Raw genomic sequence first — 113,621 nt, 5'->3', positions numbered from 1 at the left:
GCTCGCCGTCGGGCTGATGGGCGCCGGGCAGGTGGTGGCCGAAGCCTTCGTACGTCAGCCGCCCCACGGAGTCGTATTCTTCGTGGCGGGCCTCGCGGATCAGGTAGGTGCCGGTGGCGGCGGTTGCTTGGGTGGTCATCTTGGTCCTTTCGACGACGGCGGTCCGCACGACGGCGGTCACCGCACCTCCGCTGGGACGCGGCTGGGCAGTGGTTCCAGGCCGAGGTGGGATTTGAGGGTGGTGCCGGCGTATTCGGTGCGGGCGAGGCCGCGTTCCTGGAGGATCGGAATGACACTCTTTGCGAAGTGTTCAAGGTCCTGGGGGAGGAGGGAAAACATCAGGTTGAAGCCGTCGGCAGCTCCCGCGGCATGCCATCTTTCCAAGGACTCCGCAACGTGCTCCGGAGTGCCGATGAAGTCGTTGTTCCGTTTATCGCCGGTGAGGATCGAGTAGAGGTCCTTGAGGGTCACCTCGTCCTCGCGGCCCCGGATTTGTTCGCCGGCAGAACGGAAATCCGAGCGGGGGTTGGTGATGCGGGGGATACCGGCCTGGGCCACCGTGGCATCCGCGCCCAGACGGGTGAAGTCGACCGTGCCTTCCTGGACGGGGGCCGCGAAATACTCCTGCAGGAAGTCCAGCACCTGCTGGTCGGTGATCAGGCCGTCCAGTTCGCGGATGCGCTCCAGGGCTTCCTCTTGGCTGTCCGCGACCACGGGGGAGATGGCCTGGTAGACATACAGTTCGTCCGGGTTCCGGCCGAATGCCGCTGCCTGTGCCCTGACGGAGTCGCGGTATCGACGGGCCTGCGGGATGTCCGGGTGGCTGGCAAAGAGGGCGTTGGCAAACCGGGCGCCGAGCTGCTGGCCCGGACCTGATGTGCCGGCCTGCGCCAGGAGTGGCGAGTGCTGCGGTGAAGGAGCAATGTTCAGCGGTCCGGCGACTTGGAAGAATTCGCCGTCATGGTTGAGCCGGTTAAGCTTGCGGCGGTCGAAGAACGTCCCCTGTGCCTTGTCATAGACGAACGCGGTCTGGTCCCAGGAGTTCCAGAGCCCCTGGGTCACTGTGACGAATTCCTCGGCCCGCCGGTATCGCAGGCTATGGTCGAGGTGCTCCTGCGCGCCGAAGTTTCCCGCGGTGCTGTTGGTCAGGTCGCGGGTGGTGACGATGTTCCAGCCAACCCGCCCGCCGCTGATATGGTCTGCGGTGAGGGCAGCCCTCGCAAAGTTGTAGGGCTGGTCATAGGACGTTGAGGACGTCGCGATCAGGCCGATCCTGTCCGTCACCGCTCCCAGGGCCGTGACCAGTCCGATGGGGTCGAAACGGTTGAGGATGCCCGGATTGCTGGTTTCGTCAATGGCCAGGGAATCGCCCAGGAAGATGGCATCGAACCTGGCATCCTCGGCTGTCCTGGCCAGTTTCACCTGGTGGGCGAAATCGATGCTGGCTTGCGGGAACGCCGAATCGTGGCGCCATGACGCCAAGTGGATGCCCGTCCCTACAAGGTAGGCGAAGAAATGGATCTGCCGGCGTTCGCGTGCCAGGTGCTGGTTCATTGGTGTTCCCGGGTGGTGTGGAATGGCCGGGGGCAGCCGGCTGTGTGGCGCAGCGGACCGCCCCCAGGCAACTACTTGGTCTTCTTGATGGCTGCTTCTTCGGCGGTCAGGACTTCCTGCAGCTTGGCAGCGCTCCAATCCGCCTTGAATTTCAGGTTGCCGTCGTTGAGCTTGGTCACCGAGGCCTCGACTTCAGGTGTGTGGTAAGCATCCACGATCTTCTTCCACGTGGGGTCGTCCTTGCGGTCAGCCTTCACCACGAAGCCGTTGATGTACGGAGCCAGGGACTCCGAGTCCAGATCCTCCTTGAAGATGATCTTGTCGTCGCCCAGGCCGCCCTTCTGGGCCTGCGTGTTATTGACGACGGCGGCTTCCGTGGTGCCCTTGAGGGCGTTGACGGTCTGGTTGCTGTCCACGGGGACAACCTTGATCTTGCTGGAGGTGATTTCCGCCGGGGTGGAGAGCGAGTTGCCACCATCCTTGAGTTGCAGCAGACCGGCGGTCTGCAGGTTCAGCAGCGCACGGGCCTGGTTGGTGGGGTTGTTCGGGATGGCAACCTCTGCGTCGGCCGGAAGCTCGCTGACGGACTTGTACTTCTCCGAGTAAAGCGCCAGCGGGTAGACAGCAGTAGCGCCAACAGGAACCAACGAGCCGTTGCTGTTCACGTTGAACTGGGACAAGTACTTGAGGTGCTGGAACAGGTTGATATCCACCTGGCCCTGCTGCGTGGCCGTGTTGATCTGCGCACCATCGGTGAAGTTCTTGACCTCCAAGTCGACGCCCTTGTCCTTGAGCTTCTTCTTCAGGATGGTCCAGTGCTCCTCCGCACCGTCGTCCACGCCGATGACCACCTTGGTGTTCCCGGCGTTGGAAGCCCCTCCGGCAGCACCCCCGCATGCGGACAACGACAAGGCGGCGACGAGGCCGACGGCGGCGACTAACAGGCGGTTCTTCATGATGCTTCTCCGTACAAAGGTGTTGATGCGAATGACAGGTACGGGGTATCCCCCACGCCTCACGCTAGGGAAGTTCCGCGGTGGGGGACGAACGCGTTCGCAACAGTGCGAAACCCGCCGTCAAGGAAAGAAACCGCAGGTCACAGGGGGTCACGGGGTTCGATCCGGGAGTGGAGTCGCTGTTGGAATGGGCCTTCCGCAAAGCATCAACACCACCCGAAGGAGGCTCCGGTGAGCGCCATCGTCTCCCTGCGCGGAGTCAGTAAGCAGTTCCCGGTTCCCGGGCGCCGAAAGTCCGCAGCCGGCACTCAGCCGGTACGCGCGGTCGACTCCGTCACCCTGGACATCGAAAAGGGCACCGTTGTTGGCATCGTCGGTTACTCCGGTGCCGGCAAGTCCACGCTGGTCCGGCTGCTCAACGGCCTGGAACGTCCCACCGAGGGACAAGTGATCGTCAAAGGCCAGGACATCTCCTCCTTGCCGGAGAGCCAGCTGCGGAGGGTCCGGTCCGGGATCGGCATGATCTTCCAGCAGTTCAACCTGCTCAAGTCCCGCACCGTGTTCGGGAACGTTGCTTATCCGTTGAAGGTCGCCGGGTGGCCCAAAGAGAAGATCCGGCCGCGCGTGGAGGAACTACTCGAATTCGTGGGCATCGCCGACAAGGCAGGCACCTATCCGCGGCGCCTTTCAGGCGGGCAGCAGCAACGGGTGGGTATCGCCCGCGCGTTGGCCAACGCGCCGGACATCCTTTTGGCGGACGAAGCCACGAGCGCCCTGGATCCTGAAACCACGCGCGACGTCCTGCGCCTGCTGCGCCGCATCAACAAGGAACTCGGCACCACCGTGGTGGTCATCACCCACGAAATGAACGTGGTCCGCGAGATCTGCGACACCGTGGTGATGATGGAATCCGGGCGAGTTGTGGAGTCCGGGCCCACCTACTCCGTGTTCGCAGACCCCCAGAGCCCCTCCACCCAGCGCTTTGTGTCCACCGCGGTCCACGGCACTCCCGAGCCGGATACCGTCAGCCGGCTCTCCGCGGCGCACCCGGGGTTGTTGGTGTCCGTGGGGATCTCCGAAGCCGCGCCCACTCCCTTGGTCGCTGCCACTTTTGAGCGCCACGGCGTCGGCTCCAGCGTGGTCTTCGGTGGCGTCACCGAAATCCAGAACCGCATTCTGGGCACGCTCACCTATGAACTCACAGGGAGCGACGCTGCGATTGACGCGGCGCTCGCCGAACTGGGTGACGTCACCGCCGTCGAACGTCAACTGGCTGCCGTGGAGCAACAGGCCGTGCCCGCCGAAACTGCCGTACCGAACCTGGCCACTGTTGGAGAGAAAGCATGACCACCGACTGGACCACCCTCCTGCCCGTCCTGGGCGAATCCTTCCAGCAGACCATCTACATGGTGGTCATCACCGTGCTGCTCAGCGGGCTGGCCGGGCTCGCTCTCGGGGTTACCCTTTACGCCACGCGGCCCGGGAACCTGTTTGCCAACAAGGCCGTGTTTTCCGTGCTCAATTTCCTGGTGAACATCATCAGGCCCATTCCGTTCATCATCTTCATCACGGCGATTGCGCCTTTGACGCTGATCATCATGGGCACAACCATCGGCACCACTGCGGCGATCCTGCCCATGGCGCTGATGGCCGGCGTCGTGATCGGGCGGGTGGTAGAGCAGAACCTGGTGGCGTCCGACCCGGGCGTGGTGGAAGCTGCCCGGGCCATGGGCGACAGCCGCCTGCACATCCTGTGGGCCGTGGTGATTCCCGAGTCCCTGGCCCCGCTCATCCTAGGCTATACGTTCATGATCATCGCGATCGTGGACATGTCCGCGATGGCCGGGTACATCGGCGGCGGCGGGCTGGGCAACTTCGCCATCATGTACGGCTACCAGCAGTTCAACTGGGAAGTCACGCTGGTCACGGTGCTCATCATCATCGTCATGGTTCAGGCCGCGCAGTTGCTGGGCAACTTCCTGGCCCAGCGAATCCTTCGCCGCTAAGTTTCTTTGGAGATTTTGTAATGCCTATCGAATTCCTCGGCATGGGTGCCGGCAACGACTCCACGGAGACCTCGCCGGCCACCACGCCCTTCTTCGACCCTTCCTATGCTGTGAAGATTGCGCGGATCCACGAGGACAACAACTGGGACCATGTGCTGTTTGCCTACAACTCGGCAACCCAGGACCCAGCCGTCCACGCCACGTGGGTTGCGGCCAACACCGAACGGATTCAGCTGCGGTTGGCACACCGGCCCAACGTTTCGCATCCCACCTTCGCGGCCCGGTCCTTCCTGACCCTCGACCACATTGCGCAGGGGCGGCTGACCGTGCACTTCATCACGGGCGGAAGCCAGGCGGACCAGGCACGGGAAGGTGATTTCCTGGCGAAGGATGCCCGCTATGGCCGGACGCAGGAGTACCTGCAGATTGTCCGACGGGCCTGGTCGGGCGATACCTTCAGCTGGGACGGACCGCATTACCGGTTCGAAGGGTTTGCCTCCGGGCTGGGCCCATTTGCCGGGAAGCGTCCTGGTATTTCCTTTGGCGGGTCATCCGAGGCCGCGTGGTCGGTGGGCGCCGCGGAGGCCGACATCTATGCCCTGTTCGGAGAACCGTTGGCAGATGCGGCCTCGCAGCAGCAGCAGATCCTTGCGCGGGCCGCAGCTTTGGGCCGTACGTCGCCGCTTCGGTGGCAAATAGCGTTCCGGCCCATCGTTGCCGCGACGGATGAGTTGGCGTGGGAGAAGGCGCGGTCCATCCTGGGCACCTTCCAGGCCCGGCGCTCCGCGGGCGAGGTCATTGATCCGGTGCGTCACTACGCAGCCAAGCCCGAAGCCGCCGGAACCCAGCGGCTTCTTGCCGCTGCCGAACGCGGGGACCTTCACGACCGCGCTTTGTGGACGGCCCTCGCCAAAGCGGCTGGTGGCGGAGGAGGAAGCGCGACGGCGTTGGTCGGCAGCTACAACACCGTCACCCAGGCGATCCTCGACTACCACGACCTCGGCTTTGAGATCTTCGGCCTGCGTGGCTACGACTTTGTCCCGGACGCCATCGAGTTCGGCCGGCACGTGATCCCGCAGCTGAAGCAGGAGGTGGCGCACAGGGAGCGCGGTTTTACTCCCGACGCCCTCCGCGCCGCGCAGGCCGCCGCCCGCACCCGCCTGGCCCCCGCCCCCGCCGGTTCCTCTCTCACCTAATGACGGTTTTTGCCGGTTCCTCTCTCACCTAATGACGGTTTTTGCCGGTTCCTCTCTCACCTATCTACCGTTCCTATCGGTTCCTTCGACAGGAGGCGAACCTCCAAGCCGTCATGTCCAGCTCCCGCCAATGCTTCACTAAGAGAGGATGCGGCGGGAGGGGTGGTTTTGTGAGAGAGGATGCGGTCGGGAGTCACAGCAGGTCAACGTAAGTAACCCTGATTCACGCCCCTTAACCGGGTGACCCATGATGTCCGGCCGCCCACCACCTGAGCCTAGAGTCACCAGCATGGGTACAAACGCCAAACGGTCCGCACTGTGGCTTTGCCTGGGCGCCGGATTCATCACACTGTTGGATCAATCGGTGTTTGTCCTCGCAGTCCCGGCCATGTCCAGCTCACTCAATGCCGATTCGGGATCGGTCCAATGGATCCTCGCCGCCTACTCGCTGGCCTTCGGAGTGGCGTTGGTCCCGGCGGGCAGGCTCGGGGATATCGTCGGCCGCCGCACCCTCTTCATTGCCGGAATTTCCGTGTTCGGAGCATCGAGCCTGCTCGGCGGGCTTGCCACGGAACCATCCTGGGTCATCGTGGCCCGGCTGCTCCAAGGACTGGGAGCCGGAACGCTGAACCCCCAGGTCCTCGGGTTGCTGCAGGACGTGTACTCCGGGCACGAGCGCGCCAAGGCGCTCGGTGCCTATGCTGCCGCAGGTGGTTCGGCGGCGGTTTGCGGCCCGCTCATCGGCGGACTGGTTCTTTCGCTGGGGGATCCGTCCATCGCGTGGCGCATCCTGTTCCTGGCCAACGTCCCGCTGGTCCTGGTCCTGGTGCCGCTTGCCTTCGCGCTGCTGCCGCGCCCCACAGCCCGCCAGGAACCCGGGAAAACGTCCGTAGACATCCTCGGCGCACTGCTCCTGGGCAGTGTGGTGGTGGCGTCCCTCATCCCTACGATCTATGGAGCAGGAATAGTGGCGGTGACTTCGCTGGCCGTCGGCGCAGCCGCCCTCCTGGCGTTCGCGGGTTGGGAGGTGCTCTACCACCGCCGCGGCAAAACACCCTTGCTCAGCTCCGCCCTTGCTACGTCCAAAGGATACGCACTCGGAACCGTGGTTGCCCTATGCCAGTTCGGCGTCGGCGCGGGCATGGCGGCCGTGACCTCCTTCTATTTCCTTTCCGGCACGGGAATGGCACCCCTCGCGGCGGCAGCGATTCTCGCCCCGCAGGCTGCCGGCATGCTCCTGGCATCCACCTTCAGCTGGCGGTACCTTGCCCGCTACAAACGAGCCGGGATCGTCGTCGCCCTTCTTGCGAGCCTGGCCACCCTGGCAGCCAAGGACCTGTTCGTCCAACACTTCGACGCCGCCACCGCGGCACTGGCGGTCGCCGCCGTCGGGCTCCTCCAAGGGATTGCGACAGGTCTGGTGGTGGCTCCCAACCAGACGCTGACTCTGGGTCACGCGCCCGCCGGAGCTGCCGGCGTGGCCGCCGGTTTCTACCAGCTCAGCCAGCGTTTTGCTGCCGCGCTCTGTTCAGCTGCGGCTGCAGGCATGTTCCTTCAGGCCCACGGAGCCGTCACCGGCCAAGCAGCCAAGGAAGCCTTCCATCAAGGCATTGTCCTGTGCTGCATCCTGTTGGGCGCCGCGGTGGTGGCCGGCGGACTCGACTGGCTCCGCGAGGCGCGCAGCCCCGGCAACGCAAGTGCCGCCGTCGTGGTTTCCATAACGGAAGTCACGACGGCGGCACTGGCACCTTCTGCGGTGGAACCGGTGGCAGAGGGCCCGACGGCGGGAGGAACCCGCCGCTCGGACGTCACCGAACCCGCGGACGCCTAGGCAGATTCAGCCGGAGGCGCGGTGGGTCCGGTGGTGGGGACGCCTGCGTCGCGGAGGGCCGGGAAGCCGCCGTCGACATGCACGGCGTTGCCGTAGCCCAGCGCCTTGAGCTTCTCCGCGACAGGCCGGGATCCGTTCACGGAACCGCAGAAGACCACGATCTTCTGATCGGTGCCGGTGACCTGTGCAAGGCGGTGCGGCGAGTGCGGCGCGAAGTCCTCTTCCACATGCTCGCGGTTTACTACGACGGCGCCGGGGACTGCGCCTGTGCTGGCGCGGCCGCCTTCGCTGCGGACGTCGATCAACAGGACGCCGTCCTCGATCAGCGCAGCGGCTTCCTCTGCGGTGATGAGCTGGGCGTCTTCCTGGGTTTCCGTGCTTTGTACAGTCATGGTGCTCCTTGTTTGGTGATGGACAGGTTCAGAGGCCCCAGGCCTCGGCGAGCAGCTGGTAGGAGTTCTCGCGGTCGGCAGGGTCGTGGGCAATGGTGGTGATGAGCAGTTCCTGGGCCCCGGTGGCGCGCTGGAGGGTGCGTAATCCGTCGCTGACCTGGTGCGGGTCGCCCACGAACCGGGTGTCCAGGCGGTCCTTGACCAAGTCGGCTGCTTCCGGGTCCAGTGCGAAGTCAGCGGCGTCCTCCGGTGCGGGGTAGGGGATGGCGCCCTGTCCGCTGCGGATGCCGTGGACCCATTGGGCATACCCGCGGCCAATGCGGCGGGCACTGTATTCGTCGGGCGCAACCAGGACATCGGCGGAGACAATCACGTGCGGTTCCTGCAGCGATTCCGAGGGTTTGAAGTGGGCGCGGTACTCGGCGATGGAGTCCAGCACCGTCGCGGGAGCCACGTGGTAGTTGGCACCGAACGGCAGGCCCAACTTCCCTGCGAGCCTCGCGCTGGGACCTGCCGTGGAGCCGTGGACCCAAAACTGCGGGGACTGGCCCAGGGCAGGGGTGGCGGTGACTTCCTCGCCGTGCCTGGTCCGATAGTCGCCCGTGAAGAAGCCGATGATGTCCTGGACGTCGTTCTCGAAATTGTCCGTGTCTCCGGGAAACCGGCCCAGGAGTTCACTTTGCAGCCGGAACTTCCGGGGAAGGACGGCGCCAAAGATCGGGCGGGGAGCGGGGACCACCAGCCCCTCCACGACGCGTTCCTCCGGCTCCTGGTCTACAGAAGGTGAGGGTTGGCCCGGGGCCGGTTCGCCCGGGGATTTGGGCGGCCCGGAACGGCCAAAGCCAAGATCCAGGCGGTCAGGGAACACCGCTGCCAGGGTGCCGATGCTCTCCGCGATCTGCAGTGGCCGGTAGTTGCCCAGGAGCGTGGCTGCCGTGCCAACCCGGATGGTCTTCGTTGCCGACGCCACGAGTCCTGCCAGCACATGCGGCGCCGATCCTGCCACACCGTCGTTGAGGTGGTGTTCGGCCAGCCAGTACCGCGAGTAGCCCGCTGCCTCGGAGGCGACAGCCAAGGCGAGAGTGCTGCGCAGCGCATCGCCGGAGCTCTGGTTGGCGGAGACCGGGCTGAGGTCGAGGACTGACAAGGGGATCACGGGAGGCTTCGGCATGCCATGACACTACGGAGCGGCACAGCGGGGCCAAAGCCGGCTTGTCACCCGGCTCAACTGGACTCAACGCGGCTCAACGCGGCGCAACGGATCGTCACACGGCCGCGGCGTTCCCTTATGCGCGTCTAGGCCTGGCCGGGCAGGCCTCCGCTCATGGGCGGGATGTATCCGGGGCGGCCCTTTTCTTCTTCTTCGGTTCTTTCAGCCGCGCTGTGGGAGTCACTGGCTGCGGTTTCGTCCGAGTCGCCCTCCACATCCACCAGCCCGTTGGTCTGGTCGAACGGGTGGGTGACCGGATCCAGGGTGTCCTCGCTGGCGGCTCCTCCGCCCCCGGTCCCGCTGCCTCCGGTCGGGCCGGTCGCGGAAGCCGCCGCTCCCGCCATTCCACCTGCCGCCGTACCCGCAACGGTGCCGTCGGCGTCCGTGATGCGTGCCGCCGTCGTGCCGTCCGCCGGGGTGGCTGTGCCGTGCTTTTCCACGTATTCCTTAAACTTCTTCAAGTCCGACTCCGCCTGCCTTTCAACTACATGCAGCTTGTCGCCTAGGAATTCCAGGACCCCATGGGGTTCATATTCCAGGGTCAGGTGCAGGGATGTCTGTCCGGGGCCGGCTTCCTTGAAGTCCACCCAGCCGGCGTTCTTGGCGCCTTCCACGGCAGCCCATGCCACGGCCCGGTCCAGATCCTGCTGCACGATTTTGGCTTCCCAGCGGCGGTGGACGCCGGCGATTTCCGCCACCCACTCGAGGCGGTCGCTGCCGAGCCGCGTGACGCGTTCCACGCCGCCCATGAACTGTGGGAAGTCCTCGAACTGCGTCCAGTGCCTATAGGCCGTGCTCACCGGAACGTTGACCAGGATTGTCTTGTTTACCTTGGTGGTCACCATGTCCTCCTCTGACTCGCTACGGAATTGTCAGCATACTTACAGTATCGATCTTTCCGTGGCGGAGCCAGAGGTCCGGGACCAGGAACGCATCAACAACGACGGCGACACCCGCCCAGGGCGCTTAAGGACACCCGCCCAGGCGCCCCCGGGTACGTTCAGGCGGAGGTGCCCACGCGCCGGGAAACCACCCGGCCGTCCTGGATCACGTGCTCCAAGTGCTCCTGGATATCGGCCAGGACCGCAATGTCGGCCACGGGATCAGCATCGAGCACCAGCATGTCGGCCGCTGCCCCAGGTGCCACCACGCCAAGTTCACCTTCGCGCTCCAACAGTTGGGCCGCCGTCGTGGTGGCCGAGCGGATGGCGTCGATCGCGGGCTGGACCTTGCCCAGCAGTCGGAACTGCTCGTTCTGGTGGCGGTGCATTCCCCCCAACAGGTCGGAGCCGAAGGCCATCTTTACTCCGGCCTCGTGCGCACGGCCGATGGCCTCCAGACCGCTGTTGAGCACGGAGTCCACCTTGCCCCACATCTCCTCGGTGAGCCCGAATTCCTTGCCCTCCTCCTTCAGGGCCCAGTAGGTGACCAGGGTGGGAACCAGGAACGCGTCCTTTTCCAGGAAGAGCCGCAGGCTTTCGTCGTCCAGCAGGTTGCCGTGTTCGATTGACCGGACACCGGCTTCCAGGGCGCGGTTGATCGCGCGGGCTGTATAGGCATGGGCGGCGACATACCGGTTGGCGGCGGCAGCTTCTTCCACAGCCGCGCGCATTTCTTCCATGGAGTACTGGGTGGAGTCGATGCGGTCCGTGGGGGAGGAGACTCCGCCGGACGCCATGATCTTGATGTGGTGTGCGCCTTTGCGCAGTTCATCGCGGGCCGCGGCGCGTACGGAGTCCACTCCATCGGCTACCCGGCCAATCCCGCAGCATCCGCGACCGTTGGGGTCGTGGTCTTCACCGGGCAGGCGCATGTCGCCGTGGCCGCCGGTCTGGCTGAGGGCATGGCCGCAGAAATGGAGTTTCGGTCCAACCAGGAGGCCTTCCTGCTGTGCCTGCGCCAGGCCGAAATCGGCGCCCGACAGGTCCCTGACTGTGGTGAATCCGCGCCCAAGCATGTCGCCCATGATGCGTGCCGTTTGCGCGTAGACGTAGGAGGCCGGCGTCCAGGTCAGGGACCGGAAGTCGGCGCTGGAGGCCACCACGTGCACGTGTGCGTCGATCAGGCCGGGAATGACGAACTTCCCGGTCCCGTCGATCACCTCGGCTGCTTGCGGTGCGGTGGCCCCTGGAGCGACTGTGGTGATCTTTCCGTCAATGCTGACGACGTCGGCGGTGGACCAGGTGCCTTCCTCGACGTCCAGGATGCTGGCGTTCCGGATGACCAGGGCTGTGTTCTTGTCTGGGGTGCTCATTGCTGGGTGTCTTTCGGTGGGGTTCAGGCGTTTGGCGGGACGTCGGTCAGGTGTGCGGCGAAGGCGTCCAGGAGCTCTGGCCGGTTTGCCTCAACAACCCCGACGGCGGTCTCCACGCTTTGCGGGGTGTAGTGGCCCTCGGCGTCCAGCATGGCCAGGACGCCGGCTACTTCTCCGGAGCTGGTCAGGACGGGGACATTGATCACTCCGCCACAGCCAAGCTGCTGGATGAGCGCGGAGTCGGAGAAGACGTCGCTCAGTGCTGCCAGGTCCGGGGCAAGGAAGGGCTCTTTGCCTTCGATGACAGTGCCGAGCCAGCCGGGAGAGATCTCCACGGTCTTTTCGGCGCCGACGGGGTATTCGGCCGGGTGGCTGGTGAAGAGCCGCCGGAGGCCTGACCGTTCGGGGATCCATTGCAGGGCGGTGAAGAGGATGACTCCCGGGTCCTGGCGCATCGCGTCGAAGGTTTTCTGGAAGACCCTGTCCGTCTCCGTATATACAGTGCTCATTTTTGTCCTGTTCCTGCGTGTCCGACGGGTGCGCGGTCGTGTTCGGCGCGGGCGTTGATGTCTTCCAGGGATTTGCCTGCCGTGGAGGCACCGAAGATCACCACGCCCAGCACGCCGATGGTCAGGACCACCGTGGTCATGGTGAATACGCCGCCGAAGCCCAGGGCGGCCGAGAAGATGCCGATGATGGAAGGAGCCAGGATGCTGCCCACCCGGCCTACGGCGCTGGCAAGTCCCACGCCCGTGGCCCGCATCCAGGTGGGGAAGAGTTCCGGAGTGTAGGCGTAAACGCCGGCGTACGTCCCGTTGAGGAAGAAGGACAGCGTGGCAGCCGCGAGGAGGATCATGCCGGAGTCGTTGGACTGGCTGAGCCAGAAGGCGCTGACTGCGGAACCGGCAAGGTAGAGGGCGATCGTGTTCTTGCGGTCAATCCTGTCGCAGAGCCAGGCCGCGGAGAAGTAGCCAGGGATCTGGGCGAGGTAAATGATGATCGAGTATTCGAAGCTCTTGGTCACAGTGATGCCCCGGCCAACCAGCAAGGTGGGAATCCAGGAGAAAAAGCCGTAGTAGGAGAAGGTAATCACGAACCAGATCAGCCAGATGACTGCGGTCCTCCGTCGCATCGCCCTGGACCACATGAATTTCAGGGCGTTCCAGATGCTGATCTTTTGTTCGTGCTTGACGATCTCATCTTCTGCCGGTGGCAGGGGAGGAAGTGCCTTGCCTGTGGCTTTGGCGACACTCTTTTCGAAGCGCTCTACAACCTGCGTGGCTTCCTCGACCCGTCCCCGGCTCATGAGGTAGCGCGGCGATTCGGGAAGGCTGCGGCGCCACCAGAGCAGGAGCAGGATGGGGATGGCGGTGATGACCTGTGCCCAGCGCCAGCCGTCATCGCCCAGCGGTACCACGAACCGGCCGATGAGCGCTGCTCCCACGAAGCCGAAGGAAAAGAAGCCGGCCAGGGTGCCGATGAACCAGCCCCGACGCTTGGGCGGGATGAACTCGGACAGGAACGGGGCAATGATGACGCTTTCCGCTCCGGCTCCCAGTCCTGCAAAGATCCGTGCAATCAGGAAAATTTCGAACGTAGGAGCCATGGCTGCCACTACGGACATCACGCAGTAGAAGGCAAGTGCCCAAAGCATCACTTTCTTGCGGCCGAATCGGTCGCCCATCCATCCGGCGAGGATGGCGCCGAAGAAGAATCCCAGGGGTGCCGCTGAGCCCACCAAGCCGAGGCTGGCGTTGCTCAGGCCCCATAGTTCCTGGATCCGGGGAAGCAGGAAGGCGACTACTGCGCCGTCCATGCCGTCAAAGGAGTAGCCGAGGCCTCCGATGAGGAGAAGCTTGTAGTGTGGTCGACTGAGGGCCAGGCGATCCAAGCGTGCTGTGAGAGACATGGTGGTGGTTCCTGCCAGTGGGCCAAGTTGTACATTTTGAGGAATATGCACAGATCTGTGCAGATGTGATGTATCGAAGTTACGGTGAAAGTGTGAGGCAGGTCAATAGGTGGAAGAAGATTTCGACGCGTCGACATTGACCGAATGGCTGGACAGTCGAGTCCAGGGGCGCAAGTTGGCAGCACGCCAGCTCCAGGTAGTGGGCATCCTGCGCTCGCAGCCGCGCCTGGCCTCCTATGGCTCCGTCAGTGACATTGCGGCGGCGGCGGCTTCCAACGCCTCCACAGTCACCAGAACCGCGCAAACACTGGGCTTCAAGGGGTGGGCGGACTTCCAGTTTGAACTCCGGTCCAGGTTCCTGGCATCACTGAGTGCCGTGGAGGTGGCAGCCGAGCACAACGGCCACATCAGCAGTCCCGCCCAGGCGGCGGTGTCCACGGACCGTGCCAACCTTGCCCACTTTGAGCGGACCCTCAATGCCGACACCGTGCATGAGATCGCCAAGGCGATCGCGGCTGCGCGGCAGACATTCATTGTGGCCGCGGGCAGTTACGCCATTCCGGGCAAGGCTCTGGAACACAACGCCATCATTGCCGGCTATAACGTCCGGCTGCTCGATGCCGATGTGGCAGCGTTGACCAATGCCATTGCTCGCCTTGGTGCGGAAGACCTGGTGATAGCGATCAGTTTGTGGCGCGTTTATGACAGCACCATGCGCGCGGTGGACATTGCCCACGGCATTGGTGCGCCGGTGGTGTCCATAACGGACAGTGCGGGATCGCCTGTGGCGGTCAATGCACAGCACCGGATAGTGGTGCCCACCGAAGGCGCCGGCTTCTTTCCGTCCCTGACAGGTGCCGTCGCTGCGGTCCAGGCGATCGCCGTCGAACTTGCCTCCCTGGATCGCGAGCGCTCAAACCTTAACATCGCGGCCTCGGAGCGCACCTGGGACCAAATGCGCATCATGCACCCCCGCTCCAGCAGCTAGGTCCAGGTGTCGGAAGGCGCCCCGCTCGCCGTCGAAAGGTCTTGACGCTCTGGCAGGCCGGGAGTATCGTACAACCAAATGGTTGTAGATCAGCTCAGTAAAGACGCCGAATTGGACCGCTTGTTCCAGGCGTTGGCCGATGCCACCAGGAGGGACATCGTGGCGCGGGTGACGGCCGGGGAGTACTCGGTGTCCGGCTTGGCTGCCCTCTACGCCATGAGTTTCGCGGCCGTACAGAAACATGTTGCGGTCCTGGAACGTGCCTCCCTGGTGACCAAGGAGAAGCGTGGGAGGGAGCAGATCGTGCGGGGAAACCATGATGGACTGCAAAAAGCCCGGCATCTGTTGGATCAATTCGAAATGATCTGGCGGCAACGCGCCGACCGGATCGCGGACCTGCTCGCTGAAGATGATGAAAGGGATCTGCCATGACTGTAGTCAGTGTGGACAAGGATGTTGAGGCCCTGAGCCTCACTGTTGTCGCCGAGTTTGATGCCGACGTCAAGCGCGTCTGGAGAATCTGGGAGGACCCGCGGCAGCTCGAACGCTGGTGGGGGCCGCCTACCCTGGCCGGCCACCTTCGAAGCCCACGATTTCACGCCCGGTGGCAAGGCTGCCTACTACATGACCGGCCCGGACGGCACCAAAGCCCGCGGCTGGTGGAAGTTCACGGAAGTCAACGCCCCGGACCACCTGGAGTTCGACGACGGCTTCGCCGATGAAAACGGCGACCCCGCCGACGAGTACGGCGTCACGCACGCCACCGTTCGCCTGGAGCCAGTGGGCGACCGCACCAGAATGACCATCGTCTCCAGCTTCGAATCCGCGGAGCAGCTTCAGCAGATGGTGGAGATGGGCATGGAGGAAGGCCTCCAGGAGGCCATTGGCCAGATCGACCAGCTCTTGGCGGAACCGGCCAACGCCTAGCGGCGCATGTTCCGGCTTTAGGTGCCGGGCACCCAGGAATCAGCCGACGACGGCGGGACGTCCCGCCGTCGTCGGCGTATGGTTTAAGTCCCGGCCGCCTTTTGAAACGGACGTAAGCCATGGCGCGACTGATCATCATGGGGCCGCCAGGCTCCGGCAAAGGAACCCAGGCTGAGTTCCTGGCGCGGCATTTCGCGGTCCCGGCGATCGCCACGGGTGACCTTTTCCGGGCCCACGTGAGGGACGGAACCGCTTTGGGAACCGAGGCCGGCAGGTACATGGACCGCGGCGAGTTCGTCCCGGACCACGTCACCACCGCCATGCTGCGCGAACGCTTGGAAGCCGACGACGCCGGAGCGGGCTTCCTGTTGGATGGCTACCCGCGTACCGTCGCCCAGATCCAGGCCCTGGATGACGTCCTGGGTTCACGGAACCAGGCAGTGGAGGTGGTCCTGGCGCTTGCGGTGTCCGACGACGAACTGTTGGAACGCATGCTGCAGCGGGCCCGTGAGCAGGGGCGCAGTGACGACACCGCACCTGTCATCCAGCGCCGCCTCGAGTTGTACCGGGAGCAGACACAGCCGGTGATTGCGGCCTACACGCAGCGCGGGATTCTCCTGCGGATCGATGGTTCGGGCGATAAGGATGCCATTACTGCTACTGCGATCGCGGTCGTGGAGGAGGCCCTGGGCCGGCTGGCCCGCGGTGGCTGACATGCTGCGGCCCCAACGATCCATTGCCCGCCGCAGCCTCCACGCCGACAATAGGTTGTGAGGGGCAGTAGAAGGAACAGGGCCATGAACACTCCTGAGTCCCGCCGGCTTCGGGACCTTGTCTACCAAACGCTGGCCGCGGAAGGGAGGGCTCCATCAGTCCGTGAGCTGGCCCGCCAGACGGGCCGCCCGGTGGATGAAGTTCAGCGCGACCTGCACTTTTTGGCAGACCAGCACGCACTGGTCCTTACTCACGATGGCGACGCTGTGCGCATGGCACATCCGTTCTCGGCCGCGCCCATGGCCTTCGTGGTGACGCCGCAGGACGGCCGGGATGACCGGCGGTGGTGGGGCGGCTGCGCGTGGGATTCCTTTGGCATCAGTGCTGCCCTGCACTTGGACGTCCGGGTGGATACCGGTTGTCCCGAATGCGGGGCCCACGTGAGCTTCGACTGCGGGCCGGCCTCACCGCCGCCTTCCGGGCTGGCAGTCAGGTTCCAGCGGCCCGCAAGGGAGTGGTGGGACGACGTTGTGAAAACCTGCACCAACATCCGGATGTTCTGCGACCCAGGGCACGCAGAACAGTGGACGGAGGAGAACGCGCCGGGTTCGGGCTACATCACGGCCGCATCCACGGTCTGGGAGCTGGCTGCACCCTGGTATGGAGATCGACTGGCGCCGGACTTCCAGCCCCATTCCCGGGAGTACAACCAGCAACTCCTGGAAGAGTGCGGCCTGACCGGGGATTTCTGGCGATTGCCCTGATCCCTACAAAGCGGACGCCGCAGGCAGCTCCTGGCTTAAAGCATGTAGATATGCAGCGAATCCCTGGGGTGCCCGTGCATGCGTGCGTCCCGAGGTGATGATCCGCAGGGTGTCAGTGGCCCTGACCCGGTGGCCTTCCCTTCGGAGCAGCTCCGCCAGGACCCGGTCCTCGTGGGCGCGAAGACGGGGGAATCCTCCCACCGCCAGGTACGAGGACGCCCTGACGCCAAAGTTGGCTCCGTGAATGTGGGGATGGTCCTCGTGGAACGGGTGAAGTTCCAGCCAACGGTGCAGGAGGGCGGGTTCCACATCCTGCGCGTTTGGTTCCACGGAGCCCAGAATGGCATCCACCCCGGAATCTGCCATCCTGACGTGCCCCACCAGCCAGTCTTCCGGGACGATCGAGTCCGCATCGGTGTTGGCCAGCCACACGGCAGCCCTTTCATGCCGCAGCGTTTCCAAAGCGGCCCCTATGCCTGCCGCGCGGCTTTCCCCGGTGCTGCGGACATCGACGGCAACCATCCCAAGCCGTGGGTCTGCCGCGGCGAATGCGGCTGCTATGGCCGCCGAGCCGTCAGTGCAACTGTCCAGGACGACGGTGATGGAGACGGTAACGTCCGGGCAGTGGTGAGGCAGCGCATCTGCTGCCCGTTGCAGGGCGGTGAGTGCCGGACCGAGGTGTTGTTCCTCGTTGTGTGCCGGCAGCACCACGGCCGCATGCTCGATCGCACGCCCGGTCATGCCGGACCGCCGGGGGCCGTGAACACTTCCAGGATGAAGTCCTTCTCGCGATAGGTGCCATGTACTGGCCAACCAAGGTGGCCGCGCGCCATGGTGTGGACCGCTTCCCCGTCCAACTGCCATCCGACAATAGGGTGCCGCCAATGGCAAAGCAGCAAGGTGCCGCCCGGATCAAGGGATTCGCTGATCCTGTGGAACAGCCTGCCCAGTTCATCGGGTGCCAGATAATAGCCGACCTCGGATACCACCACAAGGTCGAATGCTCCTTCCGGCCACTCTGCGGGGACGGTCATCTGCCTGGCTTCGGCTCCGTCCACAGCAGCAAGCCGATTCCTTGCCCGGGTTGCGGCGGTGCTGCTCGCATCCACGGCAGTCAGTTCCCGGCAGCGGCCGGTGAGTTCGACGCTGAGCGTCCCAATGGAGCAGCCGACCTCGAGCCCGCGCACGTACTCCTCACGGGGAAGCGCGGCGAGCGTCAGGGTGCGTTTGCGCCGCTCGTACCAGGAAGTGGTGTAGTTCCATGGATCGTCCGCCCGGGCATGGACTTCGTCGAAAATCGGCTCGGCGTCTGCTGCGGCATTGGTACCGGTCACCGGCGGGTGCCAGGCGAAGGTCTCCCACGGCCGGGAAAAGTGTTCCAGGAAGGTTGCGGACAGCAAGGTCCCGTCACCGGGTTCGGGTGACAGGGGGTGTGTTTGTGACACGTGGGCGCGCATGGCCTTGGCCTTGGCGGCTTGTTCGTCTTCCATCAAGGGAACGCGCACCCAGGAGCACCAGGTACTGTCTTCCGGCGGTGCCCACAACCAGTACCAGATGGGGTATTCGAGCAGCCCGTGCCCTCCCGCAGCGGCAACCTGTGCGGCTATGGATCCGAGCGCGTCATGGTCCGTGTGCCCGTCGGAACGGTACGGCGCCACGATCACCACATTCCCTGCAGGGGCTCCGGATTCGGTGATGGTCTCCTGCAAAGCCTTGGCGATCCGTTCACCGGACGCAGCCAGCCGCCCGTCGGGCAGTTCAAGGAACCGCCACGCCGCGCCGGGTGCCAACCCGGACACAGCCGTGTCGAACTCACTGAGCCGGACAGCGGCAAGCCGTTCCGGCGTCGTGGTTCTTGAATCAGGGTGCGATGCTTCGCCGGCCGTGCACAGCAGGAAGTGGACGGTCGCCCCGGCTGACTGGACCTTGGCCACCAAGCCGCCGGCGCCCAGCGATTCGTCGTCGGGGTGCGCGGCCAGCACCACGAACGTCATCGAGGCTAGTTCGTTGGCGTCGAGAGGCAGTTCGGGAAGGGACCGCACGCCGGAGGCAGCCCACGCCGACTCCGGCGTGCCGGTGTCCGTGTGCGAAAACGTCACCTCTCCCTGTCCCCTTTGAACGTCAAGGCGCCCAGCTGGGAGTCGGCGCGCATGGCATGGTGCTGGCGGATGTACAGGGACAGGTCCGCCATGCGCTTGCCGTAGGTATCGTTGAACGCCAGCGGGCCCGGGCCGAGGTTTTGGGTCACCACGGTTTGGATGCGCTCCACGGCGGCCGCCACAGTTCCGCGGACGCGCAGGGCTTCGCTCCAATGGCTGGAACCTGCCGGCTCGTCGGAATCCCAGGCGTCGATCCGCTCGGCGGCGCGGGCGAGGGTGGAGGCCACGGCGCCGCCACATCTACCGCCGCCACGGATGCCAGGACTTCCCACAGTTGGGCAGTGTTGCCTTGCCCCGGGTGGGGTGCCGTGGATCCAACGTCCCCGGCGATGGCCAGCAAAGCCGGGACGTCGCCTACCGCATCCTGCACTCTCTGCAGCAGGGGATGGCTGCCACTCATGGATGTGGGCCCACAACGCTCCGCACCCTCGCGAAAGTTCCCACTTGTCGTTCTGTGAAGCCGGCTCTTCACAACCTTTGTCAAGCGTGTCACATCTTCTTGTCACCACGTATGACAAGTTTTCTAGGCTTGGGGGTGTCCACCTTCCCGAGCCAAGGAAACTCCATGCCGCAACCATCCAAGACCGACGCCCACAGCCCGCCCCGCACCGAAAAAACCAAGAGACCCAGCTTCCTGGGCAACCTCGGTGCCGACCTTCCGGCCTCTTTGGTCGTCTTCCTCGTGGCCCTGCCCCTCTCCCTCGGCATCGCCGCAGCATCGGGTGCCCCCGTCATGGCCGGGCTCATTGCCGCCGCCGTGGGCGGGATCGTTGCCGGAGCTCTGGGCGGTTCCGCACTCCAGGTAAGCGGCCCCGCCGCCGGACTGACCGTCGTCGTCGCCGGTTTGGTAGCCGAGTTCGGCTGGCAGGTCACATGCGCCATCACGGCGGCGGCCGGCGTCGTACAAGTGCTCCTTGGCCTGGGCCGCGCGGGGCGGGCCGCCCTCGCAGTGTCGCCCGTAGTGGTCAAGGCCATGCTTGCCGGGATCGGCATCACCATCATCCTGCAGCAGCTCCACGTACTGCTGGGCGGGCAGGCGGCAGGTTCCGCCGTCGAGAACCTGACCGCGCTGCCGGCGGCCATCACCAACGTAGAGCTGCACTCCGCGCTGTTGGGCCTGGCCGTGGTCGCCATTCTGCTGGGTTGGAAATACCTGCCGGCCGCTGTCCGGAAAATTCCCGGCCCGCTGGCCGCCGTGGTTGCCGTAACCGCTCTGGCCGTCGCGGTGGCACCCGGAGTGGAACGCATCAGCTTCACCGGGTCGATCTTCGACGCTGTTGCCCTGCCCAGCCTGCCGGAGGGCAACTGGCGTGCCGCCGCCATGGCCGTCATCACCGTGGCCTTGATCGCGAGCATCGAATCGCTGCTCTCCGCCGTCGCCGTGGACAAGATGCACGGCGGCTCCAGGACCAACCTCAACCGTGAACTTGTGGGGCAAGGCTCCGCCAACATGGTCTCCGGCATGATCGGCGGCCTGCCTGTGACCGGCGTGATTGTCCGCAGCGCCACCAACGTCGAAGCCGGGGCCAAAAGCCGCACCTCCGCCATCCTGCACGGCGTATGGGTGCTGGTCTTCTCCGCCCTGTTTGCCGGCCTGATCCAGCTGATTCCTATGTCCGTGCTCGCAGGCCTGCTGCTGGTGATCGGCGCCAAGCTCATCAAGGTTGCCGACATCAAGACAAGCCTCCGTACCGGCGACCTCCTGGTCTACGCCGTCACGCTGCTGTGCGTCGTGTTCCTCAACCTGCTCGAAGGCGTCATCATCGGGCTGGCGCTCGCGGCCCTGTGCGTGCTGTGGCGTGTCCTCCGCGCCCGCATCAACGCGCACGCCCCGGTGGGTGACGGGCAGCCGTGGCGCGTGACCATCGAGGGTTCCTGCAGCTTCTTCGCCCTCCCGCGCCTGAACCGGGTGCTCCATACAGTTCCCGAAGGCAGCGACGCCGTGGTGGAACTCAACGCGGACTACCTGGACCACGCCTTCCGCGAAGCGCTGGTCGCGTGGCAAACGCAGCACCACAACACCGGTGGCACGGCCACCATCGAGGAACACGGAACCACGGTCTTCCGCGACGCCGCAGACAACACACCGCAACGGCAGGACCCGCGGGAATTCCCGCTGCCGCCGAGGACGTCCTGGCAGCCTGCGGAGCCAGCCGGCCAGGCAGAGGACGACGACGGCGGGCAGCCACCGCTGCGGTCAATCCTCCTGGGCATCGACAAATACCATCGGCGCCACGCAGACAAGGTCCGGCCCCTGGTCCAGGACCTCACGGACGGACAGAACCCGGACACACTGTTCGTGGCCTGCGTCGATTCGCGGGTGAACCCGAACCTCATCACCAGCAGCGGCCCCGGAGACCTGCTGACCCTGCGCAACATCGGCAACGTGGTCTGCAGCGATGACCATGATGCGTCCATCGACTCCGCCCTGACGTTTGCGGTGAAGGCGTTGTCCGTGGAGTCCATCGTGGTCTGCGGGCACTCCAACTGCGGAGCGATGAAGGCCGTGATGGCCGATGCCGAAGGCGCAGCACCAGCGTTGGGATCCGGGTTTGATGCCTGGCTGGACCATGCCCGGCCGAGCTACCGGTCCCTGGTGGAAGGCCATCCGGTAGCGCAGGCCGCTGCTGCCGAGGGATACAGCAGGCTGGACCAGTTGAGCATGGTCAATGTCGCCGTGCAGCTGCAGAAGCTGGCCGAACACCCCGTTACCGGGCCGGCACTTTCTTCCGGGCGCGTGCAGGCGACGGGTTTGTTCTACGACATCTGCACCGCGCGGGTGGTCCTGGTGACACCTGAGGGGATCGAACAGCTGGATCCGAGCATGGCTGTCCGATAGCCCGGACCGCCACCACCCACTTTGAGGGCGTGCCGCCACCACCCACTTTCACCACAGGAGCGCCCCGACACGCCGGCCCACACGGCGTGCCGGGGCTCTCGTCCATTCAAAGTGGGTGGTGGCGGCACACCTGTTTGGGCCTCCCGGCTTTGGGGAATACTGGAAAGAGACCCACGATTCCCCAAATCCCGGGAAAGGCGGTGCGGACCGTGGTCAATGAGGGCAATGCCAGACGTCGGTTGGAACGGGCTGCGGAGCTCAGGGCCGGCCGCACTGCGGGTGGCCAGGATGCGCGCGAGCGAGCCGAACTCGATGCCGATGACGCCCTGCGTGAGAAGCGCCGGAAGGTCAATGAAGCCGCCCGCGCCGACTACCTCGTGCGCGAAGCCATGTCCCAGGGAAAATTCGACAATCTCAAGTACGCGGGCAAGCCCATCCCCGGCCTCGGCAAGGGCTACGATCCCGACTGGTGGGTCAAGGGCCTCATCCAGCGCGAACAGATCAGCGGCCTCGGACCACCCGCCATCCTTCTTCGCACTGAGGATGCAGAGCTGGACGCCAAGCTCGATACATTCCTCATGGAGACACAGGTCAGGGAAACCGTGGAGGATTTCAACAAGCGCGTGATCGAGGCCCGACGCCAGCTGCAGGGTGGTCCTCCGGTCATCACCAAGCTGCGTGACGTGGACCAAGAGGTTGCCCGGTGGAAGGAACGCCGGGCTGCAGCGGCCCCAACGGAACCGGAACCCGGACCGCCGTCGAAACGCACGTGGTGGCACCGCCTCTGGAACGGCCCGGACCCAACTAAGTAGCAGCTGATGCCGTTTTGAGCGTCCAAAACGGCATCAGCTGCGACCCAGTTGGGTTTGAGCCGGGCTATTGCTTGATGAGCGAGGCGAGGTGTTCCTGCTGCTGGCGGACGTGGCCGTTGGACACCAGGCCGAACTGGTAGGCGGACTCGGCGTGCTGGGTCAGGTCCACACCCGTTACCTCGTGCTCGTGGGCCACGCGGAAGCCGATGGTCTTGTGGATGGCCCGGCCAATCACCAGGGTGCCCAGGCCGGAGACCAGCATCGTGACCAGGACTGCGACGGTTTGGGCAATGAGCTGCTGCGGGCCGCCGCCGTAGAGGAGGCCACCGCCGACGCCGTCCACGGGCAAGGCGATGAAGCCCAGGGACATGGTGCCGATCACGCCGGCACCGAAGTGCACGCCCACTACGTCCAGGGAGTCGTCGAAGCCGAACTTGTACTTGAGGTCAACGAAGACCGCACACGCGGCACCAGCGACGAGGCCCAGGCCGACGGCGGCGAGCGGGCTGATGTTGGCGCACGACGGCGTGATGGCCACCAGGCCGGCGACGACACCGGATGCCGCACCCAGCGAGGTGGGGTGGCCGTGGCGGATCTTCTCTGTGACCAGCCAGCTGAGCATGGCAGCAGCGGGAGTCACCAAGGTGTTGATCCAGATGAGGCCGGCCTGCTCGGCAGTGGTTGCCGCGCCGCCGTTGAACCCGAACCAGCCGAACCACAGGATGGCGGCACCGATCATGATGAACGGAACGTTGTGCGGGCGGTGGTTGGGATCCTTGGCGAAGCCGTGACGCTTTCCCACGATCAGTGCGAGGACGAAAGCTGCGGTTCCCGAGCTGACCTCCACCACAGCACCGCCGGCGAAGTCGATCACCTGCCCGAAGATGTTGGTCAGGGCGCCGCCCGCGCTCATCAGGCCGCCGCCCCAGATCATGTAGGCAAGGGGGCAGTACACCACGGTCACCCAGATGGGCACGAAGACCGCCCAGGCTCCGAACTTGGCGCGGTCGGCGATGGCGCCGCTGATGAGTGCAACCGTGATGATCGCGAAGGTCGCGGCGAAGCCCACCTTGATCAGGTCCGCCGATCCCATGAGGTCTTGCAGGCCGAAGTGGGCGAAAGGGTTGCCGAACAGGCCCAGGAAGCCGTCACCGGTGGTCATGGAGTAGCCCCACAGGACCCACACGACGCCGACGATCCCCGCGGAGATGAAGCTCATCATGATCATGTTCAGGGCTGCCTTGGCGCGGGTCATGCCGCCATAGAACAGGCCGAGGCCCGGAGTCATGAATAGCACCATCGCCGATGACAACATCAGCCAGACGTGTTGCGCAGAGATCTCCATCTGCGTTCCCTTCTGAAAACCTGTCCGAAACGGGCCGTGGTAGTCCGGCCCTCACTAACCCCCGATCAATAGTCGGTGAGCTATGTTTCAGACTCAGAAGAGCCAAGTTGCGGAGAAGTTACAGAAATCGCGCTGACGTGAAGATCACGTGACTGTGATGTTTCGGGGATGTTACCGGCGCTTCTCCCGCGGTCCTGCGGGATAGCCTCCGCGCCGGGCAGCAATGATGATCGCCAGGGCTACCGCGGTGGGCAAGGCTGCCGCCAGCGGCACCAGTTGGGCACCGGCCGTGGTGAGGGCCAGGGCGCCATATCCAGCGCCAACCGCGATGCCCAGCTGGATGGTCACCACGGTGAGTCCGTTGGCGGCGTCCTTGTGCTCGCCCCCTGCCTGGAGGATCGCGGCCTGGTTGTAGATACCGATCGCCCCGAAGGCGATGCCCCACACTGTCATCAGCGCGAAAGCGCCCACCCAGGTGCCGCCCAGCAGCGGCAGGAGGGCGAAAGCGAGCAGGAGGAGCCCGACGGCGGCAATCACCGAAAGCCTCGGCCGGGAGTCTGCCGTCAGACCGGCGATCCAGATGCCCACGAGGCTGGCCACACCAACCACCGAGAGGGACAAACCTGTTGCCGCTTCGGGCAGGCCGGACGCCAGGAGGAACGGCGCAATGTAGGTAAACAGTGTGAAGTGCGCCAGCAACAGCAGCGGCCAGGCAGTGGCCACGGCGATGACGCCCGGTAGCTTGAGTGCCGCCCGCAGTGAGGATGCTTTGCTGCTGGTGCCATCGGTGGCCGGAGGCAGCAGCCAGAAAGCCAGCAGGGCAAGGAGTGCGCTGACGCCGGCAAGGATCACAAAGGAAGCCCGCCAGGTCATGAAGGTGCCCATGAGCGTGCCGATCGGCGCCCCGACTGCCAAGGCAATGCTGTTGCCGCTGAAAACCACGGCCATGGACTTGCCCACCGAATGGGCTGGAACGATGCGCGCTACATAGGGTGCCATGCTGGACCACAGCATGCCGTGGGCAATGCCGCCCAGGAGCCGGGCTGCCACGGCAATTTCAAGGGTGGGGCTCAGTGCCAGCAGCACGTTGCTGAGGGCGAAGCTGAGCACGGTGGCCACGAGCAGGGTCTTGCGTGGGAACCGGCCCGCCAGGAAGCGCGAGAGCGGCAAGGCCGTGAAGACGATGACGGCTGCGTAGGCTGCGGTCAGCGAACCCACCGCCGACTCCTGCACACCAAGGTCGCGGCTGATCTGGGGGAGCAGGCCTGAGGGGAGGAGCTCCGTGGTCACAGCGGTGAACCCCGCGGCAGCCAGGACCAGGAGGCCCGGCCACGGGATCTTGGCGGGGTGGCGGGTTGCGCCGGAGTGCTGGGTCACGGAAGTTTCGACCACGGCAGGGTCCTGCTTCAAAAGAGCTCCTTTGGGGGTTTTGCCACACTGGGACGTTAGCGTGAACAATTCCTACGCTACGCAATAAGTCCCCTGTGGTGGGAGTGTCTGTCAGACACCCCCACCCCAGGCAACAAACATGGACACGTTGCGCTTCCTCACGCACACTGGCCCTGTGAAACCCTTCCTGTTGCTGGCCACCCGCGCCGAGGACGCCGCAGCCGATGACGAATACCAGGCCTACTTGCGCTATTGCGGGCTGCGACCGGAGGAGCTGGTGCGGGTAAGGCTGGAAGCAGGCCCCATGCCGGCAATCACCTTGGACGACTACTCAGGGGTGATCGTGGGTGGAAGTCCCTTCACCTCAAGCGATCCCATGGAAGAGAAGAGCCAGGCGCAGCGCCGCGTGGAAGCTGAGCTGTCAGTGCTCCTGGACAGGATTGTCGAAGAGGACTTCCCGTTCCTTGGCGCCTGCTACGGCGTGGGAACACTGGGTGTGCACCAGGGCGCCGTGATCGACCGCAGGTTCGGCGAACCCGTGGGCCCAACGGAAATCAGGCTGACACCCGACGGCGAACAGGACCCGCTGCTGAAAGGGCTGCCCTCCGCGTTCGAGGCTTTCGTGGGTCACAAGGAAGCATGCAGCAAGCTGCCCGGCCACGCCGTACTGCTGGCCAGCTCGGCAGCCTGCCCGGTGCACATGTTCAGGATCAAGAACAACCTCTACGCCACGCAGTTCCATCCGGAGCTGGACGTGGACGGCCTGGTCACCCGGATCGGCATCTACAAGGACGCCGGCTACTTCCCGCCGCACGCGGCAGACGAACTGATCGGGACGGCCCGCCGGTCTTCGGTGACGGAGCCCATGCGGGTGCTCAGGAACTTCGCGCAAAGGTATGCGCGCCGGTAGCGGACCGCCCAGCGCAAGCCGTAGTCACAGGGCGCTCCCGGTCTGTGCGCTCTCCACGATGTTCTCCGTCGCGGCCCAGGAGGCCAGGAGTTTCAAGGCGTCCTCGGTGGGGCTGCCGGGAACTGCGGGGTAGACCGTCAGGGCGTAGCCGGGATCTTCTTCCAGGTCCAGCACCTGGTAGTTGAGCTCCAGCAGCCCCACCACCGGGTGCCTGAAAGTCTTGGCCCCCGTGTAGTGCCGCCGGACATTGTGGGCAGCCCAGCGGATGCGGAACTCCTCACTGCGCATGGACAGTTCACCCACCAGCCCGGCAATCCCCTTGTCGTGTGGGGCACGGCCGGCGTCCCGCCGAAGAATGGCGACGTTGCTGCTGGCCGCCCGTTCCCAATCCGTATAGAAGTCGTGGGACCGCGGATCCAGGAAGATGAACCGGGAATGGTTGGCCGGCCGCGCCGTGGTGCCCCGGTACATGTCGGAGTACAGGGCATATCCCAGCGTGTTTGCCGCCACGATGTCCATCCGGTTGTTGCCGATGAATGCCGGTGCGCCCGTGATGGCGTCGAGCAGGTGCTGCAGTACGGGACGGGCGGTCGCAGCCGATCCGGTGGCCCGCTTGCGTCCGGATTTGTTTGCCGCCCGGGCGAGGTCGTACAGGTGGTCGTGCTCGGCCCGGTCAAGGTTAAGGGCACCGGCAATCGCGTCCAGGACAGAGTCCGAGACGCCGTTCAGATTCCCGCGTTCCAACCGGGTGTAGTAGTCCACGCTCACCCCGGCCAGGCGTGCCACTTCCTCGCGGCGCAGCCCGGTGACGCGGCGGCGGCCCCCATAGGTGTCAAGGCCCGCCTGTTCGGGGGTGATGCGTCCCCGGCGTGATGAGAGGAACTCCCGTACCTCGGTTCTGTTATCCATACCAGTACCGTACGTGGGAACAGGGCCACGGTGAGAGGGTCTGTCAGGACCACCGTTGCATCGTCACGATGGGGGCAGAAGCGATCCGCTACGTTGACGTACGACGGCGGCAGTCGCCGTCGTACGTCATGTCACCAAGGCGGGGCTACCGGAAAGTGAGCCGCTGCGACCCGGACGGGGACGGTGCCGGAGCCGGGGCGGGCGGGGCCGGCGGGGGAGTGAAGGCGCCGCTGGGGTAGAGGGCCGTGGCCTCCATCATGAAGTTGGCCCACTGGGGGCCGGCGATCATGTAGCCATCCAACGACTTATAGAACTTGCCGTTGATGGTCACGTTCTGCCCGGCCCGCTGCTGGCCCGCGGTAGTGTCCCCGAAGAACGACGCCGTAGCCAATGTGGTGGTGTACCCGGCAATCCAGGTTGCACCGTTGTTGTTGGACGTGCCTGTCTTGGCCGCCACCGGCACCCGGCTCTGCACTTTGGGCTCTATGTACACGCCGGAACCCACCTTGAGGACGTCCTGCAGGACAGCGTTGACTCCACGGGCTACCTCGGGCTTGACCGCGGCCCGGCACTCGGGAGTCTGGGCATCGTACTTCCGGCCCTGGGAATCGCTGATGTCCGTGATCGCGATCGGTTTGCAGTAGGTGCCGTCATTGGCGAACGTGGCGTAAGCGCTCGCCAGCACAACGGGGGCGACGCCGATGGAACCCAGGAGGTTGCCGATCTGGTGCATGTTCACGGGCGCGTTATCCAGTCCGCTGTGCAGGCCCACGGCATCCACCATTTTCTGGATGCCGCAGAAGTCCAATTGGGCCGCCGTGGCGAACGTGGCGGTGTTGATCGAGTTATAGAGCCCGTAGTTGATGGGCATCGGCCGGTAGTAACCCTCGTCGTTGTTCTGGAGGTCATCGTCCGCGCCCAGGTTCTGGGCTTTTTGGGCGGAGCTGTATCCGCCAAGGACCTTCCCGCAGCTTGAACGCCACGCGAAGCCCACCGGATAGACCCTCCGTGAGGCGTCAACCACAGCCGTGGGGGATTTGCCCTGGTTAAGCCACTCGGCAAAGATGAACGGTTTCATGGTGGACCCGGGCTGGAAGCCACCGGCCCCATTCAGGTCGTAGCCGTTCTCATCCTTCGCGTCCACGTTGAAATTGAGCTGCGTATCGAATTTTCCAGGGGTCGGGACGAACACCGTATTCTGGGCCATGGCCAGGATCTTGCCGGTGCCGGGCTGGACCGTGGTCAGGGCGGCACCCCATTTGTCCGGATTCTCACCCGCCGATGCGTCCACCTGCGCCTGCGCCACGGCTTGCAGACGGCTGTCCAGGGTGGTGGTGATGGTGAGGCCACCCCGGTACAGGAGGCGCTCGCGGTCGTTGAGGGTGGCTCCGTAGGCCTCATTGTTAAGGATCAGGTGGGAAACGTAATCGCAGAAGTACGTGGCGATCGCGGCCCCGGCACAGCCCTGCATGGAGGGAGTGATCTTCAGCTCAACGGGCGAGGCCACGGCCGCGTCGTGGTCCACCTGCGTGATGTAGCCCTGCTCCAGCATCCTGTCCAGCACCAGGTTGCGGCGGTTGAACGCAGCGTTGGGGTCGGCGGTGGGGTCGTAGATGCTGGGACCGTTCACCAGGCCCGCCAGCAACGCCGCCTGCGGCAGGGACAGGTCCCTGGCCGTGGTGCTGAAGAAGTAGCGGGAGGCCGCTTCAATGCCGTAGGCATTGCGGTTGAAGAACACAATGTTCAGGTAGCCCTCAAGGATCTGGTCCTTGGTAAAGCGCTTCTCCAGTTCCAGGGCCAGTTTGATTTCGCGGAGTTTGTCGCCCATGGTCTTCTGGCCGCTGAGGACCACCTCCTCGGGCTTGCCCTCGGACAGCCGGGACTCATTGAGGACGTTGGTGACGTATTGCTGCGTCAGCGTCGACGCGCCTTGACGGGTTCCCTTGGTCAGGTTGGACGTCAGGGCGCGCATGATGCCTTGGGCATCCACGCCTGGGTGGTCACGGAAACGGCTGTCTTCGATGGCCACGATGGCCTGCCGGATAAAGGGCGACATCTGGTCCAACGGAACCTTCACCCGGTTTTCGGCGTAGAACGTGGCAATGTGCGCTCCGTCGGCGCTGACCACCGTGCTGCTGAGGGAAGGGGAGTCCACATTCAGCTGGCTTGGCAGGCTCTGGTAAAAACCGACCGAGCCCTTCACTGTGGTGTTGGTGAAGGCGATCACAGGTGCCAGGAACCCGCAGATCAACACACCGCACAGTGTGCTCACCACGAAGAACCCGAAGATCCTCAGCAGGACCTTGCCCAAACCCAACCGTGGACCACTGCTCCGCGCCATTTTTCGTGCCATTCATTCGGGGATGCCGGCTGAAAAGTAGCTACAGAATACGTCCGCGGTGACCCTTGATCCATGGGTTGGGTGGCCGAAAAAGGTACCAAATCGGACTCAATCCAGCGGCAGCGTGACCCTCACGGTCGTTCCCTGCCCGGGCTCCGATTCAATCTCAACTGTCCCGCCGGCGTCGTGTACTGCGATGGACATCAGCAGCAGCCCGAAGCCGTGCCGGCGGCCACTGGGAGCGGCGTGGATCTCGAATCCGTTGCCGTCATCGCTGATGGTCAATTGGATGCCGTGGTAGACGGCGTTCAACCGGACCGTGAGCTGACTGGCTTCGGCGTAGTTCAGGGTGTTGCTGAAGGTCTCCTGCGCCACGTGGTACAGCAGGCCCGCAGACTTGGAGGGTATCTCGATGCCGTGATGCGGCGTGTGCCATTGGACGGTCACGCCGGACCGGCGAAGCGGCGCCGAAAGCCTGTCGATGCATCCGGCCACCCCCAAAGCATAAAAATCCACAGGGAGTTGGTCCTGGATGATGCCCTTGACGGCGATCACCTCGGTTGCTGCTGGTGCCTGATCCATTTCTGATCCCCACATCGTTGTGCTTGCTGGATATTCGACGCCGCAACCCCTGTGTATTGGTGCTTCGCCTGGTTCCAGCGTGGCCCCGCAAAATCAAGGATCCTGTTCGTTTGCATCAATTTCGGCTCAAGTTTGGGGGCATGCAGACAGGGCCCGACGGCGGCAGGTGGGGACCGCCGTCGGGCCCTGTCAGCGTAGGGTCAAGCCGGTTGCGGCAGCCGTGCAAGCAGCAGGCGGCAGGCGCTGGGAATGGGCTGGATGATGTCGACGGCGGTCGCCTCGGCCAGTCGTCGGGCGGTGGCGCTGAGCGGTCCACCGGCGATGATGACAGCCTGGGCACCGTCCGTTCCGGTGGCTGCCCGGACGGCGTCGGCCAACTCAAGGAATTGGCGTTCAGGATCCGCTGCCAGGTCCAGGGGCCCGGACCGGGTGAGCCGGACTCCGGTGAATTGGTCCAAGAACCCGTGGGCGGCCACCAGTCCGGCGAGGGCGTCCACCAGGAGCGGGGTGCTGGTGGCCATGGCGAACCTCCTGGGGCTGCCGTCCGAAGCGTAGGCCGCGGCGTAGATGGACCCCTGGCCGATGCCCACCACCGGAATGTCCAGCTCGTCGGCCAACTGCCTGCGCCCGGGATCACCAATCGCGGCCACCATCACGCCCGCAACCGTGCCGCCGTCGGGACCTGCAAGGAAGCGGTGAACCGCCTCCCTGACGTGTACCGCCGACGTTGCCAGGGCGTCCGGATCGATGATCATCGGTGGTCCGGCAGGTGCCGTGATGCCCACAACCTGGAGTCCGGCAGGATCCAGGGAGTCCTTGGCGAGTTCCATCATCATGGCGGTGGTGTTGTGGTTGGTGTTGGGGTTGACCAGCAGGATCGTGCGGGCGTTAGTGGCCATGGATCGCAGCCTCCTGGTCGTCTCCGGCCTCCCCGTCTTCCTCCAGCGGCTTGCCGAACGTTTCCGGCGGGAACTGGACTGCGATGGCGAGAATGCAGAACAGCACGGCCAGGGTGGTGAACATGCCCGGCAGCCCGGCGGCGTCGAACACCGCGCCGGAGATCAACGGGAAGAGTCCGCCGGAGAGCGAACCCGCAGCCAGGATGATGGACGTTCCAAAGCCACGTGTCCTTGTGGGGTAGAGCTCCGGCGCGAACAGCCAGATGGTGGTGTTCAGGATGATGACGGAGAAGTTGAACAGGACGCCGAAGATCACGATGAAGACGATGTCGTTGGCGAGGAAGGCCATGGACAGTCCGGACAGGCAGCCCAGGACTGCTGCTGCGGTCAGGACCTTCTTGCGGGGCAAACGGCTGGCGAGGTACGCCGCCGTAGCTGCACCCAGCAGGGAACCCGATTGCATGATGAGGGTGAACCACAGGCTGGTATTCACCGCGTAGCCGCGCGAGACCAGAATGGTGGGCATCAGGGTCAGCATGGAAATCTGGGCGGCGTAGGACATGCAGACCGCAATGCACAGCAGGACCGTCCGCTTGAGGAGTTTGCCGCGGAGGGCATCCTTCCAGTGGCCCGTGGATTGTGCCGGGCCCTGGTCCGGAACGGCCGTGATGTAGGTTTCCGGATCGGTGACCGGTCCTGACAACTTGTTGCGCGCCAGGCGGGTGATCACCAGGTTGGCCTGGTCGATCTTGCCCTGCGAAGCCAGGAAGCGCGGAGTTTCCGGCACGAACCGCCGGAAGAACATCACCAGGATGGCGGGGATGAACAGCAGGCCAAAAACCCAGCGCCATTTGTCCGGGCCGTCAAAGAGTGTGAAAACCAGGATGCCGAAGGCGGGGGCCAGCATGTTGCCGAGTCCCGCCGCAGTGACGTTGATGAGGCCGACGGCCGTGCCGCGGTGTTTGGCTGCGAAGAATTCGGCCATCATGATCACGGCTACGGCGATTTCGCCGCCCAGGCCGAAGCCCACAATGAATCGTCCGGCCGCCAGGATGGGGTAGTTCGGGGCCACTGCACAGAGCAGGGAACCACCGGCGAAGATGATGAGGTTGATGACCAGCATGTGGCGTCGGCCGTATTTGTCAACGATCAGGCCTGTAGCAAGTCGGCCGAGCGCTGTTGCCGTGAACGTCATGGTGTTGAGCAGGCCGATTTCGGTGCCGCCCAGTCCCCAGGCTTCACGCAGGACCGGGCCGGTGATGCCGACGGCGTTTTGTTCGAGGGCGTCGAAGAAGACACCCAACAGGATCATGAAGACGATCTGGCGGTGTGCGCCGGTCACTCCGATCCGTTGGTATGCGCCTTCGATTTGTTGGGCCAGGGATCCGGTCCGCGTCGTTGCGGCCTCCCGGGCAAGATCTTTATCCACAGTGCGCTCCTATCCGAGCTCTGAAGGTTCATTCATTGCCACCTGAATGGTTTCCGTTCTGTGGAAAGACGATTCCACAGGAAGGAATGTGACCAAGATTACACTTTGGAATACCAGATGGCCATAGATTGGTCATCTGACGGTTTGTGACCCTGCTTTGGGATACCAGTAACGCGGGAAAGGGCGGTGGCCCGGGCCGCTACCGTCGGCCGCCCGGGCCGCTACCGTCGGCCGCCCGGGCCCTGCGCCTGGGTGTACTCCCCGGCCGTGACGGTTCCCACCTGGTCTGCGCCGTCGATTGATCCCGTGGTGATCCCGGCCGCGGCATCGGCGCTGCCGCCCGTATAGACGGTGTACGTCCCGCCTTCGGTGATTGCGGCGGATGAGAAGACCAGCGAGGCGCTGGACTTGGTCGTGACGAACGTAGCCGCCACGGCGCCGGAAGCGTCAACGATGTGAATCGGTGTGCCTGCCGCAACCGCCGAGTTGAATGACACTTGGACCCCTGACTGCGTAGAGGAGGTGCCCGGCGTGACCACCATTCCGGCGCTGCCGGCTGCTGCAACGGTTCCGCCCGTGACAGCCAGTTCACCGTTCACATCCAGGGCACCGTTCCCGTTACTGGTAGGCCCGTTCACCACCACGGTGCCGCCGGAGATAGTGGCGCTTCCGTTGGAGTCCAGCCCATCACCCCCGGCGTTGATGGTCAGGGTTCCACCGGACACATCCACGCTGTAGTCACCGGCCGCCAGTTCACCGCCACCCATGCCCCCACCCGGACCGCCCATGCCGGTATCACCGGAAGTGGAGGACGACCCGCCCGAGGCGTTCACGCCGTCGTCGTTGGACGTTACGGTGACATCACCGCCGGAAACCGAGATGTGCTGCGCCTCCAACCCCTCCTCGGACTGTGCCACTGTGATGTTTCCGCCCGAGACGGACAGCGTGTTGTAAGCCTTCACGCCGTCGTCGCCGGCGTTGACCGTGAGGGTGCCTCCGGTGACCAGGAGCCAGCCGCGGCCTTCGTCCGCGTCGTTGTCCGCCTTCACACCGTCACCGCCCGCTGCCACCTGGTAGGCGCCGTCCAGGAGCACGGTGTAGTCCTTGCCGCGGATTCCATCGTCCTCGGCTTCCACCGTGACGCTGCCGGACGCCAGCACCAGACCGTCCTTGGAAACGATGCCATCGTTGAACCTGCCGTTGACCGCCAGGCTTCCGGGTCCGGCAATCGTCAGGTCGGCCATCGAATACAGGGCTGCGTTGGGCGCGTCCTCGCCTTGATCCGCGTAGGTGGTTGCGTCGGTGAGGCTGTTGGTGCTGCCCTCTTCCAGGTAGATGATGGCCTCGTCGGCGCTTTGGACAACCACAGGAGAACCGGTTGAGTTATCCAACTCCACGCCGTCCAGAATGATCCGCACTGTGTCCGACTCTCCGGCGGCAACAACAAGCCGGCCGTCACCCAGCGACCCCGTCAACCGGTACGTTCCGGCGGCGGTGATGGTCACCGTGCTGCCGTCCAGCGTGACACCCGCAGAGGACGACGACGTGACCTGGCTGCCGCCGTCGGACAGGCTGATTGCCACTTCGGACGCGCTGTCCCATGTGAGGTCGTCACTGTCGTAGTGGGTGTCTTCTTCGATGGTCGCTGCGGTGACCACCTGCTGCGTGGAGGAGACGGATGCGGACCCGGTGGAGGTGACGGATGCGGACCCGGTGGGCGAGGCCGAGCATCCTGCGAGGGAGAGGGCCAAGGCAGCAGCGGCCAGTGAAAGGGAGGTGCGGTAAGACGGCATGGTGTTTAGTTCCTTCGGTGTGGGGGTTAGCAGGCAGGGCGCAGGGGCATCCGGCGCCGCAGGGTTTGGTTCCATCGGTTGGCGGGAAGTCCGGGGTGGAGGGCGGCCATGCCCGTGGCGAACTTGGAGATACGGCAGGGACGGACACCGTTGGCCCAGAGATGCCTGTCCAGCGGTCCGGGCGCGGAACCGGACTTGGTTTCCAGCACGACCGCTTCATCCAGCAGCCAGGGCCGGCCGCCGGGACGTTGCCAGGTGACATCGGTGTCGATGGTCGCCCGGCTGCCTGACCGGGGAAGGTACAGCGTGGTGCGGTTGTAGCGGGTGGACAGTACGGGTTCCAGTGGACCGTATTCTGCGTCGCCGATCGCTGCCGCGAGGGTCTCGTTGACGTAGGCGAGTCCTTCGTCGGTCAGCCTGTCGCGGTCGCCCGGCTCGTAGGGAATGCGTTCCTTGACGGTGGCTTCCCGTGCCCCCTCGGTCTTGACTTCAAGGAAGCTCACATTGCTGTCCACGTAGGTGCGGGTCCGGATTTTGAACCGCCTGCGCCTGCCATGGGCTGCCAGCATGTAGCTGTCCAGTGCGGGGGTGTCGAAGTAGACGGAGTCGTAGTCGAACATCCGTATCCCGTCCATATCCAGCACCCGCGCTTCTGCGTGGAAAGTGCCCAGGAGCCGCCGAGCCGTGGCAGAGGGCACCAGGTACTTGCGGTCAACGCGTGTCAGCAGCGCGGCTTCTTGGGTGAGCTCGTCAAGCCCGACGGCGGGCAGTTGGTCAAGGTTCGGAATGATCGGGTCCTGCCCGGGGCGGCTCATGCGGCACCAGCAGTGGTGGTGGAGGAGTGCCGGGCACCGGGCAGTTCCTGAGGTGCCGGGGCGAGCGCGCCGGCCGGTTGGTCGAAACCGAGGGCTGTCCGGGGGAGCTCCGGAATCCTGCGCACTGCGTACCGGACATCCACGATCGTTTTGTCGTTGACGAGGTCAAGTTCCTGAACGGTTGCTGCATGGACGGTTCCGTTGAGGACTTCTTCAAGGCGGACGGTGAGTTCCTGTTCGTCGCTGATGGCCCGGTCCAGGACTACGGTCTGGTGGCGGTAGGCGGGAAGGACCTTGGGGTTGTCTCCCACGAACATCACCAGCAGTACCAGGGCCATGAGCGACAACGTCAGCCACAGGGGTTCCACGCCGATGCCGGCGATCAGGCCCAGGGCCAGGGCGGAGAAGTAGTACGCCACCTCGTGCTGGGCCAGTTCCGTGGACCGGAGGCGAATGATCGACAAGACCCCGAACAGCCCCAGGCCGAGTCCCAGACCGGCAGCGGATCCGGACAGTGCGGTGGCAACTGCGAGGACTCCTGCGTTCATGCCGAGGTAGGACACCACCAGGTCGCGGCGGCGGTGCCTGCGGAGGTAAAGGGCGAGGGTCAGGACGGTGATGGCGGCGAGGTCGGCTGCAATAAGAATGATGGTGTTCATCGGAATCTCCGGAATCTGTTGGTCGGCTGGTTTCCACGATTCCCGGCCCGGCTGTGCTGAAACTGTGCCGGGGCCAAGGCTGGGATATGACTTTCGACGGCGGCCGGTTCAGTAACGTCCTTTGCGGCGGCCTCCGCCGCGCGGGACCTGCCCGCAAAAAGGAACCGCTGCTGGACGGCGTAGCTCACGCCGAGGAGGGCCAACTCGGTGACGAGCTTGGCCGGCAGGTCCGGAACGGCCAAGGAGGTCAGGGACCACATGCTGGCGTAATTGGCAGACAGAAGGACCAGCACCAGCGCCACGTAGCCGCTGGCAGCCGAGCGAAGTGACTTTTCGCCATGCCCGAACACCAGGTTCCGGTTCACCATGAAATTCACGGCCGCGCTGATGGCTCTGGCACCAACCACCGCCAGCAGCAGGGAATCCGTGAGCGACGTCAGCACCAGGAACGCCACGGTGTCCACCAGGAACGCTGAGAGCGATGATCCCAGGAACTTCAGCAAGGGCGCGTAGATCCTGATCGAGTCGGCCACGGGCCGGAAATGTGATCCCGAGTTGTGGTCCAGGTACACGGTTGCGATCTCTACAGTGTCTATGCCGTAACCCGCACGTTTGGCTTCGAGCAGCAGGTTGAGCTCGTACTCGTAGCGTTGGCCGGGGACGGTCAGCAGCCACGGAATCATGTCCGCGCGGTAGCCACGAAGGCCGGTCTGCGTGTCCGGGAGTCCCTGTCCCGTTGCGAGCCTGAACAGCCAACGCGTCACAGTGTTGCCGAACCTGCTCCTCGCGGGGACAGCACCCGTGAACGTCCGGCAACCCAGGACCATGGACGCGGCGACTCCGCGGAGCCGGCTTCCAACGGCAAGGATGTCGGCAACGGCGTGCTGGCCGTCGCTGTCGGCGCACACCACGTCATGGCCGGGGAACCGCTCAAGGATGAAGGAAAGTCCGCTCTTGAGGGCGTGGCCCTTTCCACTGTTCACGGCGTAACTGAGCACATGGCACCCGAGCCGGGTGACGCCGTCGAACACGTCCTGGAAGGCGGGGCCGGAACCGTCGTCGACCACAACGATGGTGATCCACGGATCGGCGTCCCGGAGGTTGCTGACAAGGGAAATGAGCTCTTGGTCCGGCTCGTATGCCGGTATCAGGATGATCATGGCTACTGGGCGATGTAGAGGATGTCCGAAGTACCGCGCTCCTTGTTCCCGCCGAGCGGGTTGTTCACCAGTGATCCGTTGAAGTACATGGTGGACGAGCCGCCGCCGTCGATGTTGTACGCGGTGGTAGCGCCGAGGCCTTGCATGATTTCCGCCAGCTCCGTCATGGTGACGCCTGCGGAGTAGCCGGGGCTCCGGCCATCCACCACCACGAACACCAAGTGGTTTTGGTCGATCACCCCGACTGCCGTGCGCGGCTGCTCACCCTGGATGGAGTGGTTGCCGAAGTTCGTGTCCACTTCCACGTCTTCGATGCCCGAGGCGATCCAACCGTCCTCCAGCAGGGACGGTCCGAAGGAGAGCGTGTTCCAGACTCCGTCGGCGATGAGTTGGTCGGCCGTCGTGGTGGTCTCGTCATAGACCTTGACCGTGCCGTCTTTGTAGAAGGCGATGCCCTGGCGCGCGCCCTCATCGCGGTACACCACTCCATTGCGGATCACGATGCCCGTGTCCCGGAAGCCGTAGTAGTCGCCGTTGATCGCGAAGATCGCGTTGTGGTCTTCGGCAATCGCGGACGTTGTCTCCGTGATGTTCTCGCCGTAAGTGTCTTCGGCAAAGGCGGATTTCAGCGTGGTGGCGTCACTGAGGACGACGTCGGCGACGTAGTAGGTGACGGTGCTGTCACCGCTGCCTGTGGTCACCGTGGAAATGGTGACGCCGGTGTCGCCCTGGGTGTAGCTGGTGTCCGTGACGGTGGCGCTCGCCGAAGTGTCCGCCGTCGTGGTGGTTCCGGCCTGGTTTGCCTCATATTCAGTGACATTGGTGATCTGGGCATGCGGGATGACGAAGCGGTCCAAAGCCCATGCTGCGGCACCTCCCGCAGAGAGGCTGACCGCCAGGACGGCGGAAACGACGGCGCGCCGGGTCCGGCTGCCCTTACGGTGGTCTGTTGTTGGGGGAGTCATGCCTCATTTGTACGGAGGCAGGCTACGCCGGAGGTTTGCTGGACTTATGCGTGGGCTGTGAAGGTTTATGGGCGCAAGCGTTCGGCTTCCCGGGCCGCTTGCTCCAAGCGGTAGCGGTGGGCAGCCAACTCCTCGGAGTTCCGTACGGGGATGTTGGGATCGTTGGGCCGCTGCCCCGCTTGGCCGTCGATGAGCTCCCGGATGATGTCCGCGTGGCCTGCGTGCCGGGCTGTTTCGACGCACATATGCACCAGGATTTGGTGCAGGGTCACGTGCTTCTTCTCCTCGGACCACCACGGCACCACACCGGGTGCGTCCAGCGGGAGTGCCTCGATGGTTTCGTCGCTGTGCTTCGCGGAGAAGTGATGCAGTTCCATAATTTCTTCGCGGCTCTCGGTGGCCGGAACCCACATGTCCGCATCCGGCTCCGCTGTAAGTTCATACCAGGGCAAAGCGCGATCGCTCGGCCGCCCGAAGGTCTCCCCGAAATACCCCAGCTCCACGCTGGCAACGTGTTTCACCAGCCCCAGCAGGTTGGTTCCCGTGGGCGTCATGGGCCGGCGGGCATCGTATTCGCTGAGGCCCTCTACTTTGCCGAGCAGGTCCGCCCGGCGGGTCCGGAGATAGGTGAGCAACGTCGCTTTGGCATCCATGGGAGCACTCTACCGATCCCCGCCTCCCAACTGGGTCGCATTTGTGCGCGTTATGAACGCTCAAAACGCGCACAAATGCTACGCAGTTGGGGCACGACGGCGGTGCTACCGCGGGCTTTTGTCGATGACGCAGAAGCGGTTGCCGTCCGGGTCTTCCAGAACCACGAAGTCCGGTTTTTCCGGGTACAGGTCCCAATCCACATGCGCTGCGCCGAGGCCGATGAGCCGCTCGATCTCGGCAGCCTGGTTGTCCGCGTAGAGGTCCAGGTGGATCCGGGGGTGTTCCTGGACCGGGGTTTCGCTGAACGACAAAGCGAGCTGGGCCCCCGGACCGGAGGCCGGAACAAGAATCACCCACGTGTCATCACCGGGTTCACGGGGCACATAGCCCAAGGCGGACTGCCAGAATTCCGTAGCGCGAGCGAGGTCGTTCACGCCCAGGACAATGCTGCCGATGCTCAACATGTGCCCAGCGTAGTCCCTTGTTGCGGCAGCGGACCGGGTGCAACAGTGGACCATGGCCACCGAAGATGACGTTAGAAGGATCTGTCTGGGCCTGCCCGGCGTGACCGAACGCCTGAGCTGGGAGCAACCGGCCTGGTTCGCCAAGACCCTCATGGCCCGGATGTGGGAGGACGGGGTTGTCACGGTCAAGACCGATGAACGCGAGGCGCTCGCGGGTACTGAACCGGGCACGTACTTCTGGACCCCGCACCACGATCGCTCCCCGAACCTGGTCCTCATCCGCCTGGACAGGATCGAAGTGGGAGAACTCGACGAACTGCTCCAGGAGTCGTACCGGATCGCCGGCGCTCTCAAGTAGGCGTACGGCCCGCGTACCCCACCCAACTAAGTAGCAGCAGAGCGCGTTTTGAGCCCTCAAAACGCGCACAAATGCGACCCAGTTGGGTGCTCGGGCTAGACTCGGCCGCATGGGGGACAACGACACACTTGGGGAACACAACACACCGCAGCCTGCACGGAAACTGACCGCCGTCGTCGTGCCTTTATTGGGGCTGGTCGCTGTGCTGGTGGGGGTGGTGGTGGCGTGGACCAGCCTGAACGCGGAGGTGGGGTGGTTCGCCTACGCGCCCCTCAGCAATGAGGTGTTCGTGGGGAATAACGGGTCATTCCTGAGCAAGGACACACAACTGGGCGTGGCCATATCAGTCGTTGGCCTGATCGTCCTCGCGTTCTGGGCCGGGCTCGCCGTGGGCCGTCGCCGGTAACCGCCTCCGCCAAACCGCCGACTTCGCCGGAAAACGACGAAATCGCCGGAACGTTCCCTGCGAAAGGGCAGCGTTCCGGCGATCTCGAGCGAAAATCAGGTCAGTTTCACCTGGCGGTTCATGTCCTTGTACAGCAGGTACCGGAACTCGCCCGGCCCACCGGCGTAGCAAGCCTGCGGGCAGAACGCGCGCAGCCACATGAAGTCACCGGCCTCCACTTCCACCCAGTCGTTGTTGAGCAAGTACATGGCCTTGCCCTCAAGGACGTACAGGCCGTGCTCCATGACGTGGGTTTCCGGGAACGGAATCACGCCGCCGGGCTGGAACGTGACAATGTTGACCTGCATGTCGTGCGCGAGGTCGCTGGAATCCGTGAAGCGCGTGGTCTTCCAGACGTCGTTGGTGTCCGGCATGGACGTGGGCTCAATGTCCTTCTCGTTGGTCACGAAGGACTTCGCTTCGTAGCCCTCGAGCCGCTCGTAGGCCTTGCGGATCCAGTGGTAGGAGACGATGTCGTTGGAGACGTTCTCCACGCCCCACTCCGCACCGGCGGCGAGGTACGCGTAGCCGCCCTCTTCGAGGTGGTGCAGTTCGCCGTCGAGGGTCAGGTTGAGCTGGCCCTTTGTCACGAAGACAACGCCTTCAACACCCGGCTCGAACTCCGCTTTTGGAGCACCGCCGCCCGGAGCGATCTCCACGATCAGCTGCGAGAACGTGGTGGCGAAGCCGGAGATGGGACGCGCGATGATCCAGGAGCGCGTGTTGGTGAAGCCCGGCAGGTTGCTGGTCACGATGTCCGTGAGGACGCCCTTGGGGATCACGGTGTAGGCCTCGGTGACGATGGCCCGCTCGGTGGTCAGGTGGGTCTGCGGCGGCAAGCCACCGGTCGGGTAGTAATAGTTGCCCATCAGGGTGCTCCTTATCAGTGCGAAGTTGGTTGTGCGAGCCGCGGGTGCGCCAGTGCGGTCAGCTGTGAAAGTTCGACGCCGGCAAGCGCCTTGACCTCGTCGGTCCCCACTGCGCCGCACTGGACGCCGCGCAGGACGAATCCGGCCAAGGCGCGTGCGGTGGCGGGTTCGTCCATGACGCCGCCTTCGGTCCGTTCGACATAGTTGCGCAGGCGCAGCGCCGCGGCCGGGAGGCCTTCGCGGTAGAAAGCGTACGACGCCGAGAAACGGCTGGGGAGCTGGGCGGCGTGGAGATCCCAGCCCTGGTAGTAGCCGTTTTCCAGGGAGCGGCGGACCAAACGGCCGTGCAGCTTCCAGGCGTCTTCCACGGCGTCACCGACGGGGATGATGTTGGTGGAACCGTCGGAGAGGCGGATGCCCGTGCCGGCAACGGCGAGCTGCATGACTTCCTTGGCGAAGTCGGCCACCGGGTGTTCCATGGACTGGTATTCCGCGGAGATGCCGAGGGAGGCGCTGTAGTCGTAGGTACCGTAGTGCAGTGCGCTGATCCGGCCGGGCACCACGTGCGGGAGCTGTGCCACGGGAGAGGTTCCGTCCGCACCGAGGATGAGCTGCGGGGTTTCCACCTGCACCTCGAAGCGGAGCCGGCCGGCCGGGAGTCCGAGGACTTCCTCAAGGCGGGACACTGCGTAATCCATGGCCTGGACCTGGGCCACCGTGGTGACCTTGGGCAGGGTAAGGATCAGTCCGGCGGGAAGCTCCCCGGCCTCAGCCAGTGTGGACACGAACAGGTCCAGGGTCTTCAGGCCACGGGCCCGGGTGGGGGCCTCGAAGCACTTGAATCGGATGCCGATGAAGGGCGGAGCCGTTCCGGCCGCAACTGCAGCGGCAACGGCCTTGGCGGCAGCAACGACGTCGGCATCTTCTGCCTCGTCGCCCCGGTCGCCGTAACCGTCCTCGAAGTCCAAACGCAGGTCCTCGATGGGCTCGGAAGCGAGCTTGGCAGCAACCCGGGCCGCGACAGCGGCTGCGAGGTCGGGCTCCTGGCCCAGCAGCTGTCCCAGCTTTTCCAGGCCACCGTGTGCCTCCGCCGTCGCGAGTGCCTGGGCGCCCCAGTCAGCCACGAAGGTGGGCGTGAAGCGGTCGGCCGGGACGTAGACGGTGTGGATTGGCTGGCGGGAACCGTCGTCGCCGGGGTAGTTACGGTCGAGCAACTGGTCCGTGGCGGCGAGCTGTGTCTCGATGTGGGCCAGATCGGAAGGGGAGAAGGAACTCATCTCAGCCCACCAGCTCATACGCGGGCGTGGTGAGGAAGTCCGTGTACTCGTCGGAGAGGCAGATGTCCTCGATCAGCTTGGAAGCCGGCTCGTAGTACTTGGTGAAGTTCTCGTCGCCGAATTCGATGCGCAGGCGCTCGGTCTCTTCGCCGAGGATCCGGGTCACGAGTTCGCGCGTCACGGTGTTGCCCGTGTCCGCGAGGATGGACTTGTTGCGGAGCTGCTGCCACACCTGCGAGCGGGAGATTTCCGCCGTCGCCGCGTCCTCCATGAGGTTGTGGATGGCCACGGCGCCGCTGCCTGAGATCCAGACGCCGGTGTAGGCGACGGCGACGTAGAGGTTCAGGCGAAGCCCGGCTTCGGTGACGGTACCGCCGGCGGAGGCGACGTCGATCAGCTGCTCGGCGGTGACGTTCACCTCGGGACGCTGCTTGTCGATCTGGTTCGGGCGGTCGCCGAGCACGGAGTCGAACACTTCGCGACAGGTGGAAACCAGGTCCGGGTGGGCAACCCAGGAGCCGTCGAAGCCGTCGTTTGCTTCGCGGGTCTTGTCGGCGCGGACCTTGTCGAAAGCTGCGGCGGTGACGTCCGGCTGTTTGCGGTTGGGGATGACGGCGGCCATGCCACCCATGGCGAAGGCGCCACGCTTGTGGCAGGTCTTGACCAGGAGCTCGGTGTAGGCCCGCATGAAGGGTGCCGTCATGGCCACGGTGGCGCGGTCCGGGAGGACGAACTCCTCGCCTGCATCACGGAAGTACTTGATGATGCTGAACAGGTAGTCCCAGCGGCCGGCGTTGAGGCCGGAGGCGTGGTCGCGGAGTTCGTAGAGGATCTCGTCCATCTCGAAAGCGGCTGGGATGGTCTCGATGAGGACCGTGGCGCGGATGCTGCCCTGCGGGATGCCGAGGTAGTCCTGGGCGAACACGAAGACGTCGTTCCAGAGGCGTGCTTCAAGGTGGCTTTCCATCTTGGGCAGGTAGTAGTACGGACCGTGGCCGTTGAGCAGGAGCTGCTTGGCGATGTGGAAGAAGTGCAGGCCGAAGTCCACCAGGCCGCCGACCGTGGGTTCGCCGTCGATCAAGAGGTGGCTCTCCTCCATGTGCCAGCCACGCGGGCGGGCCACAACAACGGCCAGGGGAGCATCCGTGCGGAGGCGGTATTCCTTGCCCTCGGGGGAGGTGTAGCTCAGGGTGCCTTGGGCTGCGTCGCGGAGGTTGAGGATCGCGTCGATGACGTTGGGCCACGTGGGGGTGGAGGCGTCTTCAAGGTCGGCGAGCCAGACCTTGGCGCCGGAGTTCAGTGCGTTGATGGCCATCTTGGCCGGAGTGGCCGGACCGGTCATTTCCACGCGGCGGTCCTGCAAAGCTGCCGGTGCCTCGGCAACCTTCCAGTCGCCGTCGCGGATTTCCTGGGTTTCCGGGAGGAAATCCAGGCGGCTTGTGTCGGCAACCTCCTGGCGCTTGACCTTGCGCGCCTGGAGGAGATCGTTGCGGGTTCCGGCGAAGCGCTTGTGCAGTTCCTCGATAAAGGCCAGGGCTTTGGGGGTGAGGATTTCCTCGGCGCGTTCGATCGGCCGGGGATCGGTGACTGTAATAGCCATGGGAGCGGATTCCTTTGTCTATAGTGCGCTGGTGCTAGCGGGCTGCGTTTGCGTGGGCGGCTGCAGCGACGGCGGCAGCTACCTCGGCGGCAACATGGGGATCGAAGACGCTGGGGATAATGTAGCTCGCGTTGAGCTCATCGTCAGCCACGCGGTTGGCGATTGCTTCAGCGGCAGCTACCAGCATGTTCGGAGTAATGTCCGATGCTCCGGCGTCCAGCAGGCCCCGGAAGAAGCCCGGGAAGGCCAGCACGTTGTTGATCTGGTTCGGGAAGTCGCTGCGTCCCGTTGCCACCACGGCTGCGTGCTTGGACGCGATGGTCGGGTCGATTTCCGGCGTTGGGTTGGCCATGGCGAACACAATGGCGTTCTCGGCCATGGAGGCAACCTGCTCTTCGCCGATCACGTGCGGCGCGCTGACGCCGATGAACACGTCCGCGCCCTTGAGGGCATCGTGGAGGCTGCCGGAGAAGCCTTCTTCGTTGGTGTTCGCGGCAATCCAGGTGCGGTGTTCGTCGTCGTACTTCTCGCCCGAGTGGATGGCGCCCGAGCGGCCGGCGGCGACGATGTGCTGCGCGCCCTGGGCCTTGAGGAGCTGGATGATGGCGGAACCGGCAGCGCCGACGCCCGAAACCACGATCTTGACTTCGGACAGCTTCTTGTCCACCACGCGCAGTGCGTTGACCAGGGCTGCCAGGGTAACGATCGCGGTGCCGTGCTGGTCGTCGTGGAAGACCGGAATATCGAGTTCTTCGCGGAGGCGGTTCTCGATCTCGAAGCAGCGCGGTGCGGCGATGTCCTCGAGGTTGATACCGCCGTACACGGGGGCCATGGCCTTGGCGATCTTGATGATCTCCTCGGTGTCCTGGGTGTCCAGGCAGACCGGCCAGGCATCCACGTTGGCGAACTGCTTGAACAGCGCGGCCTTGCCCTCCATGACCGGAAGCGCTGCGGCGGGGCCGATGTTCCCCAGGCCCAGGACGGCGGAACCGTCGGTGAGGACGGCGATCGTGTTGCGCTTGACCGTCAGGTTGCGGGCAGCGGCGGGGTCTTCTGCGATGGCCAGGCAGACGCGTGCGACGCCGGGAGTGTAGGCGCGCGAAAGATCGTCGCGGTTGCGCAGGGCTACTTTGGGGACGACCTCAAGCTTGCCACCGAGGTGCATCAGGAAGGTGCGGTCGGAGACGTGCTGGACCGTCACGCCGTCGAGGGCGTTCAGGGCGTCCTTGACGCGGCCGGCATGGGCGTCGTCGGTGGTGTTGCAGGTGACGTCCACGACGATGGTCTCGTGGTGGGATTCCGTGACGTCCAGGGCGGTGATTGCGGCACCCGCCGCGCCAACGGCAGCTGCCAGTTCGCTGGTGGCAGTGAAGCTCGACGGCGCGGAGACGCGCAGGGTGATCGAGTTACCGGGGCTCGGATTCGCCATTGAAATTCCTCCTGTTAGGCCCGTTCCCGGGCCGCCGTTACAACCGAATGTTTTCGTATTATGGATATTATTATCTACAAAGTGGAAACACAACCCCTCGGCCGGTCATGTTCGGTGTCGTCGCGGGCAGGCCGTGCGTGCTGTATCTTGGGTGTTCTAAGCAATTCTTTTCACGATGCGGATAAGAGTTGTCGGAATCTGAGTCATTGGAGACAAGGACATGGCTGAAAAAGCCTCCGGAGGCGTGCAGTCCGTTGAGCGCGTCTTTGAGCTGTTGGAACTGATCACGGAAGCAGGCGGAGACGTCACGCTGAGTGAACTGTCATCCTCTACGGATCTGCCCCTGCCCACCATCCACCGTCTGCTGCGGACCCTCGTGGCGCTCGGCTACATCCGCCAGTTGCCCAACCGCCGCTACGCCTTGGGCCCCCGGCTCATCCGGCTCGGGGAAGGCGCCAGCAAGCAACTTGGTGCCGTGGCGCGCCCGCAGCTGAAGACCCTCGTGGAACGGCTCGGCGAAACGTCCAACATGGCCGTGCTCGACTCCGACATGGTCATCTACGTGGCCCAGGTCCCGTCCATGCACTCCATGCGCATGTTCACGGAGGTGGGCCGCCGCGCCCACACGCACGACACCGGCGTAGGAAAGGCCATCCTGGCCCAGCTCGACGACGAGCAGGTCCGCGGCATCGTGGCCCGTACCGGCATGCCCACCCCCACGGCCAAGAGCATCGGCGACATCGACTCCCTGCTCGCTGACCTCAAGGTGATCCGGGAACGCGGCTACTCCATCGACGAAGAAGAGCAGGAGCTTGGCGTCCGCTGCTTTGCCATGGCCGTGCCCAACGCCCCTACACCCACGGCAATCTCGGTCTCCGGGCCGATCACCCGTGTGGACAGCAGCTTCGGAGACCGGGCCGTACCCCTCCTCCGCGAAGCGGCCCAGGCGATCTCCGCCGAGCTCAACCAGAACTGATCCCCGCCCTCCACCGCCAGCCCCGCCGAGATGGCACTTAATGACAGTGTTTACCGCAAACATTGTCATTAAGTGCCAACTCGACGGGGCTTTTTGGCGCATGGTGAGCTTTCCCTTAAGCCGGCGAAAGACGGCAGTGCCCCCAAGGAAACACTGCCGTCTTTCTTGGTCGCCGTGAGTCAGTGCTCGGACGCCGAGGTGCTCTTGAGCGGGACCTCGTTACCGTCGGCGTCGATCAACTTGCCGTTCTCAAAGCGGTCACCGTGCTCCAGGCACTTGATGTCCTCGGACGTGACCACACGCTCCGTGCCGGCGACGAACACCGACTGGTTGTCCGAATTCCCGGCCTTGAAGTGGTTGAAGATGATGTTCAGGATGATCGCCATGACCGCCGCCGAGCTGATGCCCGAGTGGAAGATCGTGGAGAACCAGGAGGGGAACTGGTCGTAGAACTTGGGTGCAGCGATCGGGATCATGCCGAAGCCGATCGAGGCAGCCACGATGATCAGGTTCATGTTGTTCTTGTATTCGACCTTGGCGAGGGTGCGGATACCGCTGGCGGCAACTGTGCCGAAAAGTACGACGCCGGCACCACCCAGGACGGGCGTCGGAACCGCTGCGACCACGCGGCCGAGGATCGGCAGGAGGCCCAGGACCACCAGGATCACGCCACCGGCGCTGACGACGAAGCGGCTCTTGATGCCGGTGATGGCCACGAGTCCAACGTTCTGCGCAAAAGCGCTCTGCGTGAAGGAGTTGAACAGCGGGGAGATGGCGCTGGAAAGCATGTCTGCGCGGAGGCCGTCACCGATGCGGCGGGAGTCCACCTTGGTGTCCACGATCTCGCCCACAGCGATGATGTCCGCGGAGGTTTCTGTCAGTGTCACCAGGATGACGATCAGCATGGAGATGATGGCGGCGATTTCAAACGTCGGTGCACCGAAAGCGAACGGGGTGGGGAAGGCAACGATGTCGCCCTGGCCAACTTTGGAGAAGTCCGTCATGCCCGCGACGAAAGCGATGATGGTACCGATCACCATGGCCAGCAGGATTGAGAGGCGGGAGATGGCTGCGTTGCCCACCTTGCTCAGGAGCAGCACGACACCCATGGTTGCGGCTGCGAGTCCGATGTTGGCCATGCTGCCGTAGTTCTCAGCCTTGGCGTTGCCACCCATGGCCCAGTTGGCGGCCACGGGCATCAGCGTCAGGCCAATGGTGGTGATGACAGTGCCCGTCACCACCGGCGGGAAGAATTTGATGATCTTGGAGAACAGGGGAGTGATGGCCAGGCCGATCAGCGAGGCCACGATCACTGAGCCGAACACCGCCTGGATTCCGCCTCCGCCCTGCACGATCGCCACCATGGTGGACACGCCGGCGAAGGACACGCCCTGGACCAGGGGAAGCTGCGAACCGAAGAACCGGATGCCCACGGTCTGCAGGATGGTGGCGAGGCCGCCGACGAAAAGGCAAGCGGCGATCAGGAGCCCGATGTCCTGAGACGACATGCCCGCGGCTGCGCCGATGATCAGGGGCGGAGCGATGATGCCGCCGTACATGGTGAGAACGTGCTGGAAGCCGTAGGCGAACGTGCTTCCGATCGAGAGCCGTTGGTCCTCGGGACGCTGTGGTTTCTGCACGCCCTGATTGGCGGGGCGGGACTTCTTCTTGGTGTTCATGGCAGACTTTCTGGGTTCATGGCAGACGTCTTCGTCTGGCTAACTGTGTCTGGCTAACAAAAGTGTGTAGTTTTTGGGGTCGGGTTTGTGTGCAGGTCCCGCTGTTGCGGGGCGGCCCTGGGGTGTCCTTGGGCGGAACCTGCACACAAACCCGGTGGCTTGGCGCGCGGCTTTAGTAGCGCGGCTTAAGCCCGGTGGTGCTTAGCAGAAGCCGGCGATGCCCATCCAGGCAAGCGGCGCGGCCGTGGTGTTGTCGCGCTGGACGGTTGCTTCAATGAGGCCGTACGGGCGGTCGGCGGCGTAGAAGACCTCGTTGGGGTTGTCCAGGCCGAACGGGCCAAGATCAACCAGGAAGTGGTGCTTGTTGGGCATGGAGAACTTGATCTCGGCGACTTCGCTGTGTGCCTCAAGGACCTTCTTGCCCATGTCGAAGAGGGTCTGCTGCAGTGCGTGCGAGTAGTTCTCCGTGAAGCCCTCGAGGAGGAGGGCCTTGATGTCCTCGTAGCTCTTGTTGAAGTCCGTGGCTGCTGCGTCCAGGTTGGTGTTGTAGCGCCAGCGGGCGGAGACATCCGTAGCCAGGATGCGGTCCGTGGTTTCCGGCAGGGTGGTGTACTTGTCGCGCGGGTAGCCGACGAAGCCGGACTGCGTGGTCTTCAGGACGGTCAGGTCCTTGAGGCCGGAGACGATGTGGGTGGTTGCGCCATCGCGGACGACGACGGCGGTACGCACCTCTTGTCCGTTGCGGACGAAGCTGTGGTCGTGTCCCTGGCCGTGTGCCTGGATGCGCTCCCAGGCGTAGGACTCAGCTTCCCAGCGGCCACCGGTAACCCAGGAGAACTCCCCGGTGAAGTGGTCCGCGAGGCGCAGCAGGAAGGCCTCAGGCGAGCCGACGCCTTCACGGGCGAACGCGTAGACGGTGTTCTTCTGGGTGTCGGTGGCTACCACGTGGCCGTTGTCGCCCTGGAGGTGGGCTGCCTCGAAATCGCCCCGGAGCTGCGAGGTGACGTTCAGGTCTTCGATCTGGTGGCGGTCGGTATCCCGGGTGACCTTGACGACGCGGACTTCTGCTTTGCCGTACTGGTTTTCGCCGAGGACGATGTTGTTGCTCATGGTCATATCCCAACTTCTGTGAGGTGGAACCTACGTTCCATCAATGAAATTAAGCGAGTGTTTCCACTGCGTTTCCGGTGGAGCCGACCCCAACAAAAAAGAGCCGGCATCCATGGATGCCAGCTCATTACGACCCTGCCTGCTGCTCTCAGGTTACGTGACCTACGCCACGAACTCATTCGAGAGTAGCTTACGAATTCGGCATGTGTATACGGGTTCGGGGTGATCGTTATGAACTATCCGAATGTGACCGGGGCAACTCAGTCACCCTCGAAGGGGGTCTTGACGCCCGCTTTCCCATTCTCCTAGACTTTCCACATATCAATAAAAAGTTTCCGAATTGCGGAACTCTTGGTTTGGCAAGCGAGCGCATGAAAGAGGAGGAACAGATGGACTCGAAGGATACGAACAACGTCGTGGAATTCCCGGCACCGGGTCAGGAGCTGTACCTGCCCTTTGGTGCGACAGATCCCGACTTTTACATTCCGGCCGACTGCGACCGCAAGGCCACCGGGTTCTCCCGCTGGCTGCGCGCACTCCCTGTCTTCGGCCGGCAGCGCCCCTGACCTGCAACAGGGGCGCGGACTCTGCGCAACAGAGCCAACGAGGCGGGCGGCACCTGGGGAGGTGCCGCCCGCTTCTCCCGTGCCCGGCGCTCGAAGTCGCCGGAAGGCTGCCAAGACGCCCTAACCTTCCGCGCGAAATGGGCATCTTCCAGCGTTTTCGCGCGAGTGCAGGGCGGCGAGCAGGCCGGATTTGCGTCGCGTCACATTCGCGCGGGGTGTGGCGCGGATCACGTAAGCTGGGCAAACGGCCACCCTATGGGTCTTGAAGGTCGTCGTGGCCCCCTTGTTTGGGTCGCACTTGCTGGCTCGATGGCATGCGGACAAATGTCCGTACGCGTCGCACTGCAGCAGGTCGAGCAATGGCTGGTGCTCGTCATCGAGCTGTGCCGGGACACTGATGCCCGGCTGATAATCCCTGCCTGGCAGGTGACAGAAAGAGCCGGAGCTGGGGGTCTGGCGCCGCAGCAGCATCATTCAGGCTGCTTCCCCAAAGGAATACAAAGTCATGAAACGCACCTTCGTCACGCTGGGGGCGGTGATCGTTGTGGCCCTTTCGGGTTGCACGGATCCCGGTACGCCGCCGCCTACAGAGAGCCCGAGTGCAACGTCGACGGCGGAACCGACGTCGACCCCCACGGATTCGACGGGATCTCCAACCGGCACACCCGAACCGACAGCTACGTCGACCGCCAGCCCCAGTCCGACGGCCAGCGAGGAGCCGACGCCGACAGCGTCACCAACCACGACGCCGACGCCGACAGCGTCACCAACCACGACGCCGACGCCGACAGCGTCACCAACCACGACGCCGACACCAACGCCCACCACGCCTCCGGGCCCGGGTAGCCTCGCCAACCTGGCCCGGATTCCGTGGGACGGCGGACCCGCCTATTGGGCCAAGTTTCCCGGCGCGGCGCAGCTCAATGATCCGAATCTGTTCCCCGTTGCCGTGTTCTTCGGTAAGCCCGGACACGCTGCAGCGTTGAAGGACATTGGCGTCAACGTGTTCCAGGATGCCGAACATGACGGATCGCCGATATCAACCATCACCAGCACGGGCATGCTTGTCATGGCCGGGCAGGAATGGACGCGGGCGGAGGTAGGAAACGACCCCAACGTGGTCGGCTGGACCACGTACGACGAGTGCGACATGGGACTCGGTTGCGGCGGTGCCAATACCGAAGAGAACCTGGCACGCATGCAGGCTCTGGTGGACAGGATCCGGAGCTACAATGACGGACGGTTCACGTTCGCGAATTACTCAAAAGGCATTCTTGGTACGTGGTGGGCCTCCGGGACCATGGACGACTTCCTGGCCGTTGTGGACGCCGCGAGCGTTGACAACTACGCCTACACATCCCCGCCTGTTGGTGACGCCATCAGGCAGTCGCCGCATTGGCCGGCAGGCGCCAATCCAATGACGGCTGCAGCATATGGCTGGCAGATCGACCGCGCCCGGTCCTACCAGGCAACGCCAGGGATCCACCCCAACTGGATCTTCGTTGAGTCCGCCAGGCCTTATCTGTCGGAGTCCAACGCCAGGACCATCACTCCCGAGCAGATGGAAGGCGCCATGTGGTCCGGTATCATTCACGAGGCACGGGGAATTTCCATTTTTCAACACAACAACGATCCCCAATTCGGGAATTACAGCCTGGTTGACATCCCTGCTGACCGGAAGGCCAGCATCAAGGCCGCACTGGCCAAAATCCAATCGCTGGCTCCGGTGTTGAACACGCAGAGTTATGCCTGGAATGCCGGCGCCACGGGTACCGACACCATGTTGAAGGCCAAGGATGGCAGCGCCTACCTGTTTGCCGGCATCGGCCTCAATGGCAACACCGGTTCCAAGACGTTTACCCTCCCCGCTGGAATTACGGGAACCCAGGCGGAGGTGGTGGGAGAGAACCGCACCATCCCCATCCAAAACGGCAAGTTCACGGACTCTTTCGCAAACGAGTACACGCACCACATCTACAAGGTCACGATCTAGCAGAGCCGCGTCGACGCTGGAGATTGACGCGACAGTGCAAGCAGCGAGACCGCCGGAAGCATGCGAAATCGCCGGAACGTTCCCCACGAAAGGGACGCGTTCCGGCGATTTCGTGCGTGCCGGACCCTACCCCGCCACGAGCTTCCGTGCCGCCGCAGAGTGCTCGGCGATCAACTGAGCCACGTCCAGATCAGGAATCGCCCCGTCCACAACACGCCACGAACCGCCAACCATCACGCGGTCTGCCCGGTCTGCGCCGCACAGCAACAAGGCCGCTACGGGGTCGTGGCTGCCCGAGAACCGCAACTCATTCGGCTTAAACAGTGCCAGGTCGGCCTGCAAGCCCGGAGCCAACTGCCCAATGTCGGAACGCCCAAGAACCGCAGCGGACCCACGTGTTGCCCAGCCCAGTGCGCGGGATACGGGAACCGAAGCGCCGTAACGCAGCCGCTGTAGGTACAGGGCCTGGCGTGCTTCGAGGATCATGTTGGACGCATCGTTGGACGCGGAGCCATCAACGCCGAGGCCCACAGGAACGCCGGCATCCTCAAGTTCCAGCACGCGTGCGGTACCGGAGGCCAACCGCATGTTCGATGTCGGGCAATGCGCGACGGCGGTGCGCGCGGCTCCCAGCCTGGCGATCTCCTCGTCGTTGAAGTGGATACCGTGTCCCAACCAGGTCCGGGATCCGAGCCAGCCAACGGATTCCAGGTAGTCCACGGTCCGGAGGCCGAACATGGAGCGGCAGAAGTCTTCCTCGTCGATGGTTTCGGCAAGGTGCGTATGCAGGCGGACGTCGTATCGCTCGGCCATGACCGCGGATTCGGCCATGATTTCCTTGGTCACCGAGAAGGGCGAACAAGGTGCCAGTGCGATCTGCACAACAGCCCCGGGACCTGTCTCGTGATGCTGGCGAATCAGCCGTTCGCTGTCCGCAAGGATCGCCTCGGGTGACTGGACCGTGGTCCGGGGCGGCAGCCCGCCGTCGTCCTCTCCGAGTGTCATGGAGCCGCGCGTCAGGGTGGCCCGCATCCCCATGGACCGGACGGCGGCGACTTCAATGTCGATGGCGTCTTCCATGCCGTCCGGAAACAGATAGTGGTGGTCGGCGGCCGTAGTGCACCCGGACAAAAGCAGCTCGGCCAAGGCAACCTGCACGGCGAGTTCCAGGCTTCGTGGGGTAAGCCGCGCCCACACCGGATAGAGGTTCTGCAGCCAGGGGAAGAGGGGTACGTTGGCCACCGGCCCCCAGGCGCGGGTTAGTGTTTGGTAGAAGTGGTGGTGCGTGTTGATGAGACCGGGAAGCACCACGTGGGAGGATGCGTCGAACTCGGCGCATGGCATGGAAGGTTGTCCGCCGGAAGGCACGAGTTCAACGATCGTGCCGTCGTCGGAAATTACCAGTCCGTTGCCGGCGTCGAGTTCGTTTGCGGTGAAGATACCCAGGGGGTTTTTGATCCAAAGCATGGAGGGCTCCTTGTCTGGTCGGCATGTATGCGTTCCAGCTCAGTTCGGCCCTGTCTGCTGATCCAGGAACCGGCTGCCCAGAGAGGCGCCGGTCCAGAAAAGCGTAGAAGGCCCGACGGCGGCAGTCAACGCCCGCAGTAAGGGTCGCCGGTCACATTGGCGCACCAAGCGGCGGCAAGGCACGCTTGGTTTGTAATTTCGCATGACGAAATTAAGTTTTCAAAAAACTATGGCGCGGCTCACAAACGTGGTGCTACGCTCTTACTGCCAAAGGCGGGCACCCGGACCTCGGGAAGCTATCTACCAGGCGCAACTTAACCTTCATCGCACATGCTGAAGCCTGGTAACCAAGCAACTGGAGCTCCTCTTTGCGGCGCCCCCCAACAGGTCACCCGGCTTCCAAGCACTAAAGGAAGTCGCAACATGAGTACAACCGTCACGGCCGAGCAATTCCTGGCCACCTCCATTGAGCTGGCAACGGCCAATGTCCTCAACAGCGGAGGGCCGTTCGGCGCCGTCGTTGTTACCGCGGACGGACAAGCCTTCCAAGGCGTCAACCGCGTTACCGCCTCGAACGATCCCACCGCCCACGCAGAAGTCACGGCCATCCGCAACGCCTGCCGCGAACTGGGAACCTTCGATTTGAGCGGTGCCACCCTCTACACCAGTTGCGAACCATGCCCCATGTGCCTGGCGTCCGCACTCTGGGCCCGCATCGACCGCGTGTTCTTCGCCGCGGACCGCCACGACGCCGCCTCGGTGGGCTTCGACGATGCTGTCTTCTACGAGTACTTCGAGAACGACAACCGGGACGACCTGATGCCGGTAGCCAAGCTGGAACTGGGCGACCCCCAGGCCCCGCCGGTCATCCAGCCGTTCACCACGTGGAACACGCTTGATTCCAGGATTGATTACTAGGGCCCGGTGGCTGACATGGAAATCCTGGATACCGCAGAAATGCAAAAAGCAGCTGAGAAGCAGGCTGCGCTCTTCCCCAACGGAGGCGCAGAGCCCACAGCTGCAAACGTGAAACGCGCTGCAGGAGCGGCCGGCAACGGCAAGAAGCCTCCGAGCTTCCTGGACAAGTTCTTCCAGATCACCCAGCGCGGCTCCACCTTGGCCCGCGAATTCCGCGGCGGCCTGGTGACGTTCTTCACCATGGCGTACATCGTCATCCTCAACCCGCTCATCCTCGGAGGCTTCTCGGCCGACAACGCCCCCACGGACGTTGCCGGCGGATGGCTCTCCGCAGCACAGGTTGGTGCCGTCACCGGCCTGACCGCTGGCGTCATGACCATCGTCTTCGGTTTGGTCGCCAACCTTCCCTTCGGACTCGCGGCGGGCCTGGGCATCAATTCCTTCCTGGCAGTCGCCGTGATCCAGGAAGTCACCTGGCCTGAGGCCATGGGCCTGGTGGTCATTAACGGCATCCTGATCGTCATCTTCGGCGCCACGGGTGCCCGGACCGCGATCTTCAAGGCGGTACCCAAGGAACTCAAGGCTGCCATTACCGTTGGCATCGGCCTGTTCATCGCTTTCATTGGCTTCGTCGACTCCGGATTCGTCCGCCCCACCACGGGTGGTCCTCCGGTCCAGCTCGGCAATGGTGGATCCATCACCTCCATCCCCACCCTCGTTTTCATTGTCGGATTGCTGGTCATGGGTATCCTCGTGGCACGCAGGATCCAGGGCGGCCTGCTCATCGGCATCGTCGCTACGACCGTCCTCGCCGCTGTTGCCGAGGCCGTGTTCCGGATCGGTCCCGGCTCGGCAGACAACCCCGGTGGCTGGCACCTCAACACCCCGGTGCTTTCCGGCCAGCTGGTTTCCGTCCCGGACCTGAGCCTGGTGGGCCAGTTCGATCTCTTCGGTTCGTTCGCCAGGATCGGCGGGCTCGCTGCCACCATGCTGGTCTTTACCCTGGTGTTCACCAACTTCTTCGACGCCATGGGCACCATGACCGGCCTGGCCAAGAGTGCAGGCGTGGCCCACAAGGACGGTACGTTCCCCAAGCTCAAGTCGGCTTTCATTGTTGAAGGCATGGGCGCAGTGGTGGGTGGCGCAACCTCGGGTTCGTCCAACACTGTTTATATCGACTCGGCCGCAGGCATCGGCGAAGGCGCCCGCACCGGCCTGGCCTCCGTGGTCACCGGTGCCCTGTTCCTCGGATCGATGTTCTTCACCCCGCTGACCTCCGTGGTCCCGCTCGAGGTCGCAGCTGCGGCTTTGGTCGTGGTCGGCGCGATGATGATGGCCCAGATCCGCGAGATCAAGTTCACCAAGTTCGCGATCGCCCTCCCGGCCTTCCTGACCATCGTGACCATGCCGCTGACGTACTCCATCGCCAACGGGATCGGCGTCGGGTTCATCTCCTTCGCCGTGGTCAACGCGGCGTCTGGCGAGGCCAAAAAGGTCCACCCGCTCATGTGGGCGGTCACGGCGGGGTTCATCATCTACTTCGCCCGCGGTCCGATCAACGCCCTGATGGGTATCTAGCCGGAACCCCGCAACCCGGGCCGGCGGGTTCTCCGGCACTCCGATCGGCGGTCCTGACGGAACCCCACCGCACGAATAGGCGTCCGCCGTCGTGGTCCCCTGACAGAGGGGACGACGGCGGGCGGCGGCGGGGAGCCCAAAGGTTCCGCTTGGAGCGGACGCTCCAGGGAGCAGGGCAGGGAGATGAAGCCCTGCCCTGCTCCTCATAAACCCTCGAACTTACGCAGCGCGCACTACCCCTCAACAGCTTCACGGAATGAGAATATGAGGCAAGACAGCGCGCTGCACCGGCCGGGCCCCCGGCCGGGACACCTGGAAAAAGGACGTGTTGCCATGCTGGATCTGTTGCCTTCGCTGGGGAGCTGGCGGCCTGCGGTCTCAGGCCAACGATGCGCTGTGGCCACGATTGTGGGGACCGGCGGTTCGGTGCCGCGGCCCACAGGGACCTCCATGATGGTCTCCGAAACCGGCGAAATCCTGGGCAGCCTTTCAGGCGGCTGCGTGGAAGGCGCCGTGGTTGAAGCGGCCCTGGAAGCAATGCGCGACGGCGGCCCCCGCCTTGAGTCGTTCGGCTTCAGTGCCGAGGACGCTTTCGCGGCCGGGCTCATATGTGGCGGGGAACTCGAAGTGCACATCCAGCCGCTCGGCGGGCCGGCTGAACTTGGGCTCCTGGCCAGCCAGCCGGAGGGCGCCACTGCCTTGGCACTGATCCGACGGCTGGACGCGGGAGGAGGTGCCGTCGTCGTCCATGATCCTGTGCGGTTCCGTGCCATGGAGTCGCAGGAACTGGCCGAGCTGGTGGGGGACCACCCCGCGACGCTCTTCGCGGCAGCTGCCCAAGTGGAGCCCCTGCTGCAGGGTGGCCGCACGGGACTGGTGAGGCTCGCGCCGCCGGAAGGTTGCATCGATGGTTGGGTCACCTTGGACCGGTGGGAAAATCCTCGTGAGGAACCTGAACCGCAGCCCATCACCCTGTTCGTCGAGAGCCGTTTGCCGGCCGCGCGCATGCTCATTTTCGGTGCCAATGATTTTGGTGCCGCGCTGCTCCCTGCCGGGCAGCTCCTGGGCTACGATGTCACGCTCTGCGACGCCAGGCCCGCCTTTGCCCAACAAGGGCGCTTTGCCGGGGCGGACCAAGTGGTCACGCAATGGCCTCACGAGTACCTGGAAGCCGAAGCCGCCGCAGGACGGATCGACGCCCGCACCGTGGTGTGCGTACTGACCCACGACCCTAAGTTCGATATTCCGCTCCTGGAAACGGCTCTCCGGCTCAAACTGGCGTACGTCGGTGCCATGGGCTCGCGCCGAAGCCATCGCCAACGGATCACGGCTCTGCTGGATACGGGCATGCCGGTGGGGATGCTGGAGCAACTGCACTCGCCGATCGGCCTTGATCTGGGAGCGGTGACCCCTGCGGAAGTTGCGGTATCCATCACGGCGGAGATCGTGGCAGGCCGGGGCACCCGGACCGCAGGCAGTACAGGATTTCCTTCACTCAAAGACACGTCCGGGCCGATCCACGCATCGCCCGCAGAAGCTGTGCCGGCCGGTCCGGCACCCCATTCCCTCCAGGAGGACCCATGGACATGAACACCATCGAGGCGGTGGTTCCTACCACCGACCCGTCGCAATGGCGCGAAGGGGATGCGTGGCTGGCGGGTGGGACCGTCCTGTTCTCCTACGGCAGCACCGTGCTGAAGCGCCTTCTTGACCTGGGCGCCGCGGGGTGGCCTGCCATCACGGCCTCCGACCGCGGGATCGACCTCGCCGCCACCTGCACTGTGGCGGAGCTCTACGACCTCCCCGATTCTGCAGAAGCGGCGCACCGGGAATGGCCTGCCCTGGCGTTGGTCCGTCCCAGTTGCGATTCCTTTGTGGCGTCATTCAAGATCTGGAACATGTCCACCGTGGGTGGCAACATCTGCACGTCGTTGCCGGCAGGACCCATGATCTCGCTGTGCGCGGGGTTGGACGGAGTTGCCACGATCCTCAGTCCGGATGGCAGCAGCCGCGAGGTGCCGGTGGCCGACTTTGTCACCGGCGACATGGACAACGTGCTCTCACCCGGCGAACTGCTGCGGAGCATCCACCTTCCCGCCGAAGCCCTTTCTGCCCGCGTGGCCTTCCGCCGCTTGTCCTTGAGCAACCTCGGCCGCTCCGGTGTGCTGCTGATTGGCAGGCTGGACCCCGTCTTCGGCCTGGTCATCACGGTGACCGCCTCCACCAAGCGACCGGTTCAACTCAGGTTCGCCGCCGATCAGGTTCCTGACGCCGCCGGGCTGGCTGCCGCCGTCGACGATTCCATTCCCTGGACGCTCTACCACGATGACATCCACGGACTTCCGGCGTGGCGCCGGGACATGACCCTCCGGCTCGCGGAGGAAATCCGGGCAGAGCTGCTGGATGAGGGGATGCGGGTCTCTGGTGATTTCTGGCCGCCGCACGACACCTCGCCCCAGCCGTCCACGCAACCCTCCAGCACCCCCGGCGACCCCCAGAAGGAGGCCACCCATGGCAATTGAGATCAACGGTGCTGCTTCGCAGGCCGCACCCCGTCCCGGCCAGTGCCTTCGCACTTTCCTGCGGGAACAGGGCAACTTCGGCGTCAAGAAGGGCTGCGACGGCGGCGACTGCGGAGCCTGCACCGTCCACGTCGACGGCACGCCGGTCCACAGCTGCATCTATCCGGCGGTCCGTGCCGAGGGCAAAGCAGTCACCACCATCGAAGGCCTCGCCACTGCCGAGGGCCTCCACCCTGTGCAGGAACAGTTCCTCGAAGCCCAGGGCTTCCAATGCGGCTTCTGCACCGCCGGCATGATGATGACCGCGGCCACGTTCGACGACGAACAACGCGCCAACCTGCCGCGGAACCTCAAAGGCAACCTGTGCCGCTGCACCGGCTACCGGTCCATTGCGGACGCGGTCTGCGGGGACTCCGGCCACGCGCACGCGCACGGGCACGACGCCGGGGCGGGCGTTTCCGGAACGCCCGACGCCGGAGCGGGCGTTTCCGGGGCGGGCGTTTCCGGAACGCACGACGCCGGGGCGGGCGTTTCCGTGGCGCACGACGCCGGAGCGGGCGTTTCCGGGGCGCAGGCACCGGCCGCCGTTGAGGCCAAGAGCGGCCAGCTCGGTGACAACGTCCCCGCACCCGCCGGCCAGGCTGTGGTCACGGGCACCGCCCGGTACACCCTGGACGTCCCGGCCGAACAGCTTCCCGGTTTGCTGCACCTGAAGCTCCTCCGTTCCCCGCACGCCCACGCGCGGATCGTGTCCATCGACAAGGCAGCAGCGCTGGCAGTTCCGGGTGTGGTGGCGGTGTTCACCCATGAGGACGCCCCGCAGCAGCTCTTCTCCACGGCCCAGCACGAGCAGTACACCGACGATCCCGATGACACCAGGGTGCTGGACAACGTGGTGAGGTTCATCGGGCAGCGGGTTGCCGCCGTCGTGGCCGAATCCGTTGGCGCAGCGGAGGCCGGCGCGCGGGCCTTGGAGGTGGAGTATGAGCTCCTGGAAGCTGTCTTCACTCCGCAGGACGCCATCCTTCCCGCCGCCCCGGCCATTCATGGCGAAAAGGACGCCGTCTCCACCCGGATTGCGCGGCCCATGGACAATGTGGTGGCCGAAGTGCACGCGGAACTGGGTAGTGTTGCCGACGGGTTCGCCGCCGCCGATTTTGTCCACGAACACACCTACCAGACCCAGCGCGTGCAGCACGTTGCCATGGAAACCCACTCGTCCATTGCGTGGGTGGACGAGGAAGGACGGCTGTTGGTCCGTTCCTCCACCCAGGTTCCCTTCCTGGTCAAGCGGACCCTGGTCCGCCTGTTCAACCTGCCGCAGGAGTCCGTCCGGGTGGTTGCCGGACGGGTCGGTGGTGGCTTCGGTGGCAAGCAGGAAGTGCTCACCGAGGACCTGGTGGCGTTGGCAGCCCTTGCGTTGAAGCGGCCCGTGCAAGTGGAGTTCACCCGGACGGAGCAGTTCACGTCAACCACCACCAGGCACCCGTTCACGATCAAGCTCAAGGCAGGGGCCAACCGCGACGGCTACCTGACCGCCCTGCAACTGGATGTCCTCACCAATACCGGCGCATACGGCAACCACGCGCCAGGTGTGATGTTCCACGGCTGCGGCGAATCCCTGGCGGTGTACAAATGCGCCAACAAGAAGGTGGATGCCCACGCCGTGTATACCAACACGGTTCCTGCCGGCGCCTTCCGTGGCTACGGCCTGAGCCAGATGATCTTTGCGATCGAATCGGCCATTGATGAGCTGGCTGTCGGGATCGGCATGGACCCGCTGGAGTTCCGGCTCAAGAACATGGTCCGGCCCGGTGACCACATGCTTTCCACTACGCCCGAACCCGAGGAAGACGTCCACTACGGCAGCTACGGCCTGGACCAGTGCGTGGCCTTGGTTCGCGACGCCTTGGACCGGGGCAAGGAACGGTACCGTGCCGCGGGCCTGGATGACCTCGGACCGGAGTGGGTCACCGGCGAAGGCGCGGCACTGTCCATGATCGACACCGTCCCGCCGCGTGGCCACTTCGCCCACACCCGGGTGAGCCTGGAAGCGGACGGCCGGTACGCCGTCGACGTCGGAACTGCGGAATTCGGGAACGGCACCACCACCGTCCATGCGCAGCTGGCTGCCACGGCTCTCAGCACTACCGCCTACAACATCCAGGTGCGGCAGTCCGACACGGACCTCGTGGAGCACGATACCGGCGCGTTCGGCTCAGCCGGAACAGTGGTGGCGGGCAAGGCGACGCTCGCAGCTGCGCTGGAGTTGGCTACCCGCATCCAGACGGTCGCTGCTTCGCTGACCGGTGTCCCCTTGGCGGATTGCCGTCTGGTGGACGGAGCGGTGGAGTGCGGCGACCGGACGGTGCCGTTGAAGGACATCTACGACGCCGGTACGCTGCAGGGCGTCCGTCTCGCCACTGACGGGAACTGGGGTGGTACGCCGCGCTCGGTGGCGTTCAACGTCCATGGGTTCCGCGTTGCCGTGAACACCGGAACGGGGGAGTTGCGGATCCTGCAGAGCGTGCAGGCTGCCGATGCAGGTGTTGTGGTCAACCCCCGGCAATGCCGTGGTCAGATCGAGGGCGGCATTGCGCAGGCCTTGGGTGCCACGTTGTATGAGGAAGTGAAGGTGGACGGGGAAGGCCGGGTCACCACGGATATCCTGCGGCAGTACCACATCCCTTCCTTCGCGGATGTGCCCCGGAGCGAGGTCTACTTCGCTACGACCAACGATTCCACCGGCCCGTTGGGAGCCAAGTCCATGAGCGAGAGTCCGTTCAACCCCGTGGCACCTGCCCTGGCCAACGCGATCCGGAACGCAACGGGGGTCCGCTTCGGCGAGCTCCCCATCGCGCGGGACAAGATCTACCTGGCGTTAAGGAACCGCACCCTGATCCCGAACTAGCCGCACCCTGTTCCCCACCCCCTCACCCAACTAGGTCGCATTTGTGCGCGTTTTGACCCGGCAAAACGCGCACAAATGCGACCTAGTTGGGTTCCAGGGGGAGTTCCATGAAGACACTGTTCGGATCCAGGCTGTAATCGGCGAAAGGAGCGCATTCGGTGAAGCTGTGCTTGGCATACAGACTGCGGGCCGGAGCGAAGTACTCCTCGGTCCCCGTTTCCAAGGCCACCCGGTGGTAACCCCGGTTCCGTGCCTCGGCCAGGATGTGCTTCAACAGCAGCGTCGCAACTCCCCGGCCGCGTGCCTCCCCGGCAGTCCGCATGGACTTGAGTTCCGCCTGTCCGGGCACGCCCAGCACCTTCAGCGCTCCGCAACCCAGGAGCACTCCATCCTCCCGGGCGGTCCAGAACGTGATCGATTCGTGGGACAACGCGGAATGATCCAGGGCATGCACGCTTTCCGCAGGGGACGTGGCGAACATGTCGGCCAGGTGCTCACTCAGGAGTGCGTGGACATCAGGGCGCGCGGGATCGTCAATGTCGATACGGATCATGCGGTCAAATCTACCCGTCCAGCAGATGCAGCTGGTCCTTGGTATCCAGGTCTTCACCGGAGCAGAGATCACTGCAATCCACCAGGTCGACCAAACCCGGGTGGGCTTTGAGGAACGAGCGCGCGCCCGTGTCACCGTGCGCTGCTTCCGCCGCCTGGTCGCGGAGCCCGACGTCGAAAATCACCGGGTGCCGACGCTTCAGGTGGCCGAACCCGTCAGGATAGGCGGCTGCAGTGACCCGGCCGGGACGGTGGCTGCCCAGCAACCTGCTGACCGCCGTCGGGGTTAATCCGGGCTGGTCCACCAGCGCCACCATGATGCTGTTCCCCGGCTCCGCCGCTCCGATGCCCAGACGGAAGGAACCCGACATCCCCTTGGCCCAGTGATCGTTCGCAACCACCCTGTACCGCGAGAGTTCCGTGGAACTGCGCACCCGGTCAGCCTCGGCTCCGAGGACCACCACCACCTCGCGGCAGCCACCGTCGAACAAGGTGTCGGCCAGGACTTCCACCAGGGTCCGGCCCCGGTAGGGGAGCAGGGCTTTGGGGCCGCGGCCCAATCGTGTCCCGGCGCCGGCGGCAAGCAGGACGCCCGTGGTGGGCGCCGTGCCGGATGCAGTCATATCCTCACCATACGCGCGGGGCCCTTTCCGGTCTGTAGCTCCTGCGTTGCTTTCCATGACATCTACCAATATCGGTTTCAAACTACTCCTCGGTAGGGCTGTTGGTGGCCACCGACGCCGATTATTGTCGGTAGGGAATTGTTCAAATCAGCTCTGATGCAATGACGCGTGGAGGTAGGGGAAGATGGCGGGCAGTTTCGAAATTCTCAGGGCGGGAAGCAACACTTTCCGGTTCCGGCTGACAGCCGATGACGGAACAGTGGTGGCCGTATCACCGCAGTTTCCCAGCCTGAAGGCAGTGGTGGCCGGCATCAACGCGGTCCGGGAAAACGCAGCCACAGGGTTCGTGGTGGACCGGAGGAACCTGGGGACGTAGATTCATTGCAGTCTTAACGCAAGGGTGGCGGCGGTGTTCATGAACACCGCCGCCACCTTTTTTAGTGCAGTTTCCTAGGCGTCGCCGCCGGCGCCACCTGTGGTGCCTGCGTTGACGTCCAGCAGCTTGTACCGATCAATCGCGTACGACGGCGCGCCCTCCTCGACCTCGCCCCTCGCCGCCAGCATCTGCAGGGTTTTGGTGACGATGGAGTGGGTGTCGTTTTTGAAGTAGCGGCGGGCGGCGGCGCGGGTGTCGGAGAAGCCGAAGCCGTCGGCGCCGAGGGTGGCGAAGTCGTTGGGGATGAATTGGCGGATTTGGTCGGGGACGGCTTTCATGTAGTCGGTGACGGCGATGACGGGTCCGGTGTGGCCGGCGAGTTGTTCGGTGATGAATGGTGTGGGTGCTGGTTGGCCGGGGTTGAGGAAGGCGTGTTCTTCGGCGGCGAGTCCGTCGCGTCGGAGTTCGTTCCAGGAGGTCACGGACCAGATGGTGGCGGCGACGTTCCAGTCTTCGGCGAGGGTCCGTTGGGCTTCGAGGGCCCAGGGGACGGAGACGCCGGAGGCGAGGATGTTCGCGGTGGGCCGGTTGGGGTCGCCTTCGGGGGCGTCGGCGAGTTTGTAGATGCCTTTGAGGAGCCCGTTGATGTCGAGGTTTTCGGGTTCGGCGGGTTGGGTGATGGGTTCGTTGTAGACGGTGAGGTAGAACATTGTGTTCTTATCTGACGCTGTTCTTGTTCCTTGCGCGTCAGCGTCGCCGTACATGGTTTCGAGGCCGTGGCGGATGATGTGGCCGATTTCGTAGCCGTAGGCGGGGTCGTAGGTGCGCACGGCGGGGTTGGTGGAGGCGAGCAGGGGTGAGTGTCCGTCGGCGTGTTGGAGGCCTTCGCCGGTGAGGGTGGTTCGTCCTGCGGTGGCGCCGATGATGAAGCCGCGGGTCATTTGGTCGGCTGCGGCCCAGAAGGAATCGCCGGTGCGTTGGAAGCCGAACATGGAGTAGAACACGTAGATCGGGACCAGGGGTTCGCCGTGGGTGGCGTAGGAGGTTCCGGCGGCGGTGAACGCTGCGACGGCTCCGGCTTCGTTGATGCCGGGGTGGATCAGTTGCCCGGCGGGGGATTCTTTGTAGGCCAGGACGAGGTCGCGGTCCACGGAGAGGTAGTTCTGGCCTTTGGGGTTGTAGATTTTCGCGGTCGGGAAGAACGCGTCCATGCCGAAGGTGCGGGATTCGTCCGGGACGACCGGGACGAGGCGGTGGCCGAAGTTCTTGTCCCGCATGAGGTCCTTGAGCAAACGCACGAAGGCCATGGTGGTCGCGGCTTGTTGTTTCCCGGACCCGCGTTTGGCGACGTCGTAGGACTTGGCCTCGGGCAGGGTGACGGGGGTGTGGGTGCTGCGGCGTTCGGGTACGAACCCGCCCAGGGCGGCGCGGCGTTCCATGAGGTACTGGATTTCCGGGGCGTCCATGCCGGGGTGGTAGTACGGGGGCCGGTAGAGGTCCGCGTCGAGTTGTTCGTCCGTGATGGGGATGCGCAGGTGGTCACGGAAGGCTTTGAGGTCTTCCATGGTGAGTTTTTTCATCTGGTGGGTGGCGTTGCGGCCCTCGAAGTGCGGGCCCAGGCCGTAGCCCTTGACCGTTTTGGCCAGGATGACGGTGGGTTTGCCCTTGAACTCGGTGGCTGCCTTGTACGCGGCGTAGACCTTGCGGTAGTCATGGCCGCCGCGTTTGAGGTTCCAGATCTGCTCATCGCTCAGGTCCGCGACCATGTCCTTGGTCTGCGGGGACTTGCCGAAGAAGTGTTCCCGGACGAACCCGCCGGATTCGGCCTTGTAGGTCTGGTAATCGCCATCGGGGGTTTCGTTCATGATTTTCACGAGCGCACCATCGGTGTCGTTTTCCAGGAGGGTGTCCCATTCCCGGCCCCAGACGACCTTGATCACGTTCCAGCCCGCGCCGCGGAAGAACGCCTCGAGTTCCTGCATGATCTTGCCGTTGCCGCGCACCGGCCCGTCCAGGCGCTGGAGGTTGCAGTTGATCACGAAGTTCAGGTTGTCCAGGTTCTCGTTCGCGGCCAGCTGCAACAGGCCACGGGACTCGGGCTCGTCCATTTCCCCGTCACCGAGGAACGCCCAGACCTGCTGGTCGGAGGTGTCCTTGATCCCGCGGTGGTGCAGGTACCGGTTGGACTGGGCCTGGTAGATCGCGTTCATCGGGCCGATACCCATCGACACGGTCGGGAACTCCCAGAACCCCGGCATCAGGCGCGGATGCGGGTAGGACGAGAGGGCATGGCCTTCCCGGGACTTCTCCTGCCGGAACCCGTCCAAATCCTCCTCGGACAGGCGCCCTTCCATGAACGCCCGCGCGTACATGCCCGGAGACGCGTGGCCCTGGAAGAACACCTGGTCCCCGCCCGAGGGATGGTCCTTGCCACGGAAGAAATGATTGAACCCGACCTCGTACAACGTCGCCGCGCCCGCGTAGGTGGAAATATGCCCGCCCACCCCAATATCGGACCGCTGCGCACGATGAACCATCACCGCCGCGTTCCACCGCATATACGCCCGGTACCGGCGCTCGAACTCCTCGTTCCCCGGGAACTCAGCTTCCTGGTCCACCGGGATCGTGTTCACATAATCAGTGGTCGTCACCATCGGAACACCCACGCTCCGGGCACCGGCACGCTGCAACAACGAACGCATAATGAACTGCGCCCGCTCCGTACCCTGCTCCGCGATCAACGCATCCAGGGACTCAATCCACTCCGCCGTCTCTTCCGGATCACGATCAGGCAACTGGGCAGTCAACCCACTAAGGATGTGTGAGGTCTCTTCTCCTGCAGCCACGTCCAACCTCTCTTCATTGAATGTCTGGGCGCTTGCTCTGTGGGGGCGCTCAAGGGAATTTCGTATTGTGAGAATAAAATTCTGCTATTCGAGATTACGCACGCCGATCAGGCAGCGTCAACACGGAATGCGGGTTCAATACAGTCAACTCCCCGGCTACGGTCCAGGCAACCAATTGTGACCCGTCCTACACAGGCGCCAGCCAAGCAACCCTTGACGCTCAGTGATCCACGTCATAAAGTGTTTTCACTATTCAATAACTTGTTTTCATAATGTGGAAACAGTACGAAGTGGAGATCCACGATGCAGACGACTTCATCAGTCGGCGTCACTGGGACTCCGGAAGACGCAGAATCCCACGGCTCTACTCCCGTGGCGGTAGGCAACACAGCCCTGTGCGACATCGCTTCCGAAGCCTCAGGCCGTACCATCAGCCCTAGCCTCTACAACATCGACCTCGCTCCCACCAAGGCCAAGGGCCGCAAGTGGACCAGCTACAGCATTTTCACCCTCTGGGCCAATGACGTCCACAGCCTGGGTAACTATGCCTTTGCGATTGGTCTGTTCTCCCTCGGGCTCGGCGGCTGGCAGATCCTGGTAGCCCTGGGCATTGGAGCAGTGCTGCTCTTCGCCCTTCTGAATTTCTCCGGGTTCATGGGACAGAAGACCGGCGTCCCGTTCCCCGTCATGAGCCGGATCAGCTTCGGCATCCGTGGCGCCCAAATCGCGAGCCTGGTCCGTGGCGCCGTAGCCATTGCCTGGTTCGGCATCCAGACCTACCTGGCGTCCGTGGTCCTCAGGGTCATGCTGGTTGCCATGGCCCCGGGCCTGAAGGACCTGGACAGCAACTCGATCCTGGGCCTGTCCACCCTTGGCTGGATTGCGTTCGTCGGCCTCTGGATTGTCCAGTTGGTCATCGTGAGCTTCGGCATGGAGATGATCCGTAAATACGAGGCCTTCGCGGGTCCCGTGATCCTGGTGACCATGGCTGCCATTGCCGTGTGGGTCTTCGTCGAAGCCGGCGGCGCCATCCAGTGGTCGGGCATCAAGGGCCTTGAAGGTACGGAAATGTGGCTGACGATCTTCGCCGGCGGCGCCCTCTGGGTGTCGATTTACGGAACGTTCGTCCTGAACTTCTGCGACTTCACCCGCTCGTCCACCTCAAAGAAGTCGATCGTCCGCGGCAACTTCTGGGGCATCCCCATCAACATGCTCGTGTTCGGCGCCATCGTGGTGGTCATGGCCGGCGGGCAGTACAAGATCAACGGCACGGTCATCGAGAGCCCCTCGGACATTGTCCAGAGCATTCCCAACACCCTCCTGCTGGTCCTTGCCTGCCTGGCACTGCTGATCCTGACCATCGCCGTGAACCTGATGGCCAACTTCGTGGCCCCCGTCTATGCGCTGACCAACCTGCTCCCCAAGCACCTGAACTTCCGCCGGGCTGCATGGGTCAGCGGCACGATCGGCCTGGTCATCCTGCCGTGGAACCTCTACAACAACCCCATCGTCATTGTGTACTTCCTGGGCGGCCTGGGTGCTTTGCTCGGTCCGCTCTTCGGTGTGGTCATGGCTGACTACTGGCTGGTCCGCCGCGGCAAGGTCAACGTTCCTGAGCTCTACACGGAAGATCCCAAGGGCGCGTACTTCTACAAGCGCGGCGTCAACCCCAGGGCCATCATCGCGATGATCCCGGCCGCGGCACTGGCGATCGCCATCGCCTTCATTCCCGGCCTTGCGGCCGCTGCCCCGTTCGCCTGGTTTATCGGGGCGGGCGTCGCTGCCCTGACGTACTTTGCAGTGGCCGACAAGAAGCAGGCCTTCGACGACGTCTCCGGCGAACCCATCGCGGTTGCCAGCACCCACTAGAGCATTGCAGTAAGGCATGGCCCGTCCTCCCGGTCGTCAAACCGCAGGGCGGGCATTGCCATTGAAAGGAAAAACCATGCGCATCCTTGTCGCAAACGTGAACACCACCCAGTCCATGACCGATTCCATTGCCGCCCAAGCACGCGCGGCCGCAGCTCCCGGAACGGAAATCATCGGCATCACCCCACGGTTCGGTGCCGACTCCTGCGAGGGAAACTTCGAAAGCTACCTTGCGGCCATCGCAGTCATGGATGCCGTGGTGAACTATCCCGAGCCGTTCGACGCCGTGATCCAGGCAGGGTACGGTGAGCACGGCCGCGAGGGCCTGCAGGAACTCCTTGATGTTCCCGTGGTGGACATTACCGAGGCTGCCGCCAGCACGGCGATGTTCCTTGGCCACAAGTACTCCGTGGTCACCACGCTGGACCGTGCTGTGCCGCTCATCGAAGACCGCCTCAAGCTTGCCGGGCTTGACGCACGGTGCGCCTCGGTCCGGGCCAGCGGCATGGCCGTCCTGGAATTGGAGGAGCACCCCGACCGCGCTGTGGAAGCCATCGTGGGCCAGGCCCAAGAAGCTGTCACCCGCGATCACGCCGAAGTGATTGTGCTGGGGTGTGGCGGCATGGCGGGGCTGGACGACCAAATCCGGGAGCGCACCGGCGTGCCGGTAGTGGACGGGGTGGCTGCGGCCGTGACCATCGCTGAGTCCCTGGTCCGCCTTGGCCTCTCCACGTCCAAGGTCCGTACCTACGCCGCGCCCCGGCCCAAGACTGTCATAGGCTGGCCGATAACTGCCGCAGCCCAGACCGCTGCACGCTAGGCAACCCCGTCGAAAGGCAACCACATGAATGACTCACGCCCGCCCGCAGATCGGAGGGTCGCCGTCGTGACCGGGGCAGGTTCCGGTATCGGGAGGGCTGTCGCCCGGCTGATGTTGGCCGAGGGCTACCGCGTTGCGCTGGCCGGGCGCCGTGAGGCGCAGCTGCTGCAGACGGCAGACGGGCATCCGGAGGCCCTTGCGGTGCCATGCGACGTGACAGTGCCCGACGACGTCACGCACCTTTTCGCGGAGGTGCGGCGGCGCTGGGGCCGGGTGGATGTGCTGTTCAACAATGCCGGAATTTTCGGGCCCGCGGGCGACGTGGGGGACATCGACATTGCGGAGTGGGAAGCCACCCTGCGCGTCAACGTGACCGGTTCAATGCTGTGTGCGGCGGAGGCTGTCCGGACCATGAAGGCCCAGGAACCCCAGGGCGGGCGCATCATCAACAACGGCTCCATTGCCGCGCACTCGCCCCGGCCGAGGTCTGTTGCTTACGCAGTCACCAAGCACGCCATGACCGGCCTCACCAAGAGCATTGAGCTGGACGGGCGCGGCTTCGGCATCACGTGCGGCCAGATTGATATTGGCAATACCCGCACCGAGATCATGGACACCATCGGTGTGGGCTCAGGTGCCCTGCAGGCCGATGGTTCCCGCAAGGTGGAGCCCATGTTCCCGGTGGAGGACGCAGCCAGGGCTGTGCTGATGATGGCCAACATGCCGGCGTCGGCCAGTGTGGGTTCCGTGGTTGTGACTGCCGCGGGCATGCCGTTCATCGGCCGGGGTTAGGACTTCCCGGCCCTCGGAACTGCCTTCCCCGGAGCCCGCCCGACCACGGCCCGTACCGCCACCACCCACTTTCACGCAGCCCAGCCCGCGGCGCGCCCCTTTTCACGGCGTGTCGCGGGCTTTTTGGTGCCAAAGAAGGTGGTGGCGAAACGCAGGCGTGGCATACCAAACACATTATGACTTCCATAATATGGAAAAGGATTCTCCCCTTGCGGAATGGTGTGACCAGGATTACATTGAAGAAACCCCCTGAAAATCGGGGCTGATCCCAACTGATTGGTTCAGAACAATGAAAATCCCAGACTCTTCGGCGCTGAAGGCGAGTTCGGCGCCGCTGAAGAAGAAGCCCCTGTACAGGTCGCTCTTCTTTCAGATCCTGATCGCTGTCGTCGCAGGTGTACTCATCGGCCACTTCTGGCCGACCATCGGGTCCACCCTCCGGCCCTTGGGCGATGGATTCATTCAACTCATCAAGATGATCATCGCCCCGCTGATCTTCCTCGTGATTGTCACGGGAATCTCAGCAGTCGGCGACGTCAAAGCGGTCGGAAGGGTCGGGGTCAAAGCACTCGTCTACTTCACGGCAGCAACACTTTTCGCCTTGGTCTTCGGACTCATCGTGGGCAACATCGTCCAGCCAGGCGCCGGCCTGAACATCGATCCGGCAACACTGTCCCAGGAAGCACTTAACGCCAAGACCGGGAACGCGCCGCCCAAAGATGCTGCGGCGTTCATCCTGGATGTCATCCCCACCAGCGTGATCGGGGCCTTCGCCAACAACAGCCTGCTCCAGGTGCTCTTCTTCTCCGTCTTCTTCGGCGCAGCGATCGTGGTCATCGGCCGCGAACGGTGCATGCCGGTCATCAGCCTCATGGAAACCGTCCTGGAACTGATCTTCAAGATCATGTCCTGGATCATGAAGGTAGCCCCGATCGGCGCGTTCGGTGCCATGGCTTTCATCATCGGCCAGTACGGACTGGGCACGTTGGGAACGTACGCGCTGCTGATTGCGGCCTGCTACGGCGCCGCCATTGTCTTCATCGCGCTCCTGTTCCTGGTGGCCTGGGGCTTCGCGCGGGTCCCGCTGTGGCACTTCCTCAAGTACACCCGCGAGGAATTCCTGCTGGCGCTGGGCACGGCCTCCACCGAGGCCGTCATGCCCCGCATCATGACCAAGCTGACCAACGCCGGTTGCTCCCGTGCAACCACCGGCCTGGTGGTCCCGACCGGTTACTCCTTCAACCTGGACGGCGCTGCGATCTACCTGTCCATCTCGTTGCTGTTCCTGGCGCAGGCGTTCGGGCACAACCTGGACCTCGGACAGCAGCTGGCAGCCCTGGGCGTGCTGCTCCTGACCTCCAAAGGCATGGCAGGCGTGCCGGGCTCATCGTTCCTGGCCCTGTCGGCAACCGCCGCAGCCCTGGGGATCTTCCCGGTGGCCGGCGTCGCACTCCTCCTGGGGGCCGACCGCCTCATGGACTCCATGCGCGTGGTTGTGAACCTGCTCGGCAACTGCGTGGCCACGTTCGTCGTCGCCAAATGGGAGGGCCAGTTTGACCGCAGCGTGATGGTCCGCGCCTTCAAGGGCGAGATCACCAACGAGGACTCGGCCATCATGCTCGGCAAGGAAGACGTCTACGAGGAGCAGGAGCTCGAGCGCATCAGCGACGGGCAGACCCCGTCTCCCAAATTCCGTGGTGGCCCCACGGCGGACAACATTCCCCAGTTCGAAATGAGCAAGAAGGGGCAGGCAAGCAACCCGGTCTGCCCTGACTGAGCGGGCGGTTCCGTAACCGCTGATGCCTCCAGGACCCGCGTCCCGGGGGCATCAGCGGCACTTAAAGCGGAAGCAGGTGGGAAAGATCCGCGCGCAGCCCGGATGCTGCCACCCGGCCTGCCGCCACCGCATCCGCCCACGAAATCCGGCCGGTCACCAGCTCAAGCCAGGTGCCGCCGTCGGTCTCTATGACGTTCGGGGGAGTCCCGCGCGTGTGCCGCGGCCCCTCCACACACTGGGTCACGCCGAACGGCGGCACCCGCACCTCCACGGAATTGCCGGGGGCGCGGGCGGTGACCTCCTCCAGGGAGTAGCGGACCGCCGTCGCGATCAAGGAGCGCGACGGCGGCGTCCCGGCTCCGGCGGTTTCGGTACCGGGATGCCCGACGGCGGTTTGCCAGGCTTCCAGCGCGGCGCGGCCTTCCTGGATGTCCACGCGGCGACGTGCAACTGCCATGGTGTTGTTTCTCCTGTTAAGACGAACTAGCCGAGCATGGCGGACACTGCGTGGCCCAGGCGGATCCTGCCCACCTGGCGGCCTCCGCCGAGGACCGGCTCCACCACCCGTTCCAGCACGTTGGACACGGCGGGAACATCCACCGCACCGCTGACGGCCAGCAGGGTCAAGCCCACCAGGGTGGTGGCGCGCAGGTTCCCGTCCAGCATTTTGACGGCCACCGTGGCGCCGGTGGCAGTGGCGAGGACCAGCACGCCTTCGGCGCCGATCTTGGCCAGGATGTCCAGCTCTTCCATCACGATCGTATTGGACTCGCCCCGGCCCTGGACCGCCCAAGGGTAGTCCAGCATGGACGTGGCGATGGTCGCCGCGCGGGCGTTGGAGGTGGAGTCGCCGGGCGACTTGGCGAGGCGGGAGAATGCCCGGGCCAGTCCGGTGAGGGAAACGGCTGCCACGGGTGCGCCGCAACCGTCGATACCCAGGTGCGAGATGGCTTCGCCGCTGTACTCCTCGATGACGGAACGCACACGTTGCTGCAGGGGGTGGTTTGGTTCAAGGTAGCTGCGCAGGTCCCAGCTGTTTTCGGAGCATGCCCAGAGGAACGCCGCGTGCTTGCCGGAGCAGTTGAAGGCGAGCCGGGACCGGCCCTTCTCCGAGCGGACCAACCAGTTGCGGGCCGTTTCATCCTCTGGCCACGTGGCGGGACACTGCAGGTGGTCTTCCTTCAGGCCCGCTCCCTTGAGCATGCCCGCCACCACGTCCATGTGATCCAGGGATCCGGTATGGCTTCCGCAGGCCACAGCCACCTGGGCGCCGCGGAGGGGCACTCCGGACTGCATGGCTGCCAGGGCCTGGAATGGTTTGAGGGTGGAACGGGCCATGACCGGCGCATCGATATCACCCAGGCGGGTGACTACCGAACCGTCTCCCGAGAGGACCACGGCGGCCCCGATGTGCCGGGACTCGATGAAGCCACTGCGTTCGATCACGGCCAGTTCGACGGCGGACTCAACGTTGAACGTTTCATGGGAACTCAGTGGCATGAGGCAAGTCTAGGTTGCCCGGACGCAAGGACGGGTCACGTTGCCCTGTCACGCTGAACGCTGTCGCCGCAACAGCTTAGGCCCCTCGCCGCACACAAAGTACCCTTGAAGACTGTGAAGGTACTCGTCATTGGCCCAGGCGGCCGCGAACACGCCATTGTCCGCTCTCTGCTTGAAGATCCCAACGTGTCCGAGGTCCACGCGGCTCCGGGCAACGCCGGCATCAGCAAACTCGTTCCCACCCACGCGATTGACGGGAACAACCCGGAAGCCGTGTCCGCCCTCGCCACCAAGCTGGGCGTGGACCTGGTTGTCGTTGGCCCGGAAGCTCCGCTCGCCGCGGGTGTCTCCGACGCCGTGCGCGAAGCCGGTATCCCCGTCTTCGGCCCTTCCAAGGAAGCTGCACAACTGGAAGCCTCCAAGGCCTTCGCCAAGCAGATCATGGCCGAAGCCGGTGTGCCCACCGCCATGGCACGGGTCGCTGAAAACGCCGAAGAAGCCGCAGACGCGCTGGACACCTTCGGTGCTCCCTACGTCGTCAAGGACGATGGCCTCGCCGCCGGCAAGGGCGTTGTGGTCACCCGTAACCGGGACGAGGCCCTGGCCCACGCCCAGGCATGCTTCGACGCCGGTGGAACCGTGGTGATCGAGGAGTTCCTGGACGGTCCCGAGGTTTCCCTGTTCGTCCTCTGCGACGGCCACACCACCGTGCCGCTGTCCCCGGCCCAGGACTTCAAGCGCATCTTCGACAACGACGAAGGCCCCAACACGGGCGGCATGGGCGCCTACACGCCGCTCGAGTGGGCCCCTGAAGGGCTCGTGCAGGAAGTCATCGACCGTGTGGCCCAGCCGACCGTGGACGAGATGGCCCGCCGCGGTACTCCTTTCGTCGGCGTGCTCTACTGCGGCCTGGCCCTCACCTCCCGCGGAACCCGGGTCATCGAGTTCAACGCACGCTTCGGCGACCCCGAAACCCAGGCCGTCCTCGCCCGTCTCAAGACCCCGCTCGGCGCGCTGCTGCTGGCAGCTGCCAAGGGCGAACTGGACACGGCAGAAGAGCTGCGCTGGTCCAAGGACACGGCAGTCGCCGTCGTCGTTGCCGCCGAAAACTACCCGGACACGCCCCGTACCGGCGACCGCATCCGCGGCCTCAAGAAGGTTGACGAACTGGACGGCGTCCACGTCATCCACGCCGGCACCAAGCTGGACGAAGACGGCAAGGTTGTCTCTGCCGGTGGCCGCGTCCTTGCGGTGGTGGCGCTCGGTTCCGATCTGGTGGACGCGCGCGAAAAAGCGTACGACGGCGTGGAGCTGGTTCAGCTTGAAGGCTCCCAGTACCGTACGGATATCGCAGGCAAGGCAGCGCGCGGCGAAATCAAGGTTCCTTACGGCGCCACCGGCAGCATCCCGAAAGTGCAGGCGTGACCATGACCGATTCCTTGCCCTCCGGCGGGCTTGAAACCAACGCACTGCAGCTGCCCGGCTGGACGCACGTCTACTCCGGCAAAGTCCGCGACCTGTATGTCCCGGCCGACGAATCCATCACGGAGAAGGTCGGCCAGGAGTGCGTCCTGGTGGTGGCCAGTGACCGTATCAGCGCCTACGACCACGTCCTGAGCAGCGAGATCCCGGACAAAGGCCGCGTCCTGACCCAGCTGAGCCTGTGGTGGTTCGAGCAGCTGGATGTCGAGCACCATGTGCTGGCCTCCACGGTCGAGGGCGGTGTCCCCGCCGAGGTCGAAGGCCGGGCCATGATTTGCAAGAAGCTGGACATGTTCCCGGTGGAATGCATCGCCCGCGGCTACCTCACCGGATCAGGCCTGGCTGAATACAAGGAATCCGGTACGGTGTGCAGCATCCCGCTGCCCGGGGGCCTGGTGGATGGTTCCCGCCTGGAGAAGGCCCTGTTCACCCCCTCCGCCAAGGCCGAGGTGGGCGAGCACGACGAGAACATCACCTACGACGACGTCGTGGCGCTGGTGGGCGATGACATCGCGGCCCGGCTCAGCGAGCTGACTCTGAAGATCTACACCCGCGCCGAGGAGATCGCCCGCGCACGCGGCATTATTCTGGCCGACACCAAGGTGGAGTTCGGCATCGACGCAGGCACCGGCATCATCACACTTGGCGACGAAGTCCTGACCCCTGACTCCTCTCGGTTCTGGGATGCGTCCACGTATGCACCGGGCAAGTCGCAGCCGTCCTACGACAAACAGTACGTCCGCGACTGGCTGACGTCGGATGAGTCGGGGTGGGACAAGTCCTCCGACACTCCGCCGCCGGCCCTCCCGACAGAGGTAGTGGAGCGCACCCGTGCCCGCTACGTCGAGGCGTACGAGAAACTGACGGGCCGCACCTTCGCCTAGCCCTCACCCAACTGGGTCGCAGTAGAGCGCGTTTTGAGCCGTCAAAACGCGCTCTACTGCTACTTAGATGGGCTAGCTGGCTTCTGAATGTGCTTCTGGGTGGGCGGCGGCGCGGCGTTCGGCCAGCCGGATTTCCAGCACCGCATCCATGGCCTGCTGGACCCTGTCCGAGGCTCCGGCGGCGCTGAAGTCGTGTTGCGCCTCTTCGAGGAAATGCAGGGCATCGGAGGTTTCACCGGCGGCCTTGAGGGATTTGCCCAGCAACAGCGACACTTCGCCGGCCGTGTGGCGGGCCAGGACTTTCCGGTCCTGGTAAATTTCGCGGAGCTTCTGGACGGCGGCAGGAATGTCACCGGTCAAGTACAGCCAGCGGGCGCGGATGAAGGCGACCTCCAGCTGGTCCGTCTTGTTGCCGCCCACGATGGACAGTGCCAGTTCAGCCCGTTCAATGGCGGACAAAGTCTCAGGCTCCACGATTCCCGAGGACAGTCTCACCGCAGCGGAGGCCTTGTTGAACCGTGCCCACAGCTCGATGTCGTTGGCAGGGGAGAGGAGCGAGGCAGCACGCTCGTGGTGCTTGATGCCTTCCGTGTAGTCGTGCCGCATGAACGCAACGTTGCCCACCACCCATGCGACCTCGCCGGCGAGCTGCGACATGGAGTGCTCATCCATGTGCTCGATCATCGCGAGGCAATACTCCCACGCCTCATCCAGTTTGCCGCTCTCCGCCAGCGCACCAATCAACGCGCGGTGCGCGCCAATGATCAGCGTGGATCCCTTGGGCAGCTCACCGCACAGCTCAACAGCCTTTTTGGCATGCTCGACGGCGGTGGCCAGCTGCCCTTGTCCGTGGCAGACAGCGGCAAGCATCTGCCAGGCACGAACACCGAGTCCGGCGGATTCGGTGGCCATGGGGTGCTCCAGCAGGTGCTCCACGATTTGCTGGCATTCCTTCAGCTGGCCCTGCTTCATGACGCATTCGGCCTGCATGTAAGTCATATTCCACCAGGCGCTGTTGTTCTTCGCTTCCAACGCAATCTGGGCTGCGGTTGCAGCGTGGCTCGCAGCAAGCTGGTAGTCCCTGAGATCCCACGCCTGCCGGGCGTAGAGGCCGGCCAGGACGTATTCTGCGTCGCTGACGGACACAGGCTGGCTCCAGGCCTCCAAGGCTTTCGGTGCCAGTTCGAGCCGGCGGGCCAGTTCCTCGATCACTTCAGCCGTCGGTTCCCGGCGGCCGGTCTCCAGCAAGGAGATGTAGCTGGGGGAGTACAGGTTCTTGCCCAGCTCTGCCTGCGTCAACCCGCGTTCGAGCCGTTCGGCACGTAGCTTCTCGCCGAATCCGTTTCCCACGGGGCCCTCCTACACGTGTGATCGCATCAAAACCTTGACAGTCTCTGTGGAAAACATTTTACAATGTATGTCAACAGGGACCGCGCAATTTCCGTAACGAATCCGACTCGCATTGGGGAACATAATGTTCAAAAAACTCGCCGCTTCTGCGGCATTGGCAGGCGCTCTCGCTTTCACGGTTGCGGGCCCCGCAGTCGTCTCTGCAGCTCCCGCTGCGGACTCCAGCTCAACTGTCAGCGCTATTGGCAACTGGCCGGATCCGATGCGTGCATCGGTATCCGCCCCCACCAAGACGACAGAGACCACGTACACCACGTCGTCCATTGGCAACTGGCCTGATCCGATGTAAACAGGACATCCGAAGAGACCCCGGAGCATCACGAGCTGCTCCGGGGTTTCTTTTTGCCCTCGTTGCTGGACCCGCTCTGCGTTGGCAAAGCTTGGCCAGGGGCGCAAAGCCGGCCCGGCAATGCGAGGTCGCACAAAAGCAGTGTGATTCGAACAAACAAAAATGGCGCCGATTTCTCGACGCCATTTTCGTTTCTTGGTCGGGATGACAGGATTTGAACCTGCGACCTCTTCGTCCCGAACGAAGCGCGCTACCAAGCTGCGCTACATCCCGATCCGCTGCGAAAGCAACTGTTCAAGGATAGCTGAATCGGTGCAGGATGCGAAATCGAGGAGGCGGTGTCCCTGCTCACAAAGGCAGCCCAGCCGCACATCATGTCAGACCAGCGAATCCTTCCATGCACCATGCAGGCGGGCGAACCGTCCGCCACCGGAGATCAACCCGGCAGGGGAGCCATCCTCAACGATCCGCCCATCGTGCACCACCAGCACCCGGTCCGCCGTCTCCACCGTGGAAAGCCGATGGGCAATGATGATCGCAGTCCTCGGCGCGGCTCCGCCGGCGACGCCCTCCAGGAGATTGGCCAGCCCCTCCTGCACCATTCGCTCCGACGGGATGTCCAAGGAGGACGTTGCTTCGTCGAGAATCAGCACCGCGGGTGCTGCCAGGAACGCCCGGGCAAATCCGATGAGTTGTCGTTGACCGGAAGAGACCCGCCCGCCACGCTTATTAACGTCTGTGTCATAGCCGTCGGGCAGTCCGGCGATGAACTCGTGCGCGCCCACGGCCTTGGCAGCAGCTTCGATCTCCGCGCGCGAAGCTTCCGGCCGGCCCAGCGCGATGTTGTCGGCCACCGAGCCGCTGAACAGGAACGCCTCCTGGGTCACCATCACCACAGATCGGCGAAGATCGGTGGTGGAGAGGTCCCGCAGGTCAATGCCATCCAGGGTGATGGACCCAGAGGTGACGTCATAGAAACGGGCAATGAGCTTGGCCAGCGTTGATTTTCCGGCACCTGTCTGTCCCACCAGGGCCACTGTCTGCCCCGCCGGAATGTGCAGATCGAGCGAAGGGACAACAGTCTTGCCTTCGCCGTATCCGAACTCCACGCCGTTGAAGTCGATTGCACCCCGTGGATTCTTCAACGCCACGGGATTTTTAGGTGGCCGGACCGTGGGAACCTCTTCCAAGAGCCCGGATACCTTTTCCAGGGCCGCCTGCGCGCTTTGGAAGGAGTTGTAGAACATGGCCATCTGGTCCACAGGCTGGAAGAACCGCTTCGTGGACAAGATCAGGGCCAGCAGGACACCAACTTCCAGGTCTCCGCCCAACACCCGGAAACCTCCGACCAACAAGACTACGGCTACGCACACGTTCCCGATCAGCACCAGGCCAGGCTGCAGCACCCCGTTGAGGAAGATCGATCGGACTGTGTTCTTCCGGTAAGCCTCGGCAACCTCGCCGTAGGTCCGGGCGTTTTCGCGTTCCTTGCGGAAAGCCTTGACGGCCCGGATACCGGTCATGGTCTCCACGAAGTGCACAATGAGCCGGGCAGAAACAACCCTGGACTCGCGGAAGGCGATCTGCGAGTGCTTCTGGTACCAGCGGGCCAGGAGGAACATGGGCACGCCGGCACCCAGCATGATCAAGCCGCTCCGCCAATCCAGGGCGAACACGGTAATGGCCGTAAAAACCATGAACAGCAGGCCGGAAGCCAAGGAGCTGACGCCCGAGTCCAAGAGTTCGCGGAGCGCCTCCAAGTCTGAAGTTTGCCGGGCAATGATGCGGCCGGACGTGTACTTCTCGTGGAACTCAAGGCTCAGCCGCTGGGTATGCCGGAAGACGCGTACCCGCAGGTCCAGCAACATGGCCTGGCTGAGCTTTGCCGTGGACGTGACGTAGAGCGACGTCAGCCCGGCCGTGGCGATGGCTGCGCCCAAGTAGAGCACTCCCACCAGCACCAGCGGTCCGTTGTTCCCGGCCTGCAGCGCGGGAAGCGCGTTGTCGATGCCGAAAGCTATCAGGGCGGGTCCCGCCACCCGGGCGAGCTGTGAAACAACCACCACCACGATCGTCAGCCAGAAACGCAAGCGAACGGGCCGGATGAGCGACCCAAGCAAGGTGAGCGACCGGCGTCGTACGGCTTTGCTGTCCGCTTTGCTGAGGTGGGTGTTGTCCTCGTTGGCCGTTCCAAAGGTTGTGGCGCTCACCGGCGGGCCTCCTCGGCTTCTTCGAGCTCGTCCAGTTCGGAGTCCAGGTCCTTCGGACCAGTGTCCAGGCTCGCGATGACGTAGCGGTAGTGGGCGTTGCCGGCCAGCAGTTCCGAATGGGTCCCGACGGCGGTGATGGTTCCGTTTTCGAGCAGGGCAACCCGGTCCGCCAATGCCACAGTGGACGGACGGTGGGCCACGATCAGCGTGGTGGTGTCGTGGAGAACATCACGCAGCCGCGCCTCCACCCGCTCTTCCGTGTTCACGTCCAGGGCAGAGAGGGGATCGTCCAGCACCAGGATTTTCGGCTTGGCGGCTATGGCCCGGGCCAAAGCGATCCTTTGCCTCTGACCGCCGGAGAGGCTCAGGCCTTCCTCACCGATCAGGGTGTCCACGCCGTCCGGGAGCGAGTAGGCGAACTGCGCCTGGGCAACGTCCAGGGCCTCGTCCAGGGCGGCGTCCGTTGGCTCAGGTGCTCCCAGCAACACGTTGTCCCGCACGGAGCTGGAGAACAGCGTGGTGTCCTCGAAGGCAACGGCCACGATCCGGCGAAGATCCTCCAGGTCCATGTCCCGGACATCCACACCATCGATCGTCACGGACCCCTCCGTTACCTCGTAGAGACGGGGGACCAACTGGAGGAGTGCGCTCTTGCCGCTGCCGGTGATGCCCACCAGGGCCATCGTCTCGCCGGGACGAATCTCCAGATTGATATCGCGCAGGAGGGTGCCGCCGTCGTCGTACCCGAAGCCCGCTTGCTCGAAGCGCAAGGCGCCCTTGACAGCCGACGGTGTGGCGGGCTTGTCCGGCGAGGTGATGGTGTTGGGCGTATCCATGACCTCAAAATGGCGGTCCAACGCCGTCTTGGCGGTCAGGGCCATGGCCAGGAGCATGCCGGAGAATTCCACCGGCGTGGCAACCACGGCGGCCGTTGCGAAGAATGCCACCAGCGAGCCGATGCTCAGCTGGCCCGACGCCGCCAGCATGATTCCCACCACCAGTCCAACCCCCAGCGCGAGCTCCGGCAGGAGCGTCACCACCAGCGTGAAACCGGCCTGTTGCTTGGCTTTCGCGATTTCCGTCTGCCGCAGTTCCTCCGCCTGGCCATTGAAGTTCTCCAACGCTTCGCGGCTTCGTCCGAAGGCCTTCAGGACGCGGATGCCGTGGACGGACTCCTCCACGGTGGTGGCGAGGTCGCCGGCCTGGTCCTGGCTAAGCCTGGTGACCAGGCTGAAGCGCCGTCGGAAGCGGAACGAGTTGATCATGATGGGCACGGCGGCTGCAAGGAAAATCAGCGCCAGTTGCCAGCTCATGGTGAACATGACGCCCACGCCGATGATCACCGTCAGAGTGGTGACCACCAGCATGATCGCGCCGAACGCCATCCAGCGGCGCAGGAAGCTCAGGTCCGTCATGGCACGCGACAGCAACTGCCCGGAACCCCAACGATCGTGGAAAGAAACCGTTAGTTGTTGCAGGTGCCCGTACAGTGACACCCGCATCCTGGTCTCGACTGTCGTGGCCGGGTTGATGACGAACTGGCGTCGCAGCGCCACTAACCCTGCTTCCGCCACGCCCAACGCAAGGATGACGACGGCGGCAGTCCAGACAGCGCCCGGGTCACCGCCGGGTTGGAGTGAATTGTTGACCAGGACCCGCAGGACCTGGGGGATGGACAGCGCCACGATGCTGGCCAGCAGGGCACAGAGCAGGCCCATGAACAACCGGGGAAGGATAGGCCGCACATGGGGGTACAGGCGGCCGACGGAGGTAAAGAATGACGTTTGCTTGGACATGCCCGCTTCTCAACAGCTGGATCTTCAGGTGGTGCGGAGGTAGTTTCCCGTAGCAACCACCCTATGCCATGCCGTGACTCGGTTCACAGGTCAGCGTGGGCGCGGTGAAATGTTTGACCAGTTATTGGGGTTTGTAATGCTGCCCTTGGTTTTAGTTGCGGGACGTCAGCGTCAGCAGCACCGCTTCCGGGCGGCAGGCGATGCGGACCGGAGCAAAGCGGGACGTGCCGATGCCGCCGGAGACGTTGACCGGCGTCGTGTAAATATCGTTCTGCCAATCGTGCAGGCCTTTGGCGCGCCACGTGGGGAGGTCGCAGTTGGAGACGAGGGCGCCGTAGCCGGGAATGCAGATCTGGCCGCCGTGGGTGTGTCCGGCGAGAATCAGGTCCGCCTCGGCTTCAGTGAAATGGTCCAAAACACGTTGGTAGGGAGCATGGATGACCGCCACGCGGAGGTGTGGCCTGGCATCCTGGTTTACGGTGCCGCGGGGCCAACCTGCGTAGCGTTCGCGTTTGAGGTGCGGATCATCAACGCCGGAGAAATCGAAGCGTAAGCCGTTGAGGACGAGCGATTGCGCACGATTTGTCAGGTCTACCCAGCCTGCCATCCCGAAGGCGGAGCGCAGCCTGGGCCAGTCGAGTTTTACCGGGTCTGCTTTGTGCTTTGAGGGCCCCCGGAAGTAGCCCGCCGGGTTCTTGAGCCGGGGGGCGTAATAGTCGTTGGATCCCGGGACGAAAACACCCGGGAACTGCATCAGGGGCCTGAGTGCCTCGATCAGGGGATCAATGGCCTTGGCATGACTGAGGTTGTCGCCGGTATTGACCACGAGATCCGGCTTGAGATCGGCCAGGGATTGCAACCACTGTGCCTTTTTATTCTGACCTGGAACGAAGTGGATGTCGCTCAGGTGCAGTACCCGCAACGGGCCAAACCCCTCCGGGAGAATGGGGAGGGTTTCGTTCCTGATGCCGAATTGATCCTTCTCCCACCAACCGTAGGCAGCAGTTGCCGCCCCCGCGGTAGCCCCAAGAACTGTCGTGACGGCGAAACCGCGCCCAAGGGTGCGGACGCGGTTTGCCAGGGTGTCGGGAAAAGGCACTATTGGTCAGTCCTTATCGTCGTTGCCATTACCGTTGCCGTTGCCATTTCCGTTGTTGCCGCTGTTCCCGCCGGTATTGCCGCCGTTGGACGGGGCGTTGTTGTTCGGCGTGGAAGGCGCAGGGGTGGTGTTGCGCTGCGGTGCTCCGCCGCCAAGGAGGTTCGACGGAGGTGCAGGGAAAGGATTGGTTCCATACGCCGGAGCGACCGACAGCATGTAGTTGGTGAACTGCGGACCAGCGATCATGTAACCGTCGATCGCTTGGTAGTACTTGCCGTTGACGGTCATATTCCGACCGGGCCGGGATTGGTCGCCCAGCGGATCGCCGAACCAGGAAGCCGTTGCAAGGCCGCTGGTGTAACCCACCACCCAGGTGGAGCCGTTGGTGTCGTTGGTACCGGTCTTGGCTGCGACAGGGAAGTTGTTCCTTGTGGACAGAGACGGCCTGATCAGGGAGCCGGAACCAGCATTGAGGACTTCCTGCATAGCATAGGCCACACCACGGGCCACGTCCGGCTTGACGGCGTCCTTGCAGTTGGATGCCTGGGCGGGAAGCTCAGCACCCGCCTGGTCCTTGACCGAGGTGATGGCGATCGGCTCGCAGTACTTGCCGTCGGCAGCGAACGTGGCAAACGCAGCTGCCATGGTCAGGGGTGCGGTCTGGGTGGCACCGATCAGGTTCGAGAGCCGGGTCATCGGAACCTGCGGGTTGGGGTCCGTGATCTTGCCTTCCTTGTCGCGCATGGGGAGGCCGCCGTGGATACCTGTTGCGTCAACAATCTTCTGAATGCCACACAAATCCACCTGGGCTGCGGAAGCGAACGTTGCCGTGTTGATGGAGTTCATGAGGCCATACAGGACGGTCATGTTGCGGTAGTAACCCTGATCGGAGTTCTGCAAGTCGAAGCTGCCCGGAACGGTTGCGTCATAGAAACCATCCGTCGGGGTTGGGCAGGTGTTGCGCCAAGGGAAATTCACCCCATACCTACGCACCGACGCATTGACGTTCTGGTTCATCGACTTGCCCTCGTTCAGCCACTCGGCGAACGTAAACGGCTTCATCGTTGAGCCGGGCTGGAAGCCACCGATGCCGTTCAGGTCATTGCCGTTGGCGTCCAGGACGTCCACGTTGAAGTTCTGGGTCTGATCGAACTTGCCTTCTTGCGGCAGCCAAACAGTGTTCTGGGCCATGCTGACAATCTGGCCTGTGCCCGGCTGCACGGAGACGATCGAGGCGCCCCACTTGTCCGGATTGGCACCGGCAGTCGCATCCACCTGCTGCTGGGCAACCGTCTGGGCCGTCGGGTCCAGGGTGGTCTGGATGGTCAGGCCACCGCGCATGACACGCTTTTCGCGGTCATCCTGCGTTTCGCCGTAAGCGGGGTTGTTCAGGAGGAGGTGAAGCACGTAGTCGCAGAAGTACGGTGCCATGGTGGCGTAGGCACAACCTTGGCGTGCGGGAGTGACCTTGGTAGTCACGGGGGTGGCCACGGCCTCGTCGTATTCGGCCTGGGTGATCTTGTTCTGGTTGACCATGGCGGCCAGTACCAGGTCCCGGCGCTTCTTGGCGTTGTCCGGGTTGGCAATGGGATCAAAAGCGGACGGGCTGTTCACCAAGCCGGCCAGAAGGGCAGCCTGGGGAAGGGTCAGGTCCTTCGCCGAGGTGCTGAAGAAGAACTTGGATGCAGCTTCAATGCCGTAAGCATCACGGTTGAAGAACACGATGTTCAAGTAGCCCTCAAGGATCTGCTCCTTGGAGAACTTCTTCTCCAGAGCGATCGCCAGCTTCATTTCGCGGAGCTTGTCGCCCACGCCCTTGTTGTAGCCGTTGAGCTTGACGTCGTCTTCCTTGCCGGACGCCACCAGTGACTCGTTGATGACGTTGTTCACGTACTGCTGGGTGATGGTGGAAGCACCCTGCTTGTTGCCGCGGGCGGTGCTGACAAGGGCACGCATGATACCCGTGGTGTCGATACCGCCGTGGTCATAAAATCGGCTGTCCTCGATGGCGATGACAGCGTCCTTGATGAACGGGCTCATTTGGTCCAGCGGAACCTTGGTACGGTTCTCTGCGTAGATGGACGCAATGGGTGTACCGTCCTTGGCCAGGATCGTGGTGTTCTGGCTGGGCGGGTCGACCTGCAGTTCCGCGGGCAGCGTGTCAAAGAACTGGATGGAACCACTTGCGGCACTGCCTGAGACTGCGGCGGCGGGAACCAGAAGTCCAGCTACCAGCACGCCACAGATCGCACTCACGCCAAGGAAACCGAGAATCTTTCCGAGGGTGGTGGCAGTGTCGAATATGGGGTTCTTGCGAGTCACCATGTTTTCCACTTTACCGGCAAGGGCTAGGCTTTCTGTCATGACCAAATGGGAGTACGCCACGATTCCGCTCATTATCCATGCCACAAAGCAGATCCTGGACCAGTGGGGCGAGGACGGCTGGGAGCTTGTTCAGGTCGTCGGTGGACCCGATGGCAAAGGCCTTGTCGCATACCTTAAGAGGGAGAAGCAGTAACCATGACAACCCCCGCAGACACCACTACTCCCGCGGAATCCGGCATCCCCACATCCGCTGTCGAACAGCGACTGGCCGAGCTTGGCCTGACCCTTCCGGAGGTCGCCGCGCCGGTTGCCGCCTACGTGCCGGCCGTTGTGTCCGGCAACTACGTCTACACCTCGGGACAGTTGCCCTTTATTAACGGCAAACTCGAAGCTACGGGCAAGGTGTCCACCGGCGAACTCGGCGCTTCGGATGAGTCCACGGTGGATCCCCAGGACGCAAAGCGCTACGCAGGTGTATGCGCGATCAACGCCCTGGCAGCCGTCAAGAGCGTCATTGGCGACCTCGACCGGGTGACCCGCATCGTGAAGGTTGTGGGATTCGTCTCCTCCGACCCGAGCTTCACCGGCCAGCCCGGCGTCATTAACGGCGCGTCCGAACTCCTGGGCCAGGTCTTCGGTGACGCAGGCGTGCACGCACGTTCCGCCGTCGGCGTTTCTGTTCTGCCGCTCGACTCTCCGGTTGAGGTCGAGCTCATTGCTGAATTCAGCTAAGGAGCCGGTTCACTCAAGTGCCGCAACTTGCCCGACGCTCGTTCGTACTGCCTCCGGAACTTGAAGGCGCAGCACGCAACTGGCTTGAACTTGGCGAGCGGACACCCCGTGCCGCGCGCTATGCATCATCCGTTGTCCTTTTGCGGGACTCGCCCAACGGTTTGGAGACCTGGCTTGGCTACAGGCCAGGCTCTTCGCCGTTGGGCGTTGTCGCGTTCCCCGGCGGCTCGCTTCAACCCAGCGACGACGACCCCGTCGGTTGGGTTGGTCCCTCGCCCCAGTCTTGGGCCGAGCAGATGGGAACGGACGACGTCGGACTCGCCCGCCGTCACGTGGTGGGAGCCATCCGTGAGCTCTTCGAAGAAACCGGTGTCCTGCTCGCAGGGCCGGATGCCTCGTCCACGATTGAAGCGAACTCGACCGCTGAGTGGATGAAGACCCGCGAAGCCGTGGCTTCCCAGGAGAAGTCCTTCACGGAGATGCTGGCCAAGCGCGGCCTCTCCCTCCGGACGGACCTCTTGAAACCCTTGGTCAACTGGCTCAGTCCTGACTTTGCCCACACCCGTTTCAATACCCGGTACTTCGCGGCAACTGTCCCCGTGAACCAGCAGCCCGGCATTCTGGGCAGCAAGGGTGTGTGGGGCCGATGGGTCAGCGCGTCCGAAGCCATCGCCCTGCGCGACACCACGGCCTTGGGCGACGAAGTGGGCCAGGACAACACTGTGGGTCTTACTCTGGGGCAGCTCATGGTTCCGGGTTCAGAGATCATGCTGGAGAAAATGGCACACGCCAACGGCTGCATCGCCTACCTGAGCTACAAGCGCAAGGCCCATGTGTACCAGCCCAAACTTGTGGACGAGGGCGGGCAGCTGATGCTCGAAGTCGAAGCCGCCAGGACCTCCCCCGGAGACTCCCAGCGCGACCGCTGACCCCACCCCCGGATACTCTCTCGCATCCCGGCGGTTTTCCGGCGTTCCTCCCGCACCAACAAAAAAGGCCGCCCCGGTTCCACGAACCGGTGCGGCCTTTCCCAACGTGTTTAGCGGGAGCGCTGGCGCAGTCGCTGCATGTCAAGAATGACCACCGCGCGGGCTTCCAAGCGAAGCCAACCGCGCTGGACGAACTCGGCCAGGGCCTTGTTGACGGTTTCGCGGGAAGCGCCCACCAGCTGGGCCAGTTCTTCCTGCGTGAGCTCGTGCGCCACCAGGACACCATCCGTGGCGGGACGGCCGAAGCGGTCGGCCAGGTCCAGGAGGGCCTTGGCGACACGGCCTGGTACGTCCGAGAAGACAAGGTCGGACAGCGAGTCGTTGGTGCGGCGCAGGCGGCGGGCAAGGGCCTGCAGCAGCTGGGCGGAAACCTCGGGGCGGGTCCGGAGCAGCGAGTTGAGGCTCTCGTTCTTCAGGCCTGCCAGTCGCGTTTCGGACACAGCCGTTGCCGTTGCAGTACGGGGGCTCGGGTCGAAGAGAGCCATCTCGCCGAAGAGTTCACCCGGGCCAAGGATGGCCAGGAGGGACTCGCGTCCGTCGGGGGAAGTGCGGCCGAGCTTAACCTTGCCGGAAACGATGAAGTACAGCTGGTCACCCTGGTCGCCTTCGCGGAACACCGACGCTCCGCGGGAAAGGTCCACCTCGGTGAGCTCGTCCGTCAGCAGGCGGAAAGCGTCGTCGTCAAGGGTGGCGAAGAGGGGTGCGCGGCGCAATACCTCGATGTCCATGAAATCTCCTGAGTATAAGTTTCGGTCGTGGCGCTCCAGCCATTGTTTCAGAATTTTTGTGCTCTTGTGACGTACTTGGCACGCGAAACGCTGAAACGACGCGGTTTTCAGGCAGGCAGCCCCGGAAGTGACGGCGGGAAAGGTCCCGGATCGTGACCGGACTAACGGTTTCCTGTCAGGGTCCACCTCTAGAATTGGCGCTACCCGGCTGCAAGGAGCATTGGTGTTTGGCTTGACGATACTGGATCTGGCATTGATTCTGATGCTGCTTTCCTACCTGATCTATGGCCTGCGCAACGGGTTCCTGGTAACGCTCGGCGGTATTGCCGGCTTTATCGTCGGCGCCATCGCGGCGTTCATGGCGGTACCGCTGGTCAGTAACTGGGTGGGCGACAGCTCCTGGAGGCTGACCGCCACGGTGGGGGCCGCCGTCGTACTTATTGCGCTGGGGCATGGGCTGGGAACCATGATCGGGCGCAAGGTCCGCCACGCGGTCCGCATCAAACCGTTGCATGCAGCTGACCGGTTGATCGGCGGCGTGGTCAGTGTAGTGGTTGCGGCGTTGGTCATGTCCATGCTGGCCTTCAGCATCAGTTCCCTGGGTGTGCCGTTCGTGTCACAGCAACTGGCCCAGTCCCGCGTGATCCGGTACATCGATTCCCTGACTCCGAATCCCGTCAAAGCCACCATGGCCCAGCTGCGGTCAACCGTGATCGGCGATGGCATACCCAAGCTCATTGAAGGCATCGGCCCGGCCACGCCGGTGACCATTCCCAACGAGTCCACGGATACGCCCGCCCTCAACCGGGCAGCGGAATCGGTCTTGAGGATCGCGGGTACGGCTTTCGAATGCGGCCAGAACCAAACAGGTTCAGGATTCGTGGTGTCGCCCGGGCGTGTTGTCACCAACGCGCACGTGGTGGCAGGGGTGCCGCAACCTGTAGTGGAAGTGCCCGACGGCGGTGCGTTGCCGGGTCGGGTGGTCTACTTCGACTCCCAGCGGGATATAGCTGTTGTGGCCGTTGACGGACTGTCCGCCGAGCCGCTTCCCTTGAGCGCTGACCTTCCGCCCGGCAGCTCTGCGGCGTTTGCCGGGTACCCCCACGGTGGTCCGTTCCAGTCGAAGCCAGCCACGGTCCAGGGGATCTCGACCATTCTTGTGCCGGATATTTACGGCAACAACCCCTCGCCCGAGCTGGTCTACAAGTTGGCCGGCGATGTTCAACCGGGTAACTCCGGTGGACCGCTGCTGACCGTGCAGGGACAGGTTGCCGGATTGATCTTCGCCAAGACCACCACGGATGCTGCGCTGGGCTTTGCGTTGACCATGGCAGATGTCGAGCCGGTGGCTGCCCAGGCCCCGGCCCTCAGCCAACCCGTCTCGCCGGGGCAGTGCACCCGAAAGTAGGGTGACCGTGGTCGCGATTTCCGATCCTCTCTCACATCATGGGCGTTTTCCGGCGATCCTCGCTCACGTTCCGGGCACAATTCACGGACGCTGACTCACGGCTATAGATTTGAAGCCATGAGTGAAGCCAACGACGCTGCCCGTGGAACCATCCTTGTCATCAATGGACCCAACCTGAACCTTCTGGGCACCCGTGAGCCGGAGAAATACGGGACGTCCACTTTGGCCGACGTTGAGCAGTTGGCGCTGTCTGCCGCTGAGTCACACGGCTTCACGGTGGACTGCGTCCAGTCGAACCACGAGGGCGACCTCCTGGACGCGATCCACGCAGCGCGAGGCACCGCCGTCGGTATCGTCATCAACGCCGGTGCCTTCACGCATACGTCCGTGGCACTCCGGGACGCCCTGGCAGCGGTCCAGCTTCCCGCCGTCGAGGTCCATATCACCAACGTCCACCAGCGCGAGGAATTCCGCCACCACTCCTACCTGTCGGGGGTGTGCCAGGCGATCATCGTGGGCGCAGGAGTGCTGGGGTACAAGCTGGCTATTGATTACCTCGCGGACGCGCTCTGACGCTTGGCGTTTGGTGAGAGAGCGTCCGCCTAAAGCGTGCTTTTGGTGAGAGAGCGTCCGCCTAAAGCGGGCGTTTGGTGAGAGAGCGTCAGAGGGCTGTGACGCGGAGCAGGATGGCGTGTTCGGGCTGCAGGACGGGCATCGGCAGGCCGACCTCGCCGAGGAACCGCCCGGACGCCTGGGCGCCGGAAGCCAGCCACGGCGCGGGCTGTGCTTCCATGAACGCATGCCCGTAATCAGCATCCGCGGGACGGGGGAACAGCAACTCCACCCTGTAGTTCCGGCCAGCCTCGAGCCCGGGGATTGCCACCCTGCCCGGCATCTCCGCGAACCCCGTCCGGGTCCTGACCACAGCGAACAGCGCCGCCGTGGCACTATCCGCGGCACCGCCGTCGTGGTCTGCGGCAACGACGCCGTGCACCATCAGGGACTCATCGGGGACATCGGCCCGGACCATCCGTCCACTGTGGATGAGTTCCCGGTGTTCCTTGTAAAGGGCAATGAAACGCTTGAGTTCCTGCCGTTCCGCCCCGGTTACCGTGCGGACATCCCACTCCATCCCGAAGTGCCCGAACAACGCAGTGATCGCCCGGAAGGACAGGTCATGGGTGCGCGCCGTGGTGTGGGACGTCGAGGGACCGATGTGCGCGCCCACCAGCTCCGGAGGCACCACCATACCCGTCCAACGCTGGATGGTCTGGCGTTCCAGGGCGTCGTTGCAGTCCGAGGCCCAGATGCGGTCCGTTCGTTCTAGGATGCCCAGGTCCACGCGGGCGCCGCCGGAGGAGCAGCTTTCAATTTCCACGGAGGGGTGGGCAGCCCGTAGCGCGTCGAACAGACGATAGGCGGCCAGGGTTTGCTGATGCACCGACGCGCGGCCGGCGTGGCCGTGCTCCAGCAGGTCCCTGTTTTGGTCCCACTTGAGGTAGCTGATGTTGTTATCGCGGAGCAAGGCGTCGATACGGTCGAACACGTACTGCCAGGCGGCGGGGTTCACCAGATCGATCACATGCTGGTGCCGCCACTCCAGGGGCAGCCGTCCGCCATCCTTGGGGGACCGGGCCGCGGGGCGCACGATCCATTCGGGGTGCTCCCGGGCAATGTCCGAGTCGAGGTTCACCATCTCCGGTTCCACCCACAGGCCAAAATCCATGCCGCGGGACGTTACCGCTTCGATGAGCGGAGTCAGGCCCCCAGGCCATAGTGTCCCGTCCACATACCAGTCACCCAGCCCGGCGTGGTCGTCACGTCGCCCGCGGAACCAGCCGTCGTCGAGCACGAAACGCTCAACCCCAAGATCCGCAGCGGACTCGGCCAGTTCGACCAACGTTTCCAGGTTGTGGTCGAAGTACACGGCTTCCCAGGTATTGAGGACCACCGGGCGGGGTCCGGAGACGTGATGAGGGCGGGAACGGAACCAGCTGTAGAACGCCTCGCTGATTCCGTCCAGTCCCCGGTCCGAGTAAGCGGCGAACAACGTGGGAGTCTGGTACGTTTCCCCGGGCTGCAGCACTACTTCCGCAGGACCCAGGAGCTCCGAACCGCCGAGCACGGTCCTGCCGTCGGCCAGTCGGTCGGCGAACTGCTCATGGTTTCCGCTCCAGGCCAGATGGGTCGCCCAGACCTTGCCGTGCCGGTTGCCGAAACCCGCAGTACCGGCGGCCAGCAACAGGGACGAATCGTGCCCCGTGCGGCCGTGACGCCCGGTGCGTACCCACGTTCCCTGCTGGATCGCCCTCCGCTGGGGGTGGCGCTCACGGCACCAGCGCCCGGTCAGGTCCAGGAGTTCGACCGCGTCCGGCGCCACCGGAAGCATGGTCGCCAACTCATCCACGTGGAAAGGCGACGTGCCGTGGTTGGTGAGTTCGTGGCGCAGTTCCAGCAGCCCGCCGGGATGCAAGGTGAGGTTGCTCGCGACGGTGATACCGGCGTCGGGATCCGTTTGAATCACGACGGCGGTGCGTCCGTCCGCGTCAGCGCTCACCGCGCTCAGGCGGACAGAGAAGTCGAGGCCTGCCACGCCGTCGGTGATCCGGTACCCACGAAGCCCGGGCCGCCCCTGCCATGCCGATGATGCCTGGGGGAGGAGCCCGGTGGGGACGTTGGCGTCGATCGAGGACGGCGGGATGGGCTCGTTCAGGAGGGACAGGTCCGGGAGGGTATCGCCCAGGTCGGCTCCCCAGTGGACAATCTCAGCCTCTCCACGGTGGGTGCTGATGACCAGGCTGGTGCCGGCGGAACGGAGGTGGAGCGGGTTCATGCGTGAAGTCTCATTTCCAAAAATTATGGGGCCCGCTCTTCCGTGCATTGCGAGCGAAATAACGCGCAAAGCGGGCCCCGCAAGGGTTACTTGAAGAGGTTGTTGACCTGGTTGTTGGCTTCGGTCAGCGAGGACGCGGGCTTCTTGCCGGAGAGCACGGCATCCATGGCCGGCTTCATGATGCCGTCAACCTTGGCGGCCTTGTCCGCGATCGGGAAGAGGAACGTGGTGCCGTCCTTCACGTGGGTGGTGAAGGCGGAGACGTCGGTGCCCTTGGCCTTGAACGCTTCTGCTGCCTTGTCGGATGAGGAACTGATGGCAGGGAAGACTACGGCCTTGCCGGCCACTACGTCCTGGCAGGCCGTGGAGCCCAGGTACTCAACCCATTTCACACTGGCGGCAGGATTCTTGGTACCGGCCCAGACGGAGTCGGCCAGGCCGTTGAACATGGACGCACGTTTGCCGTTGGGACCCTTGGGCGTGGGGGCGATTCCCGTGGTGATGCCCTTGTAGGTCTGGTACTGCCCAATCAGCCAGTCGCCGTTGGAGTTGATGGCGGACTTGCCGGCACCGAAGTTGTCCGTCACGCTCGCGCCGACCGTGGTCTCGAGCTTGGGCATGTAGCCCTTGTCGATCAGCCCGGCCCACCACGCGATGGTTTCCTGGAACCGGGGATCGTCGTAGTTGAACCTGCTGCCCCACGGGTTCTTGTCCGAGGCAGTCCAGCCGGTGGTCGCGGTGAGGAAGCTCCACTCAGTCTGGCCCTGGCCCGAACCGCTGCCGGAGAGGCCCAATCCGTAGGTGGCCACGTTGTCCTTGTCGAAGCCAGGCTCGTCGCCGCGCTTGCCGTTCTTGTCCACGGTCAGCTTGGCAATGACCTTGCCATAGCTGCCGCCGTCCTGGGGGTTCCAGTCGAGGTTGGCCATTTGTTCGGCCGTGATTCCTGCGGCATCGGTCATCGCCTTGTTGTAGAACAGTCCGACGGTGTCCCAGTCCTTGGGGAGACCGTAGCGCTTGCCGTTCTGGCCCACCCAGAGCTCCGGGAGGCCCGTGGTGTACTGATCGAGCTTGATGCCGTCCTTCTCCACGGCCTCATCGAGGGGCAGCAGCTGCTTCTTGGCAGCGAACTCCGGGTACTTGGAGAGGTGGTTGGTGAAGACATCCGGAGCTGTTCCGGCGACAAACCCGTTGGTGAGGGTGGTCCAGTAGTCGTCCCAACCGCGTTGGGTGATCTTGACCTTGATGTCCGGGTTGGCTTTGGTGAAATCGTCGGCGCACTGCTGGTACGCGGGGAGCTGGTTGGCGTCCCACAGCCAGTAGTTGATCTCGCCTTTGGCGTCGGAGGAACCCGCGCTGGACCCGCCGCAGGCGGACAGGGATAGTGCTATGGCCGCGGCAGCAGCGGCGACGCCGAGGGTTTTCTTCATGACGGACCTTTCAGTGTTCATACGGGGGAGTTATTTGATTCCGGAGAATCCGATGGAGTTCACAACCTTCTTGCCGAAGGCGATGAAGAGGATGAAGATCGGCAGCGCGGCCACCAGGGTTCCGGCCATGAGGCCCGACCAGTCGAGCGCGCCTTGCGGTGACTGGGATTTGAAGACACTCAAACCGACGGTGAGCACACGGACGCTCTCGTCCTGACCCACCAGCAGCGGCCAGAAGTATTCATTCCACTGACCGATAAAGGTGAGCAGCGCGAGGGTGGCGATGGGGGCTGCGGCGTTGGGAAGCACAATCTGGAAGAAGATCCTGACGTGCTTGGCGCCGTCGAGCATTGCCGCTTCCTCCACCTCGCGGGACATGCCCAGGAAAAACTGCCGCAGGAAGAAGATGGCGAACGGGGTCATGAACAGGAACGGAAGCGTCATGCCGGCCATGGTGTTGAGGAGGCCCAGGTTCTTGATCATGAGGAAGTTGGGCAGCGCGGTGAAGATCGGCGGGACCATCATGGTGGTCAGGAACAGCCCGAAGACCTTGTTTCGCCCCGGCCAGCGCAGCCGTGCGAAGGCGTAGGCAGCCATCGCGCTGAAGAACACCTGGCCGGCCGTGGTGATGGTGGCGAAGATGACGGAGTTGCGAAGGTACAGCCAGAAATTGATCGCAGCACCGGATCCGCCTTCTGCAATGGCTTCTTCCGTGGTCTGCAGGCCGAGGACCCGCTTGAAGGCACCCCAGCTGAAGTCGGCGGGGAGAAGGTTGGCTGAGTTGGACGCCAGGGCGCCGTTGCTGGACAGTGCCGTACGCAGCATCCAGTAGAAGGGGGCAATGGTCACGGCGAGGGCGACGGCGACAATCACCCAGGCGCCGATGCGGCGCCAGTTGAGGGGCTTCCTGCGGGACGTTTCGCGGGGCAGGGTTGTAGTAGTCATGGTGGGGTTCCTTTGCTCCGGGTCCTTGCTAGTCCAGGTCCGATTCGTTGCCCTTGAGGAACTTCATCTGCAGGAAGGCGACCAAGGCGAGAATGACGAACAGGATCACGGACAGGGCGGAGGCGTAGCCGAAATCGGACTCGCCGAAGGCTTTCTGGTAGATGTACATCTGGATCACGCGTGATGCGTTGACGGGGCCGCCGTTGGTGGTGACGGCTACGGTGTCGAAGACCTGGAAGGAACCTATGACGGTAACCACCAGGACCAGGACCAGCACCGGGCGGAGCAGCGGCATGGTGACGCTCCAGAACGTCCTGGTGGGGGACGCGCCGTCGAGGTTTGCCACTTCGTAAAGGTTGTTCGGGATGGCTTGGAGACCGGCGAAGATCAGCAGGGCTGTGTATCCCATGTGGCGCCAGACGTTGACGAAAGCGATGGTGGGGATGGCCCATTGTTCGCTGCCGAAGAAGGCCACGCGGGGCAGCCCGATCCAGCTCATGACCTCGTTCACGATGCCCAGCTGGTAGTCCAGCATCCAGAACCAGACCAGGGCGACGATCACGTTTGCCACCAGGAAAGGAAGAAGCAGCGCGCCACGGATGAAGGTGGACTTGGCAACCCGGTGCATCAGGAGGGCCAGCCCAAGGGCGATCACTGTCTGGAAGCCGATGTTCAGTGCTACGTACTGGAGGGTGACGCCCATGGCGTTCCAGAACAGCTCGTCGCCGAAGATCGCGGTGTAGTTCTTGATCCCGATCCATGTGGGTTCGCCGAGGATGCTGTATTCGGTGAAGCTCAGGTAGATGCCGCGGATAGTGGGAATCAGGAAGAACGCCACGAAGCCGACGACGGCCGGGAGGATGAAGAGGATGGCGATCCTCAGGTCTCCCAGGCGGCTGGCCAGGCTGCGTTTGGCGGGTGCGCTGTTGGGCCCGTGGCTTCGCCGTGAGCGCTCTGATGCGCTGCCCGGCTGCTTGGTTAGCGTGGTCATCGTCGACTCTTTTCTTGCTGTGATGTGAATTACAACGAGCACAAATCTACACGAGTAGATTTCTGTTTAGCAAGACTTGCTGTTGGGAAATGTTCGGAATTGGTCTCTTTGTTGACTCGTGTAGATTCCGGTGCGAGACTTCCTTTGCACGTGGGAACCATCACAACCAAGCCGCGTGGGCGGCACCAGAAAGGTAAACAATGACGTTTTCGATTGGCGTGCTGGGCGCCGGACAGTTCGGCAGCCAGTTCGCGCATCTGTTCAAGCTGCACCCGGGCGTGAGTGAGGTTTACGCCGTCGACGAGCTGCCCGAACGCGCGGCGGCGGCGCAGGAGCGCTGGGGCCTGGACGGGGTGATGGCCGGCTTTGACGAACTCCTGGAGTCCGACGTCGATGCTGTCGCCATCTTCACGCAGCGGTGGACCCACGGTCCCCTGGTGGAACGCGCCCTCAGGGCAGGCAAGCACGTCTACTCGGCCGTGCCCATGGCCATCTCAGAGGAAGAAATTGCCCGCATCATCGAGGCCGTCAGGGAGACCAAACTCGTCTACATGATGGGCGAAACAAGCTACTACAACCCCGCCACCGTGTTTGCGCGCAAGCAGCAGGAAGCCGGTAAGTTCGGCCGCGTCTTCTACACCGAGGGCGACTATGTCCACGACATGGACCTCGGGTTCTACGACGCTTACCAGTACAGCGGGGGAGAGCGCTGGAAGGAAACCGCGAGCTACCCGCCCATGCTGTATCCGACCCATGCCATCGGTGGTGTCCTGGGAGCAGTTCCCGGACACGCTGTCAGCGTCAGCTGCATCGGCGTCACGGACCAGCGCAACGACGGCGTCTTCGACAAGGACGTCAGCATGTTCGGCAACGACTTCTCGAATGCAACGGCGCTGTTCGAAATGAACGACGGCGGTGCGATGCGCACCAATGAGATGCGCCGCGTGGGGTACCCCTCACATATCCGCGAATCACGCTTCCGCTTCTTCGGAACTGAGGCCAGCTTCGAGCAACTCGCCACCACCACCGTGTGGCAGGACAAGTCTTCTGTGCAGGACGTGTCAGAGCAGGTGGAAACCAAACCGACCATGTCGGCTGATGATCCCTCGTTGGCCGACGTTGCTCCGGAACTTCGTGATGCCTTCATCTCCGGGCTTGCCCCGGTTCACGACCAGGCACGGCTGCCGCAGGAATTCCTTGGAGCTCCCAACGGCCACGAGGGCAGTCACCAGTTCCTGGTGGACGACTTTGTCACCGCCGTCAACAAGAATTCACTCCCGCCGGTAAATGCCTGGGTTGCTGCCCGCTACACACTCCCAGGGATCGTGGCACACGAATCTGCACTCCGGGGCGGCGAACGCCTGCCCATCCGCGACTTCGGCGATGCCCCTGCGATGTAGCTAGCATTTACCCCATGACCACATCAGCTGTACAAACCCCGCGCGGACCGGTGACCCGAAAAGACGTGGCCCGGTACGCCGGGGTGAGTACCGCCGTCGTGAGTTACGTGGTGAACGGTGGGCCGAAGAACGTCGCCCCGGCGACGGAAGCCAAAGTGCGCGATGCCATCCGCATCCTCGGGTACCGTCCGAATGCTGCCGCACGGGCCCTGAAACTGGGCTCCAGCGAAACGGTTGGCGTCATAGTCCCGGACAACACCAACCCCTTCTTCACCCAGTTGGCCCACGCCGTGGAGGATGCTGCCGCAGAACTTGGATACGGCACGGTCCTTGCCAACTCCGACGGAAGCCTCAGCAAGGAACGCCAAAACATCCGGAACCTGGCGGCACGGCAAGTGGACGGGGTGTTCCTGGCGAGTTGTGTGTTCGATCCCGATCTTGGTGATCTGGAAGCCTCGGAGATCCCGTCGGTGCTGTTGAATAACGCCGGATCCCCACCGGGCTTCACGAGCGTCGGGGTGGACCTGGAAGCCGGAGGGCGCGCAGCGGTGGAGCACCTCATTGGGCATGGGCACACCAACATTGGCCTGGCCATTGGAACCAACACCGGGAACCAGTTGGACGGCCGCGAAGTGGGCTGGCTCGGGGCCCTGCGCGATGCCGGACTCCCGGACGGACCCATGCTGCACAGCCCGTTCAGCCGCCCCGGCGGTTATCAGCTGGGCAAACGGTTCCTCGCCATGGCCAACCGGCCAACGGCGATCTTCGCTTCCAACGATATGCAGGCCATTGGCATCCTCCGTGCCCTCCACGAAGCCGGCGTGAAGGTGCCTGAGGACATCGCCCTGGTGTCCTTTGACGGCTCGATCGATTCCGAGTACAGCTGGCCCGCACTCACCACGGTGGCCCAGCCGGTTAACGCCATGGCCGAGGCCGCTGTGCGTGCCCTGGTGGGGGAGGGCCGCGGAGGAGACCGGGAGCACCGCATCCTGCCCACGGAACTGATCATCCGCCAATCCTGCGGCTGCCCCTAGGACCCTCTCTCACCGATCGCCGGTTTGGGCCGGACGCTCTCTCACCTATCGCCCGTTTCTGCCGGATCCTCTCTCACCTATCGCCCGTTTCTGCCGGATCCTCTCTCCCTCTCCTCAGGAAAGTGAGAGAGCGTTGGAAAAATCGTGCGGTTACGTGAGAGGGCGTTGGAAAAATCGTGCGGTTACGTGAGAGAGCGTCGGGGGAACAGGGGGTGGAAGTGAGCGAGCATCCGGGGTCGGCGGATCAGGAGTCCATGCCCGCGTAGCGTTCGGGGCGGGCCAGCACCTGACCGATCTGGCCTGTGCCTGCTGCGACCGCCAGCCGGACCAGTGCGAACCCGGCCGCAAAGACACCGCCGATTGTCAGGAAGACAACCGGCTGCGTCAGGAGCACGGCGCCCGCGAGCGGCAGGACCAGCACGGCCGCAGCAGCGGCGGAGATGCCCGCCACCAGGAACAGGGGCGACATCACAGCCCGCACCCGGGCGGCGACCATGAGTTCGCGGGGCATGCCCATCCGGTCCAGGGCCACCAGCATGGATGCCCGGTCCAGAACTGCGGCCGCCTGGTTCACACCCGCCGAGCACGCCACCATCAGGAACGAGCCCAGCAACGTGATCATGACGCCGGTATTGATGTCGCGCACCAGCAGGGCGGTCTCATGGGCAGCATCGCCGCCCATGGTGTCCGCCACGGCCATGCCCACCCCCACAAAGACCCCCACAAAGCTGGTCATCGCAACGCCCCCTACCTGTCGCCACGACTCCTTCGGACTTTCGAGCACGGTGCGCGCGGCGAGCAATTGCTCGGGTCGCTTGGCTCGTTTCAGCTGCGACGACGCCCGCAACCGCAGGACCCACGGACCCATGAGGTTCAGTGCCAGCAGCGCCAACCCGAAGCAGCCTCCCAGCACGGAGAGGATCACAATAAACGTACCGAAACTGCTGAGCATGCCCATGGCTGCTACTCCGGCGAGCACCACCACCACTGCCACCAGCCCGCGGACCCAATGGGCGCCGTCGGGGGTCTGCCGGGTCCGCACCCCCAGCGGCGTCACCACCACTTTCCGCAGTCCCAGCGCCGCGCTGACAGCGGCCAGCGCGCAGACACCGGCGATGCACGCCGCCATGGCTGGCAAGGACAGCCAGGCATATGATCCGATAGCCTGTCCGCGGAACTGGATCAGGCCAAGGAATGGCGCGGCGCACGCGTAGAGGGCGGCGCCCGCAATGGCACCGATGGCTGCGAGGATTGTCGATTCGATGACTGTCAGCCAGACGACCGTTGCGCTGTTGGCACCCAGCAACCGCAGGGACGCCAACCGGGCATCACGACGGCGGGCGGCCAGCCGTGCGGCCGAGGCGCCAAGGGTCAACAAGGGAACGATGAGCAGGACGACGGCGACGACGGCCAGCGCCTGGTAGGTTCCGGCGATGTCGTCGGACCATGACCAAAAGACCTGGGAACCGCCGGCAACAGTAAGAAGCAGTGCGGTGACGGTACCGAAGGCCACGATCGGCAGCCCGGCATCCTTGAGGCCGGATTCCCGGAGGCTCCGGCCCTTGGCGAGATAGGGAGTGAGACGGACGGCCGTGACCAGACTAGACATTGAACGCGCCTTTGAAGTTGTGGACAGGCTGGGGTGCCACAGGGACCGGCCCGCCGCTGTCGGCCACAATCCGGCCGTCCCGCAGTTCCACCACCCGCCCGCAGCGGGCGGCTACGTTGGGGTCGTGGGTCACCACCAGCAGTGTCCTGCCGTTGGCCGACGCGGAACCCAGCAACACGTCCAGCACCTCCGAGGACGTCGCCGAGTCCAGGGCACCGGTTGGTTCGTCGGCGAAGACCACCCGGGCGCCGGTTACCTGGGCGCGGGCGATGGCCACCCGCTGGACCTGCCCGCCGGACAGCTCACCCAATCGTCGCTGTTCCATGCCTGCCAGCCCCAGAGCGGCCAGCCACTCGGCGGACCGGGACTCGGCGGTGCGGCGGTCGGTACCGTTGAGCATGAGGGCCAGGGCCACGTTTTCAAGGGCGGTGAGTTCGGGCAGGAGCATGCCTTGCTGGAAGACAAAGCCGAATTCCTCGCGGCGTAGACGGGAGAGGGCAGCGTCCGTCATGGCACCAAGGTTCAGAGGCCCGGCCGCCGAACCCAAGGTGACAGTACCGGCGTCGGGCTTCAAAATCCCGGCGAGGCAGTGCAGAAGGGTGGTTTTACCGGAACCTGACGGACCGATGATGGCGACCGATTCGCCGGCGTTCACGGCGAAGTCCACGTGGTCCAGTGCGACGCTGCCGGGGTAGTGCTTGGAAAGCTGCTGGGCTTGAAGAATGGCGTTCATATACCCAGCATCCCCGGACCCCGGGTGCCGGGGCGTCAGTCCGGTGGTTGAAGTCTGCGGCCCGGTCTCCACCCGCGGTATGAGACCCAACTGGGTCACATTTGTGCGCGTTTTGAGCCCTCAAAACGCGCACAAATGCGACCTAGTTGGGTATTTTGGCGGTCCTGAGCTTCGCGACGTTCTCTTCAAGCAGCCGCCGGGCATCGTCGCCCAACAGTGAATCCGTGATGAGTTCGTCGGCTTCCTCCAGCGGCGCGATCGAGGCGATTCCCACGACCCCCCATTTGCTGTGGTCCGCCAACACCACGGTGCTGCGGGCCGATGCCATGAACGCCCTGTCCGTTTCGGCCTCCAGCAGGTTGGGCGTGGTGAAGCCGGCCCGGGCGTCCATGCCGTGGACACCGAGGAACAGCGCGTCCAGATGAAGCTGCTTCAGGGACGATGTCGCAATAGGACCGACCAGGGCATCGGATGGGGTGCGTTCGCCGCCGATCAGGATCACCGTGGACCCGAAACGTCCGGGCCCGGATGATGCTCCATGGAACAGTTCGGCAATCCGCACAGAGTTGGTGACCACCGTGATTCGGGGACCGTTGACCAATTCCTTGGCCAGGGCCCAGGTGGTGGTTCCCGCGCTCAGCCCGATCGCCATGCCCTCCTGCACCAGCGACGCCGCCTCCACGGCGATTGCGTGCTTCTCGGCGGTCAACTGGGTGGACTTGAGCTCGAACCCGGGTTCGTGGGTGCCTGCGTCGCCGGGCAGCTTGGCTCCGCCGTGGATGCGTTCAACCCGCCCGGCTTCCTCCAAAGCCTCGATATCCCTGCGGACGGTCATGGGGGAGACTCCCAGCAGCAGGGCAAGGTCCGAGACGCGGACAACCCGTTCGCGCTGGACGGCATCAATGATGGCGGTGTGGCGTGCAGCCTGGAGCATCGGGGCCTTTCGGGGAGCCTCGTCGGGTCTGAGTCTGGCTACAGTCTAGGCTCCCGGCGGCTGTATTAAACCCCGACGGCGCCGCTCACCTCGTGTGGTGGGCGGCGCCGTCGCGTTCCAGGAAAGGCCGGGACGCTACTTCCGCAGCGATTCGGCGATCTGCGTCATGATGGACGGGTCGGCCAGGGTGGTGGCGTCGCCGGTGTCACGGCCTTCTGCAATGTCCTTGAGGAGGCGGCGGACGATCTTGCCTGATCGTGTTTTGGGCAGTTCCGGAACGATCAGCAGTTGCTTGGGCTTGGCGATCGGGCCGATTTCCTTGCCTACGTGGTTGCGCAGTTCCAGCACGGTTTCGTCCCCGTTGTTTACGGCGTCGCCACGGAGGATCACGAACGCCACGACGGCCTGGCCGGTGGTCTCGTCCGCGGCGCCGACCACTGCCGCTTCGGCCACTGCCGGGTGGGATACAAGTGCGGATTCGATTTCCGTGGTGGAGAGGCGGTGGCCGGAGACGTTCATGACGTCATCCACGCGGCCCAGGAGCCAAACGTCGCCGTCTTCGTCCTTCTTGGCCCCGTCGCCGGCGAAATACATGGCCTCGAAACGGGACCAGTAGGTGTCCTTGAACCGCTCCGGGTCGCCCCAGATGCCGCGCAGCATGGAGGGCCAGGGTTCGCGGACCACGAGGTAGCCGCCTTCGCCGTTGGCCACGGACGCGCCGTTCTCGTCCACCACGTCCACGGCGATGCCGGGCAGCGGAACCTGCGCCGAGCCGGGCTTGGTAGCCGTGACGCCGGGCAGCGGGGCGATCATCTGGGCGCCGGTTTCGGTCTGCCACCAGGTGTCCACGATCGGGGCTGGATTGGTCTTCTTGCCTCCGTTGCCGCCGATGACCTCCCGGTACCACATCCACGCTTCGGGGTTGATGGGTTCGCCCACGGACCCGAGCACGCGGATCGAGGAGAGATCGTACTTGCCAGGGATCTCCCGGCCCCACTTCATGAAGGTACGGATTGCGGTGGGGGCGGTGTAGAGGATGGAGACCTTGTATTTCTCCACGATTTCCCACCAGCGGCCCTGGTGCGGGGAGTCCGGCGTGCCCTCGTACATGACTTGTGTGGCGCCGTTGATGAGCGGGGCGTAGGTGACGTAGGAGTGGCCGGTGACCCACCCGACGTCGGCGGTGCACCAGTACACGTCCGTTTCCGGGTGCAGGTCGAACACGGCCTTGTGCGTGTACGCAGCCTGGGTGAGGTAGCCGCCGGTGGTGTGCAGGATGCCCTTGGGCTTGCCGGTGGTGCCGGAGGTGTAAAGGATGAACAGCGGGTGCTCGGAATCATGCCCGACGGCGGTGTGTTCAGTTCCAGCCTTGCCTACAGTGTCGTCCCACCACAGGTCGCGGCCCTCGACCCAGTTGACGTCCTCGCCGTTGCGCTTGACCACGACCACGTTGTTAACTGAGTGGCCCTCGCCGTTTTCCATAGCAGAGAGGGCCTCATCCACCGCAGGCTTCAAAGCGCTGGGCTTGCCGCGGCGGTACGTGCCATCGGCGGTAACCACGAGCTTGGCTTCTGCGTCCTCGATCCGGGACCGCAGGGCGTCGGCGGAGAACCCACCGAACACCACCGAGTGCACGGCACCGATCCGGGCGCAGGCCAGCAGGGTGATGACGGCTTCGGGGATCATCGGCAGGTACACGGCCACGCGGTCGCCCTTGGCCACGCCCAGGGCCTCGAAGGCGTTGGCGGCCTTCTTCACTTCCTGGGTGAGTTCGGCGTAGGTGTAGGTGCGGGTGTCGCCGGGTTCGCCCTCGAAGTAGATCGCGACCCGGTCACCGAGTCCGTTCTCCACGTGGCGGTCCAAAGCGTTGTACGCCGCGTTGACCTCTCCACCAACAAACCACTTGGCAAAGGGCGGGTTGGACCAATCCAGTGCCTCAGTGAAGTCCTTGTCCCAGCTCAGCAGCTCACGGGCCTGCTTGGCCCAGAAAGCGGGCCGATCGGCTTCTGCCTTGGCGTACTCGTCAGCGCCCACAACAGCGTCCGCCGCGAAGTCAGCCGACGGCGCAAACTTGCGGTTCTCATGCAGAAGGTTTTCAAGTGCCTCGGTGTGCGCGGCCCCACCCTGGGCCGTTGTAGCAGCAGCGGTGGCAGTGGATCCGGTGGTGTCCTGGGACATGGTGAACCTCATCATTCATCGATCTTTGCTGCGCGGACGCCGCCGGAGGACCCGCGCCGCCGCCGGGGCTCGACGTCGGGCGATCCAGCGGAGGTTCCGCAGAGTGCTGTCCGCCACCCACCCTATCGCTTCACAAGGTCCTACGTGTGCCTGGTCACAAATGTGCCAGCAAGCGGTACGGATTTGGCGACGAATGGCACCAGGGGAGGTGGGGAACCGCTTACATGACGACGACGGCGGGAGGCGCCGCTGCTGCTGGCGGAGCTGAACCAGTGCCGGCAACTGCGAGGGAGCTAGGAGTTTGCTGTGGGCGAAGTCGTAAGGGCCCTTTCAGCTAGAACACTGTCAGTGGCGTGGCATAGGCTGAACAAGTCCCGGGACGCATCAGAGGCGTGTCCGGTGTGCCGCGGAACAGTGCGGTTCAACCGGTCCGGACTGCCCGGGACACCGCCGTACGAAGGAGAAACAGATGAACCAGCTGAGCCCGGGCCCACACGACGCACATCAGGCGGGACAGGACACGAAAGCTGGAAAAGCCACCAACGGCAGCACGTCCAACCCAACTGCGGCACCGGCGGCCAACTCCGGTAAATACGACGCCGTTGCCGGCCCCTTCACAGTCCGGGACCTCACGGTGTTTGGCTCCGCGCTGCTCATGTTCGTAGCCTCGCTCCTGCCGATGTTCGGCGGCCGGTTCAACCTCTGGAATGTGGGCAACCTTTTCTTCCTGCTGCTGGGCATCCTCCTGCCGTTGACCGTGGTGGCACTGTTTGCAGCACGGCGGCTCCAGCCCAAGACCCACGTTCGGATCGGCTCCCTGTCCGTTGACCAGTTTGCGTCGGTCACGGCTGCGTTCGCGTTCCTCCTGTTCTTCCTCACGACGGCGGTGTCCTTCAATGGCAGCGTCCTGCTGGGCCTGGTGGGATCAGTGGGGCTCCTGGCAGCAACTGTTCTTGGCCCACACCTGCCTTTCCTTTCTGCCGACTTCAAAGGCCGTGCCGATGAACCCGCCCACGTGGTGGCGCGGCAGGCCGTCCAGCCCACCCGCAAGCCCCCTGCTCCTAAGACTCCCAAGCCCGCAGCCGGCAAGGTGGGCGAAAATGCTGCTCCCGTTTCCACCGGCCTTGGTGCTTCCGCTGGATTCGGTACCCCCGCCGGTGCCGCTGCTCCGGCTGGGACCGGGGCGCCCGCCGTCGTGCATTCTGCTGACGCCACCAGCGCATCGCCGCAGGAAGCCGACGCTCGCCAAGGAGCTCCGGCAGCTCCCACGCCTCAGCCGGCAGCCCCGGCCGGAGCCGGCGGAAGCGCCGGGAATATCGGAACCGCCGCGAACCCGCCCGTAGCGCAGGAACCCCGGGCACCACAGCCGGTTGCAGAACAAGCACCTCACGCGGGTGCATCTCCCGCGGCGGCGGGTGCAACCCAGGCCGCCGCGTCCCGGGATGCGTCAGGCACGCCACGCGAGGAGGCTCCCGCTGCTGCGGATGCTGCAACCACCCAGCACGCTCAGCAGCCGGCCGCCCAGCAGCCCGCTCAGCAAGGCACCGAACGTCCGTGGGCAGCAACCATGGCTACCCCGGTCGTCCACGGTGGACCCCGCTCCCATGAGTCCATCGGGGCCACGGTCGACCCAGCCAGCCGCCCCGACGACTCCAGCCCTGCCCCGGCCTACGAGGCTTTCTGGTTCGCTGTAGCCCAGCCGCGCACGGCCTATGACGAACGCACCGGTGCACCGGCCTTCGTCATCGAGCCCGGTGGCTGGGTCCTGGCACTGGAAGACCGCGGACACGAGTTCCTGGTCCAGGACACCGACGGCAAGATCGGCGTCCTGCGGGAACTGAGCAACATCGAACGCGGCTAGGCAGCGCACTGTGGCCATCGCTGAAGCTGGTTCGCCGCTGGCGCTCAAACGCCGGGCACGCAAAATCAACAGGGTGCTTGCCGAAAAGTATCCGTACGCCCACGCAGAGCTGGACTTCCGCAACCCCTTCGAACTCGTGGTGGCCACTGTCCTCTCCGCGCAGACCACGGATGTACTGGTCAACCAGGTCACCAGGATTTTGTTCGCCCGCTACCCGGACGCCAGGGCCATGGCCGAGGCAGATCCCGTGGAGCTGGAAACCATCCTCCAACCCACCGGGTTCTTCAGGGCGAAAGCCCGGAACGTCCTGGCCTTGAGCAACAAGGTGGTGGATGACTTCGACGGTGAGGTTCCCGGCAGGTTGGAGGACCTGGTCACCTTGCCGGGCGTGGGACGCAAGACGGCCAACGTGGTGCTGGGAAATGCCTTCGGTGTTCCCGGCATCACGGTGGACACGCACTTTGGGCGCCTGGCACGCCGGTTCGGTTGGACCGTGTCGGATGATCCCGTGAAGATCGAGTTCGACGTCGCTGAACTGTTCGAGCCACGGGACTGGACCATGCTGTCGCACCGCGTAGTGTTCCATGGGAGACGGGTGTGCCATGCGCGGAAGCCGGCCTGCGGTGCCTGCCCGGTGGCCAGCCTTTGCCCCAGCTATGGGGAAGGGGAGACCGATCCCGTCAAGGCCGCCAAGCTGCTGAAGTACGAGCTCGCACCCGGAAACGAGGAACTTCTGGAGAAGCTTCTGGCCGAGACCCATCGGGCGGCCGAGATCCGGATGGAATCCCAAAGGAGGCCCGGATGACGGCGCTTGATGACCTGACGGCGCTGGTGGAGCGTCTTGCATCGGGCGGGCAGAGGCATTCAGCCTATTGGTCCCAGCTGCCTGTCAGTGCCGAAACCACCAGGCGCGCGGCCGTCCTCATGCTCTTTGGGGTCCTGGACGACGTCCCCGCAGAATCGGACCGGCCCACTGCTCCCGCAGACCTCGACGTCCTGTTGCTGGAACGGGCCCACACCCTGGACGACCACCCCGGCCAGGTTGCCTTTCCGGGAGGCAGCGTGGATCCGGAAGACGAGTCCGTGGTTGCAGCGGCCCTTCGCGAAGCTGTGGAAGAGACCGGCCTGGACGCCGCGGGGGTCCGGGTGCTTGGACTGATTCCCGAACTCGGGCTGATCCGGAGTAACTTCCGGGTGACCCCGGTCCTGGCGTGGTGGGACGCCCCGTCTCCCGTGAGGGTGGTGGACTACGCGGAGTCCGCGCAGGTGTTCCGCGTGCCGGTGCGGGACCTCCTGGATCCTGCCAACAGGGTCACGGCCGCCATCAGCCGGTTCGGCCGCACCTACACCAGTCCAGGATTTACCGTCAATGGGGTCCTGGTGTGGGGCTTCACGGGGATGGTTCTCAGCGGGTTGTTCGACGAACTGGGCTGGACTGTTCCCTGGGACGAAACCCGGCTCCACCACATCGACCTCTAGCTCTACACTGCGGGTGCCGGAGCGTCCGCCAGCGCCACGTGGGGAGACAGGACGTCAACTGGGGCGGGAATCGGGGCATCCCGCAGCAGCCGGTGCAGGCCCGCCTGGGCTTCACCGAGCCGCCGCGATTCCATGGCGCGGAGCTGTTCGATGTCCGCCGGGTTGATGGTGGGCGTGAGTCGGGCCAGCCAGGCAAGTCCGGCAACGCTGTCGTGGTGTTCCCCCAGGATGCGCTGTAACGCCATGGCCGGCTGGACGATGGCTGCGGCCCGGGGTCCCAGCGCTTCCGCGACAGCTTCGGCAGCGTAGCGCAGTCCTTTGACGTCTTTGCGCGCTGCATGCAGGAGTTCAGGGTGTTCTTCGGTGCTGACCTCCGTGGACATTGCGGCGCCCAACCGCTCCTGGACTTTTCTCCATTGCTGCTGCAGCAAACGCGCCGCATCCTCCGGGCCGGGCTGCGGTTTGGTCGAGGGCAAGGGAAGCAAGGCAGCGCGGGCAGCCGCCAGCAGGCCGACGTTCCGTGCGTCCCGGCCGACCGTTGCAGCCATCCTGTTGCTGGACGCCACCAGTTCCGCCACCGCTTGGTGCAATGCCGCGCCGCTGAGCCAGTCGGCGTACGCGTCCAACCATAAGGTGAACCGCTGGGCAAGGACGTAGGCGTCCCGGGCTTCGCCCAGGGCCCGGGCCAAGGACCGGATTCCGTCCCTCAAACCACGGGGGACATCGGGTAGGAGCGGCTGGTAGCAGGACATCACCGAGCGCAGGCGCCGAAGGGCAAGGCGGGCCGAGTGGACGGCTTCCTGGTCCGCGGCCGCGATCAGGGACATGCCCGCCTCCAGCTCCGACAGTTGAAAACCAACGTAGGAAGCCACCGCATCACGGATCTCCGACCCCACGAGCCAAGTGTCCTCCCACCCGGGGCGGCGGACAAGGCACAAGCGGGTCCGTGCCTACTTCGCCTTGTCGTAGGAATCGACGACGGCGACACTCACCGGAAATTCCACCGGTATCCGGCCGAACAAGAGTTCCTTGGCAGCATGCGCCGCTTCCTCGATGGCCGCGATACAGGCTTCCACTGCGTTGTCGGGGGCGTGCACCATCACCTCGTCGTGGAGGAAGAAAACGAGTTCACCGGAGGGTGACCCCTCCGCGCGCAAGGTGCGCAGCCGCCGTCGTAATTCAGCCAGCCAGCATGCCGCCCACTCAGCCGCGGAACCTTGGACCACGAAGTTTCGGGTGAACCGTCCACGGGAGCGGGCCAGGTTGTCTGCGCGTCGCTGTTCTTCCGCAGTGGTGGACTGCTGGCTTCGCAGCCACCCGGGGGAGGGAGGTGGACTGCTGCGGCCCAGCCGGGTGGTTACGGTGAGCCCCGCTTCGCCGTCCCGGGCAGCCTGCTCCACGTACCCAACCGCCCGCGGGTAGGTTCGGGCGAGCTGGGGCATGAGCCTGCCTGATTCGCCTGTCGTGGCTCCATAGATGGCCCCGAGCAAGGCCACTTTTGCCTTGGACCGGTCACCGCCGAACCCTTGGGCGGCGATGCCTGCGTAGAGGTCCTTGTCACGGGCAGCGGCGGCCATTTTGGTGTCCTGGGCCAACGCCACCAGGACACGCGGCTCGAGTTGGGAAGCGTCGGCAACAATGAGTTTGTGGCCTGGATCGGCGTGGACTGCCGCGCGGATGTTCCGTGGAATCTGCAAAGCCCCGCCACCGCGCGAAGCCCAGCGGCCGGACACCACCCCACCCACCACGTATTCGGGGTGGAACCTCCCGCTGTGTACCCAGGCGTCAAGCCAGGCCCAGCCGTTGGCGGTGTGGAGCCGGGAGAGTTTCTTATAGGCCAGCAGGGGCGGAATGGCGGGGTGCCGGGATTCCTTGAGCTCCCACTGGCGGGTGCTTTTGACCTCGATCCCGTTCCGGTGCAGCGCACGCATCAGGTCCTGGGGAGAATCGGGGTTCAACGCCGGAGAATCCAGGATGCTTCGCAATTCCCTGCACAGGGTTTCCAGCGCGGGAGGTCGCTGACCCAGGGGCGGACGGGGTCCCAGCACGTCGGTGAGGATCTGTTCGTGGAGATCCTCCCGCCACGGGACACCCGCGTGCTGCATCTCCGCGGCCACGATCGCAGCTGCGGACTCGGCGGCCAGCAGCAACTGAAGCCGCTGCCTGCAGCGGTCATCCCCGGTGACGAGCGAGACCGCTTCCTGCTGTGCCGCAAACTCAGCGCGTAGATCGTCCAGGCCCATGCCCTTGGGTTGGGGCAGCTCCTCGAAGAGGGCATCCTGCAAGGCCGGCACCGGAGGCGGCTGGAGTGCACGCGGAGGAACGGTGTCGTCGTCCTGGGTGATCTTCGCCGCGCTGCGGGCGTACTGCGTGTCTGCTGTGAAGCTGGAGTGCGCCAGAATTGCGCCACACAGGGTGAGGTCATGGCAGCGCTCCACCTCGACGCCCTGTTTCAGCAGACCCGGGTACCAGTCCTGGGTGCGTTCCCAGACCCAGCGGGGCCGCTGGCTTTCCAAGTCAAGAACGACGGCGGCCAGCTCACTTCCGGTGACCACGCGGGCATCCGCTGTGGCCTTCCCGGCAGGAGAGACCCGTTGTATGGCTGCACCGTCCTGGTGGGGGGCGAGCAGCAGATACATGTCCTCCATTCTGCCTTGTTCCCGGAGCATGGCAGGTCGACTGCTCCCCAACAGCCGCTCCGGCCGCAGTCTTATCCACATGAGGGGATTCGGGCCTGTCCTCAGCCGTGTCCGGCCATGAGAGTGGCTTCATGAACAAGCGACATCGTCGGCAAAAGCACGGCCCCAACCAAACAGAGGAAATCCAGCACCCAGGGAACTGGACGCCGTCCGGTGGCGCCGACATCCTGCTGGTCACCGGCAACCCCCATCTGGAGGAGGAAGCCACCAGGATTGTCGCAGCAGCCGGCGGGAATTTGCGTGCAGTACCGGACATCGGAGACGCAATGCACGGGTGGGACCATGCCGATGCTGTGCTTATCGGCAGCGATATCCGGGAGATCCCGCCCCGCAGGCAAGTCCCGGCGATCCTCCTGGGCACGGCCGCCGAGGGGGACGGACTATGGAAACTGGCCGCCGCAGTGGGGGCTGACAGGGTAGCTGTCCTGCCCGAAGCCGCCGGCTGGCTGGCCGAGCACCTGAGCCTGTCGGGGTCCCCGGAGCCCGGCGGAAGCGTGCTCGGGCTCATAGGCGGCAGCGGCGGGGCCGGAGCCACCACTGCCGCAGTGTGGCTGGCGCAAGCGGCAGCAAGCCACGGTATCAGGACGTTGCTCATCGATGGCGACCCGTGGGGCGGTGGCCTGGAATTGGCCGTCACTGCAGACGAGCCGCCGGGCCTGCGGTGGCCCGACTTCACGGGCACCCGAGGCAGCATCGATCCCTCCCAGTTCCACGACTCTTTGCCGGTGGCCGGAGGGTTCGCGTTCCTGTCCTGGCCGGGGACGAGGGCACCTGTGGTGACACCCGAACCCGCTGCCGTGGCTGCCGTGATGGACGCCGCCCGCAGAAGCTTCGAAGCAGTGGTGGTGGACATCGGGCGGTCCGGGGACGCTCTCCGGACCCTGGCCTGGGATTGCGACCGAATGCTGCTTCTCACCTTGGCGCACCTCAAGCCTGCGGTTGCCGCCTCAAGAATCCTTGCGGAACTGCCGCCGGTGGATACCGCGCTCCTCGTCCGCGACGGCAAGCCGGCCGCCATGGATGCCGATGTCATCGCGGGATCCCTCGGCCTGCCCCTGCTGGGCACTGTCCCGGGGATCCGCGGCGTGGCAGCAGCAACCGAGCAGGGGCGGCTGCTGGAACTGGGGCGGAGGAAACCAGTGCTTGCCTTTGCCGGAGAGGTCCTTGAACTGAACGGGCTCCTTCCATGAACCGGCCACTGAACGCCGGGGGCTGGCCGGCGGGTCGTGTTCCGGAAGGGTACCGCCGTCCGCAGAACCGCAGGCCGGATGCCATCCTGCTGGAAGCAGTGCGTGAATCCGTCCTTGCCGGCAACGGACCAGTGACGCCTTCTACTGTGGCGGCAGCAGTCCAAGCCAGCGGACGGCTTCTGGGGACTGCGGGAGCCCTTGAGGCTGCAGAATCCATCAACGCCGAGTTGAACGGTCTGGGACCGCTGCAGGGCCTCGCCAAGGATCCTTCCGTCACGGACATCTTCGTCAACGGGCCTGACTCCGTGTGGCTGGACAGGGGACGGGGGATCGAACAATCCAACGTACGGTTCGAGTCGGAACAGCAGGTCAGATCCCTGGCTACCAGGCTCGTCTCCGCCGGAGGACGGCGGCTGGACGACGGCTCGCCCTGCGTCGATGTCAGGCTCGACGGCGGTTATCGCGTCCACGCCGTGTTGTCGCCGATCTCAACCGCGGGAACCCTGTTGTCCATCCGCATCCGGCGGGAGGACACGTTCAGCATGGCAGAGCTGCGGGAGGGCGGCATGTTCGGCCCGGACGTGGAACACATACTCCGAGCCATCATGGAACGTCGGCTCAGCTTCCTCATCAGCGGTGCCACGGGTTCGGGCAAGACGACGTTGCTCTCCACCATGCTGGGGCTTAGCCACCCATCGGAGCGCCTCGTGGTGATTGAGGACGCCTCGGAGCTGAACCCGGTCCATCCTCATGTGGTGTCGCTCGAATCCCGCCACGGCAACCTGGAGGGCGGGGGCGCCGTGGACCTCGGCGAACTGGTCCGGCAAGCGCTGCGCATGCGTCCTGATCGCTTGATTGTGGGGGAGTGCCGCGGACCGGAAGTGCGCGAACTCCTGACGGCACTCAACACCGGACACACGGGCGGGGGAGGAACCATCCACGCCAATACGGCACAGGACGTACCCGCCCGGCTGGTTGCCCTGGGCGCACTCGCCGGCCTTGGTGCCGAGGCTGTGCGGTTGCAGGTCTCCAGTGCCCTGGACGTCGTGATCCACGTGGAGAGAACCCCGCATGGCCGGCGGGTCGGTTCCATCGGAGTTTTGGTGGAGACTCCGCATGGCCAAACTGTGGAAACGGCTGTCCGGGTTTCGGCGTCCGGTGTTTCCTGGGAAGCCGCGTGGCCCTGCCTGGCTGACCGGCTCGGTCTCCACGGTCGGGGGCCGGGCGGTGCAGCACGAACAGTTGAGGGGTCCAATGATGCCAACAGCGCGGATCTGGCGCGGTACACGTGAGCATCATGCTGCTCCTGGTCCTTTCCCTGGCGGCGTGGCTGCACGTGAGCGGCTCCGGAACTTCACGCCGGCGCATGCAGGCGGTGTTGGACGCCTCTACCGAACCCGGCACCGGATCCAGACGCTGGTCCCTGACCCGTCCGAAACCGCTGTTCCGGAGGCCGCCTGACAACGGTTCCGTGCCCCTGGTGGTCCTCGTTCAACAGCTTGCAGCGCTTCTTCGCGGTGGCCGTACTCCATCACGCTTATGGGAGGAAATATGGCAGGTACACCAGCTGCGCCCGGAGGTCGGCGGCGGCCACCGGATTTCCGGCAACTCCTTGAAAATTCTGGGTGCGGCCAAAGCAGCATCTGTCGTCGGGAACTCCGCGGCGCAGGCCATCCGAAGCAGGGCGGCCGGGGTGTACCCACGCCAGGGCAATGCCGAGCGGCGAATCTGGATGGAGCTGGCAGCATGCCTGGAAGTGGCCGAAACCAGCGGCTGTCCCTTGGCTGACCTGCTGACACGGTTCGCTGCGCAACTGGAAGCCGAGGAGGATGCCGAGGCCGCCCGGCAAACTGCGCTGGCTGGTCCCAAAGCCACCGTGCGGCTCTTGTCCTGGCTACCGGTGTTCGGGCTGGTCCTGGGCACGGCCTTGGGCGTTGATCCTGTGGGAATCCTGCTGGAGAACATTTTTGGAATCGCCACCTTGGGTACAGGGCTCCTGCTGACAGTAGCCGGGAGGGTATGGTCCTCACGGCTTGTAACTGCTGCGGCCGGACCAACGTGATACCCGAATACCCGGTGGTGTGCTTGGTGGTTGTCCTTGGTGCTGCGGCGTTCCTGGCCTTCCACCCAGGAGGCATGACGGCCTCGGTCCGGCGACGTCTGAAATCGTCGTTGGCTTCCCGCCGCCACGCGGTTGAGGCCGTTCACCACGCCGGCCAGGACCTCCCTGAGGCTCCCGGCGACGGTCTCCGCGATCCTGCCATGATGCTGGAACTGGTGGCCTCCATGCTGGACGCAGGTGCGGGTCTTGGACGCGCATTGGAGCTGGTCGCCCGCAGCGGAACTCCCGAGGTCGCCAGTTCCCTGCGGCCTGTGGTGGCCGCCCTGGCCATCGGGACCGACTGGCAGACGGCATGGGGAAGTTCCGTAAAGCCCGCGCCCGAAGTCGTCCGGCTCAGGAATGCGCTGGCTTTCGCCGCCATGACCGGTGCGCCTTCGGCGGCCATTCTCTACGCACAGGCAGCAAGGGAACGGCGGGAACAGTTCCGGGCAGCAGAAAAGCGGGCGGCTGCCCTCGGCGTCAAGCTGGTCGTGCCTTTGGGTCGCTGTTCCCTTCCGGCGTTCATCTGCCTGGGCATTGTCCCCGTGCTGATCGCGATGATGCCCGCAGGATGATGCAGCACCATGACGCCCGGCCTGCCCCACTGTTCCTCCACACACAGCATGGGCGGACGGTTTATCCACTTCACCCAAGCAACCCCTACAGGACCCGGTGAAGACCCGGAAGAGTCAATGATGCCGGACGATTCACCGGTATTCCCTCTGGAAGGACAGACAATGACAACAGCCAATTCCAACTCCGCCCTTTCCGTACGGCCCTGCCAGGGGCGGTGCTTTGCGGCGATGACCAGGCGGCTTCGATCCAGGTTCGGGAGCGCAGGGTCCGAAGCCGGGATGGCCACGGCGGAATACGCCATCGCAACGCTTGCTGCTGTTGGACTGGCGGGCCTGCTGGTGGTCATCCTTCGCAGCGAGGAAGTCCGCGGTTTCCTGCTCACCCTGATCCGCACTGCGCTGTCGCTGCCATGACCCCTGCGTCGAACGGCCCCCTCAACCAGGACGGTGCCGTGACGGCCGAATTCGCCGTCGCGTTGCCGGCCGTGGTCCTCCTCCTGGCATTCCTTCTCACGGGCGGTGCCGCGGGTATCACCCAGTTCCGACTGGAGGAAGCGGCACGAGCTGGTGCCCGTGCCCTGGCCCGCGGCGACAGCACCGACCAAGCCCAGTCCATCGTCCGGCGACTCGCTGGTGACACAGCAACCGCGGTGGTCGGGGTAAGCGACGGCTGGGTCACGGTGACAGCATCGGCAGCGCCCGGCGGTGCGTTGGGCCACATGATTCCGTGGACCCTGACGGCAACGGCTACGGCCCTGACCGAGAACGCCCCGGAACCGGCGGGTTCAGGAGATGTGGCCGGTCCATGAAACGGGCGTGGAGGGTTATCCACCGGCGGTGGCGGGGGCCGGGCGGCCGGACCAAGGAAATATATAGCCCTGCGCGGGAGCGCGGAGCGGGAACACTCCTGGCCCTGGCGCTCGCGGTGGTGGTCATGGCACTGGCTGCCGGACTGTTGCTTCTGGTGAGGGCCGGCATTCTGGCATCGCAGGCTGCAACGGCGGCGGACCTGTCAGCGTTGGCGGCGGCCGACGCTGCGCGGGGCCTTGCCGAAGGCGATCCGTGCACGGTCGCAGCTGCCGTCGCGGCCAGGCACGGAGCGGGGCTGACCGGGTGCACGGTGACGGGCGGGGAAGTTGTGGAAGTCTCCACTGAGTTGGAGGCTGCCTTCTCACTGGGAGTAGCCACAGGGCGCTCGCGGGCAGGACCGCCACCATAAACGCGAGCGCACTCCTGCCGGCGTTGAGGCTCAGGGGAACCGACGTAACAGTTCCGGCATCAGGAAGAAGCTAAACGGCTTCCTTCAGCAAGACGTCGAGGAGCGTGATGGCGGCTGCCTTGTCCAGGGGGTTGTTCTTGTTTCCGCACTTTGGAGACTGCACACAGGACGGGCAGCCGGCATCGCACTCGCAGGCCTTGATGGCCTCACGGGTGGCCGTGAGCCAGACCTTGGCTTTCTCGAACCCCCGCTCGGCAAAGCCTGCACCACCGGGATGGCCGTCGTACACAAAGATGGTGGGGACTCCGGTGTCCGCGTGAAGGGCGGTGGATACGCCCCCGATGTCCCAGCGGTCACTGGATGCCACCAGCGGAAGGAGCCCAATGGCAGCATGCTCTGCGGCGTGCAACGCTCCCGGAAACTGTGCCTCGACCAGGCCGGCGCCGTGAAGGGAACGGTTGTCCACCACGAACCACACGGCCTTGGTGAACAAGTCACGTGCCCCGAGGTCCAAGGGTTCCTCACCCAGGATTTCGTTGGAGATCAAGGCCTTGCGCTGGAAGGAGACAACTTGGGTGGTTACCTTGACATCGCCGAAATGGACGGTGATGTCTCCCCACTGCATGGACTTCGATGTCTCCAGGACTTCGATCTGGGTGACGTCCCGTGCAGTCGTGTAGAAATCGGGGTTGACGCGCTTCACCATGACGCAATGGTCGGTTTCGTTCAGTTCCTCCACCAGATAGCTCTCGCCCTGGTGGACGTAGATCGCTCCGGTGTGCGCCTGGTAGTGGGTTTGGGGGGAATCCATGGTGCCCAGCAGCGACCCCGTTTCCGTGTCCACAATGCTCACTGGGCCACCGCCATCGGCGCGGAGGTTGACCATGCCGGCGGCGCTCTCCGGATGGGTCCAGAACCACCCGGCGGGCCGCTTCCGGAGGTACCCCTGGATGACCAGCTTGTCGAGGAGGCCCTCTGCTGTGGGGCCGAAGAGTTCCAGTTCGGCTGGCCCGATGGGCAGCTCCGCTGCAGCAGCACACAGGTGCGGGCCCAACACATACGGGTTGCCGGGATCAAAGACGGTGGCCTCAACAGATACGTCGAAGATGGCCTGGGGGTGGTTCACCAGATAGGTGTCCAGGGGATCGTCGCTTGCCACGAATGCGGCGATGGCATCCTGGCCTGCCCGTCCTGCCCGCCCTATCTGTTGGAAGAGCGAGGCGCGCGTGCCCGGCCACCCGGCCACGATCACTGCATCCAGCCCGGAGATGTCGATGCCCAGCTCCAAAGCAGAGGTACTGGAAACGCCAAGGAGTTGGCCGGAGCGCAGGGCTTGCTCCACGGCCCTGCGCTCTTCCGGCAGGTAGCCGGAACGATACGCTG

At 64.4% G+C, this 113,621-nt stretch carries 101 protein-coding genes, 1 tRNA gene and 2 pseudogenes (2 of these 104 cut by a window edge); 48 read left to right on the top strand and 56 right to left on the bottom strand.

Annotated features, from left to right (window positions below):
* The 3 genes from ACUYMZ_RS17265 to ACUYMZ_RS17255 form a co-directional block, all read right to left on the bottom strand.
* Positions 1-139, bottom strand: partial view of a GNAT family N-acetyltransferase gene (locus ACUYMZ_RS17265; RefSeq protein ID WP_481604797.1) — the 5' end (the start) only. Its footprint begins 392 nt before the window's first position; only the first 139 of its 531 coding nucleotides appear in the window; the start codon lies at positions 137-139; the stop codon falls past the left edge of the window.
* 38 nt (positions 140-177) lie between these two features.
* A complete protein-coding gene (locus ACUYMZ_RS17260) occupies positions 178-1,554 on the bottom strand; it encodes an LLM class flavin-dependent oxidoreductase (protein ID WP_481604795.1) in 1,377 nt (458 codons plus the stop codon).
* Positions 1,555-1,625: 71 nt separating this feature from the next.
* The gene (locus ACUYMZ_RS17255; protein WP_481604793.1) at positions 1,626-2,510 is read right to left on the bottom strand and encodes a MetQ/NlpA family ABC transporter substrate-binding protein; all 885 of its coding nucleotides are present in this window, start codon (positions 2,508-2,510) and stop codon (positions 1,626-1,628) included.
* Positions 2,511-2,741: 231 nt separating this feature from the next.
* Here ACUYMZ_RS17255 and ACUYMZ_RS17250 point away from each other — a divergent pair, with 231 nt between their 5' ends.
* From ACUYMZ_RS17250 to ACUYMZ_RS17235, 4 genes are all read left to right on the top strand, one after another.
* Positions 2,742-3,857 (top strand): methionine ABC transporter ATP-binding protein, encoded by a 1,116-nt coding sequence (locus ACUYMZ_RS17250; RefSeq protein ID WP_481604791.1) that lies wholly within the window; start codon positions 2,742-2,744, stop codon positions 3,855-3,857.
* Positions 3,854-4,516: a methionine ABC transporter permease gene (locus ACUYMZ_RS17245; protein ID WP_387820297.1), complete on the top strand. Its 663-nt coding sequence runs from the start codon at positions 3,854-3,856 to the stop codon at positions 4,514-4,516. Before ACUYMZ_RS17250 ends, ACUYMZ_RS17245 begins: the two co-directional genes overlap by 4 nt.
* 20 nt (positions 4,517-4,536) lie before the next feature.
* On the top strand, positions 4,537-5,712 hold the full coding sequence (locus ACUYMZ_RS17240) for an LLM class flavin-dependent oxidoreductase (RefSeq protein WP_481604788.1): 1,176 nt from the start codon (positions 4,537-4,539) through the stop codon (positions 5,710-5,712).
* A gap of 289 nt (positions 5,713-6,001) precedes the next feature.
* Positions 6,002-7,543, top strand: coding sequence for an MFS transporter (locus ACUYMZ_RS17235; protein ID WP_481604785.1), 1,542 nt, complete (start codon positions 6,002-6,004; stop codon positions 7,541-7,543).
* Here the strand turns inward: ACUYMZ_RS17235 and ACUYMZ_RS17230 are convergent.
* The 6 genes from ACUYMZ_RS17230 to ACUYMZ_RS17205 all read right to left on the bottom strand — a co-directional run bounded on the left by ACUYMZ_RS17230 (position 7,540) and on the right by ACUYMZ_RS17205 (position 13,308).
* On the bottom strand, positions 7,540-7,935 hold the full coding sequence (locus ACUYMZ_RS17230; RefSeq protein WP_426004048.1) for a rhodanese-like domain-containing protein: 396 nt from the start codon (positions 7,933-7,935) through the stop codon (positions 7,540-7,542). The two genes, ACUYMZ_RS17235 and ACUYMZ_RS17230, sit on opposite strands and share 4 nt — an antisense overlap.
* Before the next feature lie 28 nt (positions 7,936-7,963).
* Positions 7,964-9,106 carry an LLM class flavin-dependent oxidoreductase gene (locus tag ACUYMZ_RS17225; RefSeq protein ID WP_442423751.1) on the bottom strand — a complete coding sequence of 381 codons (1,143 nt, stop codon included), beginning with the start codon at positions 9,104-9,106 and terminating at the stop codon, positions 7,964-7,966.
* A 125-nt stretch (positions 9,107-9,231) separates the two neighbouring features.
* The gene (locus ACUYMZ_RS17220; protein ID WP_481604779.1) at positions 9,232-9,987 is read right to left on the bottom strand and encodes an SRPBCC family protein; all 756 of its coding nucleotides are present in this window, start codon (positions 9,985-9,987) and stop codon (positions 9,232-9,234) included.
* Positions 9,988-10,145: 158 nt separating this feature from the next.
* Positions 10,146-11,399 carry a metal-dependent hydrolase family protein gene (locus tag ACUYMZ_RS17215; RefSeq protein ID WP_481604777.1) on the bottom strand — a complete coding sequence of 418 codons (1,254 nt, stop codon included), beginning with the start codon at positions 11,397-11,399 and terminating at the stop codon, positions 10,146-10,148.
* Positions 11,400-11,422: 23 nt separating this feature from the next.
* A complete protein-coding gene (locus ACUYMZ_RS17210) occupies positions 11,423-11,908 on the bottom strand; it encodes a GAF domain-containing protein (protein WP_481604775.1) in 486 nt (161 codons plus the stop codon).
* Positions 11,905-13,308: an MFS transporter gene (locus ACUYMZ_RS17205; protein ID WP_481604772.1), complete on the bottom strand. Its 1,404-nt coding sequence runs from the start codon at positions 13,306-13,308 to the stop codon at positions 11,905-11,907. The genes ACUYMZ_RS17210 and ACUYMZ_RS17205 overlap by 4 nt, the downstream gene beginning before the upstream one ends.
* 109 nt (positions 13,309-13,417) lie before the next feature.
* Here ACUYMZ_RS17205 and ACUYMZ_RS17200 point away from each other — a divergent pair, with 109 nt between their 5' ends.
* The 5 genes and pseudogenes from ACUYMZ_RS17200 (at position 13,418) to merB (ending at position 16,701) form a co-directional block, all read left to right on the top strand.
* Positions 13,418-14,296 carry a MurR/RpiR family transcriptional regulator gene (locus tag ACUYMZ_RS17200; RefSeq protein WP_481604770.1) on the top strand — a complete coding sequence of 293 codons (879 nt, stop codon included), beginning with the start codon at positions 13,418-13,420 and terminating at the stop codon, positions 14,294-14,296.
* Between the two features lie 78 nt (positions 14,297-14,374).
* The gene (locus tag ACUYMZ_RS17195; protein ID WP_442423750.1) at positions 14,375-14,728 is read left to right on the top strand and encodes an ArsR/SmtB family transcription factor; all 354 of its coding nucleotides are present in this window, start codon (positions 14,375-14,377) and stop codon (positions 14,726-14,728) included.
* Positions 14,725-15,223, top strand: a pseudogene (locus ACUYMZ_RS17190) (SRPBCC family protein). The gene ACUYMZ_RS17195 and the pseudogene ACUYMZ_RS17190 overlap by 4 nt, the downstream one beginning before the upstream one ends.
* 119 nt (positions 15,224-15,342) lie before the next feature.
* On the top strand, positions 15,343-15,936 hold the full coding sequence (locus ACUYMZ_RS17185; RefSeq protein WP_481604768.1) for an adenylate kinase: 594 nt from the start codon (positions 15,343-15,345) through the stop codon (positions 15,934-15,936).
* Positions 15,937-16,020: 84 nt separating this feature from the next.
* Positions 16,021-16,701, top strand: a complete 681-nt coding sequence (merB, locus tag ACUYMZ_RS17180) for an organomercurial lyase (protein WP_426004043.1) — start codon at positions 16,021-16,023, stop codon at positions 16,699-16,701.
* 3 nt (positions 16,702-16,704) lie between these two features.
* Here the strand turns inward: merB and ACUYMZ_RS17175 are convergent, their stop codons facing one another.
* The 3 genes from ACUYMZ_RS17175 to ACUYMZ_RS17165 are packed head-to-tail and all read right to left on the bottom strand — an operon-like array spanning position 16,705 to position 19,087.
* The gene (locus tag ACUYMZ_RS17175; RefSeq protein ID WP_481604766.1) at positions 16,705-17,442 is read right to left on the bottom strand and encodes a glycosyltransferase family 2 protein; all 738 of its coding nucleotides are present in this window, start codon (positions 17,440-17,442) and stop codon (positions 16,705-16,707) included.
* The gene (locus ACUYMZ_RS17170; RefSeq protein ID WP_481604764.1) at positions 17,439-18,800 is read right to left on the bottom strand and encodes a PIG-L family deacetylase; all 1,362 of its coding nucleotides are present in this window, start codon (positions 18,798-18,800) and stop codon (positions 17,439-17,441) included. Before ACUYMZ_RS17170 ends, ACUYMZ_RS17175 begins: the two co-directional genes overlap by 4 nt.
* Positions 18,797-19,087, bottom strand: a complete 291-nt coding sequence (locus ACUYMZ_RS17165) for a hypothetical protein (protein WP_481604762.1) — start codon at positions 19,085-19,087, stop codon at positions 18,797-18,799. The genes ACUYMZ_RS17170 and ACUYMZ_RS17165 overlap by 4 nt, the downstream gene beginning before the upstream one ends.
* Before the next feature lie 338 nt (positions 19,088-19,425).
* On the opposite strand from ACUYMZ_RS17165, the gene ACUYMZ_RS17160 reads away from it, so the two are divergent.
* Both ACUYMZ_RS17160 and ACUYMZ_RS17155 read left to right on the top strand, forming a co-directional pair.
* On the top strand, positions 19,426-21,699 hold the full coding sequence (locus ACUYMZ_RS17160; RefSeq protein ID WP_426004039.1) for a SulP family inorganic anion transporter: 2,274 nt from the start codon (positions 19,426-19,428) through the stop codon (positions 21,697-21,699).
* A gap of 209 nt (positions 21,700-21,908) precedes the next feature.
* Entirely contained in the window at positions 21,909-22,511 is a 603-nt protein-coding gene (locus ACUYMZ_RS17155; protein ID WP_481604760.1) for a DnaJ family domain-containing protein, read from the top strand.
* A 64-nt stretch (positions 22,512-22,575) separates the two neighbouring features.
* Here the strand turns inward: ACUYMZ_RS17155 and ACUYMZ_RS17150 are convergent, their stop codons facing one another.
* Positions 22,576-23,856, bottom strand: a complete 1,281-nt coding sequence (locus ACUYMZ_RS17150) for an ammonium transporter (protein WP_481604758.1) — start codon at positions 23,854-23,856, stop codon at positions 22,576-22,578.
* Positions 23,857-24,027: 171 nt separating this feature from the next.
* The gene (locus tag ACUYMZ_RS17145; RefSeq protein ID WP_481604756.1) at positions 24,028-25,266 is read right to left on the bottom strand and encodes an MFS transporter; all 1,239 of its coding nucleotides are present in this window, start codon (positions 25,264-25,266) and stop codon (positions 24,028-24,030) included.
* 154 nt (positions 25,267-25,420) lie between these two features.
* On the opposite strand from ACUYMZ_RS17145, the gene ACUYMZ_RS17140 reads away from it, so the two are divergent.
* A complete protein-coding gene (locus ACUYMZ_RS17140; RefSeq protein WP_481604754.1) occupies positions 25,421-26,155 on the top strand; it encodes a glutamine amidotransferase in 735 nt (244 codons plus the stop codon).
* Between the two features lie 24 nt (positions 26,156-26,179).
* Here ACUYMZ_RS17140 and ACUYMZ_RS17135 read toward each other — a convergent pair whose 3' ends face one another.
* From ACUYMZ_RS17135 to ACUYMZ_RS17080, 12 genes are all read right to left on the bottom strand, one after another.
* Positions 26,180-27,064: a helix-turn-helix transcriptional regulator gene (locus ACUYMZ_RS17135; protein ID WP_481604752.1), complete on the bottom strand. Its 885-nt coding sequence runs from the start codon at positions 27,062-27,064 to the stop codon at positions 26,180-26,182.
* A gap of 145 nt (positions 27,065-27,209) precedes the next feature.
* Complete coding sequence (locus ACUYMZ_RS17130; protein WP_442423741.1) at positions 27,210-29,405, bottom strand: transglycosylase domain-containing protein; 2,196 nt, start codon at positions 29,403-29,405, stop codon at positions 27,210-27,212.
* Between the two features lie 108 nt (positions 29,406-29,513).
* Positions 29,514-29,987, bottom strand: coding sequence for a sensor histidine kinase (locus ACUYMZ_RS17125; protein WP_426004032.1), 474 nt, complete (start codon positions 29,985-29,987; stop codon positions 29,514-29,516).
* A gap of 200 nt (positions 29,988-30,187) precedes the next feature.
* The gene (locus ACUYMZ_RS17120) at positions 30,188-30,886 is read right to left on the bottom strand and encodes an aspartate/glutamate racemase family protein (RefSeq protein WP_481604748.1); all 699 of its coding nucleotides are present in this window, start codon (positions 30,884-30,886) and stop codon (positions 30,188-30,190) included.
* Positions 30,876-32,315: an MFS transporter gene (locus ACUYMZ_RS17115; protein ID WP_481604745.1), complete on the bottom strand. Its 1,440-nt coding sequence runs from the start codon at positions 32,313-32,315 to the stop codon at positions 30,876-30,878. Before ACUYMZ_RS17115 ends, ACUYMZ_RS17120 begins: the two co-directional genes overlap by 11 nt.
* Before the next feature lie 221 nt (positions 32,316-32,536).
* Positions 32,537-34,108: a carbohydrate-binding domain-containing protein gene (locus ACUYMZ_RS17110; RefSeq protein ID WP_481604742.1), complete on the bottom strand. Its 1,572-nt coding sequence runs from the start codon at positions 34,106-34,108 to the stop codon at positions 32,537-32,539.
* A gap of 26 nt (positions 34,109-34,134) precedes the next feature.
* Positions 34,135-34,923, bottom strand: coding sequence for a polyphosphate polymerase domain-containing protein (locus ACUYMZ_RS17105; RefSeq protein ID WP_481604741.1), 789 nt, complete (start codon positions 34,921-34,923; stop codon positions 34,135-34,137).
* On the bottom strand, positions 34,920-35,582 hold the full coding sequence (locus ACUYMZ_RS17100) for a DUF4956 domain-containing protein (protein WP_481604739.1): 663 nt from the start codon (positions 35,580-35,582) through the stop codon (positions 34,920-34,922). Before ACUYMZ_RS17100 ends, ACUYMZ_RS17105 begins: the two co-directional genes overlap by 4 nt.
* A complete protein-coding gene (locus ACUYMZ_RS17095) occupies positions 35,579-36,742 on the bottom strand; it encodes a GtrA family protein (RefSeq protein WP_481604737.1) in 1,164 nt (387 codons plus the stop codon). Before ACUYMZ_RS17095 ends, ACUYMZ_RS17100 begins: the two co-directional genes overlap by 4 nt.
* Before the next feature lie 2 nt (positions 36,743-36,744).
* Entirely contained in the window at positions 36,745-37,707 is a 963-nt protein-coding gene (locus ACUYMZ_RS17090) for a phosphodiester glycosidase family protein (protein WP_481604735.1), read from the bottom strand.
* Between the two features lie 65 nt (positions 37,708-37,772).
* A complete protein-coding gene (locus ACUYMZ_RS17085; RefSeq protein WP_481604733.1) occupies positions 37,773-38,360 on the bottom strand; it encodes a DinB family protein in 588 nt (195 codons plus the stop codon).
* 105 nt (positions 38,361-38,465) lie between these two features.
* Complete coding sequence (locus ACUYMZ_RS17080) at positions 38,466-38,825, bottom strand: VOC family protein (protein WP_426004023.1); 360 nt, start codon at positions 38,823-38,825, stop codon at positions 38,466-38,468.
* Between the two features lie 52 nt (positions 38,826-38,877).
* On the opposite strand from ACUYMZ_RS17080, the gene ACUYMZ_RS17075 reads away from it, so the two are divergent.
* Both ACUYMZ_RS17075 and ACUYMZ_RS17070 read left to right on the top strand, forming a co-directional pair.
* A complete protein-coding gene (locus ACUYMZ_RS17075; RefSeq protein ID WP_481604729.1) occupies positions 38,878-39,183 on the top strand; it encodes an MmcQ/YjbR family DNA-binding protein in 306 nt (101 codons plus the stop codon).
* A gap of 109 nt (positions 39,184-39,292) precedes the next feature.
* Positions 39,293-39,589 carry a hypothetical protein gene (locus ACUYMZ_RS17070; protein WP_481604727.1) on the top strand — a complete coding sequence of 99 codons (297 nt, stop codon included), beginning with the start codon at positions 39,293-39,295 and terminating at the stop codon, positions 39,587-39,589.
* Positions 39,590-39,684: 95 nt separating this feature from the next.
* Here ACUYMZ_RS17070 and ACUYMZ_RS17065 read toward each other — a convergent pair whose 3' ends face one another.
* The 4 genes from ACUYMZ_RS17065 to ACUYMZ_RS17050 are packed head-to-tail and all read right to left on the bottom strand — an operon-like array spanning position 39,685 to position 44,803.
* Positions 39,685-40,497 (bottom strand): bifunctional allantoicase/(S)-ureidoglycine aminohydrolase, encoded by an 813-nt coding sequence (locus ACUYMZ_RS17065; protein WP_426004019.1) that lies wholly within the window; start codon positions 40,495-40,497, stop codon positions 39,685-39,687.
* A gap of 14 nt (positions 40,498-40,511) precedes the next feature.
* Entirely contained in the window at positions 40,512-41,774 is a 1,263-nt protein-coding gene (locus ACUYMZ_RS17060; protein WP_481604725.1) for a DUF6986 family protein, read from the bottom strand.
* A gap of 1 nt (position 41,775) precedes the next feature.
* Positions 41,776-43,374: a malate synthase A gene (gene aceB / locus ACUYMZ_RS17055; RefSeq protein WP_481604723.1), complete on the bottom strand. Its 1,599-nt coding sequence runs from the start codon at positions 43,372-43,374 to the stop codon at positions 41,776-41,778.
* A 34-nt stretch (positions 43,375-43,408) separates the two neighbouring features.
* Positions 43,409-44,803 carry an NAD-dependent malic enzyme gene (locus ACUYMZ_RS17050; protein WP_442423728.1) on the bottom strand — a complete coding sequence of 465 codons (1,395 nt, stop codon included), beginning with the start codon at positions 44,801-44,803 and terminating at the stop codon, positions 43,409-43,411.
* A gap of 220 nt (positions 44,804-45,023) precedes the next feature.
* On the opposite strand from ACUYMZ_RS17050, the gene ACUYMZ_RS17045 reads away from it, so the two are divergent.
* Complete coding sequence (locus tag ACUYMZ_RS17045; RefSeq protein ID WP_426004014.1) at positions 45,024-45,779, top strand: IclR family transcriptional regulator; 756 nt, start codon at positions 45,024-45,026, stop codon at positions 45,777-45,779.
* 179 nt (positions 45,780-45,958) lie between these two features.
* Here ACUYMZ_RS17045 and ACUYMZ_RS17040 read toward each other — a convergent pair whose 3' ends face one another.
* A complete protein-coding gene (locus tag ACUYMZ_RS17040; RefSeq protein WP_426004013.1) occupies positions 45,959-47,458 on the bottom strand; it encodes a nucleobase:cation symporter-2 family protein in 1,500 nt (499 codons plus the stop codon).
* A 201-nt stretch (positions 47,459-47,659) separates the two neighbouring features.
* Positions 47,660-48,574: a factor-independent urate hydroxylase gene (gene pucL / locus ACUYMZ_RS17035; RefSeq protein WP_481604721.1), complete on the bottom strand. Its 915-nt coding sequence runs from the start codon at positions 48,572-48,574 to the stop codon at positions 47,660-47,662.
* 383 nt (positions 48,575-48,957) lie between these two features.
* On the opposite strand from pucL, the gene ACUYMZ_RS17030 reads away from it, so the two are divergent.
* The 3 genes from ACUYMZ_RS17030 (at position 48,958) to ACUYMZ_RS17020 (ending at position 51,127) form a co-directional block, all read left to right on the top strand.
* Positions 48,958-49,134: a hypothetical protein gene (locus ACUYMZ_RS17030; protein WP_400268482.1), complete on the top strand. Its 177-nt coding sequence runs from the start codon at positions 48,958-48,960 to the stop codon at positions 49,132-49,134.
* A gap of 324 nt (positions 49,135-49,458) precedes the next feature.
* Positions 49,459-49,980, top strand: coding sequence for a hypothetical protein (locus ACUYMZ_RS17025; protein WP_481604718.1), 522 nt, complete (start codon positions 49,459-49,461; stop codon positions 49,978-49,980).
* Positions 49,981-50,116: 136 nt separating this feature from the next.
* The gene (locus ACUYMZ_RS17020; RefSeq protein ID WP_481604716.1) at positions 50,117-51,127 is read left to right on the top strand and encodes a hypothetical protein; all 1,011 of its coding nucleotides are present in this window, start codon (positions 50,117-50,119) and stop codon (positions 51,125-51,127) included.
* 126 nt (positions 51,128-51,253) lie between these two features.
* On the opposite strand, the gene ACUYMZ_RS17015 is transcribed toward ACUYMZ_RS17020, so the two are convergent.
* A complete protein-coding gene (locus tag ACUYMZ_RS17015) occupies positions 51,254-52,594 on the bottom strand; it encodes an 8-oxoguanine deaminase (RefSeq protein ID WP_481604714.1) in 1,341 nt (446 codons plus the stop codon).
* A gap of 423 nt (positions 52,595-53,017) precedes the next feature.
* Here ACUYMZ_RS17015 and ACUYMZ_RS17010 point away from each other — a divergent pair, with 423 nt between their 5' ends.
* The 5 genes from ACUYMZ_RS17010 (at position 53,018) to ACUYMZ_RS16990 (ending at position 60,523) form a co-directional block, all read left to right on the top strand.
* Positions 53,018-53,512, top strand: coding sequence for a nucleoside deaminase (locus tag ACUYMZ_RS17010; RefSeq protein WP_426004007.1), 495 nt, complete (start codon positions 53,018-53,020; stop codon positions 53,510-53,512).
* A gap of 6 nt (positions 53,513-53,518) precedes the next feature.
* On the top strand, positions 53,519-55,090 hold the full coding sequence (locus ACUYMZ_RS17005) for an NCS2 family permease (protein WP_481604712.1): 1,572 nt from the start codon (positions 53,519-53,521) through the stop codon (positions 55,088-55,090).
* Positions 55,091-55,423: 333 nt separating this feature from the next.
* Entirely contained in the window at positions 55,424-56,680 is a 1,257-nt protein-coding gene (locus ACUYMZ_RS17000; RefSeq protein ID WP_481605919.1) for an XdhC family protein, read from the top strand.
* Positions 56,671-57,612 carry an FAD binding domain-containing protein gene (locus ACUYMZ_RS16995; protein WP_481604710.1) on the top strand — a complete coding sequence of 314 codons (942 nt, stop codon included), beginning with the start codon at positions 56,671-56,673 and terminating at the stop codon, positions 57,610-57,612. Before ACUYMZ_RS17000 ends, ACUYMZ_RS16995 begins: the two co-directional genes overlap by 10 nt.
* On the top strand, positions 57,602-60,523 hold the full coding sequence (locus ACUYMZ_RS16990) for a molybdopterin-dependent oxidoreductase (protein WP_481604708.1): 2,922 nt from the start codon (positions 57,602-57,604) through the stop codon (positions 60,521-60,523). Before ACUYMZ_RS16995 ends, ACUYMZ_RS16990 begins: the two co-directional genes overlap by 11 nt.
* A gap of 82 nt (positions 60,524-60,605) precedes the next feature.
* On the opposite strand, the gene ACUYMZ_RS16985 is transcribed toward ACUYMZ_RS16990, so the two are convergent.
* Both ACUYMZ_RS16985 and nboR read right to left on the bottom strand, forming a co-directional pair.
* Positions 60,606-61,076 carry a GNAT family N-acetyltransferase gene (locus ACUYMZ_RS16985; RefSeq protein ID WP_481604706.1) on the bottom strand — a complete coding sequence of 157 codons (471 nt, stop codon included), beginning with the start codon at positions 61,074-61,076 and terminating at the stop codon, positions 60,606-60,608.
* Positions 61,077-61,086: 10 nt separating this feature from the next.
* A complete protein-coding gene (gene nboR / locus ACUYMZ_RS16980; protein WP_442423718.1) occupies positions 61,087-61,698 on the bottom strand; it encodes a nicotine blue oxidoreductase in 612 nt (203 codons plus the stop codon).
* A 184-nt stretch (positions 61,699-61,882) separates the two neighbouring features.
* On the opposite strand from nboR, the gene ACUYMZ_RS16975 reads away from it, so the two are divergent.
* Positions 61,883-62,074, top strand: a complete 192-nt coding sequence (locus ACUYMZ_RS16975; RefSeq protein WP_426003999.1) for a YegP family protein — start codon at positions 61,883-61,885, stop codon at positions 62,072-62,074.
* A gap of 74 nt (positions 62,075-62,148) precedes the next feature.
* Here the strand turns inward: ACUYMZ_RS16975 and aceE are convergent, their stop codons facing one another.
* Complete coding sequence (gene aceE, locus ACUYMZ_RS16970; RefSeq protein WP_481604703.1) at positions 62,149-64,920, bottom strand: pyruvate dehydrogenase (acetyl-transferring), homodimeric type; 2,772 nt, start codon at positions 64,918-64,920, stop codon at positions 62,149-62,151.
* A gap of 303 nt (positions 64,921-65,223) precedes the next feature.
* On the opposite strand from aceE, the gene ACUYMZ_RS16965 reads away from it, so the two are divergent.
* From ACUYMZ_RS16965 to ACUYMZ_RS16950, 4 genes are all read left to right on the top strand, one after another.
* A complete protein-coding gene (locus ACUYMZ_RS16965) occupies positions 65,224-66,789 on the top strand; it encodes an NCS1 family nucleobase:cation symporter-1 (protein ID WP_426003997.1) in 1,566 nt (521 codons plus the stop codon).
* A 76-nt stretch (positions 66,790-66,865) separates the two neighbouring features.
* Positions 66,866-67,609 carry an aspartate/glutamate racemase family protein gene (locus tag ACUYMZ_RS16960; protein ID WP_481604701.1) on the top strand — a complete coding sequence of 248 codons (744 nt, stop codon included), beginning with the start codon at positions 66,866-66,868 and terminating at the stop codon, positions 67,607-67,609.
* Between the two features lie 24 nt (positions 67,610-67,633).
* A complete protein-coding gene (locus ACUYMZ_RS16955) occupies positions 67,634-68,401 on the top strand; it encodes an SDR family oxidoreductase (protein ID WP_481604699.1) in 768 nt (255 codons plus the stop codon).
* Between the two features lie 289 nt (positions 68,402-68,690).
* On the top strand, positions 68,691-70,178 hold the full coding sequence (locus ACUYMZ_RS16950) for a cation:dicarboxylate symporter family transporter (RefSeq protein WP_426003994.1): 1,488 nt from the start codon (positions 68,691-68,693) through the stop codon (positions 70,176-70,178).
* A gap of 61 nt (positions 70,179-70,239) precedes the next feature.
* Here ACUYMZ_RS16950 and ACUYMZ_RS16945 read toward each other — a convergent pair whose 3' ends face one another.
* A complete protein-coding gene (locus ACUYMZ_RS16945) occupies positions 70,240-70,635 on the bottom strand; it encodes a sterol carrier family protein (RefSeq protein WP_481604697.1) in 396 nt (131 codons plus the stop codon).
* 26 nt (positions 70,636-70,661) lie between these two features.
* On the bottom strand, positions 70,662-71,678 hold the full coding sequence (locus ACUYMZ_RS16940; RefSeq protein ID WP_481604695.1) for an asparaginase: 1,017 nt from the start codon (positions 71,676-71,678) through the stop codon (positions 70,662-70,664).
* Between the two features lie 114 nt (positions 71,679-71,792).
* On the opposite strand from ACUYMZ_RS16940, the gene purD reads away from it, so the two are divergent.
* Complete coding sequence (gene purD, locus ACUYMZ_RS16935; RefSeq protein WP_426007602.1) at positions 71,793-73,103, top strand: phosphoribosylamine--glycine ligase; 1,311 nt, start codon at positions 71,793-71,795, stop codon at positions 73,101-73,103.
* Positions 73,104-73,105: 2 nt separating this feature from the next.
* Positions 73,106-74,044: a phosphoribosylaminoimidazolesuccinocarboxamide synthase gene (locus ACUYMZ_RS16930; RefSeq protein WP_481604693.1), complete on the top strand. Its 939-nt coding sequence runs from the start codon at positions 73,106-73,108 to the stop codon at positions 74,042-74,044.
* Positions 74,045-74,116: 72 nt separating this feature from the next.
* Here ACUYMZ_RS16930 and ACUYMZ_RS16925 read toward each other — a convergent pair whose 3' ends face one another.
* A complete protein-coding gene (locus ACUYMZ_RS16925; protein ID WP_426003990.1) occupies positions 74,117-75,394 on the bottom strand; it encodes a helix-turn-helix domain-containing protein in 1,278 nt (425 codons plus the stop codon).
* A gap of 124 nt (positions 75,395-75,518) precedes the next feature.
* Between ACUYMZ_RS16925 and ACUYMZ_RS16920 the strand changes: the two genes are divergently transcribed.
* Entirely contained in the window at positions 75,519-75,743 is a 225-nt protein-coding gene (locus tag ACUYMZ_RS16920) for a hypothetical protein (RefSeq protein ID WP_442425054.1), read from the top strand.
* A gap of 196 nt (positions 75,744-75,939) precedes the next feature.
* Here ACUYMZ_RS16920 and ACUYMZ_RS16915 read toward each other — a convergent pair.
* The 5 genes from ACUYMZ_RS16915 to ACUYMZ_RS16895 all read right to left on the bottom strand — a co-directional run bounded on the left by ACUYMZ_RS16915 (position 75,940) and on the right by ACUYMZ_RS16895 (position 83,173).
* A tRNA-Pro gene (locus tag ACUYMZ_RS16915) sits at positions 75,940-76,016 on the bottom strand.
* Between the two features lie 104 nt (positions 76,017-76,120).
* Positions 76,121-77,953, bottom strand: coding sequence for an ABC transporter ATP-binding protein (locus ACUYMZ_RS16910; protein WP_426003987.1), 1,833 nt, complete (start codon positions 77,951-77,953; stop codon positions 76,121-76,123).
* Positions 77,950-79,749: an ABC transporter ATP-binding protein gene (locus ACUYMZ_RS16905; RefSeq protein WP_481604690.1), complete on the bottom strand. Its 1,800-nt coding sequence runs from the start codon at positions 79,747-79,749 to the stop codon at positions 77,950-77,952. Before ACUYMZ_RS16905 ends, ACUYMZ_RS16910 begins: the two co-directional genes overlap by 4 nt.
* A gap of 151 nt (positions 79,750-79,900) precedes the next feature.
* Complete coding sequence (locus ACUYMZ_RS16900) at positions 79,901-80,848, bottom strand: metallophosphoesterase (protein ID WP_481604688.1); 948 nt, start codon at positions 80,846-80,848, stop codon at positions 79,901-79,903.
* 6 nt (positions 80,849-80,854) lie between these two features.
* Positions 80,855-83,173, bottom strand: a complete 2,319-nt coding sequence (locus tag ACUYMZ_RS16895) for a transglycosylase domain-containing protein (RefSeq protein WP_481604687.1) — start codon at positions 83,171-83,173, stop codon at positions 80,855-80,857.
* A 37-nt stretch (positions 83,174-83,210) separates the two neighbouring features.
* Here ACUYMZ_RS16895 and sp36 point away from each other — a divergent pair, with 37 nt between their 5' ends.
* From sp36 to ACUYMZ_RS16880, 3 genes are read left to right on the top strand one after another with little or no spacing between them, the layout of a single operon-like run.
* Entirely contained in the window at positions 83,211-83,366 is a 156-nt protein-coding gene (gene sp36 / locus ACUYMZ_RS16890; RefSeq protein ID WP_011775990.1) for a Sp36 family protein, read from the top strand.
* Between the two features lie 2 nt (positions 83,367-83,368).
* Entirely contained in the window at positions 83,369-83,905 is a 537-nt protein-coding gene (locus ACUYMZ_RS16885) for a RidA family protein (protein ID WP_481604683.1), read from the top strand.
* 17 nt (positions 83,906-83,922) lie between these two features.
* Complete coding sequence (locus ACUYMZ_RS16880; RefSeq protein ID WP_481604681.1) at positions 83,923-84,834, top strand: NUDIX hydrolase; 912 nt, start codon at positions 83,923-83,925, stop codon at positions 84,832-84,834.
* Between the two features lie 110 nt (positions 84,835-84,944).
* Here ACUYMZ_RS16880 and ACUYMZ_RS16875 read toward each other — a convergent pair whose 3' ends face one another.
* The gene (locus tag ACUYMZ_RS16875) at positions 84,945-85,622 is read right to left on the bottom strand and encodes a Crp/Fnr family transcriptional regulator (RefSeq protein ID WP_003797871.1); all 678 of its coding nucleotides are present in this window, start codon (positions 85,620-85,622) and stop codon (positions 84,945-84,947) included.
* 223 nt (positions 85,623-85,845) lie between these two features.
* Here ACUYMZ_RS16875 and ACUYMZ_RS16870 point away from each other — a divergent pair, with 223 nt between their 5' ends.
* Together ACUYMZ_RS16870 and aroQ are read left to right on the top strand one after the other, a co-directional pair.
* Complete coding sequence (locus tag ACUYMZ_RS16870) at positions 85,846-87,030, top strand: MarP family serine protease (protein ID WP_442425060.1); 1,185 nt, start codon at positions 85,846-85,848, stop codon at positions 87,028-87,030.
* Positions 87,031-87,147: 117 nt separating this feature from the next.
* Positions 87,148-87,603 (top strand): type II 3-dehydroquinate dehydratase, encoded by a 456-nt coding sequence (gene aroQ / locus ACUYMZ_RS16865; RefSeq protein ID WP_426003979.1) that lies wholly within the window; start codon positions 87,148-87,150, stop codon positions 87,601-87,603.
* Positions 87,604-87,691: 88 nt separating this feature from the next.
* Here the strand turns inward: aroQ and ACUYMZ_RS16860 are convergent, their stop codons facing one another.
* The 4 genes from ACUYMZ_RS16860 to ACUYMZ_RS16845 form a co-directional block, all read right to left on the bottom strand.
* Positions 87,692-89,863 (bottom strand): alpha-galactosidase, encoded by a 2,172-nt coding sequence (locus ACUYMZ_RS16860; RefSeq protein WP_481604678.1) that lies wholly within the window; start codon positions 89,861-89,863, stop codon positions 87,692-87,694.
* Between the two features lie 86 nt (positions 89,864-89,949).
* Entirely contained in the window at positions 89,950-91,290 is a 1,341-nt protein-coding gene (locus ACUYMZ_RS16855; protein ID WP_481604676.1) for an ABC transporter substrate-binding protein, read from the bottom strand.
* 30 nt (positions 91,291-91,320) lie between these two features.
* Positions 91,321-92,235, bottom strand: a complete 915-nt coding sequence (locus tag ACUYMZ_RS16850; protein WP_481604674.1) for a carbohydrate ABC transporter permease — start codon at positions 92,233-92,235, stop codon at positions 91,321-91,323.
* 28 nt (positions 92,236-92,263) lie between these two features.
* Positions 92,264-93,226 (bottom strand): carbohydrate ABC transporter permease, encoded by a 963-nt coding sequence (locus ACUYMZ_RS16845; protein ID WP_426003974.1) that lies wholly within the window; start codon positions 93,224-93,226, stop codon positions 92,264-92,266.
* A 200-nt stretch (positions 93,227-93,426) separates the two neighbouring features.
* On the opposite strand from ACUYMZ_RS16845, the gene ACUYMZ_RS16840 reads away from it, so the two are divergent.
* Together ACUYMZ_RS16840 and ACUYMZ_RS16835 are read left to right on the top strand one after the other, a co-directional pair.
* Positions 93,427-94,626 (top strand): Gfo/Idh/MocA family protein, encoded by a 1,200-nt coding sequence (locus ACUYMZ_RS16840; RefSeq protein ID WP_481604672.1) that lies wholly within the window; start codon positions 93,427-93,429, stop codon positions 94,624-94,626.
* A 14-nt stretch (positions 94,627-94,640) separates the two neighbouring features.
* Positions 94,641-95,660, top strand: coding sequence for a LacI family DNA-binding transcriptional regulator (locus ACUYMZ_RS16835; RefSeq protein WP_481604670.1), 1,020 nt, complete (start codon positions 94,641-94,643; stop codon positions 95,658-95,660).
* A gap of 244 nt (positions 95,661-95,904) precedes the next feature.
* Here the strand turns inward: ACUYMZ_RS16835 and ACUYMZ_RS16830 are convergent, their stop codons facing one another.
* From ACUYMZ_RS16830 to acs, 4 genes are all read right to left on the bottom strand, one after another.
* On the bottom strand, positions 95,905-97,269 hold the full coding sequence (locus tag ACUYMZ_RS16830) for a permease (RefSeq protein ID WP_481604668.1): 1,365 nt from the start codon (positions 97,267-97,269) through the stop codon (positions 95,905-95,907).
* On the bottom strand, positions 97,262-98,002 hold the full coding sequence (locus ACUYMZ_RS16825; protein WP_481604666.1) for an ABC transporter ATP-binding protein: 741 nt from the start codon (positions 98,000-98,002) through the stop codon (positions 97,262-97,264). The genes ACUYMZ_RS16830 and ACUYMZ_RS16825 overlap by 8 nt, the downstream gene beginning before the upstream one ends.
* A 142-nt stretch (positions 98,003-98,144) precedes the next feature.
* Entirely contained in the window at positions 98,145-98,936 is a 792-nt protein-coding gene (locus ACUYMZ_RS16820; protein WP_426003968.1) for a DeoR/GlpR family DNA-binding transcription regulator, read from the bottom strand.
* A 135-nt stretch (positions 98,937-99,071) separates the two neighbouring features.
* Positions 99,072-101,114: an acetate--CoA ligase gene (gene acs, locus ACUYMZ_RS16815; RefSeq protein ID WP_481605918.1), complete on the bottom strand. Its 2,043-nt coding sequence runs from the start codon at positions 101,112-101,114 to the stop codon at positions 99,072-99,074.
* A 469-nt stretch (positions 101,115-101,583) separates the two neighbouring features.
* Between acs and ACUYMZ_RS16810 the strand changes: the two genes are divergently transcribed.
* Genes ACUYMZ_RS16810 through ACUYMZ_RS16800 form a run of 3 tightly spaced genes read left to right on the top strand, consistent with a single transcriptional unit; the run spans position 101,584 to position 104,454 of the window.
* A complete protein-coding gene (locus tag ACUYMZ_RS16810) occupies positions 101,584-102,975 on the top strand; it encodes a hypothetical protein (protein ID WP_481604664.1) in 1,392 nt (463 codons plus the stop codon).
* A 10-nt stretch (positions 102,976-102,985) separates the two neighbouring features.
* Positions 102,986-103,780 carry an endonuclease III gene (gene nth / locus ACUYMZ_RS16805; RefSeq protein ID WP_426003966.1) on the top strand — a complete coding sequence of 265 codons (795 nt, stop codon included), beginning with the start codon at positions 102,986-102,988 and terminating at the stop codon, positions 103,778-103,780.
* The gene (locus ACUYMZ_RS16800; protein WP_481604661.1) at positions 103,777-104,454 is read left to right on the top strand and encodes an NUDIX hydrolase; all 678 of its coding nucleotides are present in this window, start codon (positions 103,777-103,779) and stop codon (positions 104,452-104,454) included. The genes nth and ACUYMZ_RS16800 overlap by 4 nt, the downstream gene beginning before the upstream one ends.
* A gap of 2 nt (positions 104,455-104,456) precedes the next feature.
* Here the strand turns inward: ACUYMZ_RS16800 and ACUYMZ_RS16795 are convergent, their stop codons facing one another.
* Both ACUYMZ_RS16795 and ACUYMZ_RS16790 read right to left on the bottom strand, forming a co-directional pair.
* A complete protein-coding gene (locus tag ACUYMZ_RS16795; protein ID WP_481604659.1) occupies positions 104,457-105,350 on the bottom strand; it encodes a CHAD domain-containing protein in 894 nt (297 codons plus the stop codon).
* Between the two features lie 54 nt (positions 105,351-105,404).
* The gene (locus tag ACUYMZ_RS16790) at positions 105,405-107,093 is read right to left on the bottom strand and encodes a bifunctional 3'-5' exonuclease/DNA polymerase (RefSeq protein WP_481605915.1); all 1,689 of its coding nucleotides are present in this window, start codon (positions 107,091-107,093) and stop codon (positions 105,405-105,407) included.
* Positions 107,094-107,224: 131 nt separating this feature from the next.
* On the opposite strand from ACUYMZ_RS16790, the gene ssd reads away from it, so the two are divergent.
* The 7 genes and pseudogenes from ssd to ACUYMZ_RS16755 all read left to right on the top strand — a co-directional run bounded on the left by ssd (position 107,225) and on the right by ACUYMZ_RS16755 (position 112,238).
* Positions 107,225-108,343, top strand: a complete 1,119-nt coding sequence (ssd, locus tag ACUYMZ_RS16785; protein ID WP_481604657.1) for a septum site-determining protein Ssd — start codon at positions 107,225-107,227, stop codon at positions 108,341-108,343.
* The gene (locus tag ACUYMZ_RS16780) at positions 108,340-109,635 is read left to right on the top strand and encodes a TadA family conjugal transfer-associated ATPase (RefSeq protein ID WP_481604655.1); all 1,296 of its coding nucleotides are present in this window, start codon (positions 108,340-108,342) and stop codon (positions 109,633-109,635) included. The genes ssd and ACUYMZ_RS16780 overlap by 4 nt, the downstream gene beginning before the upstream one ends.
* Positions 109,632-110,405, top strand: a complete 774-nt coding sequence (locus ACUYMZ_RS16775) for a type II secretion system F family protein (protein ID WP_442424691.1) — start codon at positions 109,632-109,634, stop codon at positions 110,403-110,405. Before ACUYMZ_RS16780 ends, ACUYMZ_RS16775 begins: the two co-directional genes overlap by 4 nt.
* Complete coding sequence (locus tag ACUYMZ_RS16770; protein ID WP_481604653.1) at positions 110,402-111,019, top strand: type II secretion system F family protein; 618 nt, start codon at positions 110,402-110,404, stop codon at positions 111,017-111,019. Before ACUYMZ_RS16775 ends, ACUYMZ_RS16770 begins: the two co-directional genes overlap by 4 nt.
* Before the next feature lie 264 nt (positions 111,020-111,283).
* Positions 111,284-111,433 (top strand): annotated as a pseudogene (locus ACUYMZ_RS16765) (DUF4244 domain-containing protein); the annotation flags it as partial.
* Positions 111,430-111,828 (top strand): TadE family type IV pilus minor pilin, encoded by a 399-nt coding sequence (locus tag ACUYMZ_RS16760; protein ID WP_442424692.1) that lies wholly within the window; start codon positions 111,430-111,432, stop codon positions 111,826-111,828. The pseudogene ACUYMZ_RS16765 and the gene ACUYMZ_RS16760, both read left to right, overlap by 4 nt.
* Positions 111,825-112,238 carry an Rv3654c family TadE-like protein gene (locus ACUYMZ_RS16755; RefSeq protein WP_481604651.1) on the top strand — a complete coding sequence of 138 codons (414 nt, stop codon included), beginning with the start codon at positions 111,825-111,827 and terminating at the stop codon, positions 112,236-112,238. Before ACUYMZ_RS16760 ends, ACUYMZ_RS16755 begins: the two co-directional genes overlap by 4 nt.
* Positions 112,239-112,308: 70 nt before the next feature.
* Here the strand turns inward: ACUYMZ_RS16755 and ACUYMZ_RS16750 are convergent, their stop codons facing one another.
* Positions 112,309-113,621: the 3' portion of a DEAD/DEAH box helicase gene (locus ACUYMZ_RS16750; RefSeq protein WP_481604649.1), read on the bottom strand. The gene runs 1,030 nt beyond the window's last position; 1,313 of the gene's 2,343 nt are visible here — the last part of the coding sequence; its start codon lies beyond the right edge, outside the window; the stop codon is at positions 112,309-112,311.

The sequence above is a fragment of the Arthrobacter sp. T572 genome (genome assembly GCF_056780115.1).
Note: the sequence above shows the minus strand (reverse complement) of the source record. Positions and strands in the feature narration are given on the sequence as shown.

Excerpts from the sequence above, each read along its gene's own strand:
- ACUYMZ_RS17260 (WP_481604795.1), bottom strand. The coding sequence starts at position 1,554 with ATGAACCAGCACCTGGCACGCGAACGCCGGCAGATCCATTTCTTCGCC.
- ACUYMZ_RS17255 (WP_481604793.1), bottom strand. The coding sequence starts at position 2,510 with ATGAAGAACCGCCTGTTAGTCGCCGCCGTCGGCCTCGTCGCCGCCTTG.
- ACUYMZ_RS17245 (WP_387820297.1), top strand. The coding sequence starts at position 3,854 with ATGACCACCGACTGGACCACCCTCCTGCCCGTCCTGGGCGAATCCTTC.
- ACUYMZ_RS17240 (WP_481604788.1), top strand. The coding sequence starts at position 4,537 with ATGCCTATCGAATTCCTCGGCATGGGTGCCGGCAACGACTCCACGGAG.
- ACUYMZ_RS17235 (WP_481604785.1), top strand. The coding sequence starts at position 6,002 with ATGGGTACAAACGCCAAACGGTCCGCACTGTGGCTTTGCCTGGGCGCC.
- ACUYMZ_RS17230 (WP_426004048.1), bottom strand. The coding sequence starts at position 7,935 with ATGACTGTACAAAGCACGGAAACCCAGGAAGACGCCCAGCTCATCACC.
- ACUYMZ_RS17225 (WP_442423751.1), bottom strand. The coding sequence starts at position 9,106 with ATGCCGAAGCCTCCCGTGATCCCCTTGTCAGTCCTCGACCTCAGCCCG.
- ACUYMZ_RS17215 (WP_481604777.1), bottom strand. The coding sequence starts at position 11,399 with ATGAGCACCCCAGACAAGAACACAGCCCTGGTCATCCGGAACGCCAGC.
- ACUYMZ_RS17210 (WP_481604775.1), bottom strand. The coding sequence starts at position 11,908 with ATGAGCACTGTATATACGGAGACGGACAGGGTCTTCCAGAAAACCTTC.
- ACUYMZ_RS17205 (WP_481604772.1), bottom strand. The coding sequence starts at position 13,308 with ATGTCTCTCACAGCACGCTTGGATCGCCTGGCCCTCAGTCGACCACAC.
- ACUYMZ_RS17195 (WP_442423750.1), top strand. The coding sequence starts at position 14,375 with ATGGTTGTAGATCAGCTCAGTAAAGACGCCGAATTGGACCGCTTGTTC.
- ACUYMZ_RS17185 (WP_481604768.1), top strand. The coding sequence starts at position 15,343 with ATGGCGCGACTGATCATCATGGGGCCGCCAGGCTCCGGCAAAGGAACC.
- merB (WP_426004043.1), top strand. The coding sequence starts at position 16,021 with ATGAACACTCCTGAGTCCCGCCGGCTTCGGGACCTTGTCTACCAAACG.
- ACUYMZ_RS17175 (WP_481604766.1), bottom strand. The coding sequence starts at position 17,442 with ATGACCGGGCGTGCGATCGAGCATGCGGCCGTGGTGCTGCCGGCACAC.
- ACUYMZ_RS17160 (WP_426004039.1), top strand. The coding sequence starts at position 19,426 with ATGCCGCAACCATCCAAGACCGACGCCCACAGCCCGCCCCGCACCGAA.
- ACUYMZ_RS17150 (WP_481604758.1), bottom strand. The coding sequence starts at position 23,856 with ATGGAGATCTCTGCGCAACACGTCTGGCTGATGTTGTCATCGGCGATG.
- ACUYMZ_RS17135 (WP_481604752.1), bottom strand. The coding sequence starts at position 27,064 with ATGGATAACAGAACCGAGGTACGGGAGTTCCTCTCATCACGCCGGGGA.
- ACUYMZ_RS17130 (WP_442423741.1), bottom strand. The coding sequence starts at position 29,405 with ATGGCGCGGAGCAGTGGTCCACGGTTGGGTTTGGGCAAGGTCCTGCTG.
- ACUYMZ_RS17125 (WP_426004032.1), bottom strand. The coding sequence starts at position 29,987 with ATGGATCAGGCACCAGCAGCAACCGAGGTGATCGCCGTCAAGGGCATC.
- ACUYMZ_RS17120 (WP_481604748.1), bottom strand. The coding sequence starts at position 30,886 with ATGGCCACTAACGCCCGCACGATCCTGCTGGTCAACCCCAACACCAAC.
- ACUYMZ_RS17110 (WP_481604742.1), bottom strand. The coding sequence starts at position 34,108 with ATGCCGTCTTACCGCACCTCCCTTTCACTGGCCGCTGCTGCCTTGGCC.
- ACUYMZ_RS17105 (WP_481604741.1), bottom strand. The coding sequence starts at position 34,923 with ATGAGCCGCCCCGGGCAGGACCCGATCATTCCGAACCTTGACCAACTG.
- ACUYMZ_RS17100 (WP_481604739.1), bottom strand. The coding sequence starts at position 35,582 with ATGAACACCATCATTCTTATTGCAGCCGACCTCGCCGCCATCACCGTC.
- ACUYMZ_RS17095 (WP_481604737.1), bottom strand. The coding sequence starts at position 36,742 with ATGATCATCCTGATACCGGCATACGAGCCGGACCAAGAGCTCATTTCC.
- ACUYMZ_RS17090 (WP_481604735.1), bottom strand. The coding sequence starts at position 37,707 with ATGACTCCCCCAACAACAGACCACCGTAAGGGCAGCCGGACCCGGCGC.
- ACUYMZ_RS17085 (WP_481604733.1), bottom strand. The coding sequence starts at position 38,360 with ATGGATGCCAAAGCGACGTTGCTCACCTATCTCCGGACCCGCCGGGCG.
- ACUYMZ_RS17080 (WP_426004023.1), bottom strand. The coding sequence starts at position 38,825 with ATGTTGAGCATCGGCAGCATTGTCCTGGGCGTGAACGACCTCGCTCGC.
- ACUYMZ_RS17075 (WP_481604729.1), top strand. The coding sequence starts at position 38,878 with ATGGCCACCGAAGATGACGTTAGAAGGATCTGTCTGGGCCTGCCCGGC.
- ACUYMZ_RS17070 (WP_481604727.1), top strand. The coding sequence starts at position 39,293 with ATGGGGGACAACGACACACTTGGGGAACACAACACACCGCAGCCTGCA.
- ACUYMZ_RS17065 (WP_426004019.1), bottom strand. The coding sequence starts at position 40,497 with ATGGGCAACTATTACTACCCGACCGGTGGCTTGCCGCCGCAGACCCAC.
- ACUYMZ_RS17060 (WP_481604725.1), bottom strand. The coding sequence starts at position 41,774 with ATGAGTTCCTTCTCCCCTTCCGATCTGGCCCACATCGAGACACAGCTC.
- aceB (WP_481604723.1), bottom strand. The coding sequence starts at position 43,374 with ATGGCTATTACAGTCACCGATCCCCGGCCGATCGAACGCGCCGAGGAA.
- ACUYMZ_RS17050 (WP_442423728.1), bottom strand. The coding sequence starts at position 44,803 with ATGGCGAATCCGAGCCCCGGTAACTCGATCACCCTGCGCGTCTCCGCG.
- ACUYMZ_RS17045 (WP_426004014.1), top strand. The coding sequence starts at position 45,024 with ATGGCTGAAAAAGCCTCCGGAGGCGTGCAGTCCGTTGAGCGCGTCTTT.
- ACUYMZ_RS17040 (WP_426004013.1), bottom strand. The coding sequence starts at position 47,458 with ATGAACACCAAGAAGAAGTCCCGCCCCGCCAATCAGGGCGTGCAGAAA.
- pucL (WP_481604721.1), bottom strand. The coding sequence starts at position 48,574 with ATGACCATGAGCAACAACATCGTCCTCGGCGAAAACCAGTACGGCAAA.
- ACUYMZ_RS17030 (WP_400268482.1), top strand. The coding sequence starts at position 48,958 with ATGGACTCGAAGGATACGAACAACGTCGTGGAATTCCCGGCACCGGGT.
- ACUYMZ_RS17025 (WP_481604718.1), top strand. The coding sequence starts at position 49,459 with ATGTCCGTACGCGTCGCACTGCAGCAGGTCGAGCAATGGCTGGTGCTC.
- ACUYMZ_RS17015 (WP_481604714.1), bottom strand. The coding sequence starts at position 52,594 with ATGCTTTGGATCAAAAACCCCCTGGGTATCTTCACCGCAAACGAACTC.
- ACUYMZ_RS17010 (WP_426004007.1), top strand. The coding sequence starts at position 53,018 with ATGAGTACAACCGTCACGGCCGAGCAATTCCTGGCCACCTCCATTGAG.
- ACUYMZ_RS17000 (WP_481605919.1), top strand. The coding sequence starts at position 55,424 with ATGCTGGATCTGTTGCCTTCGCTGGGGAGCTGGCGGCCTGCGGTCTCA.
- ACUYMZ_RS16995 (WP_481604710.1), top strand. The coding sequence starts at position 56,671 with ATGGACATGAACACCATCGAGGCGGTGGTTCCTACCACCGACCCGTCG.
- ACUYMZ_RS16990 (WP_481604708.1), top strand. The coding sequence starts at position 57,602 with ATGGCAATTGAGATCAACGGTGCTGCTTCGCAGGCCGCACCCCGTCCC.
- ACUYMZ_RS16985 (WP_481604706.1), bottom strand. The coding sequence starts at position 61,076 with ATGATCCGTATCGACATTGACGATCCCGCGCGCCCTGATGTCCACGCA.
- nboR (WP_442423718.1), bottom strand. The coding sequence starts at position 61,698 with ATGACTGCATCCGGCACGGCGCCCACCACGGGCGTCCTGCTTGCCGCC.
- ACUYMZ_RS16975 (WP_426003999.1), top strand. The coding sequence starts at position 61,883 with ATGGCGGGCAGTTTCGAAATTCTCAGGGCGGGAAGCAACACTTTCCGG.
- ACUYMZ_RS16965 (WP_426003997.1), top strand. The coding sequence starts at position 65,224 with ATGCAGACGACTTCATCAGTCGGCGTCACTGGGACTCCGGAAGACGCA.
- ACUYMZ_RS16960 (WP_481604701.1), top strand. The coding sequence starts at position 66,866 with ATGCGCATCCTTGTCGCAAACGTGAACACCACCCAGTCCATGACCGAT.
- ACUYMZ_RS16955 (WP_481604699.1), top strand. The coding sequence starts at position 67,634 with ATGAATGACTCACGCCCGCCCGCAGATCGGAGGGTCGCCGTCGTGACC.
- ACUYMZ_RS16950 (WP_426003994.1), top strand. The coding sequence starts at position 68,691 with ATGAAAATCCCAGACTCTTCGGCGCTGAAGGCGAGTTCGGCGCCGCTG.
- ACUYMZ_RS16945 (WP_481604697.1), bottom strand. The coding sequence starts at position 70,635 with ATGGCAGTTGCACGTCGCCGCGTGGACATCCAGGAAGGCCGCGCCGCG.
- ACUYMZ_RS16940 (WP_481604695.1), bottom strand. The coding sequence starts at position 71,678 with ATGCCACTGAGTTCCCATGAAACGTTCAACGTTGAGTCCGCCGTCGAA.
- ACUYMZ_RS16930 (WP_481604693.1), top strand. The coding sequence starts at position 73,106 with ATGACCGATTCCTTGCCCTCCGGCGGGCTTGAAACCAACGCACTGCAG.
- ACUYMZ_RS16920 (WP_442425054.1), top strand. The coding sequence starts at position 75,519 with ATGTTCAAAAAACTCGCCGCTTCTGCGGCATTGGCAGGCGCTCTCGCT.
- ACUYMZ_RS16905 (WP_481604690.1), bottom strand. The coding sequence starts at position 79,749 with ATGTCCAAGCAAACGTCATTCTTTACCTCCGTCGGCCGCCTGTACCCC.
- ACUYMZ_RS16895 (WP_481604687.1), bottom strand. The coding sequence starts at position 83,173 with ATGGTGACTCGCAAGAACCCCATATTCGACACTGCCACCACCCTCGGA.
- sp36 (WP_011775990.1), top strand. The coding sequence starts at position 83,211 with ATGACCAAATGGGAGTACGCCACGATTCCGCTCATTATCCATGCCACA.
- ACUYMZ_RS16885 (WP_481604683.1), top strand. The coding sequence starts at position 83,369 with ATGACAACCCCCGCAGACACCACTACTCCCGCGGAATCCGGCATCCCC.
- ACUYMZ_RS16875 (WP_003797871.1), bottom strand. The coding sequence starts at position 85,622 with ATGGACATCGAGGTATTGCGCCGCGCACCCCTCTTCGCCACCCTTGAC.
- aroQ (WP_426003979.1), top strand. The coding sequence starts at position 87,148 with ATGAGTGAAGCCAACGACGCTGCCCGTGGAACCATCCTTGTCATCAAT.
- ACUYMZ_RS16860 (WP_481604678.1), bottom strand. The coding sequence starts at position 89,863 with ATGAACCCGCTCCACCTCCGTTCCGCCGGCACCAGCCTGGTCATCAGC.
- ACUYMZ_RS16855 (WP_481604676.1), bottom strand. The coding sequence starts at position 91,290 with ATGAAGAAAACCCTCGGCGTCGCCGCTGCTGCCGCGGCCATAGCACTA.
- ACUYMZ_RS16850 (WP_481604674.1), bottom strand. The coding sequence starts at position 92,235 with ATGACTACTACAACCCTGCCCCGCGAAACGTCCCGCAGGAAGCCCCTC.
- ACUYMZ_RS16845 (WP_426003974.1), bottom strand. The coding sequence starts at position 93,226 with ATGACCACGCTAACCAAGCAGCCGGGCAGCGCATCAGAGCGCTCACGG.
- ACUYMZ_RS16840 (WP_481604672.1), top strand. The coding sequence starts at position 93,427 with ATGACGTTTTCGATTGGCGTGCTGGGCGCCGGACAGTTCGGCAGCCAG.
- ACUYMZ_RS16835 (WP_481604670.1), top strand. The coding sequence starts at position 94,641 with ATGACCACATCAGCTGTACAAACCCCGCGCGGACCGGTGACCCGAAAA.
- ACUYMZ_RS16830 (WP_481604668.1), bottom strand. The coding sequence starts at position 97,269 with ATGTCTAGTCTGGTCACGGCCGTCCGTCTCACTCCCTATCTCGCCAAG.
- ACUYMZ_RS16825 (WP_481604666.1), bottom strand. The coding sequence starts at position 98,002 with ATGAACGCCATTCTTCAAGCCCAGCAGCTTTCCAAGCACTACCCCGGC.
- ACUYMZ_RS16820 (WP_426003968.1), bottom strand. The coding sequence starts at position 98,936 with ATGCTCCAGGCTGCACGCCACACCGCCATCATTGATGCCGTCCAGCGC.
- acs (WP_481605918.1), bottom strand. The coding sequence starts at position 101,114 with ATGTCCCAGGACACCACCGGATCCACTGCCACCGCTGCTGCTACAACG.
- ACUYMZ_RS16810 (WP_481604664.1), top strand. The coding sequence starts at position 101,584 with ATGAACCAGCTGAGCCCGGGCCCACACGACGCACATCAGGCGGGACAG.
- ACUYMZ_RS16800 (WP_481604661.1), top strand. The coding sequence starts at position 103,777 with ATGACGGCGCTTGATGACCTGACGGCGCTGGTGGAGCGTCTTGCATCG.
- ACUYMZ_RS16790 (WP_481605915.1), bottom strand. The coding sequence starts at position 107,093 with ATGTATCTGCTGCTCGCCCCCCACCAGGACGGTGCAGCCATACAACGG.
- ssd (WP_481604657.1), top strand. The coding sequence starts at position 107,225 with ATGAACAAGCGACATCGTCGGCAAAAGCACGGCCCCAACCAAACAGAG.
- ACUYMZ_RS16780 (WP_481604655.1), top strand. The coding sequence starts at position 108,340 with ATGAACCGGCCACTGAACGCCGGGGGCTGGCCGGCGGGTCGTGTTCCG.
- ACUYMZ_RS16760 (WP_442424692.1), top strand. The coding sequence starts at position 111,430 with ATGACCCCTGCGTCGAACGGCCCCCTCAACCAGGACGGTGCCGTGACG.
- ACUYMZ_RS16755 (WP_481604651.1), top strand. The coding sequence starts at position 111,825 with ATGAAACGGGCGTGGAGGGTTATCCACCGGCGGTGGCGGGGGCCGGGC.